This window comes from Luteipulveratus mongoliensis (assembly GCF_001190945.1).
Lineage (GTDB): Bacteria > Actinomycetota > Actinomycetes > Actinomycetales > Dermatophilaceae > Luteipulveratus > Luteipulveratus mongoliensis.
Map to the genome: position 1 here is coordinate 3398688 of NZ_CP011112.1, position 115343 is coordinate 3514030.

Genomic DNA, 115343 nt, shown 5'->3' on the forward strand with positions numbered 1-115343 from the left:
CGGGTGAGCACGCCGGGGTCGGTGCTCGGGAGCACGCCGTGACCGAGGTTGAAGATATGGCCGGGTGCTGAGCGCCCGGACTCCAGCACACCGTCGATAGCGCGCTCCAGCGGCTCCCACGGTGCGAACAGCAGGGCCGGGTCGAGGTTGCCCTGCAGGGCGTACGCGCCGCCCGTGCGACGAGCGGCCTCGGCCAACGGGATGCGGAAGTCGACGCCGACCACCTCGCACCCGGCCGCACCCATGGCGGCGAGCAGCTCGCCGGTGCCCACACCGAAGTGGATCCGCGGGACGTCGAGGTCGGCCACTGCGGCGAGCGCGGCTGCGGAGTGCGGCTGGACGTACGCCTCGTAGTCGGCGAGCGAGAGCGCGCCGGCCCAGGAGTCGAAGAGCTGGACGACGCTGGCACCGGCCTCTGCCTGCACCCGAAGGAATGCGCCGGAGATCTGCGCGAGCCGAGCGCACAGGTCGTGCCACAGCTGCGGGTCGCCGTACATCAGCGCCTTGGTGTGCTCGTGGTTGCGGGACGGCCCACCCTCGACGAGGTAGGACGCGAGCGTGAACGGCGCGCCCGCGAAGCCGATGAGTGGGGTGCCGTCCAGCTCGCGCACCAGCATCGAGACAGCCTCGGTGATGTACGGGACGTGCGATGCGTCGAGCTCGGGTATGCGCTCCAGGTCCTGCCGGGTGCGGACGGGCTCGGCGATGACCGGCCCCACGCCCGGCACAAGGTCGAGGTCGATCCCGACCGCCTTGAGCGGAACGACGATGTCGCTGTAGAAGACTGCGGCGTCCACGCCGTGCCGACGCACTGGCTGCAGCGTGATCTCGGTGACCAGCTCAGGCGTACGGCAGGCCTGCAGCATCGGGATACCGTCACGCACCTTGTGGTACTCCGGCAGCGACCGACCGGCCTGCCGCATGAACCAGACCGGGGTGTGCGACACCTCGAGCCCACGAGCTGCTCGGACCAGGACGCTGTCGCGGGGATCGGTGTCAGTCACGCGGTCGATCGTAGGTCGCTCCCCCGGCTACACATCACGAGGCTGTGAGGACCACGCCGACAACGGCGAGGCCGACGCCGAGCGCCTGCACACCACGCATCCGTTCGTGCAGCAGGTAGCGCGCCCACAGCACGGTCGCGACGGGATACAACGAGCCGAGCACGGAGGCGACACTGACGTAGCCGTGAGTGGTGGCGTACCCGAAGAGGGCGTTCGCGGAGAGGTCGCCGGTGCCGAGCAGCAGGAGGGCCGGCAGGTCGCGACGGCTTGCCCTGCCCTCGGGCAGTCTGCGCCGGCGCGCCAGGACGAGCATGACCCCGCCGAGCATGGTCACACTGCCGATGCGCATCGCCCACAGGGCGGGGACGACGTCGTACGCCGAGGCTCGGTCGAGCAGGTAGAGCGCCAGTCCGAAGCCGGTCGCCGCCACGACCGCGAGCGCGAGCGGTCGTCGCGCGGCACCGCCCGCGAGCTCGGGACCTGAGGCGAGCGCAGCTCCGACGATGGCCACGCCCATGCCGATGATCGTCCAGGGGCCGAGCTCGTCGCCGCTCAGGATCCCGAGAACGACCGGCAGGACCGCGCCGAGAGCCGCGATCGGGGAGACGACACCCATCGTCCCGCTGGACAGCGCGGCATAGAACGCCGTGAGCCCGATCGCGCCGATCACACCAGAGGCCAGGCCCGGGAGCAGCCAGCCCGTGCCCGACGGGACTCCGGACGTCAGCAGCACCACAGCCATCGCCGCCGAGATCACGATCAGGCCACCCAGCTGGGAGAGCGTGACGACGCGTACGGCCGCGATCCGACGGGACAGGACACCGCCGACGAAGTCCGATGTCCCCCAGACGGCGCTGGAAGCCAGGGCCAGCAGGGCGATCACGCGTGAACGGTATCCGTCGAAGCCCAGCGGCGTGGCATGCCGCCGTCGTCGGTGGCGCGACTTACGCTGTCTCAGGTGAGCACTCGCAGCATCTCCGGCGACCCCTCCGCCGAGTTCGACGCGGCCGCCCGCGCACTGTCGGCAGTGCGCCTGCGGCCGGAGGTGCGTCTGACGGAGGTTCCGGCGCCGAGCCGCATCGCCCCGTACTCCCTCGCGCTGACGGCCGAGGTCCTGCCGACTCACAACGCGGAGGACGAGGACGAGCTCGCGTCCGGACGCTTCGTGCTGCTGCACGACCCCGACGGCCCGGAGCCCTGGGAGGGCACCTGGCGCATCGTCACCTTCGTCCGAGCCGAGCTCGAGCCCGAGACGGCCACCGACCCGATGCTCGGTGCAGTCGGCTGGAGCTGGCTGACCGACTCACTCGCAGCCGTCGGCGCCACCTACGTCGCCGATGCGGGCACGGTCACCCGTGTCGTCTCGGAGAGCTTCGCCGGCCTAGAGGAGCGTGCGCCCTCGGTCGAGATGGAGGTTCGCGCCTCATGGACGCCGACCGACAACGACCTGTCCATCCACCTCGAGGCCTGGGGTGCACTGCTGTGCACGGTCGCCGGGCTGCCGCCCCTGCCTGATGGCGTCGTGGCCCTTCCGGGTCAGCGACGATGACTGAACCTCACACGACCGCACCCGAGGGTCCCGCCGCGGAGGCGCCCCCTGCCGAGGCAGCCGAGGTAGCCGAGGCCGAGAAGCCGACCTACCCGGTGCTGCTTGAGCCTGCCGAGGGCATCCCCGACATCGTCCAGGACGAGCGGCGGCTGATGGCCGCGGCCGAGGCCATCCGCGGCGGCGAAGGTCCAGTGGCGCTGGATGCCGAGCGTGCCTCGGGCTACCGCTACGGCGGTCGCGCCTACCTCGTCCAGCTGCGCCGGCAAGGCTCCGGCAGCTGGTTGATCGATCCGATCGCCTGCCCTGACCTGTCACCCCTCGAAGAGGCCATCGGCGATGAGGAGTGGGTGCTGCACGCCGCGACCCAGGACCTGCCGTGCCTGGCGGAGATCGGACTGCACCCGAGCGTGCTGTTCGACACCGAGCTCGGCTCCCGGATCGCCGGACTGCCGCGGGTGGGGCTGGCCGCGGTCATCGAGCACTACCTCGGCATCAGTCTCGCCAAGGAGCACTCGGCGGTCGACTGGTCGACCCGGCCGCTCCCGGAGCCGTGGCTGCGCTACGCCGCCCTGGACGTCGAGGTCCTCGTCGAGGTGCGCAACCGGCTGCGCGAGGACCTGGACTCACAGGGCAAGCTCGCCTGGGCCATGGAGGAGTTCTCCGCACTCACCTCGTTCACCGGCCCGCCCGTACGCACCGACCCGTGGCGACGTACATCAGGGATGCACAAGGTCCGCGACCGGCGGGCTGTCGCCCGCGTGCGCGAGCTCTGGGAGACCCGCGACGCCATTGCTCGCGAGCGCGACATCTCCCCCGGCCGTGTCCTGCCGGACGCCGTCCTGGTCGAGATCGCGGTCCGCGCGCCGGGGACGGCCGCGGCGCTGACCGCAGCGACCGCCTCGGACGCGAAGTCGGCCACCAGCCGGCGCGGCAAGGCCCGCCCGCCGCACCGGTCGGTGGCCCGCTACCAGCGGGAGTGGCTCGATGCCGTACGCCGCGCCAACGCGATCCCTGACCGCGAGCTCCCGCCCTCGACCGTTCGCACTGACGCGCCCCCACCGCAGCGCGCGTGGGCCGACCGCGACCCGGTGGCCGCCGAGCGGCTCCAGCAGGTGCGGGACGGTTTGGGTGCCTTCGGCGAGGAGCACCAGGTCCCCGTCGAGAACCTCCTGACGCCCGACTTCCTGCGCCGCGTGCTGTGGCATCCGCCGGACCCGGCCGACCAGCCGGCAGTGGCTGCCGCGCTGAGCACCCTGGGCGCGCGACCGTGGCAGGTCGAGCTGGCCGCTCCGCTCATCGCCGATGCCATCGCCGAACACCCAGATACTGACGAGTAACAACGTCCCGTAGAGTGCGAGCCATCAACTCGTCACACCTACGGGAGGCATCGTGCCCCGCACGCTTTCTGAGGTCGTCTTCGTCGACGGCGTTCGTACGCCGTTCGGCAAGGCCGGTGAGAAGGGCATGTACGCCCAGACCCGCGCCGACGACCTGGTCATCAAGTGCATCCGCGAGATCCTGCGCCGCCAGCCTGGGCTGCCGCCGGAGAAGGTCGAGGAGGTCGCGATCGCCGCGACCACCCAGATCGGCGACCAGGGCCTGACCCTGGGTCGCGTGGCGGGCCTGCTGGCCGGCCTGCCCAAGACCACTCCGGGTTACTCCATCGACCGCATGTGCGCCGGCGCCATGACGGCCGTCACCAACACAGCGTCCTCGATCGCGTTCGGCGCGTACGACATCGGCATCGCCGGCGGCGTCGAGCACATGGGCCGCCACCCGATGGGTGAGGGCGTCGACCCCAACCCGCGGATCATCGCCGAGAAGCTCGTCGACCCCTCCGCCCTGGTCATGGGCCAGACCGCCGAGAACCTGCACGACCGCTTCCCCGAGCTCACCAAGGAGCGCTGCGACGCGTTTGCGGTGGGCAGCCAGGACAAGCTGGCGAAGGCGTACGCCGACGGCAAGATCCAGCCGGACCTGGTGACGGTCGCGACCCGCCACGCCGAGAAGGGCTTCGGTCTGGCGACGCAGGACGAGCCGCCGCGTCCGGGTACCACCGTCGAGGACCTCGCCCAGCTCAAGACGTCCTTCCGCCCGCACGGCAACGTGACCGCGGGCAACGCGGCCGGCCTCAACGACGGCGCGACCGCGTGTCTCCTGGCTTCGGAGCAGGCGGCCGAGGAGCTCGGTCTGCCCGTCGGGATGCGTCTGGTCAACTACGCGTTCGTCGGTGTCGAGCCCGAGGTCATGGGCATCGGCCCGGTCCCCGCGACCGAGAAGGCGCTGACCAAGGCCGGCCTCACGATCGAGGACATCGGCCTGTTCGAGCTCAACGAGGCCTTCGCCGTGCAGGTGCTGGCGTTCCTGGACCACTTCGGCATCAAGGACGACGACGAGCGGGTCAACCCGTGGGGCGGCGCGATCGCGACGGGTCACCCGCTGGCCTCCTCGGGCGTACGCCTGATGACCCAGCTCTCCCGCCACTTCGCCGAGCATCCCGAGGTCCGCTACGGCCTGACCGCGATGTGCATCGGTATCGGCATGGGCGGCGCGGTGATCTGGGAGAACCCGCATCATGCCGACTACGCCGGCTACACGAACGAGAAGGGTGCCGCCTGATGACGACGCTTCCCACCACGGATGAAGTGGTCACGCACGCACTCGCTCAGGACATCCAGTTGCCGGGCGGTCAGGGCACCTTCGCGCTGATCACGCTCGACAACGGCTTCGACCACACCAAGCCCAACACCTTCGGTCCACAAGGTCTGGCTGAGCTGTCCTCGGTGCTCGACACCCTGGCGCAGCGTGCCGAGGCCAAGGAGATCGTCGGCGTCGGCATCACCGGCAAGCCGTTCATCTTCGCGGTGGGCGCCGACCTGACCGGTGTGCCGTCGATCAGCACCCGCGACCAGGCGCTCGAGATCGCCCGGCTGGGCCACGAGACCTTCCAGAAGATCTCCGACCTGTCCGTGCCGACCTTCGGCTTCATCAACGGTGCGTCCATGGGTGGCGGTGTCGAGATCGCGCTGTACGCCGACTACCGCACCATCGCCAGCGATGTGCCGGCGTACGCCACGCCTGAGTGCTTCCTCGGGCTCGTCCCGGGCTGGGGCGGTACCTACCTGCTCCCCCACCTCATCGGTGTCGACAGCGCTCTCACGCTGATCGTCGCCAACCCGTTGGCCAACAACAAGATGATCAACGGCAAGCAGGCGTACGAGCTCGGCGTCGCGGACCGGCTGCTCGAGCCGGTGACGTTCCTCGAGGACTCGATCGCGTTTGCTGCCAAGGTGATTGGGGGCGAGGAGAAGGTCGAGCGCAAGCCGGTCGACACCTCGGCCGAAGCCTGGGATACCACCGTCGAGGCCGCTCGCGGCCAGGTCGACGCCAAGGTCGGCGGTGCGGCGCCCGCGCCCTACCGCGCTCTCGACCTGGTCAAGGCAGCCCGTACGTCCGAGCGCGCCGCGGCCTTCGAGGCCGAGAACGACGCGCTCGCCGACCTGCTGATGACGGACGAGCTGCGGGCGGGCCTCTATGCCTTCGACCTGGTGCAGAAGCGGGCCAAGCGTCCCGCGGGTGCACCCGACAAGGCACTCGCGCGCAAGGTCACCAAGGTGGGCATCGTCGGTGCGGGTCTGATGGCCAGCCAGATGGCGCTGCTGTTCGCGCGTCGGCTCGAGGTGCCTGTTGTCCTCACGGACCTTGATCAGGAGCGCGTCGACAAGGGCGTGAAGTACGTCCACGACGAGGTCGACAAGCTGCTGCTCAAGGGCCGCGTCAGTCAGGACAAGTCCAACCGGCTCAAGAGCCTGGTGAGCGGCTCGGTGACCAAGGACGCGTTCGCGGACGCCGACTTCGTGATCGAGGCGGTCTTCGAGGAGATGGGCGTCAAGAAGAAGGTCTTCGCGGAGGTCGAGGAGCACGTCTCGCCCGAGTGCATCCTCGCGACCAACACGTCGTCGCTGTCGATCACTGAGATGGCCGAGGAGCTGAAGCACCCCGAGCGGGTGGTGGGCTTCCACTTCTTCAACCCCGTCGCGATCATGCCGCTGCTGGAGATCATCCGCGGCGACAAGACCGACGACGCCACTCTCGCAACGGCTTTCGCCACCGGCAAGGGTCTGAAGAAGACCAGCATCCTGGTCAAGAACAGCCCGTCCTTCGTGGTCAACCGTCTCCTCGGCCGCTTCATGGGCGAGGCCGGTCGGATCGCTGACGAGGGCACGCCGTTCGAGACGGTCGAGAAGGCGTTCGCCGGCGTCACCCCGATGCCGCCGTTCATGCTCATCTCGCTCGTCGGTCCGGCGATCGCGCTGCACAACAGCGAGACGTTGCACGGCGCATTCCCCGAGCGGTTCTATGTCTCTCCCAACCTGGCCAAGGTGGTCGAGGCGAAGATCCCGAGCTTCTACGGCGCGGACGGCAAGGTCGATCAGCAGGTCGTCGACCTGTTCGAGACGCCCGCGGAGCCGAAGGAGCTCACGGCCGAGCAGGTGCGTGAGCGTGCGCTGGAGGCGCTCGCTGACGAGACGCGTCGGATGCTCGACGAGGGCGTCGTCCAGGCTCCGATGGACATCGACCTGGCGATGATCACCGGCGCCGGCTTCCCGTTCTGGAACGGCGGCGTCACCCCGTTGCTGGACCGCACCGGCATCTCCGAGAAGGCCACCGGCAAGCGCTTCCTGCCAGCCGGAGCCGCCTCCGTCCCCACCCCCGCCTGACGACTGCGTGACGATCGGGGGGTCGTTTCGTGCCCTGTAGGGCACGTCACGACCCCCGATCGTCACGTCTCATCCGGCCCTGCGACACGCTTCTGTCAAGCGATTCGCAATATCTCATATGTGATCTACACTCGTTTTCATGACCGATGACTACCTGGTCCGAGTCGGCACGCTGATCCGTGACGCACGCCGCCACCGCAAGCTCACGCAGACCGAGCTGGCCGAGGCCCTGCAGACGAGTCAGAGTGCTGTGGCCCGCATCGAGCAGGGCAAGCAGAACCTCAGTCTGGAGACGCTGGCCCGTATCAGCGAGGCCCTGGACTCCGAGATCGTGGCCGTCGCATCCTCGACTCCCCTCAATCTGCGCATCGAGGGCGGCCGCAAGCTGTCCGGCGAGATCGACGTCCGCACGAGCAAGAACGCCGCCGTCGCCTGCCTGTGCGCGTCCCTGCTCAACAAGGGCAAGACCACGCTGCGCAACCTGGCCCGCATCGAAGAGGTCAACCGGATCACCGAGGTGCTCAACTCCATCGGGGTCAAGACGCGCTGGCTGCCCGACAGCAGTGACCTGGAGATCACTCCCCCGGAGCGGATCGACCTGGACGCGATGGACGAGACCGCCGCCCGTCGTACCCGCACGATCCTGATGTTCCTCGGCCCGCTGCTGCACGAGTTCGACGAGTTCAAGCTGCCCAACGCCGGTGGTTGCGACCTCGGCTCGCGCACGGTGGAACCGCACCTGCACGCTTTGCAGGCCTTCGGTCTCGGCGTGGTCGCCTCGCACGGCTACTACGAGGCGAACGTCGACTCCTCGGTCCGCCCGCGCAAGCCGATCATCCTCACCGAGCGTGGTGACACGGTCACCGAGAACGCGCTGTTCGCGGCCGCTCGCTACGAGGGCGAGACGATCATCCGCAACGCCAGCCCCAACTACATGGTCCAGGACCTCTGCTTCATGCTGCAGAAGTTCGGTGTCGAGATCGAGGGCATCGGCTCCACGACGCTGACCGTGCGCGGCGTCAAGGACATCAACATGGACGTGGAGTACTTCCCGTCCGAGGACCCGATCGAGGCCATGACACTCGTCGCTGCCGCGGTCGTGACCGAGTCCGAGATCACCATCAAGCGGATCCCGATCGAGTTCATGGAGATCGAGCTCACGCTGCTGGAGAGCATGGGCATGAAGTACGAGATGAGCGAGGAGTACGTCTCGGCCAACGGCCAGACACGTCTCGTCGACCTCCGTACGATCCCGGGTCCGCTGATCGCGCCCAAGGACAAGATCCACCCGATGCCCTTCCCGGGTCTCAACATCGACAACCTGCCGTTCTTCGCCGTCATCGCGGCGGTGGCCGAGGGCAGCACGACCCTGCACGACTGGGTCTATGAGAACCGTGCGATCTACCTGACCGAGCTCACCTCGCTCGGCGCGAAGGTCCAGCTGATGGACCCGCACCGGGTGCTCATCGAGGGCCCGACCCGTTGGCGTGCGGCCGAGGTCATGAGCCCGCCGGCTCTGCGTCCCGCCGTCGTCGTGCTGCTGACCATGCTCGCCGCTCCTGGCGTCTCGGTGCTGCGCAACATCTACGTGATCGACCGCGGCTACGAAGAGCTCGACTCGCGGCTCAACAAGCTGGGTGCCAACATCCAGACGTTCCGCGACATCTGAGCCAAACCGGTTCTGTCGCAACGGTTCTCGCATGGCGCGTACGGCGTACCTCGAGCACGACGGCGTCGTCGCGATGGCGCACCGTGGGTTCTCCCGAGATGGTCTGGAGAACTCCATGGTCGCCTTCGCGGCTGCCGTCGAGCTCGGGTACGCCTACGTCGAGACCGATGTGCACGCCACCGCCGACCGCGTGCTGCTGGCCTTCCACGACGACACCCTCGACCGGGTGACCGACGGCCATGGCGCCATCCACACGCTGCCCTATCACCGGGTCCAGCAGGCCAGGATCGACGGTCGCGAGCCGATCCCGACGCTCGATGAGCTGCTCGACGCCTGGCCCGACCTCAAGGTCAACATCGATATCAAGGCCGAGCCCGCGGTCATCCCGCTGGTCGAGGCCATCGAGCGGCATCGCGCGCACGACCGGGTCTGCATCACGTCGTTCTCCGACCGACGGCGTCGTACGGCGATCAAGCGGCTCTCCCGCCCCGTCGCCACCTCGGCCGGCCAGTCCCAGACGGCGGCGTTCGTGCTCGCCCAGGCGTCACGCCTGCCGGGCGCTTCATCGGCGGCGCTGCGCGGTGTCGACTGCCTCCAGGTGCCGGAGCGGCACGCGGGCATCCCCGTCGTCACCGCACGATCAGTCCGCGCAGCCCATGCTGCCGGCACGCAGGTCCACGTCTGGACCGTGGACGAGCCGTCTGACATGACCCGCCTGCTCGACCTCGGCGTCGACGGCCTCATCACCGACCGGTCTGATGTGTTGAAAGACGTTCTGCAGCAACGAGGTTCGTGGCATCAGTCCTGAGTGCGGGCGAGGTGCAGGATCCTTAGATACGCCGATCGCTCGAGCAGCGAGTCGCACTCGACGTCGTACCCGCGTCGGTCCAGCTCACGGACCGCCATGATCAGCTGACGCCGAGTACGAAGGCCGAGAGATGTACTCGCGCCCTCGACCCCTGCGAGCGAGACCAGCGGCATGATCCGCACCTCTCGATCTCGTCGGCGATCACGAACGACCAGCCAGCGCTCGGGCTCCCCGCCCTCGCCGCCTGGAGTGTCGTTGCCTGCGACGAACGCCGCACTGCCGACCTCGGTCCAGGGCAGGTGCGTCGTGCCTCGAACTGCTCTCCTGGTGACGCCTTGAGCGTCCAGGGTCGTCACGATGCGACGCGTGAGCAGGCCGGTCGTCAGCACGACAAGGATCAGGTAGACCGCGGCCGAGCTGAGCAGGCTGTGGCTGAGTGCCCCTGTGACCACGGCCGGCAGCAGCCCCACCAGCAGCGCCGCGAGAAAAGCACCCGAGACGTCGTACGGCGTCGCGCCTATCCGAACGTGTTCCACGACTAGCGAGTACGCCAGAACCACGGCTGAGTCGGCTGGATGGTCGCAGCGACGCGAGCGCGCACCCGGTCCCCATGCCTGATCGTGACGGGCTCACCGTCGTGCAGGATCTCGTGGCCGAGCGCGACGTGCAGCGCATGCAGCATGTGCAACGTGTTGGTGCTCCACGGTGGCGGCGGGCCAGGCTTGAGCGCCTCGAGCTCGGATTCCACCCGCTCCAGCCAGCCGACGGCGACGTGTGGAGCCAGCCGGGGATCGCTGAGCGCATGGGCCGCCGCATGCGCGACCCGGATCTCCTCCTGGTCCTGCCACACCAGCGGCGTGGCCGTGACGCAACGCTCGACCAGGACATCGAGGACCTCGTCACCCGGCACTCGGCCGGCCACCGCAGCCTCACCGAAGAAGTCTGAGCCATGGGCGACCGCGTGCAGCCAGCCCAGCTCGTCGTCGTACCCGCGCAGGTCGGTCTCCGCGACATACCAGTCACGGGTCTCGGCGAACCAAGCGTCGTCCCAGTCGCCGACGTCAACCAGCACCGCAAGGATCAGCGGGCCAAACGTCCGCGCCTGAATCTCCCTGTGCTGCAGGAGTTCTCGCGCGACGCGCGCAGCCTCAGATCGCTGCGCAGTGGTGAGCTCTCGCGCCATGATCGCCCGAGCGAGCTGGCTGTATGCCTTCTCGTCCCGGGTCACGGGGTCGGGAGAGGCCAGATCTCGTAGCAGCCCGTTCAGGGTGACGTCGTCCATGGCTCTACCTCACCAGACATCGGCGCCGCTCGCGGCAAGCTCCGTGACCTCGGAGAGCCAGTGCTCCGGGTGCGCGCGCCACTCCGCCCACTCCTCGTCGGTCGCTCCGCTCATCGAGCGCTCCCAACCCAGGACCCGGCCGACCCGGCCGAGCAGTACCGCCGGCGCCACAAGGCGCCGGAGCTCAGTCAGCGGCGCCAGCTCGGTCCACGGCTCCAGATAGGCGTCGATCAGCCGCTGCCGCTCTCGGTCGTTCATCGTGATGTCGAAGTGATACCGCGGGCCACGCAGCGCAATGAGCAGGCTCATGAACGGGTGACCGATGTAGGAGTCGCCCCAGTCGAAGAACGTCGCCGCCTCGGCCTCCTCGACGCTCGAACCCGCACAGAACACGTTGTTGGTGTGCACGTCGTCGTGTTGCAGCGAGAGCGGCACCGGGCCTTCCTGCAGCACCCGCGCCGCTTCCTGGAGGACCGGCTCGGCCCCCGACAGCGGGTCACCGGGCGTAGAGCGGCGGCGCCACTGTCGCACCAGGTCTTCAGGTGTGAGGCGAACGAGGCCGGCCGCGAGCAGGTCATGCTCGGAGTCGACGGCCCGCCGCTGGAGGCGGGCGTACCGATGCAGCACCACAGCCCATTGATCCAGCATCGTGCTGGAAGTGGCCACATCACGGAGGGTCGGCCCACCGTCCGGGAGCAGCAACCAACCGCGCGCCGCGTCGGTCGCCCACGGTGTCAGGACGAGCTCGGGCGTACGCGCACCCAGCACGTCATAGACCGCCGCCTCGTCCGCGCCCGTCGGTGAACATGCCTTCATCCAGGCGATGCCGTGGTCGATCTGCAGGCGCAGCTGGGTGGACCAGGCGCGGACCCGAGTCTGCTCGACCTCGCCCGTACGCCGGATGCCTCGGCTCGCCAGCGCCTGATCGATCCAGGCGGTCGCCTCGGCACGCCACGAAGGGCTCGACCAGATCGGGCTCAGTGGACGGTCGGGCGTCTCGTGCAGCACCTGCATCGGAGCACCTTAGAATGTGAGCAGCCAATGCTGCCAACGGTTTTGGTCGCCGTCAGGACCGATCAGCGGTGCGGGTGGAGGCGGCTGATCAGCGAGGAGGCCACCGAGTCGCTGGTCAGGCCGATCTGCTCCAGCACCTGTCCGCGCGACGCGTGGTCGAGGAACTCCTTGGGGATGCCGTAGCAGTGGACGGGCTGTGCGACGTCAGCAGCGCGAAGCGCGGCGGTCACCGAGGCCCCCACTCCTCCGGACACGAGGTTGTCCTCGATGACCGCGACCGTGCCCGCACGACGGGCCAGGCCGATCAGGTCATCGCTGACCGGCAGCACCCACCGAGGATCGACGACCATGACCGAATGTCCTTGCGCCTCAAGCTTTTCGGCGACACCGAGGGCTGTCGGACACATCGCGCCGACCCCGACCAGCAGGACATCGGGGTCCTGCTCGCAGTCATGGATCACGTCGACGCTGCCGACCCGACGAACGGCTGCGATCGGCTCGGCCACATCACCCTTGGGGAACCGGATCACGGTGGGCGCGTCGTCGACGTCGAGCGCCTCGCGCAGCTGGGCCTTGACCTGCTCCCCGTCACGCGGCGCGGCCAGGTGCAGTCCGGGCACGATCGAGCAGATCGTCATGTCCCACATGCCGTTGTGCGAGGCACCGTCGCTGCCGGTCACGCCGGCCCGGTCGAGGACGAACGTCACGCCCTGGTGGTGCAGCGCGCAGTCCATCAGCAGCTGGTCGAAAGCACGGTTGAGGAACGTGGCGTAGACCGCGACCACCGGGTGCAGACCACCGAACGCCAGCCCCGACGCCATCGTCACTGCGTGCTGCTCGGCGATGCCGACGTCGAAGATGCGGTCGGGGTAGGCCTTGGCGAACCCGTCGAGGCCGACCGGGATCATCATCGCCGCGGTGATGGCGACGACGTCCTCGCGCTCGGCGCCGATGCGCACCATCTCGTCGTTGAACTCATCGGTCCAGATGCGACCCGACACCTCGAAGGGCAGCCCGGTCTCGGGGTTGAACTTGCCGATGCCGTGCCACTGGTCGGCCTCATCCGAGCTTGCCGGCTCGTAGCCGCGGCCCTTCTGCGTGAGCACGTGGACGATGACGGGGCCACCGAACGCGCGCGCGCGAGTCAGTGCAGCCTCCATGGCCAGGACGTCATGACCATCGACCGGCCCGAGGTACTTGATGCCGAGGTCCTCGAACATCCCCTGCGGCGCGACGATGTCCTTCATGCCCTTCTTGACCCCGTGCAGCGTCTCGTACATCGCGTTGCCGACGACAGGAGTGCGGTGCAGGGCGGACTTGCCCCAGTCGAGCACCCGCTCATAGGTGCGCGTCGTCCGGAGCGTCGCCAGGTGGTCGGCCAGCCCGCCGACGGTCGGTGCGTAGGAACGCTCGTTGTCGTTGACGACGATGACCAGCGGCAGGTCCTTGTCGACCGCGATGTTGTTGATCGCCTCCCAGGCCATCCCGCCCGTCAGCGCACCGTCGCCGATGACGGCGACCGTGTGCCGGTCACGCTGGCCCGCGAGGCGCCGCGCCTTGGCGATGCCTTCGGCCCAGGACAGGGAGGTGGAGGCGTGGGAGTTCTCGACGACGTCGTGCTCGGACTCGGCTCGGCTCGGGTAGCCGGACAGCCCGCCCTGCTTCTTGAGCTTGCTGAAGTCGTGGCGTCCCGTGAGCAGCTTGTGGACGTAGGACTGGTGGCCGGTGTCGAAGACCAGGGTGTCCTGCGGCGACTCGAACACCCGGTGCAGCGCCAGCGTCAGCTCGACCACACCCAGGTTGGGACCGAGATGTCCACCGGTACGAGAGACCGAGTCGACCAGGAAGTCGCGGATCTCCTGAGCCAGGTCATCGACCTGCTCCGGGGGCAGTGCCTTCAGATCGGCCGGGCTCGAGATGTTCTTGAGCAGTCCCACAGTCGCCGTTGTCCTTCCGTCCAGGTCGGTCGAGTCTACGTGGTGGACGCATACTCCCCCTGCAAGGTTCGCCTGCGACTCCCTCCTCAGAGGGACCTCACAGCCTCGGCGTGAAGGTCTTGCCCTGCATCGCCTCGCTGACCAGCTGCGCGCTGCGAGCCGCCGCACGCAACCGGCGCCCCTCGGCGGCCAGGTGGTCCATCACCTGAGGCAGCGCCTGCTCGGGCAGATACTGGCCGAGATCCACCCGGGCACCGCGATAACAGTCCCGCATCGCACCCAGCTGGGCGTCGATGTGCCTGCTGGCAATCCAGGCGAGGGCCGTCGGGTGGCGCTTCCAGGCGTCGTACGCGCGGAAGTCGGCCGGGCAGTGATCGAGCAGCCACGCGGTCGCGGGCCGCTCCCACCCGGGCGTGCCCGGTGGCGGCACACCTGGCGGCCAGCCGGGCGGGCCCCCGCCCTGCGACTGCTGCCTTTCGCGACCTGACACGCGCCCTCCCGTTCTCGACCTGACTCGAGAGTAGAACACGTGTTCGAATACAGGCAAGCGTGGCGCGTCACCCTGGCTCGTTGCCGGCGCGGTGCTTGAGGCCGAACTCACCCGCAGCCCGCAGCGCATCGTGGGCGAGCGGAAGGAACGACCAGAAGATGTGGAAGACGTGGGCGTCGACGGGGTAGATCTCCAGCCGCGCGTTGACACCGTGCTCGACGGCACGCTCGGTGAGCGTCTGTGCGTCGGTGAGTCGTTCATCGCCGGCGGCGGCCTGGACGAGCAACGGCGGAAGGCCACTCAGGTCCGCGCGTAGCGGGTTGACGATGGGGTCGTCGGCGGGATGTCCGGCCAGATAGGCGTTGGCGAACCGACGTGCCTCGTGGAGGGAAACCAGATCGTCCTCCTCGCCATCACGATCCAGGCCGAAATCCAGCCACGGGCACAGCAGTACCGCGGCACTCGGCAGCGGCAGGCCGCGGGCGCGCAGCGTGAGCAGCAGCGAGAGCGCTAAGCCTGCGCCGGAGGAGTCGCCCGTGACCGTCACCTGCTTGGCAGGCGTTCCCCGATCGAGAATCCACAGGTACGCGGCAACCGCGTCGTCGAGGGCCGCAGGATAGGGATGTTCGGGCGCCAGCCGGTAGTCCGGAACCAGCGCCGTGGTGTTGCCGGCCGTGGCCAGCGCGGCGGCGTGCGACCGGTAGCCGAACGCGGAGCCGAGCAGATATCCCCCGCCGTGCAGGTAGAGCAGGGACGGAGGGTCCGCATGAGTCTCACCGACCACCAGGGCCGACACTCCGCCGGCGGTGACTGCGCGCACGTGAGTCTCCGGGGGCGGCGCGGAGCGGGCGTGGACGGCCTCCCAGGCGGAACGTACGGTCTCGATGTCCTCATCCAGCGCGACAGCGCGGACCAACGGCTGCCAGGTCTCGTCCATCCGTGCCGCGAGCTCGCCGCCGACCGATCGCGCGGCAGTCACAGCCGCGTCGACCTCGACCAGTACCGGCCGAGTCCTGTCCAGCAGTGCCTCGCCGGCCAGGGTGAGCTGCACCATCCGCGTTGACCGGATCAGGAGCTGGCATCCGATGAGCCGCTCAAGGGTCTGGATCTGACGGGTCAGGGCCGGCTGGGTGATGTAGAGCCGTTCGGCGGCACGCCGGAAGTTCAGCTCCTCCGCCACCGCCACGAAGCCGCGCAGATGCCGCAGCTCGAGCGTTTGCGAGGCGGGATCGACGCGCTCTGACACGAGGCTCATTGTCGCAGGGCATGACTGGCGCGCATCGCAGCCATGACCCATCGGCAATTCCGTCCTGTCGATCAGCCCGCCACGATGAACGAGACCGCACGACGCACGAAGGAGAACGGACATGGCTGTCGCCGCTGATCTTGACCACGCCACCGACTCGCAGTGGGACTGGGTTGCCGAGCAGACCCGGACGTACCTCGCCTCGGGCGGAACCGAGGGGCACGAGGCGAACGGCGTGCGCATGCTCGTTCTCGCCACCACCGGCCGAGTCTCCGGACAGCCGCGACGCACGTGCCTGATCTATGGCACGTCGGAGGACGACTTCGTACTCGTCGCCTCGAAAGGAGGCGCTGACGAGGACCCCGACTGGTTCAAGAACCTTCAGGCCGACCCCATCGTCGGGGTCCAGGCGGGAACCCGACGACTGACGTGCCGAGCCCGTCTGGCGTCGCCCGCCGAACGAGTGGACCTCTGGCCGAAGATGGCACGCATCTTCCCGCAGTACGAGGAGTACGCCCAGCAGACCGAACGTCAGATCCCGGTGGTACTCCTGGCGGCTCAGGACTGAGCCATCGACTCCAGCACCGTCGACCGACCACCATCCACGCCCGAACAGCACGAGACACAGGGAGCAGAACCCATGCCCATCACGCTTCAGAACGTCGCCATCGCCGTCCGTGACCTCGACGAGACGATCGCGTTCTTCACCGACCTCGGGCTGACCGTCCTCGGCCGTGACGAGGTCAGCGGCGAGTGGGCCGACACCTGCGTCGGCCTCGACGGCAACCACGCCAAGATCGCGATGCTCCAGACACCGGACTGCAATGGTCGTCTCGAGCTCTTCGAGTACATCCACCCCGACGCGATCGAGACGAGCCCCACCCAGCCCCACGAGATCGGGATGCACCGCGTCGCGTTCTCGGTGGACGACATCGACGAGGCCCTCAAGATCGCGGCGAAGCACGGCTGTTATCCGCTGCGCGGTGTCGCGACGTATGGGGACGTCTTCAAGCTCACCTATCTCCGCGGCCCCAGCGGCATCCTCTTGATGCTCGCCCAGGAGCTGAACAAGAGCTGAGCGCGGGCGCTCCCTCAGCCGAGACGTTCGGCGTACGCCTTCTGGGCCGCGCCGAAGTGCTCCCACCAGTTCTGTGGCTCGCGGCCGGCGAGGTGGTCCGTGAGGAGTCGCAGGTACGCGTCCCAGCCGGCCGCATAGCCTGCGGCCTGCGATCGCCCCAGTCGGGCATGGGTCAGGACCAGCACGCTCCCGTCACCGTCCGGCCGCACCTCGGCAGTGACTACGGTGGCGCCTGACGCATGCGGCCACTCGAACGAGAACCGTTGTGGCGCAACACATTCGATCACTCGACACTCGGGGACATCACCGTCGTCAAAGCAGATCGTGAACGCCTCCCCCACCCCGAACCGCCCCTCCACCGGCGCGAACCACCGCGCCAGCCGTTCGGGGTCGGTCACGGCATCCCAGAGATCGGCGGCCCCGCTGTCGTAGTGCTGCTCGAAGCGAACCTCCACGCTCTCGCCGTCGGTCGTGATGGTCGGGTCGAGCAGAGCGAACGGTGTGGTCATGCGCTGTCCTCCTGTGTCGATTGGGCAGTGGGCTCCGTCGTACGACGGTGGCGTCCCCGCGTGCTCCGGCCGCGGGCGAGCTCGGTCCCAAGGGCATCGAGGCGTTGCGACCAGAAGCCCACGACCTCGGCGCACCACTGCTCGACGCCGTGGATGCCGGCCGGGTCGAGGGAGTAGACGCGTCGCTGGGCGTCGGCACGCGCCGTCACCAGACCTGCTTCACGCAGCACCCTCAGATGTCGCGAGACACCGGGACGACTGATCTCGAAACGGCCGGCGATCTCGCCCGCTGTCAGCTCCTCTCGGGACAGCAGCTGGACGATCTCGCGTCGCGTCTGGTCGCCGAGGGCCTCCCATGCGGTCTGCATACGATGACTGTAACCTATGCGTTACGTAACTTCCGGGTTACTGAAGATGTTGCTGGAGGAAGCGCAGCTGGTTCTGCAGCAGGCTCTCGGTCACAGGTACGCCCATCGCCTGATGACCAACACCCGGCAGGAGCAAGAGCTCGTGCTCACGGCCCGCGGCGAGCAGCGCCTCGGAGAACCGGACCGAGTTCGCGACGTGCACGTTTTCATCGGCGAGGCCGTGGATCAGCAGGAGCGGCCGAGTCAGGCCAGGTGCCGCCTGTACCAACGAGGCCGCGTCGTACCGCTCCGGGAACTCATCGGGATGGCCGAGGAAGCGCTCCCGCCAGTGCGTGTTGTACAGCCGCTGGTCGCTGACCCCCGCGCCTGCCACCGCCGCGTGAAAGACGTCCGGCCGGCGCAGCACGGCCAGTGCCGCGAGAGCACCACCGAACGACCAGCCGCGGATACCGACTCGGCTGAGATCCAGCTCTGGATGCAGACGCGCCGCCTCGTGGAGAGCGGCCACCTGGTCCTCGAGCACCGGACCGAAGAGATCGCCGTCGACCTCACGCTCCCAGTCGGGTCCGCGCCCCGGCGTGCCCGCGCCATCAACCGCGAGGACGGCAAAACCCTGCTCGGCGAACCACTGGGAGACGAGTGCTCGCCAGTCCAGCTCCGCGGTGACCTGCTGCCGCCCGGCTCCCCCGTAAGGGTCGAGCAGGACCGGCAACGGACCGTCAGCGGACGAGTGCCCGGACGGCAGGTAGAGCCTCCCCCGCAGCTCGCGGGGACCGAGACGAACAGGCTCGCCACGCATCTCCAGGGCCGGCGCCTCGACAAAAGAGCGGACGAAAACCGTTGCCATCCCATGCCTTTCGACCGTGACCTGCGCACCCAGGCGATCACCGGCTCGTACGACGTGCACCAGCGTGTCCCCGCGTTGTACGGCGGAGTGCACGCCTGGCTCGGTGCTGACCCGCCGTACGCCCACGCCCGCGCGCCAGGTCCACAGATGGGTCTCGGTCGGCTCCTCCGATGCGGTGAACAGGATGTCGTCGCTGCCCGCATCCAGCACGGACCGCACCTGCAGTCCCGCCGGCGTGACGACCTCGCCGTCGACGGTCAGATGACGCGTGCCGTCCTGGTCGACGTGGGCGACGAGGGCACCGGCTGCAGAGCGCGCGGGCAAGCCCGCGATCAGCTGCACCCAGCTCGGGTCATGCTGCTCCGCCAGCAGCGTCGTCTCGCCGCTAACCGGGTTGATGCCGAGGACCTGAACGGTCCGTTGGTCACGTGACTGGACGACGGCGTACGGACCATGCGCATCCCATCCGGCGCCCACGAGATACTCGAAAGCCTCATGGTCCCAAGGGATCTCGGTCATGGCGCCATCGAGACCGAGGATCCACAACGTCACCGCAGGGTTCGTGGTCCCCGCTGCTGCGTAGCGGATCGTGCGCGGTGGCCGCGTCGGGTCGCTGGAGTCCGGGATGTGCCAGAGCTGAACGGCCGATGAGTCCACCCGCGCGACCATCAGCCGGTCACCATCGGGCGACCACCAGTAGCCGCGCGGCCCGTCGACCGAGGTCTCACCCGTGAGATCGGCCGTCCCGAAGGTCACGTCCGGACCATCAGGTACGACGACCGCGCGGTCTCCCTTCCCATCGCCCTCGACCACCCGCAGTGCGCCGCTCGCGACGTAGGCGATCCGTCGGCCCGTTGGGTCAGGACGAGGATCGACCACCGGTCCGTCGGTGCGAATGCGTTGCGGCGCACGGCCGTTCAGCCGGACCATCCACAACCGGCCGTCGAGCGCGAACGCCACCACCTCACCCGAGCCGTCGACGGCGTACTGGCTCAGCGTCGCCGAACGACCTGACAGCGCAACGGGATCGGCCAGCACGCGTTCCTCGCCGGAGTCGACATCCAGCGCCCAGAGGCATGCCGACGGATCGTCTCCAGCCTGACTGCGCAGGTAGAGGACGGTGCGACCGTCGCCGGTGATGGCGAGCCCGGTGGGCTCTCCCAGAGTGAAGCGGCGGGTGCGGACGAGCTGACTGGGCAGTGACTCCACCACGCCACCCTCTCAGGCGAGCGTGGTGGCTCACTGCCCAACCGGTCGGCTCGGGCTACTTCTGGAACGGTGTCTTGTAGGTCTGCGCGTCCGGCGAGACGTACGGCTCGGTCTGCACGAGCTTCAGACCGCCCGGCACCTTCGCCGGGACCATCAGGAACATCGAGCGGCTGGACGGCTGACCGGGCTTGGTGAAGTCCAGCGGGGGCGTCAGACCCTGGGTGTCGACCGTGGTCTTGCGGACCGCAGCGAGCACTCCGGCGCGCGTGAGATCCCCGTCGGAGCAGGCCTGCTTCAGGATGCTCCCCCAGACCAACCCGGAGGCATAGCCGAGGATCGGGCCGTACGTCTCCACCTGGCCCGGGTGCGCCTTCTTGAAGGCGGCGGAGATCTCCTTCACCTTGGGGTTGTCGCTCTGGACCGGCAGCTGTGGCGCGTCCGTGGTGTAGCGGCCGCTCATGAGTGCCGCCGCCACGGGGGTGTCGAGCAGCTGCGGCGTGAACGTGGGGCCACTGCCGTGGATCGGCACGTTGAGGCCCTGTGCGGTCGCGACACCGACGGCCGATGCCGTCTGCGCCGGAGTCGTGGTGAGCAGGAACGCCTTGACGCCGCCCGCCTTGAGCTTGGTCACGGCCGCGGTCAGGTCGCTCTCAGTGGACGTGACGGTGGCCTCGACGACCTTCATCTTGTGCTTGCTCGCGTAGTACTTGGTGCCCAGCGCGCCGTTCTTGCCGTACTCGGAGTCGACGTAGATGTGGCCGATCGTGTCGCCGTCCTTGATCTTGCCCTGACTCTGCAGGCGACTCAGCCCGTTGATCGACTCGATGTCGTAGGTCGGGCCGATCATCACCACGTTGGGCACGTCCAGGTTGGTGGAGGCCCACGATGCTGGGATGGCGGCGATCTTGTCGTCCGTGAGGGGCTTCTTCAACGCGGCGAGGGTCGGTGAGCCGATGAGCTGGATCATGCCGAGGTTGTCGGCCTTGAGCTTGCTGTAGAGCGGCACGGCCTTCTCGGCGCTGTACCCGGTGTCGTGGGTGGTGATCTTGATCTTGCGGCCGCAGATGCCGCCAGTCTTGTTGACGTCATCGGCCCACATCTGGTTGCCCTGGGTGATGCCGAGCCCCAGCACCTTGAAGACGCCCGAGGTGTCCGTCAGGGCGGCCAGGGTGATCTCGGACGCGGTCACTCCGATGTCTGTCTTGACTCCGGCCGAGCCGCTGCCGCCGGACCCGGATCCGCCGCCGGTGCTGTCGTCGGCCGCCTTGGTGCTGCAGGCCGACAGGCCAAGTGCTGCCACGGCGGCGAACGCGACGGCGCAGCTGGTGAGATTCCTGGACATGGTGCCTGCCTTTCGTGGTGCACGGAGGTGAACCTGGGTCGTGACAGAACGGGTCGGCTCAGCGGCGCAGCACCGCCCGAAGTCGTGCCCCGAGGCCGGCGAGGCCGCGCGGCTCGAACAGGATGATCAGCACGATCAGCGAGCCGAAGACGAAGTTGGTGATCACGCCCGGAGTGAAGCCGGTGCCGCTGTAGTCGTCGGAGGAGGTCACCAGCTGGATGATCTGCGGCAGCCCGAACACCACGACCGACCCGAGCACGGCACCCCCGAGCGACCCGAGGCCGCCGATCACGCAAATCGCGAGGTACGAGATCGCCGCCGTGGTGCTGTAGGTCCCGAAGTCGACCGACTCATCGGGCTTCATCAGCCCGTCGTACCACCAGACGACCATGACGCCGGCCAGTCCGGCGTACGCGGACGAGACCGCGAAGGCCAACGCCTTCTGTCGTACGACCGAGACACCCATCACCGTCGCGACCGCCTCGTTGTCGCGCAAGGCCCGCCAACCTCGTCCCACCCGTCCTGACAGGGCACCACGGCCCAGGACGTAGGCGAGCGCCGTGAGTGCCGCGTAGAGCCAGAAGCTGCGCTCGACCTTGCCCATGGGGACGTTGAGGACGTGCAGCTCGGGATGCAGCTCACCGAAGTCGAAGCCGAACAGGTTGAGGCTGGGTGCATAGCGGCCGCTGGATGTGCTGCCCGCCAGCGACGGCAGCTCGCGCGCCAACCAGAAGCCGACGAAGACCAGGCTGAGCGAGGCGACACCGAGGTAGATGCCGCGCAGCCGACCGGAGATCGGGGCGAACGCGGCACCCACCAGTCCCGCGCACAGCACGGCCAGGACTGCGGCGAGCAGGCTCGGGAGGCCGAGCCCCGTGTAGCTGGCCTCGTCTCGTGGACCGGCGAGGACGGCGTACGAGACGCCGCCGACGAGCGCGAAGAACGAGTGCGCCAGGGAGAGCTGGCCGGCCTGACCGACCAGCATCGTCAGGCCCATGCCACCGACCGCGCCGACCATCACCCAGTTGGCGACGGTGAGGTACTCGGCGTCGATGTAGGCCGGCGCGAGGAAGACGACGACGGCCGCGACGGCGGCCAGGACCACCTTGACCGCGGTCGTGCGACGGCTCCGGGCAGGGCGTACCTGGACGGCGCCGACGGGTTCGGAGGGCTCCGGTTCGAGCACAGCATCCGTGGCGGGCGCGGGCGGCGAGGTGTCAGACACGGAGCTGCTCCACTCTCCCGAAGAGACCGGACGGCCGCACGACGAGAACCGCCAGCATCACGAGGTAGACCGCGACCTTGGCGAACTCCAGGCTGACGTACTGCGAGGCCAACGCGTCCGTGAGGCCGACGATGAGGCCTCCCGCGACGGCGCCACCCGGTGACGTCAGACCACCGATGATGGCGGCCGGGAATGCGGCGAACGCGAGCGTATGGCTGGCCAGCAGACCTGATCCACCACCGATGTCGTTGGTGGCCAAGAAGATCACGGCGATGCCCGCGAGCCCACCGCCTACGGCCCAGGCACTGGCGGTCACCCGCCAGCTCCGGATGCCCATCAAGGCGGCCGCCTCGCTGTTCTCGGACTGGGCGCGCATCGCGAGACCCCAGCTGGTGTAGCGGAACGCAAGGAAGAACGCGCCCAGCAGCACGAGGGCCACGAGGAGAGCGACCACGTAGGTGCGCGCGACAGAGGCACCCAGGATGTGAATCGGCTTGGTGTCGTAGGGATCTCCGAGGAACGGCGCTGCCGCCGTGCCGAGTCGGCGGCTGATCTCCGTCACCACCACCACGTCGATGCCGATGGTGAGGATGGCCAGGCTGTCGGCATGCGCATGTCGAGCATTGGCCAGCAGCACGCGTTCGACAAGGAAGGCGAACAGCATCGCTGCAAGGACCCCGGCGACCACTCCGAGCAGCCAGCCGTGGTCGCTCTTGACCTCGTAGGCGACGTAGCCGGCGACCAGGACCAGCGACCCATGGGCGAAGTTGATCGTCTCCGTCGCCTTATAGATGATCACGAATCCCGTTGCCAGCAAAGCAAATACAGCGCCTTTGCCAACGCCGTTGACGAGCACCTGCACCAGTGTGTCCATGTCAGACTCCCTCCTCGTGCGCGCTCGTGGAGCTGACCTCATCGGGGTCACCGTCGTCGTCCTCAGCCGCACCGAGGTAGGCGCGGATGACCGCCGGGTCCTGCTGAACCACAGCGGGGACGTCGTCGGCGATCAGTCGACCGAAGTCGAGCACGGTGACCCGGTCCGCGATGCCCATGACCAGACCCATGTCGTGCTCGACCAGCAGGATGGAGATCCCCAGCTCGTCGCGAATCTGCAGGATCAGCGCGGACATGTCGGCGGTCTCGCTGGCATTCATCCCGGCCGCCGGTTCGTCCAGCAACAGCACGGTCGGCTCGGCCGCCAGCGCCCGAGCGATGTCCACCCGCTTCTGGTCGCCGTACGACAACGCGCCCGCCCGAGCGTGCAGGTGGTCACCCAGCCCGAGGAAGTCACAGATGTCAGCCGCGCGCTGCTGATGGCGACGCTCGGACCGCATCGTCCAGGGTGCACGCACCGCGTAGGCGGCGAATCCGCCTCTCATCAGGGAGTATCGGCCGAGCATGACGTTGTCGAGGACGCTGGAGGTGTCCACGAGCGCGAGGTTCTGGAAGGCCCGACCGATGCCGAGCGAGCTGATGCGGTGCGCGGGGGTCTTCGTCAGCACGGTGTCGCCAAGCCGGATCTGGCCGGCAGCCAGCGCGTAGATGCCGGTGATCGCGTTGAAGCAGGTCGACTTGCCTGCGCCGTTCGGTCCGATGAGGGCGTGGACGGATCCGGGTTCAACCGTGAACGACACCTCGTCGAGCGCCACGATCCCGCCGAAGCGCACCGTGACTCCGTCGACCTGCAACGGGCGTACGTCTCGTCCTGCGGTGTCCGGCTGGGTCACGGTCGACGCTTCGCTGCTCATCCGCGCCACACCCCCAACGCACGATGACGCGCGGCGCGCTCTCTGACCGGCTCTTCGTCGGCGTCGGCGTCGGCCTCCGACGTGGCGTGGCCGCCGAGATAGAGGCGCTGTACGTCCTCGGTCGCGGCCAGCTCGTCGGCCGGCCCTTCGAGGGCCAGCTCGCCCACCTCGAGGACGACCGCGCGATCGGCGACCGCGAGGGCCATGGTCGCGTTCTGCTCGACGAGGACGACCGCGGTGCCCTGAGCATGGATCTCGCGAACGATCGAGCCGATCCGGGTCACCAGCTGTGGGGCCAGTCCGAGCGATGGCTCGTCGAGCAGCAGCATCGTCGGGGACGTCATCATCGCTCGGCCGATCGCGAGCATCTGCTGCTCACCGCCAGAGAGCAGTCCCGCCGCCTGGCCCGACCGCTCGCCCAAGATCGGGAAGAGAGACAGCACGCGCTCGCGCGCCGCATCGCGATCCTTCGGGGCTACCGACAGGGCACCGGCGCGCAGATTTTCTTCCACGCTCATGCGGGCGAACACCTGCCGGCCCTCGGGCACCTGCACCAACCGCAGGCGCACGATCGCCGCTGGGTTCATCGTGTCGATGCGGGTGCCATCGAGCTCGACCCGCCCGCCTATGACGGCACCGCCGTGCAGCCCGAGCGTGCCCGAGATGGCCCGCAGCAGCGTCGACTTGCCGGCGCCGTTGCTGCCCAGGACCGCCGTGACCGAGCCATCCGGAACCTCGAAGCTCACGCCACGCAACGCCTTGACCGAGCGTCCATAGCGCACCGAGAGGTCGTCGATTCGCAGCACCGTTCACCTGCCTTTCCAGATGAGCGGGGCCGATGGCCTCACTCATTGTGACTCACATCACAACAACGTGTTGGCGCACACTATGGCCGTCGGCCCACCGGCATGACGCGCACGAAGGCCAGGCCGTGACCATCTCGTGACCTAAGCGGACGTGGCATCGAGACCGAGCTCGGCCGGCGTCAGCAGCTGTGGACCGTGCCGTCCCAGGTCCACTCGGAGTCGACCCGACCACGCCCGGACAGCTCGATCCGACCGGTGGCCCACAGGAGCGTCGCCTCCGGTCCATCGGCGTGCCGCTCGACAGCCGGAAACAGTCGTTCGAGGACGACCTCGACCGCATCGCTCGGCAGCGCTGGCACACCGCCCAGACCGCTGAGCACGTCGTGGCCATGCAGCAGTGCCTCGACGGCGCCCATCGCGGCGAAGCCGGCCGGATCGCTCACCCCGTAGTTGTGGAAGGCACGCGCGTCGGGAGGGGCGATCAGGACAGCAGCCGCCAGCAGCTCGCTCAGCGGCTGCAGCGCCTTGACCACACCAGCAACTCCCAGCTCCACCGGGAAGTGGATGAAGTCCACACCGCGGTCGATACCTTCCAACGCGAGATAGCGGTCCGGCGATCTGCTGGTGACCTGCAGGGCGTATCCCATGAAGCAGTCGCCGACATGGTCGAGCGTCTCGAAGCACGTCCAGGTCAGGGGCCCGGCCTGCCGGTGCAGGTCGGCCTCAGGACGCCCCTTCAGCTCGTCGGTCAACCATGCCGAAGACTCGCGCAGCGCACGGACCGCCTCGTCGCGCCCGATCATGTCGTTCGCTCAACGGTCATGTAGGGCATGCTCGTGACGAGAACCGTTCGGCGCAAACGAGTTTCGTCCGTCCACGCCGACGTGTCACCAGTTGGCCTCAGCGCCCGCCCGAGGCAGCCTCGCGCCCTCAGGGTGAATCACGTAGACCGTGCCGCCCGAGTGCGGCACCCAGGCATTCTCGAACTGACCGCGTTTGTAGGTCACCTGGACCTGCGCGTTGTCGGCGATGAGGTGGCTCGCCGGGTCGTTCATCACCGGGTTGCCCTGAGCGTCGAAGCCGCGCAGGACCATGAGGTGACCACTGGTCGAGTAGCCCGCGCCGTCCATGTCCGCCGCCTTGAACGACAGCGACGTGATGAGCGGGATGCCGGCGGCGATGAAGTCCTCGGCCTCACGCAGGCTCCGCAGCCGGGTGACGAAGCCGCGCAACCCGTTGCGGGCGGCGTACGCGGTGTTGAACGGCCAGTTGCCGCAGCCGTCGTAGGTGTAGTCGAAGGTGTTGCGCGCGGAGTAGGCGACCTGCGGGTCCTGCATCGGCTCGACCCAGGACAGCTCAGCCGCAGACGGCCCCTTCTTCCAGTGGTCGAGCACCATCGCCGTCGAGGTGGGCGAGCACCATGCCTCTCCCCCGTTGTCCCATTGCGGGTACTGACCGATGTGCAGCTCCTGGGAGTACGGCGGTACGTCCAGCACCCGACCCACCTTCGGGCCCGGGGTGCTGGTGGTCACTGTCGCGTCGCTGGGCAGGGACGAGCACATCGCCGTCAGCTGGTGCACGGTCGGCGTCTCGGCGCTGCCCTGCGGCCGCATCAGACTGATCCGCAGCTCGAGGTCGTTCAGGGTGTGGTCGTCCTGGGTCGAGAGCGTGTCGGTCCAGACCGTCGCGATGTCGGTGCCCTGGTCATCGACGCTGGTGCGGAAGATCGCACCGCCCTGATCGGGGTCGTTGCGGCACCAGCGGCCCAGGACGAACCAGCCGGTGCGGACACCGGTCTCCGCGACACCCCTCACCTCGACCTCGATCCAGGTCTTGCCCGGGGTGTCGGCGTTCCAGGACGAGATCAGCTCGGTGAGTCGGAACGCGTTGTGGATGACCGGCGAGGTCCAGGTGCCGACGTCGTACGACGCGCTCGCGCCGGCCGCGTGAGGGTCGGCGTAGGTCCGGGTCTGGGTCGGGTGGTGCAGCGTGAGGCCATGCGCGTTGGCGCGGACACCCTGTCGCTGGCCGTGCGCGAAAGCCGCGGCGCCCACGTAGCGGTGCAGACGGATATGACGCTCCTGGCTCGTAGCCGTCGTGGCGGCAGCTCGCTGGGTGCTTCCGATGACGAGGGCGCCGCCGAGGGCAGCGCCACCGCCGATCAGGGCCCGACGGCTGAGCTCCAGCCGGGCGGAGCCGGCAGTCTTGTGGCAGCGGTCGCTCATGGCAATTCCCTGTCTCCTCAACGGTGTTCACACTCTGTTCACACCAAGGCCGCTCCCCTAGGCCACGGGTTGACGGTAGCACCGGGGCCTCGACCCGAGGAGCTGTCTGGATATCAGGATCACGATTTCTCGTGGTCCTCGCGGTCGCTGAAAGAGAGCCTGTAACGACGACGAGGCCCGGCCACCATCGGTGACCGGGCCTCGTCGTACGTGCGGGTGCTGGCTACTTCTGGGCGACCAGCGAGCGCAGGACGTATTGCAGGATGCCGTCGTTGCGGAAGTAGTCCGCCTCGCCGGGCGTGTCGATGCGCACGACTGCGTCGAACTCCACCTCCGCGCCGTCGGTCTTGGTGGCCGTGACGTGCACGGTCTTCGGCGTGGTGCCCTCGTTCAGAGCGGTGATGCCGGAGATGTCGAACGTCTCAGTGCCGTCCAGACCGAGTGACTCGGCGTTCTGGCCCTGCGGGAACTGCAGCGGCAGGACGCCCATACCGATCAGGTTGGAGCGGTGGATGCGCTCGAACGACTCGGTGATGACGGCCTTGACGCCCAGCAGGCGGGTGCCCTTGGCGGCCCAGTCACGCGAGGACCCGGAGCCGTACTCCTTGCCACCGAGGACGACCAGCGGGATGCCGGCCTCCTGGTAGTTGGCCGACGCGTCGAAGATCGCCGCCTGGGGCGAGCCGTCCTGGGTGAAGTCGCGGGTGAAGCCGCCCTCGACGTCGTCCAGCAGCTGGTTGCGCAGCCGGATGTTGGCGAACGTGCCGCGCACCATGATCTCGTGGTTGCCGCGGCGCGAGCCGTAGGAGTTGAAGTCCTTGCGCTCGACGCCGTGCTCCGACAGGTACTTGCCTGCCGGGCTGTCGGACTTGATCGCACCGGCCGGGCTGATGTGGTCGGTCGTGACCGAGTCACCCAGCTTGGCGAGCACGCGCGCGCCGCTGATGTCCTCCACCGGTGACGGCTCGGCCTGCATACCCTCGAAGTACGGGGGCTTTCGGACGTAGGTCGACTCGGCCTCCCACGCGAAGGTGTCGCCCTCGGGAGTCGGCAGTGCCTTCCAGCGCTCGTCACCGGCGAACACGTCGGCGTAGTCCTTGGTGAACATGCCCTTGTTGATCGAGCTTGCGATGGTCGACTCGACGTCCGCCGGAGCCGGCCAGATGTCCTTCAAGTAGACGTCGGTCCCTGTGCTGTCCGTACCCAACGGATCGGTCTCGAAGTCGAAGTCCATGGTGCCGGCGAGGGCGTACGCGATGACCAGCGGCGGCGACGCCAGGTAGTTCATCTTGACGTCCGGGTTGATCCGGCCCTCGAAGTTGCGGTTGCCCGAGAGCACCGAGGTGACCGCGAGGTCGTTGTCCTGGATGGCCTGCGAGACCTCTTCGATCAGCGGACCGGAGTTGCCGATGCAGGTCGTGCAGCCGTAGCCGACGAGGTGGAAGCCGAGCTTCTCGAGGTAGGGCCACAGCGCGGCCTTCTCGTAGTAGTCGGTGACGACCTTGGAGCCCGGGGCCATGGAGGTCTTGACCCACGGCTTGGTGGTCAGGCCCTTCTCGACGGCGTTCTTGGCCAGCAGCGCCGCAGCGAGCATCACCGACGGGTTGGACGTGTTGGTGCAGCTGGTGATCGAGCTGATCGCGACGATGCCGTGGTCGATCTCGAACTCACGCCCGTCAGCCAGCTTGACCGGCACCTTCTTGCTGGGACGGCCGGCGGCGGGATCGGCGTCGGCCGGCTTGTCGCCGCCGTTCTGGCCGTCGGCGCTACCGCCCGGAGTCGGGTCGCTGGCCGGGAAGCTGCTCGCCGCGCCGGCGTCACCCTCGGAATGGGAGACGTAGGTCGGCAGCACCTTGCGGAAGGACTCCTTGGCCACCGAGACCTCGATGCGGTCCTGCGGACGCTTCGGGCCGGCGATCGAGGGCACGACCGTCGACAGGTCGAGCTCGAGGCGCTCACTGAACCGGGGCTCACGCGAGGCGTCGTGCCACAGGCCCTGCTCCTTGGCGTACGCCTCGACCAGGGCGACCTGGTCGTCCGGGCGACCGGTCAGGCGCAGGTAGTCCAGAGTGACGTCGTCGATCGGGAAGATCGCACAGGTCGAGCCGAACTCCGGGCTCATGTTGCCGATCGTGGCGCGGTTGGCCAACGGCACAGCGCTGACACCGTCGCCATAGAACTCAACGAACTTGCCGACCACACCGTGCTCACGCAGCATCTGCGTGATGGTGAGGACGACGTCGGTTGCCGTTGCGCCCGAAGGGATCTCGCCGGTCAGCCGGAAGCCGACCACGCGCGGGATGAGCATCGAGACGGGCTGGCCCAGCATGGCCGCCTCGGCCTCGATGCCGCCGACGCCCCAGCCCAGCACTCCGAGGCCGTTGACCATCGTGGTGTGGCTGTCGGTGCCGACGCAGGAGTCGGGGTAGGCGCGGCCGTCGCGGACCATGACCGTGCGGGCCAGGTGCTCGATGTTGACCTGGTGGACGATGCCGGTGCCCGGGGGCACGACCTTGAAGTCGTCGAACGCGGTCTGACCCCAGCGCAGGAACTGGTAGCGCTCCTTGTTGCGGCCGTACTCGATCTCGACGTTGCGCTCGAAGGCGTCCGCGCGCCCGAAGACGTCGATGATGACGGAGTGGTCGATGACCATCTCGGCTGGCGCGAGCGGGTTGATCTTCTTGGCGTCACCACCGAGCTCGACGACGGCCTCACGCATGGTGGCCAGGTCGACGACACACGGGACGCCGGTGAAGTCCTGCATGATCACGCGCGCCGGCGTGAACTGGATCTCGATGTCGGGCTCGGCGTTCTCGTCCCAGCCACCGAGGGCCCGGATGTGGTCGGCGGTGATGTTGGCGCCGTCCTCGGTCCGGAGCAGGTTCTCCAGCAGCACCTTCAGGCTGAACGGGAGGTTCTCGCTGCCCTCGACCGTGTTGAGACGGTAGATCTCGTACGACTGGTCACCCACGGAGAGGGTGCCTTGTGCACCGAAGCTGTTGGTGCTGGGACTCACGGCAACTCCTGTCTCGGAACTTCTACGTGGCGACACTCAGTCGCCCCATTTATCTTGACGTCAAGATAATCAAACCACATCTGGAGGGTTGCCCTCAGCGCAGGTCTGCCTAACCTGCAGCATCAGGCTCGAGGATGGCCACACACTCAACATGGTGCGTCATCGGGAAGGCGTCAAAGGCGCGCAGGCCGACCAGCCCGTAGCCCGACTCGGCGGCGTAGGCGACGTCGCGAGCCAGCGCCGCCGGATCGCATGCGACGTAGACCACGACTCTCGGATCCTGACCGAGTACCTGCTGCATGACCTCGCGGCCGGCACCGGTGCGTGGTGGGTCCAGCACGACCGCGTCGACCCGGCCCCCGAGCGTCCGCGCGATGGTGTCGTCGGACAAGCGGGCCAGCACGTCGCCCTCCTCGATCGCCGCGTTCGGTCGGTGCCGCAGGTTGTGTACGCCTTCGGCCGCCCCGGTGCGGTCGCCCTCGACTCCGAGGACCCGACCGGACTCACCGACCACCTCGGCCACGGCCTCCGCGAAGAGTCCGACACCGCAGTAGAGGTCGAGCACGTGCTCGCCCTCACGCAGGTCGAGAGCCTCCAGGACGGTGTCCGCGAACGTCTCGGCAGCGCCCGGATGCACCTGCCAGAATCCCCGCGCGCTGACTTCGAGACAGGCCTCGCGTCCGTCGATGGTGACCAGCTCGGTCAAGGTCGGTACGTCGCCAGAGACCGGCAGCGGCACGACGGCAAGCTCGCCGGTCGAGCTCCGCGCGACGTCGACGCCCGACGTGCCAGCCGGCCAGCTGCGTTGCAGCACACCGGAATCGGCGATCTCCTGGACCGCGATGAGGCAGTCGTCGACGGGCATGACGTCGTGCGAGCGGTGCTTGCGCATCCCTGCGCGCCCCGCACCACCGACAGCGAGCTCGACGCGGGTACGCCACCGCAGCCCGTCCTGGTCTCCGGGGACGGGCTCGACCTCGACCGGGACATCGAGGCGAGCGAGTCGCTGCAGCTGCTCGCGCACCACACGAGCCTTGAGCTCGCGGCTGAACTCCACCGAGGTGTGCTGCCAGTCGCACCCGCCGCACTGGCCAGGCCCGGCGTACGGGCACGGCGGCTCACGCCGCTCCGGTGAGGCGCGCAGCACCTCGACCGCGTCCGCGCGCAGGAAGGTCGAACCAGTCGTACCCGAGGTCACCTCGACGACGACCTGCTCGCCAGGCAGGGCGTGGCGGACGAACAGGACCTGACCCTCGTGACGCGCGACGCAGTGCCCGCCATGGGCGACGCCCTCGACATCCACGGTCATCCGCTCGCCGACCCGGGACTCCCCCTGCGGGACGCGTCCGCGAGGACGAGGACGCGGAGGCGTACGGGGCTTGCCGCGCCGGCGGCGGTCCTTGGTCATCCGCCACCTCGGCGTACCGAGCCCACGGAGGGGCCGTCGTACTTGTCCTCAGCGCCCTGCGAGGAACGCAGCTGCCACGGCACACTCGCAACCATCACACCTGGAGTGAACAGCAAGCGGCCCTTGAGGCGCAGCGCCGACTGGTTGTGCAGCACCTGTTCGTACCAGCGGCCCAGGACGTATTCGGGGATGTAGACCATCACCACGTCGCGCGGGCTGTCCCGACGGATCGACTTGATGTAGCTCACGACCGGGCGGGTGATCTCGCGGTAGGGGCTCGACAGCGTCTTGAGCGTCACCGGGATCTCACGGCGCTCCCACTCGGCCACCAGGGCCTGCGTCTCCTCGGTGTCCACGTCGACGGTGATCGCCTCGAGGACCGACGGCCGAGTGGCCCGCGCGTAGGACAGCGCACGCAGGGTCGGCTTGTGGATCTTGGAGACCAGGACGACCGCATGCACCCGCGACGGCAGGATGCTCTCATCGAGGTCGTCGTCGATCGCCAGCTCCTCGCGCACGCGCTTGTAGTGGCGGCTGATGGCCAGCATGATCACGAACAGCACGCACATGCCGGCGATCGCCAGACCCGCTCCCCTCATGAACTTGGTGAGCAGCACGACGACGAGCACCGTGCCGGACATCACCGCCCCGACGCCGTTGATGATGCGCGAGCGGCGCATCCGCCGACGCTCGGCCGGGTCGTCCTCGGTGAGCAGGTGCCGGTTCCAGTGGCGGATCATGCCGATCTGGCTCAGCGTGAAGGAGACGAACACCCCGACGATGTAGAGCTGGATCAGTCGGGTGGTCTCGGCGTCGTACGCGACGATCAGGAAGATGGCGGCACCGGCCAGGATCAGGATGCCGTTGGAGTACGCCAGCCGGTCACCGCGGGTGTGCAGCTGACGCGGCAGGAAGCCGTCCTTGGCCAGGATCGAGGCGAGCACCGGGAAGCCGTTGAACGCGGTGTTGGCGGCGAGCACCAGGATCAGCGCCGCCACGATCGAGATGTAGACGATGCCCGGCGAGAAGCCGTGGAAGACCGAGTGGGCCAGCTGGCCAAGGACGGTGTCCTCCTCGTAGCCGTCGCCCACCGGGACGCCGTTCTGCAGCAGCTGGTTGGGGTGCTCGGGGTCCACCATCTGGATGCCGGTCCAGCGGGCGAGCGTGATGATCGAGATCAGCATCACGACGGCGATCGCGCCCATGAGCAGCAGCGTGGTTGCCGCGTTGCGACTCTTGGGCTTCTGGAAGGCCGGGACGCCGTTGGAGATCGCCTCCACACCGGTCAGCGCCGCGCAGCCACTGGAGAACGCGCGCAGCAACAGGAACAGCAGCGCGATCGAGCTCAAGGAGTCCATGTTGTCCTGCGGGACGAGATCGAACTTCGAGCTCTCGGCCATCGGCAGGTTGCCGGTCATCTTGCGGATGAACCCGACCACTCCGAGCGCCAGGATGCCGAGCATGAACAGGTAGACCGGCAGCGAGAACAACGCTCCGGACTCCCGGACGCCGCGCAGGTTCATCGCGGTCAGCAGCGCCACGACGGCGACCGCGACGATCGCTTCGTGCCCACGGATGAAGTGCAGCGCTGCACCGGCGTTCTGCACGCCCGAGGACACCGACACCGCGACCGTCAGCGTGTAGTCGACCAGCAGTGCGCTCGCGACCGTCAGGCCGGCCTTCGGGCCGAGGTTGGTCGTCGCGACCTCGTAGTCACCGCCGCCGGACGGATAGGCGCGCACGTTCTGGCGGTAGGAGGCGACCACCACACCCATGACGCAGACGACCGCGAGGGCGATCTGCCACGAGTGAGTGAGCGCCAGGGCCCCGCCTGCCATGCCGAGCGTGATGAAGATCTCGTCCGGTGCGTACGCCACGGAGGAGAGTGCGTCGCTGGCGAAGATCGGCAGCGCGAGCTTCTTGGGGAGCAAGGTCTCCCCCAGCTTGTCGCTGGGCATGGCGCGACCGAGGAGCAACCGCTTGATGATCCGACCGGTCATGGGCACGAGTGGAGAGTGTAGGTCGCCTGGGCCCTGGCTTGGTAACGCCTGAGTTGGGGTAGCGTCGCGGGCGTGCACTTCGTGATCATGGGCTGCGGCCGCGTCGGGTCCACGCTGGCGCTCAGTCTGGAGAGTCACGGCCACTCCGTGGCCGTCATCGACCGGGACGAGTCGGCCTTCCGGCGGCTGGGCAGTGGGTTCGAGGGGCGCAGGGTTCTCGGCATCGGATTCGACCGCCAGACCCTGTCGCAGGCGGGCATCGACGAGGCGTACGCCTTCGCCGCCGTCAGCAGCGGCGACAACTCCAACATCCTGGCCGCTCGGGTGGCTCGCGAGACCTTCGACGTCGAGCACGTCGTCGCGCGCATCTACGACCCGGGACGGGCCGAGATCTACCAGCGCCTCGGCATCCCCACCGTCGCGACGGTCCGCTGGACCTCCGACCAGGTGCTGCGCCGGCTGCTTCCACAGGGCGCCGTCCCCGTGCACACCGATCCCAGCGGCAAGGTCGTCATCGCCGAGATTCCGGTTCACGTGAGCTGGATCGGGCAGCGGCTGCGCGAGGTCGCCGCGGAGTCCGGCACGACCATCGCCTACATCACCCGGTTGGGCGACGGCCTGATCCCCGAGTCCGACACCGTCTACCAGGAGGGCGATCTCGTCCACTTCGTGACCGCGGTGGAGCGGCTCGATGAGGTCCAGTCCGTCCTGTCCGCGCCGCCCGCGGCCGACTGATCCAAGGAGCAAGCATGCGCGTGGTCGTCGTCGGCGCCGGGAGCGTGGGTCGCTCCATCGCTCGAGAGCTCATCTACAACAAGCACCAGGTCCTGCTCATCGACAAGTACGCCGAGGAGGGTCGCACCCGTTCGGTGCCCGAGGCCTCATGGCTGCTCGCCGATGCGTGCGAGATCACCACCCTGCACGAGGCCGGCCTGTCCGAGGCGGACGTCGTGGTCTGTGCCACAGGTGACGACAAGGTCAACCTGGTCGTCTCACTGCTCGCCAAGACCGAGTTCGGCGTGGCCAGGACTGTGGCGCGTGTGAGCAACCCCAAGAACGAGTGGATGTTCGACGAGGCGTGGGGCGTCGATGTCGCGGTCTCGACACCACGACTCATGACAGCGCTCGTCGAGGAGGCCGTCAGCATCGGCGACCTCGTGCGACTGTTCGAGTTCCAGCAGGGCAAGGCCACGATGGTCGAGGTGACGCTCCCCTCGACCAGTCCCTACGTCGGCCGCCGGGTCGCCGACCTGAACCTGCCGCCGGAGTGTGTGCTCGTCGGGATCATCCGCGAGGAGAAGCCCATCGCGCCGAGCAACGATGACGCCATCGAAGCGCTGGACGAGCTGCTCTTCCTGGCAACGCCCGCTGCAGAGATGGAGCTGGCTACCGCGCTGACCGGTCGCGACCCGGACGAGATCCGAATCCGCCACGAAGAGTAGGCAATTCGCGTGCCAATTCCGGCGGACAACTTGACCTGACACCGGGCCAAACGACCCTGCTGCCGGGGACCAACGCCGGAGCGCTGGCGGTTACCGCGGCTTGAGCTCGTAGGCCGGGTTGAAGATCGTGGGGACGCCTTCCTTGAAGGTGACGCGGCCCTTGGCGAGGACGTAGCTGCCGGGCTCGATACCGGCGATCTTGCGACGGCCGAGCCAGACCAGTCGCAGCATCCGGCTGCCGTCGTCGATCTCCACGACCAGAGCCGGCACGTGGTCGGCCCGCGGCCGCAGGCTGACGCTGCGGACAGCGCCACAGACCTTGACCACATCCCGGTCGGCGACGTCGCACATCGGCGTCCCGCCCATCGTCGAGGTGGTCTCACGCAGCTCCTCGGCCTCCAGGTCGCCCTGGGACCGGGTCAGCCGATGGGTCATCCGCCCGAGCAGGCCGCCACGGCGGCGACCCGGCTCGGGGACAGAAGCGCTCGGTGTGCTCAACGTCGGCTCCTCAGCCTCAGCGGACCTCAGTGATCTCAGGACCACGCTCGAACGGCCGCAGGTCGTCCTGCGTCGCCACCTGATCGCCCTCGACCGGTGCCTCGGCCTGCGCGGCCAGCAGCTCCGGCGGGATCGTCAGCTCGAGCAGCTCGCGCGGTGCGCGGGCCTCGGAGCCACGGGTCACGATGCTGCTCCGGAGGATGGCGATCATCGCGTCGGCTGCTTCGTCCTCGACCGCAGCGCGACCCGACAGGACGGCGCGCAAGAACCAGCGCGGCCCATCGACGCCGAGGAAGCGCACCGGTGAGTACGTCGTACGGCCGTCGTTGCCTCGCGCGGGCATCCGCGCGTGCAGCTCGATGCCCAGGTCACTCGTCCGCTCCTCGGCCGTGCCCCCGGCAGCGATCAGGTTGTCGGCGATCTCGTCGCGGATGTCGTCCCAGACGCCGGACGTCTTGGGCGCGGCGAACACCTGGAGCTGGATCGCCGAATCCCCTTGAACCGCAGTCACGCCCGTGATGTTCTGCCCCTGCTCATCGACGTCGAGACGTAGCTCGGTGCCTGGAGTCGGGTGGAGCGCCAGCGCGCCCAGGTCGAGGTGCTCCTCGACATCGTCGATCTCGGCGCGGTCGAACGGTCCGTTCGAGCGGTCGATGGTGACCGACCGTGCGCGGCGAGGAGCGACGTCCTCGACCTCGACCGTCTCGCCGGAGTCCTCCGGCTCGACATCCTCGTCGACCTCGTCCACGTCGTAGGAGGTCTCGTCGACCTCCGCGTCCTGGTCGGGTGAGTTCTTGCGGCTGAAGATGCCCACGTCGTGTCAGTCCCTTGCGTTGCTGTGTGTGAGAGGGCCGCCGGACGACGGCTCAGGTGCTGCCTGCGCTACGACGGCACCGAAGCCCCCGCTGGCTCCATGTCCAGTGTCCCCCCGGACGCTGAGAGGCAGCACATCGACCTCGACCAGCTGCACGTGCTCGACTCGCTGGACAACGAGCTGAGCGATCCGGTCACCACGGGAGATCGTGAAGGACTCCCGTGGGTCGTGATTGATCAGGTTGACCTGGATCTCGCCCCGGTAGCCGGCGTCGACCGTGCCAGGTCCGTTGAGCGTCGTCACGCCGTGCCGGGCGGCCAGGCCCGACCGCGGGTGAACGAAGCCCGCACAGCCCTCCGGCAGCGCCACAGCGAGGCCGGTAGGGACCAGGGCGCGGTGCCCTGGGGCGAGCGTGACGCCTTCGCGCGCATGCAGGTCCAAGCCGGCGTCGCCCGGGCGGGCGTACGTCGGCAACGGCAGACCAGGGTCCAGCCGTCGGACCTGCAGGCGCAGCGACTCGCTCATCGCGATGCGGCGGTCAGGTGTCGACGCGTGAGCCTCACGCGGCGCACTCGGTGCAGACCGGCAGTCCGCCGACCTCTTTGGCCAGCTGGCTGCGGTGATGCACCAGGAAGCACCGCGAGCAGGTGAACTCATCCGCCTGCCGCGGCAGCACGCGTACTGACAGCTCTTCACCGGACAGGTCCGCCCCCGGGAGCTCGAAGCCCTCGGCCTGCTCGGTCTCGTCGACATCGACGCTGCTGGCGCTCTTGTCAACCCGACGTGACTTGAGCTCCTCGATGGAGTCCTCATTCATGTCATCGTCGGTCTTGCGCGGGGCGTCGTAGTCGGTCGCCATTGATCCACACTCCTCACGTCGTCATTCCAAACCGACCGCCGCACAGGCCGGTCCCGCGCGTTAACGTCAGGGAGTTCGGATTTGTGCCCGGTTCGGCGGGATTGTGCCCTATCGCCGAACGCGAAGCGAGTCCGGGGCATTCCTTGGTCAGATCCGACCCCCGCCAAACGGTGTGCGGGCGCATCCTTTGCCGTCCCTTGACCGAGATGGTCGACGCCGATCATGGCCTACCCCCTACAGTCATCGACGCCCGGCCGACAGCCGGGAGACGGAGCCGCCGCCCCCTGACCCACCGAGGTGCCGACCATGATCTCCCTGCGTGAACAGCTCATCGATCGTCTGAAGGATGCGACCGCGCGACTCGATGACGCACACGGGCGCGACGACGAGTACGACACGATGCTGGTCAGCGGTGAGATCGACTCACTGCTGCGGATCGCCGACGACCACGGGCTGCACCTGCCCCAGGCCGAGGACTACCGCAAGCGGCGCTGTCGGGCCTGAGGGCTAGTCGACCAGCGCGCGTATCGGAGCCACCAGCACGGCCGGTCCGGCCACCACCAGGTCGGCCGAGGCCGGCCCTCCCCCACGACCCACGACCTCTCCACCGGCCTCGCGCACGATGAGCTCACCGGCGGCCAGGTCCCACGGGTTGAGACCGGACTCGTAGTAGACATCCAGGCGAGCAGCGGCGACCGCGCAGAGGTCCAGCGCGGCGCTCCCGGCGCGGCGGATGTCGCGCACCTCGGGCAGCACGCGAGCGACCACCGCGCCCTGGCGAGCCCGCTTCTGGGCGTCGTAACCGAACCCGGTGCCCAGCAGCGCCTCGTCGAGGCGGCTGACGCTGCTGACCGACAGGGCGTGTACGCCTGTGGTCGTGCGCAGGAACGCTCCGGCACCTTCGCGAGCGTGGAACATCTCGTCCAGCACCGGGTGGTAGACCGCGCCGGCGACCGCGCGCCACGCGCCCGGCCGCGTCGTGTCGCCGACACAGGCGGCGACGGACACGGCGTACTGCGGGATGTCGTAGAGGTAGTTGACGGTCCCGTCGATCGGGTCCACCACCCAGGTGATCCCGGAGGTCCCAGCCGTGCTGTCGCCCTCCTCCCCCAGGACGCCGTCGTCGGGGCGGCGCTCGGCGAGGCGTTCGCGCAGCAGCTGCTCGCTGCGCGTGTCCATGATCGTCACGATGTCCGTACGGCTCGACTTGGTCGCCGAGACGCCGAGGCCTGCGGGACGCTCGTCGACGACGAGGCGACCGGCCTCGCGGGCCAGCTCGCAGGCGATCGTCTCCAGCGTGCCCAGGTCCGCAGGTCCGAGGGTGGGCTCAGGTGTCGTCATCGGGTCTCCGGTCATCAGTCGGTCCCGCAGGCGGCCGACTTGGCGACGCGCAGGTTGGGGCAGCAGCCAGGACGGCAGGTCGATGGCATCGCCTCGCCCGGCCAGGCAGGGTGGTCGACCGGCTCCTCACGAGCCTCGGCGGCGCGCTCCTCGGTGAGATCGACCAGCCCGCTCACGAACTCCGGGTCCACGCCGACGGTGGGCACGCGCGTCATCCGCAGACCGAGGCGTTCGGCGGTCTCGGCGGCCTCCACATCGAGGTCGTAGCGGACCTCCATGTGGTCGGAGATGAAGCCGATGGGTGCGACCACGACGTCGGTCACGCCGTCCTTGGCGATGCCCTCGAGGTAGTCGTTGACGTCCGGCTCGAGCCACGGCTGGCTGGGCGGGCCGGAGCGCGAGCAGAAGACGAGCGAGCCGGTCAGGTTGCGATCCAGTGTGATTCCCGCCTCATCGAGGATCACGTGGCTCAGCTCGTCGTGCTGGTGCCAGTAGAGGTTGCCCTCACCGTCACCGGGACCGGACGTGTCGTCCATGCCGACCGGGATCGAGTGTGTGACGAACGCCACCCGGAGCAGGGCGTCGTCGGGCTGCCCGGCTGCGCGTACAGCGTCTGTCACCAGTCGCGCGTTGGTCCGCGCGAAGCTGGGGTGCGTCGCGTACTGACGAATCTTGTCGGCGACGATCGTGCGCCCCTCGTCCGCGAGCGTGGCAACGGCCTCGGCGATGTCCTCGCGGTACTGCCGGCACGAGCTGTACGAGGCGTACGCACTCGTCGTGAGGACGAGGACCCGGCGCATGCCGTGCTCGTGCGCCTCGCGCAGGGTGTCGACGAGGAACGGCTCGGAGTTGCGGTTGCCCCAGAGCAGCGGCACGGCGATCCCGCGACGTCGCAGCTCGGCGTGCAGGGCGTCCAACAGCGCGCGGTTCTGGTCGTTGATGGGGCTCCGCCCGCCCATCAGGTGGTAGTGGTGCGCCACGGCCTCGAGACGGTCGTCCGGGATGCCACGGCCCGCCGTCACGCGCCGCAGGAACGGCATGACCTCCTCGGCCGACTCCGGCCCACCGAACGACAGCAGCACGAGCGCGTCATAGGGCAGCAGCAGGTCGATGTCCTCGTCGGGACCGGTGGCTCGCGGCTGGACGCGGGCGGTCACGTCGTCGGCGTCGGACCGGCCCTGCTCGGGATCGGGCGGCTCGGCGAAGGGCGAGGTCACGGCGGGTCTCCTGTCCGGAGGGGTTGAGGCGCATTGAGGTCGAGGACGACGGCAGTCATTCGGACGATGAACACCAGCACGACCGCGGACCAGACTACGAGGGAGGTCAGGTGCTCCAGCCGGGCGGCAAGGACAACGGTGAGGGCGCCCAGGAGGGCCGGGACGGCGTACAGCTCCCGTCGCAGCACCTCGGGCACCTGACCCACGAGAACGTCACGCAGGACACCTCCTCCGACCGCCGTCACGACACCGACCACGACAGCCGTCACCGGGCTGACGGCGAACAGCACCGCCTTGAGCGCGCCGGCGACCGCGAACACCGCGAGGCCGGCCGCGTCCAGCACCCGGACGAACCGGGAGATGCGTGCGACGCCGGGGTGCAACCAGAAGGTGATCAGCCCGGCGAGACACGCGGCGAGCATCAGCCGCCAGTCGCTGACCCCGACCGGTGGGACGTCACCGATCAGCAGATCGCGCATCACCCCGCCCCCGAGCCCTGCGACCCACGCGAGCACGAGGACACCGACCAGGTCCAGGCGCTTGCGTACGCCGACCAGGCCACCGGACAGGGCAAAGACGAACACCCCGACGAGGTCGAGGACCAGCTTGAGGTCGGTGTTTGCGGTGAGCATCTCGGGGTCAAACGGTACCGGCGCGGCGTGGCCCGCTACGGCACGGCCGCCGGGGTGGCACAGTTGAGGAGCGTGGACAGCCGTGACGACTCTCGGCCGACCGGGATGGTGTGATCTCCGGGTGGGCCACGAGCTCACGGCGGTGACCGCTCAGGACGGTCCGACCGGACCGGCAGAAGGGACAAGGCTGATGCAGGACCTGCGACTGGTGGGCATCCACGAGGACGGCGAGCACGTGCTGCTCGCCGACGCCGACGGGAACCGCTTCCGGGTACCACTGGATGACGCCTTGCGCAGCGCCGCTCGCCGTGAGCGGCAGCGCTCCGACCGCTCTGGGGCCGATGACGACGCGGTCGAGCAGATGCGCCCCCGCGACGTTCAGGGACTGATCCGGGCCGGCGTCAGTGTCGGCGAGGTCGCCGACCGCTCCGGCTGGTCGGAGGAGAAGGTCCGCAAGTACGAGCCGCCGATCCGAGCCGAGCGCGACTACGTCGCCGGACTGGCCCGCGGCGTCCAGCTGCGTGGCCGCGCCCGTGACGGCGCAGCACCGATCCTCGGCACGCGAGCGGCCCAGCGCCTCGACGAGCGTGGGGTCGAGGCCGAGCGCGTGGTCTGGGACTCCTGGAAGACCGAGAGCGGCAGCTGGACCGTGGTCTGCGTCTTCCCCGCAGGCGGACGCGAACGTCGCGCGACGTGGCGCTTCGACCCGCGCGACCGCACGCTCGCCCCGGCTGACGACGAGGCGCGCTGGCTCAGCGAGGACGAGGCAGTGCAGGGTCCCATCCCGGCTCCCCCGGTGACCTCTCCCGGACGCAACGTGCGGGTGTACGACGTCGAGGCCGAGGGCGGCTTGCAGGCCCATGAGCGCCACCCGGCAGGCAAGGGCCGTAGCAAGAACCGCGACAAGAACCGCGAGCTCCGCCCGGCCGCGAGTCAGCCGACGGCCGAGCCGGAGCCCGAGGAGGACCACGACACCCTCGACCTGATGTCCGCGATGCGCGAGCGGTCGGCAGCACGTCGCAAGCGACCCGCGCGGCGTACGCCCACACCGACGGACACACCGGTCAGCCCGGAGGAGATGCCGGACGACGCCAAGCCTGTTGAGCGGCTCCGTCTGGCTGATGGCCCGCCCCCGATGGGGTCTCACACCGCTCCCGGCGACCTGTCAGCGGACGGCGAGGACGAAGAGATCGCGCCCGAGGACCCGGTGACGGGCACAGCAGACCTGTTCGGTGACCTCGACGAGGATGTCGACGACGCGAGCGACGACGAGTCCGCGGACGACGATGACGACGCCGATGACGATGCGGGCGAGGTCACAGCAGAGGCCGTCGACGATCCCGACGAGGTCGAGGACTCAGCAGACGACGACGCGGCCGAGTCGCAAGGCGTGCTGCGCGTGCCGTCCAGACAGAGCGGCGCGCGCCGCAACCGGCCGAGCGTGCCGAGCTGGGACGACATCATGTTCGGGACGCGACCCAGCAGCGAGCACTGACCCTCAGGTCAGCTGGTCGATGCCATCGACCAGCTAGGTCATTCCCTGAAGCGTGAGCTCCACCGGTCTCGCCGGTCATCGTCCTGATCGGCCGGACCGCGCCGGGGCGGTGGCCGCCAACCGGGGTCGCCCCGGTCGATCGGCACGGTGCGGTCGACGTCGTCCTCCTCGGCCCCAGGGTCATGCGCAGGGTTGTCGTACGACTGGGGCGGGGGCGGCCGCCGGCGTACGGGCCGGGTGCGTGGGTGCGCGGGACCCGGCGCCGGGACGCCCTTCTGAGGGGCGCCCTTCTGACCAGCCGCGCGCTCACGTCGGCGAGCGATAACGGTCGCCGGGCGCGCACCGGCCGGCACGGGCAGCTTGCGTCCGGTGTGCCAGATGATGACGGCCGCGGTCCACAGGACGAGCAGTACCGCGGAGGTAACCATCCCGATTTTGGCGTTGGCCGGGAGGACGACCGCCAGGATGCCGCCGAGGACCCAGGACAGCTGAAGCACGGTCTCGGACCGCCCGAAGACGCTGGTCCGGACATCCTCAGGCACGGTGTCCTGGATCTGCGCGTCCAGCGCGAGCTTGCCCATCTGCTGCGAGATGCCCGCGACGAGACCGACCGCGACGGCGGTGACCACGCTGAAGTGCAGGGCAGCGACCACCACCATCACGGCGTCGGCGAGCAGTGCGGCCAGCACGATCACCCGCGGTGAGCTGACCTTGACGAGGGCACCGGTCATCGTGCCGATCGCGTTGCCGACGCCGGCCGCACCGATGACGAGGCCGAGGAGCAGCGAGGTGCGGTCCTCCCACCCGGGCAAGGGGTGCTCGCGGACCAGGAACGCCAGGAAGAGGGTGAGGAACCCGGACAGCCAACGGAGTCCGGAGTTGGCCCGCAATGCCGTGACGACGTTGCCGGAGATGCCCAGGCGCTGTCCGCCGGTCGAGCTCGCGGCGAGGTCGCGCATCGGCGCCTGCTCCTCGCCCACCGAGGAGTCCACCCGAGGCGGGAGCAAGATGGCCAGGACGGTGCCGAGGGCGAAGAGGACGAACCCGACTCGCAGTGCCCACGCAGACCCGAAGGTGGCTGCTGCACCGGCGAGGCCACCTCCGATGGCGGCACCGACCGTGCCGGCGAGAGAGAGCCGGCCGTTCGCCTTGACGAGCGTCAGCGCATCCGGCAGCAGCCGTGGTGCGGCAGCCGACCGCGTGACCAAGTAGGCCTTGGAGGCCACCAGGACCCCGAGTGCGACAGGGAACTGCCAGGTCGACTCATCGGTGATCGTCTGGGCCAGCACCCAGCACAAGAAGGCGCGCAGTGCGAGCGTCGCACCGATCGACCAGCGACGGCCGTGGCGGAAGCGGTCGAGCAGTGGTCCGATGAGCGGCGCGACGATGGCGAACGGCAGCATCGTCAGCAGCAGGAACAGCAGGACCTGGGTCTTGGCCTGTCCTGGCTCAAGGGAGAAGAACATCGTGCCGGCCAGTCCGACGGTGACGGCGGTGTCACCGGCTGAGCTGAACGCGTGCACCTGGATCAGGCGGGACAGACCGGTCTCGCCGGCGCCCTCGGCCTCACTGGCCTTGCGGGCGACACGGACCGTCGAGCGACCAGCGGACGCGGTCAGCCGGGCCATGGCCTTGCCGCCACGAGCCATACCTCGCCCGGCCGCCAGCGCGGTGTCCTTGCGTGAGGGTCCGGGTGGACCGGCCGGTGGAGGGGTGTCGCGCGGGTCTCCGTCCCCGGAGGGCAGCCGACCGGTCGGCGTCTGCCGATGCACGGGTCGCGTCGAGCGCGGGTCACCGTGCCGCCTCGGGTCGCGTGGTTCGCGCGGCGGCGGTGCCGGCGTCTGAGCCTCGACGCTCCCCCGATCCTCCATAGGCTCATTGTGCCCTTGCGAGGGCGGCTCGGGAGGCATCATGCGCCGCGCGGCGGGATCGGCAGTGGGCACAGGTCGAGGTCGAACGGCAGGACCTCCGGCGAGGCGGCCTGGGCCCGCGCCGCGTGCGAGGTCATCCGGCGCATGTAGTGACGACGGCAGAGGACCTCGTACTCGACCTCACCGGTCGGACCGCTTGTCGTGTCCCCCACGACGACCTGCGCACCTTCGACCACCATGTGCCCGTCGACGACTCGTGCGTTGTGGGTCGCGCGCCGCCCGCACCAGCACAACGCCTCGACCTGCGGCACCTGGAGCCGGTCGGCCAGCTCCACGAGCCGACGCGATCCGGGGAAGAGCTCGGTGCGGAAGTCGGCCATGATGCCGAACGCGTAGACGTCGATGTCCATCTCGTCGACGATGCGAGCCAGCTGCTCGACCTGACGAGCGGTGTAGAACTGCGCCTCGTCACAGATGAGGTACTGCACCGGACGACCGTGCGTGGCCTGCTCGACCACGAGGTCCCAGAGGTCCAGCTCGTCGCCGACCTCGAGCGCCTCGCGGGAGAGACCGAGCCGCGAGGAGAGCACGGCTTCACCGGCGCGGTCGTGCTTGGTGAGCACCAGGCCCTGTCGTCCGCGGGCGCGGTGGTTGTGATCCATCTGCAGCGCCAGGGTGGACTTGCCGCAGTCCATCGTCCCGGAGAAGAACACCAGCTCAGCCACGAGACATGAGCCTATGAGGTGCGCGCCGCATCGTGTCAGTCACTCCCGGCAGCGGGCAGGTGAAGCAGCGGGACGGACTGCTCGGCCGAGGTCATCGAGCCGTGCTGACCGATCAGTCCGAGGATGACCGGACGCATCACCCGGCTGTCGACCACGCCGATCGGGGCGTGGAAGGCCGCGATGACCTCACCGATCCGTGGGAGCACACGCTCGTGCACCGGGCCGAACCAGCCGCGCGTCAGCGCCTCCTCGCGGCTGACGATCCAGCCCTGCTCACCGAGCCGCGCCTGCCAGGTGGCCAGCACGGTCTCTGCCGCACCGGGCTCGCAGTAGAGCTGCAGCGCGCGCATCTCACCGCCGACGAGTCGTACGCCGTCACGCAGCTCGGCGTCGTGCGCCACGTCCGTGCGGGCTTCCAGGGGGATGTCGACCATGCCGTGGTCGGCGACCACGGACAGCGAGCAGTCGGCCGGGAGCTGCTCGCCGAGGCGACGCAGCTCACGATCGATGTGCTCCAGCTCGTCGCCCCACTGCCAGCTCTCGCAGCCGTGCACGTGTCCGGTGCGGTCGAGGTCACCCCAGTAGAGATAGACGAGCGCACGGGGTGCCGACCGCACCGCAGCGAGCGCGGCGGCGACTCGACCACCGAGGTCCTCTGAACCGCGAAACATGGCTCCGCGCAAGGCTGCTCGCGTCAGACCCGAGCCGTCGAAGTAGCCCGGCGCGACCATCGTGGTCGCGATGCCAGCAGACGCCGAACGCTGCAGCACCGTCTGCTCGGGCTGCCAACGCTCGGGGTTGGGGCCGTCCTCCCAGGACAGCTCGTTGAACAGCCGCCCCTCCCCCGGGATCTCGACCTGGTAGCCCGTCAGCCCGTGCGCGCCGGGCGGCAACCCGGTGCCGAAGGTGCCCATGCTCGTGGCAGTCGTGGAGGGAAAACCGGCCGTCAGGTCACGCGCCTCAGCGAGGAGGCTGCGCAGGTAGGGCGCGTGTCCCTTGCGCTGCCGCAACAGCTCCAGGCCGAGGCCGTCCACGAGCACCACCACGGCGCGACGTGCCGGCGGCAGCTCGACCGGGCCGGTGCCGACGCCCAGCGAGGCGAGCACGGAGGGCAGCACGCCCGCCAGGCCGTGGCCGTCGTACGACGGGACGACCGGTGCTGGGACCACGGGGTCGAGACCTGCGGTCACCGTCAGGCGCGACCGATGGCGACCGACATCGTCGCGGCGAACGCGTGTGCCTGGGCGAGGACGTCCTCGCCCTCGGCGTCAGCGCTGATGCGCAGCGCGATGTCGTCGCCGGTCACGGTGCCCTCGAAGCCGTGGTCGGCTTCGCACTGCGGGTCACCGCAGGTGGCCGGGATGAGGTCGATGCGCGAGACGGTGCCCCAGCCGAGTGTGAGGGTGAGCTCGCGGCCGAGCGAGCCGGGTCGGTACTTGTCCGGGGATGGCACGACGTGGGTCAGCATCACCCCGCGCACCGCGCTCAGCGGCACCGTCTCGGTGGAGGCCGTCGCGACCGATGAGGCCTGTACGCCGGAGCTCGGGTCGGGCGCGTGGTCGTCCGCGTGCGCAATCACCAGGCGCGCCGGGGTGAGCGCGAGGACCGTGATGTGGCGGCGTACGGACTCCTGGTCCAGCGTGGTCTCCTGATGCACCAGGTGCGCGGTGATCTCCTCACCCGCGACGGCGGAGGCCACGACATCGGCGACGAGCGCCGGGTAGTAGCCGGCCTGCCTGATGTCGTTGATGAGGGCCGCCGGCAGCGACACAGAGGTGGACGGACTCGAAGACGCCATGAACGGCATTCTCACACCCAGATCAGCTCAAGGCACGTCGGCCGGAGTCCTTGCGGGTATCCGGCGAGGTCAGCGCGATGCTCGCACCGAGGACCTCGAGGCCGTCGGCGTGGCAGTTGACCGGGTTGAGCTCCAAGCTTGCGACCTCCGGGATCTGGTCGGCGAGCACCGAGATACGAGCAATCAGGTCCTCCAGCGCGGCCCGGTCCACCGGTGCGGCGCCGTGGTGGCCGTGCAGCAGTGGCGCGGCCTTGACCGACATGATCAGGTCACTCACGTCGACGTCGGTCAGGGGCGGGATGCGATAGCCGATGTCGCCGAGCAGCTCGGTCGGAGCGCCGCCGACACCGAACGTCACCACAGGTCCGAACAACGGGTCCTCCGTGCTCCCGATGACACAGGGCGTGCCGGGCGTGGCCATCCGCTGGACCACGAACCGGTTGGCGTGCAACGGCGCGAGGCGCTCATCCAGCGCGGCGTACGCCTCACGCAGTGCGTGGTCGCTGGAGATGTCGACCCGCACCGCGGTGACGGGCTGGTGCCGGACGAGCGGCGAGACCGATTTCAGCACGACCGGGTAGCCGATCTTGCGGGCCGCACGCACGGCCTCGCGGCGGTCCTCGACCGGGACCACCGGCCAGACCTCGATGCCGTAGCAGGCAAGCAGCGCAGCGACCTCCTCAGTCTGCAACCGACGTCCCTGCGGCGAGCCGGCGAGCACCTCGTCGACGAGCCGCTCGGCCCCCGCTCGATCGATGCCCTCGGGGTGCACGACGTGACCGTGGTCGCGGGCTCTCCATTCGCCGTACCTGGTGGCCGCGGCGAGCGCTCGTACGCCGTCCTCAGGCATGGAGTACGACGGCACCACCCGTCGGCGACCGCCCTCGACCGGGGTGCTCGCCAGCTCTTCGAGCGCGCCGTGCATGCCGAGGAAGACGGTGATGCACGGCTTGTCCGAGGCTGCGCTGGATCGAGCCAGGACTCGCGCGACCTCGGTGCCGTCCGTGACCAGCGGGCGGATGAAGCAGGTGATCACGCTGTCGACGTCCGGGTCGGCGAATGCCTCGTCGAGCGCGGCCTCGAACGTCGCAGCGTCGGCCTCAGCTGGCAGGGCGACCGGACCGTGCACGATGTCGAGCCCTCGGTTGGCGGCGGTGTCGGCGGCCAGCACGCCCAGCGCGTCGGAGTTGCCGACGATCGCGACCCGATTGCCTTGCGGCATGGGCTGATTGAGGACGAGCTGGGCCACGTCGAACATCTGGTGGACGCCGTCGACACGGATCACGCCAGCCTGCCGCAGCATCGCCTGGAAGGCGTCCGGACTCGTCCGGGTCTCCCGGACGCGATGCCCAGGCGGAACGCCGTACGACGACACGCCGGTCTTCACCACGATGACCGGTTTGCGCGACGCGAGCCGTCGAGCGATGCGGGAGAACTTGCGCGGGTTGCCCATCGACTCGAGGTAGAGCCCCACGGCGTCGGTGTCGGGGTCGTCGAACCAGTACTGCATGAGGTCGTTGCCACTGACGTCGACGCGGTTGCCTGCCGACACGAAGTCACTCAGGCCGAGCCCACGGCGAGCGGCGGACCCGAGCACGGCGATCCCGAGCGCACCGCTCTGAGCGAACAGCCCGAGGTGGCCGGCCGGCGGCATCTGCTCGGCGAACGAGGCATTGAGTCGCTGGTTATCACGAGTGTTGATCAGGCCGAAGGAGTTGGGACCGACCACCCGCATCCCGTGGCGGCGAGCCGTCTGCAGGAGCTCTGCCTGGCGCAGCTCGCCCTCCGGGCCGGCCTCGGCGAAACCGGCCGACACGACGAGCAGCGCGCGGACCCCGGCCCGCGCGCAGTCCAGGACCACGTCCTGCACGGCCTCGGCGGGTACGGCGACCACGACGAGGTCGACCGGACCGGGTACGTCGCTCACCCGCTGGTAGGTGTCGTGACCCTTGATCGGCTCCTCGGACGTACTGACCACCCAGAGCTCGCCGGTGAAGCCGCCGTTGAGCAGGTTGAGGAACACCTGGCGACCGACGGAGACGTCGCGCGCGCTGACCCCCACCACGGCGACGGACCGCGGCCGCATCAGCGACCGGACACTGACCGACTCCGCGCGCTGCTCGCGGGCCGCCCGCACCTCCTGGCTCTGCTCGGTCGGCTCGATGTCGAAGGACAGCGCCACGACGCCGTCGTCGAACTCTCGACTGACCTCGTAACCCGCCTCGGAGAACACCGTGAGCATCTTGGAGTTCTGTGGGAGGACATCGGCGACGAAGCGCTCGACCCCGGCTTCCTGACCGATCGCCGCAAGATGCTCCAGCAGGACGGATCCGACGCCGCGCCCCTGGTAGGCGTCCGACACGTTGAACGCCACCTCGGCGGTCGGCCCGCTGTCACCGTCCACCCGGTCGTAACGCCCGACCGCCACCATCTCGGCACCAACCTCGACGATGAGGGCGACCCGACTGACGTAGTCGACGTGGGTGAAGCGGTGGACGTCCTTGTCGCTCAGTCGTTTGATCGGCGCGAAGAAGCGCAGGTAGATCGACTCCTCCGACTGCGCAGCGTGAAAACGCTGGAGCGTGTCGTCATCGTCGGGCCGGATCGGTCGTACGTGCGCCACGGTGCCGTCGCGCAGCACCACGTCTGCCTCCCAGGAGTACGGATAACCCGCGGGGAGCTCAGGGCCCGGCTGCGTCATGCCTGAAGCATGGCACCCGGCGCGGTGTCCGGCCTGCTGCCCGGGAGTCAGCGCGTCGAGCTGGTCGCCGGGCCGCCGCTCTTGCTCGAACTGGCTGTCGGGTCGACCACGGTCCAGGTGCGTCCGTCAGTGGAGGAGCGCCAGTAGCCCTTGGCCGTCCGCGGCACGGCGTAGACCTGGCCGCCTCCCGGGCTGGCCGTCCAGTCGAAGCCCTGCTCAGGCAGCGCACCCGGAGTCGTCGGCAGCTGCCACGTGCGTCCTCCGTCAGCAGTCACCTGCAGCCGCTGCTTGATCGCTCCCCCGGCGCTGCCGGGCCGCGGACCACCTGTCGTCACGACGACGTGGTCGGGCCGCGGGACCGCGAGGCTGAGGCGCCCAGAGCTCGGGACGTTGACCTGCGTGGGTGTGGACTGCCAGGTGGCGCCGTGGTCGTTGCTGCGCAGCACGCGGTAGGCCGTCGTGCCGCCCTGGACGCTCACGGAGCAGCCGGCGTAGAGGACGCCGGAGTTGTCGGCTGCCGAGGTGAGGGCCTGCAACGGCGACGCGCCACACTCCTTCGGCTGAGGGATCGCGGTGAGGCCGCCGCTCTGCAGTCGCAACGGGCGGGCGGTCTCCGCGGACGTCGCCGTGGGCTGCACGTAGACCTGGCCCTTGCGGAGCACGAGCTGGGCGTCCTGAACCGGCGTGTCGAGCTCGAGTTGAGTCGTGGTGGTCAGCGCCTCGTCGCCCTTGGCCGAGGCGCGCGAGAGATAGAGCGGTCCGACGCAGCCCGTCGCCGAGCAGCCGTCGGCGGACAGCACCACGACGTCCTTGCCAGCATCGACCTCGACATCGAGCACGGTCTGACCCGGGTGGGCGAGGCGGTCGAACGAGACTCCGCCGTCCTTGGTCATCCAGAGGTCACCGCCGAAGACGTAGCCGATCTGGGGGGTCGCGAAGCGCACCTCGGTGATGGCCCGCTCGGGCTGCACCGGCGACTGCGCCGTGCCCTGCGACCGCGTGGTGTCGGTCTGCGCGAACGAGTGCACCATCGTCCAGGACGCACCCTCGTCGGCGGATGACAGCACAGCTGGGCAGAAGCCATTCGCACACGGCCCCGAACCCAGCGCGAACAACGTCCCGGAGCCGGCGTTGCTCAGCGACCAGGTGTGGAAGGACGCCGGTACGGGGCGCGGCTGCTGGCTCTCGGAGACCGGCGCCTGGACGCCTCGGGTGCTCAGCCGACTCACGGTCGGTACGGGCTTACCGGACACGGCACTGCCCCGCGACACGTCGTCGTGGCCGAACGGCGTCTGCTGCAGCGACCACCCGGTCAACCCGATCGCGACGGCGGCGGCCACTCCGGCCGCCGCACCCCACCACGGGCGGCGTCGAGGCTGCGAGGCGCCCTCCGTGATCTGCGCCCAGCGCTCGGGGTCAGCCGGCACCGGGCGTACGGCCTCCCGCTCGTCGGCGAAGAAGCGCGCCACGGCGTCGTCGTGGTCGTCGTGCAGGTCGGTGTCTTCGGGTCCGTGGATATGGCTCATCGCACGCCTTCCAGCTCGGTCGCGAGGAGTCGACGGGCGTCGTAGAGGTCACGCTTCACGGCGCCTTCGGACTTGTTCAGGCTGCGGGCCACCTCGACCACCGGCAGGTCGGCGAAGTAGTGCAGGAGAACCACGGCACGGAGCCGGTCGGGCAGCGCGGTGACCGCATCGCGCACGGACATCCGCTCCGCGTGGTCAGGGGCGGGGGCCGCGACATCGACGCCGACCGGGTTGCCGGCGTGCCACTTGTCGTACGCCGCCGCCTCGCGGCCGCGGCGGCGCCAGTGGTCGCGTACCTGGTTGGTCACGGCGGTGTAGAGCCAGGCGCGAGGGTTCTGGACCGTGGGCCAGTGCCGCAGCAGTCGTACGAACGCCTCGGTGACGAAGTCGTGGGCCAGGTCGACGTCATCGACCAGACGCACCGTCCAGCCGACGAGCCTGCCGTAGTGAGCGTCGAAGACCTCGCGGACGGCCTCGTCAGAGCTCGCTGACCGCAACGCGACGCTCCTTCCCCACTCGATGTCGGCGCGCAGGTGCGCGCTGCTGGCAACGGCCGTCATGGTCTGTACGACGCTCGGACGCCCCGACCGGTTGGGTGTCCGTCTCGGAGCGGCAGCCGGCTCCCAGTATCTGTCACGAAAATGGGTGGTCCGGGCCAGCGAAGGTCACGGTCTGGACGCGTTCTGCCGCCCTGCCAGAACGCGTGACAAGGTGTCGAGGTGCCTACTGCGCTCCGTCCCCGCATCCTGCTCGTCCAGAACGACGCGGCCAGCGGACCGGGCCGGCTGATCGACTGGATCGCTGATGCCGGCGCGGACAGCTCGCTCGTCGCGGCCCACGCCGGAGAGCCCGTGCCCACCGACACCGCCGGCTACGACGCCGTGGTGCTTCTCGGCGGCGGACTGCTGCCGGACGAGGACGAGCGCGCACCCTGGCTGGCTGACGAGCGCGCCCTCACGACGAGGGCGGTCGAGGACGGCACCCCGTTGCTCGGTATCTGTCTGGGCGGACAGCTGCTCGCTCACACGATGGGTGGCACAGTGCGTGGCAACCATGGCGAGCCGGAGCGCGGCGTCACAGCGATCTCTGTTCGACCCGAGGCAGCGAATGACGTTCTCCTGCAAGGGCTTCCAGCGTCCGTGCCGGCCATTGAGAGCCATCGGGACGCCATCACCTCGCTCCCGCCCGACGCCGTGTGGCTCGCCTCGAGCGACCGCTGTCCCTACCAGGCCTTCCGATGCGGGTCACGTGCCTGGGGCGTGCAGTTCCATCCCGAGGTGAGCGCCGAGCGCATCCGCACCTGGGACCCGCAAGGACTGCGCGAGCAGGGATTCGACCCGCAGGACGTCGTGGCGCAGGCTGACCTGCACGACGGCGAGCTGGCACGACTCTGGGGCGGTTTCGTACGCCGGTTCCTTGACCTGACGCGCGCGCCTGCCACGATCTGAGCACGACGACCGAAGGAGCCCGACCATGGAGCTGCAGGATGCGGTGCGCAAGCGCCGTATGGTCCGCCGCTACGACCCCGACCGACCCGTGCCACCCGAGGTGCTCGACCGCGTCCTCGAGCTCGCGCTGCGGGCTCCGAGCGCCGGCTTCAGCCAGGGCTGGGACTTCGTGGTGCTGTCGGACGCGGCCGATCGTGCGGCCTTCTGGGCGGCCACGACCGAGGATGAGGACGATCCGGATCCGTGGCTCGAAGGGCTGAGCACCGCGCCGACCCTGGTGCTGTGCTGCTCGGACAAGCAGACCTATCTCGAGCGCTACGCCGAGGACGACAAGCCGTGGCAGGACCTCGACGAGTCGCACTGGCCGGTGCCCTACTGGGACATCGACACCGGTATGGCAGCGCTCCTGATGCTGCTGGTGGCCGTCGACGAAGGCCTCGGCGGACTGTTCTTCGGGGTGCCTGCGGAGGTGCACGACGAGGTACACGAAGCCTTCGCGATCCCCAAGGACCACAACATCATCGGCGTCGTGGCCATCGGCTACTCCGCTGATCCGAAGCGCAGCGGGAGCACGATCAAGCGCCGTCGGCGGCCGGTCTCGGAGGTCGTACACGCCGGTCGTTTTGGGACGCCGTTCACCACGCAGGCGTGACGTACGACGCGTCCAGCTCGTCCAGCGATCGCACGCCGGCCAGGCCCATGAGATGGGCGACCTCGTCGGTCAGGCCGGCGAGCACGTCCCGTACGCCGTCGGCTCCCCCTGTCGCGAGCCCGTAGATCGCCGGCCGGCCGACCATGACGGCGTCCGCGCCGAGAGCCAGTGCGGTCAGCACGTCGTAGCCACTGCGGATCCCGCCGTCGACCAGGACCGGGGCTGCGCCGGCGACCGCCGACACCACGTCGGGCAGCGCCAGCGCGGTGGGTACGGCCCGGTCGAGCTGGCGGGCGCCGTGGTTGCTGACCACGATGCCTGCGGCGCCGGCGTCGAGGCAGGCCAGCGCGTCGTCACCGCGCAGCACCCCCTTGACCAGGACGGGCACCCCGGACAGGTCGGCGAGCCACTCGATCACCTCGACCGTGATGCCGGCGTCGTCCTCGAGGTGGCTCAGGTCGCGGTCCCCCAGGTGTCGCGCAGAATTGACCATCGCGGTCTCGTCGCTCAGGGGAAGCGCGCGACCGGCACGTGCTCTGCGCGACAGGTAGGGCGTGTCTCCGGTCAGTACGAGCGCACTCGCGCCTGCCTGGACGGCCCGCTCCACCATGGCTGCTGCGATGTCACGCGCCGCTGTCACGTACACCTGCATCCACCAGGGTCCTGACGCCGCCGCGCCGACGTCCTCGAACGACGTCGTCGAACGGGTGGACAGGCAGAACAGCGAGCCCGCGTCGGTCGCACCCGCCACTGAGGCGCGCTCGCCATCGGGGTGGTACAGCTGGTGGAACGCCGTCGGAGCCGCAAGCACGGGAGTGGTGAGCTGGTGACCGAGGAGGTCGAGGGTCGTCGAGACGGACCGCACGTCCTGCAGCACCCGAGGGCGCAATCGCCAGTGTTGCCAGGCCTGTTCGGCCTCACCCAGACTGATCTCCTCGCCGGATCCGGTCTCGATGTAGTTCCACACGTCGCTGGACAGAACGCTCTCGGCGCGCGCACGCAGCTGCTCGCTGCTGGTCATGCGGGGCCCCTCCCCGTCGTGGACGATCCTGCTGGCGGACTGTCGCCTACCTAGCATGACCGCCATGACCACTCGCCCGGTGCGAATTGCCGTACAGCTCCAACCGCAGGACGCCGACTACGCACAGATCCGCGACGCCGTGGTCCGCGCGGAGGACATGGGTGTCGACGTCATCTTCAACTGGGACCACTTCTTCACTCTCCGCGGCGATCCAGACGGCAAGCACTTCGAGTGCTGGACGATGCTGGCCGCCTGGGCCGAGCAGACCAGTCGCATCGAGCTCGGCGCCTTGGTCACGTGCAACGGCTACCGCAACCCTGACCTGCTCGCCGACATGGTTCGGACGGTCGATCACATCAGCGGCGGGCGCGTCCTCCTCGGCATCGGCTCCGGCTGGTTCGAGCGCGACTACACCGAGTACGGCTACACATTCGGCACAGCAGGTAGCCGTCTGGATGACCTCGCGGCCTCACTCCCCCGTATTCGCAGCAGGTTCGAGCAGCTCAACCCGGCGCCGACTCGCCATGTCCCTGTGCTCATCGGCGGCGGCGGCGAGCGCAAGACCCTGCGCATCGTGGCCGAGCACGCGGACATCTGGCACTGGTTCGCGGGCGCCGACGAGCTGGTCCACAAGCTCACCGTGCTGCAGCGACACTGCGATGCGGTCGGACGCTCGATCGAGGAGATCGAGATCGGTGCCGGTGTCGGTGGCCTCGGTCGCGCCGGGCTGCCGCCTGGTCCGCCCGAGGTCGACGGTGAGCCGTTGCGCGCGCTCGGCGCCTCGCTCTTCACGATCAACGCGGTAGGACCGGCGTACGACCTGTCGCACGTCGAGCCGTGGCTGCGCTGGCGGGATCAGGTCAACGGCCCCTGACCGCCCGTTCGAGCGAGCGAGCGACTCAGATGCGTTCAGCACGCGACGTGCCCGCGTGGACGTGGACGTGCAGATGCTTCGAGTCCTGGTAGTCACCGAGGTTCGTCGTGACGCTCGCGGCGCCATGATCACGCAGCACGTCGGCCGCCACACGTTGAACGGCGCGCAGCATGCTGCCTGCGAGTGTGTCGTCGCCCTCGAGCGTCAGGAGCGAATCGACGTGCCGCTTCGGCACGACCACGATGTGCACCGGCCAGAACGGGCGGGTGTGCTCGAACGCCAGCACCGCATCGTCCTCGAACACCACTCGAAGAGGCTCCCGGCGCGGTATCGCCACATCGCAGTAGAAGTCGTCCCCCGAGTAGCCCGTCACCAGCTCAGGTTAGGCACTCGAGACGTACGGTCAGCGCGGTCGACCGGCAGCACTCCGGCTCCGGCACTCCGGCACGTCGAGACTCGGGCGCACGGACCTGGCCTGCTCACCGTCACCGGTCCGTTCGCTGATGACTCACGGTCCGTTCGCCGACGAACTGACCTTGCCCATCGCGTCCGTCGGAGCGCTCACGCCAGATGCAGCTCCTCGGTGCCAGTGGACGGTGAAGGGCGTGACAGTCGCGGTCAGGTTGTCGCGGTGGACGATGGCGTGGTGGCGGCGGCAGAGCAGGGCTGAGTTCAGCAGGCTGGTGCGGCCGCCGGCGTACCAGGGTTGGACGTGGTGGACCTCGCAGAAGCTGGGTGGCCGATCACAGCCAGGGAACGTGCAGCACCGGTCTCGGGCCACCACCGCTGCACGTAGTCCGTCCTTGACCAGGCGTTGCTCCCGGCCGACGTCCAACGGTTCAGAACGTGATCCCAGGACCATCGGGATGATGTCCGCATCGCAGGCCATCCGCCGGATCGTGCCGGCATCGACCGTGTCACCCAGACTCGTCACCCCCAACCCACCCGCGCGGCCACGGTCGGCTCTGGCGGCGCCCGCCCTGGCGGCGCCCGCGCTGGGGTGTCCTGCGCCGGCAGCCCTGGTCCGAGCGTGCTCAGCGCGCAGGTCATCCAATCCCATCGTGACCACGAGCTTGGTCGTCGAACCGTGCGAGGTCGAGGCGTCCGTGGAAGTCGCCAGATCAATCAGGTCCATGAACGCATCCGCGCGACGCTTCCCCGGACTACGCGGATCCGGAGAAGACGCGCCCGTGTCCGGATCAACCACCGGACGGGGACCAGCACCCGCCTGAACCGCAGCAACCAACCGCGCCGCGTTCCCCGGCGCCAAGTCCACGATGAACCGCCGCAAACCACCCGGCAGATCCGACCACGACAACTCCTCGACCCGCTCCAACGCCGCGTCCTGATCCTCGAGCTGGTCACCGGCATACGTCGCGACCAACCACCGCGACAGATGCCGCAGCTCCTTAGCACCACCACCAGCCGCGGCCACCTGCACGAAGTACGCCAAACACTCCTGGCGCGCGAAACCCGGCAGCACCGGCAGGATCTTGCCCAGCTCCCGCAGACTCACCTGCGCCGCCCGCGCGCTACACGCCCCCGACGCGACCGCCTCCCGCAACAGCACGTTGTCAGGCTGATTCACAGCAGCAGCAACAGTCGCGACCCGCGACGCCTCACCCGGCTCCAACCGCCCCGCATGCGCAGCAACCCACTGCGCCGGGCTGGCCGCCTGCGACTCCCGCACCACACCACGCTCCAACGCCTCTGCCGTGGCCATCACCACACACGCCTGCACCCGATCAACAAGCACACCGAGCAGCTCCACCAACGGCGCCAGATCCGCCGAGCCGACCTGATGCAACGCCGACGGCAACCCCTCCAACGCAACCACCGCGGCAGCAGCCGCAGACACCGCATCAGCCGCCGGCCCCGGCGGCACCCGAGACACCAAGGACTCCCCCGGCAGCGACTCGCCATCCGGGGACCCATCAGTGTCGTGCGCTGCCTCATCCATACTTCGACCGTACAGGCGTTCGCATCGACGTCGCAAGGCCGACGGGCGTGAATCTTGTTTATTACCAGCATGATTCGCGGCTCCGAGTTATCCACATCCCCTCCCCGACGGCTCAGTCATCCACAGCCAGGCCGCCAGTCCAACGACACCCCTGTGGACAATCGCCGCACACCGCGACCCGCCAGGACCTCGCCGCCCACGCCGACATCGCGCCGCCCACGACATGCGTAACCCATCAACAGATCGGCCGAACTGCTTGACGCTCCACCGGCGGCGCACCTAATGTCCGGGCCTAGTGGGTAATCGATTTCACACCGGTGACCGCAACGACGCGGAGCCAGCAGCACCATCCGGTCCGGCCGATGGTGCGGCCGATCGCGCGGCCAAGGATGCGGCCAACGATCCGGCCGATAGCGCACCTCACGATGAAGTCCCCGACGAGGTCTCCGGGTCCACTCCCCTCCTCCAGGTGCGCAGTCTCGGGAAATCGTTCCCTGGCGTACGCGCACTCAGCGACGTCTCCCTCGAGGTCGACCGCGGTCAGGTGCATGGCCTGCTCGGCGAGAACGGCGCGGGCAAGTCGACGCTGATCAACATCCTGTCCGGCGTGTTCCCCCACTACGACGGCCAGATCCTCATCGACGGAGCGCCCGCCTCGATCCACAGCCCGTCCGATGCGCAGCGACTCGGCATCAGCACCATCCACCAAGAGCTCGGCCTCGTCCCCGACATGTCCGTCGCGGACAACATCTGGCTCGGCCGCGAGCGCACCCGCCCGTTCGGAGGTCTGCTCGACCGCGGCCGGTCCATCGCGGCGGCGCAGGAGCTGCTCGATCGCGTCGGGCTGACTGTCGACCCGCGCCGGCCCGTACGCCAGTGTCGCGTGGCCGAGCAGCAGCTCATCGAGGTCGCCAAGGCGCTGTCCATCGACGCCAAGGTGCTCATCATGGACGAGCCGACGTCGGCTCTGGCGGACGCCGAGGTACGCACCCTGCTGGCCGTCATCAAGCGGCTCACCGCCGAGGGCGTCGCCATCATCTACATCTCGCACCGGCTCGATGAGCTGGACGAGGTGGCCGACACCGTCACGGTGCTGCGCGACGGCAGCAAGGTCGCCACCCAGCCGATGGCGGGCAGCTCACGTGAGGAGCTCGTACGACTCATGGTGGGCCGCGACATCGCGAACCTGACCAGGCGCACCCCCTCAGCAGCAACGGCCGAGCCGCGCCTCGTCGTACGCGACCTCCGGCTCCAGCCCGACGCGCGCTCGGGGCGCGTCGCCCTCAACGGCGTGAGCCTGACCGTGGCGCCCGGCGAGATCGTGGGCCTCGCCGGCCTGATGGGCGCCGGACGTACGGAGACGCTGGAGGCGATCTTCGGCGCCTACCCGCTGCACGCGCAGCAGGGCGAGATGCTCCTCGACGGCACGCGCCACCGACCGCACTCCCCCAAGGCGTCGATCCGCGCCGGAGTCGTCCTCGTCCCGGAGGACCGCAAGCAGCAGGGACTCGTGCTGCACCACAGCGTGCGGTTCAACACCAGCCTCCCTTCGCTCAAGGACTTCCAGACGCTCGGCTGGGTGCACTCGCGCGCCGAACGCGCCGCCGTGCAGGACAAGGTCGATGAGCTCGGGGTCAAGACGACCAGCGTGCAGACCGAGGTCGGCACGCTCTCCGGTGGCAACCAGCAGAAGGTCGTGCTCGCCAAGTCGCTGCTCGTGCAGCCGACGGTGGTGCTGCTCGACGAGCCGACCCGCGGCATCGATGTGGGAGCGAAGGCGGAGATCTACGAGCTCGTCGATGCGCTGGCCGAGCAGGGCGTGAGCCTGATCGTGGCGTCCTCGGAGCTGCCCGAGCTGCTGCGCATGTGTGACCGGATCGTGGTGCTCTGCGAGGGCCGGGTGACCGACGACATCCCCGCGCAGGACGCCGACCAGGAACGGATCATGCGGGCCGCGATGGCTCGCCAGAGCGTCGTGACAGGGAGTGCAGGATGACCGCGTCCTTCCGACGGGTGCTGCCCGTGCTCGGCTCGTTGCAGGGCTACATCGGGCTGATCCTCATCGTCGTGATCGGGATCTGGACCAAGGGCGAGCAGTTCGCCAACGCCGACAACATCACCAACGCGATCGGCTACTTCGCCCCGCGCGCGATCCTCGCGATCGGCATGACCCTCGTGATCATCGCCGCCGGCATCGACCTGTCGGTGGGCGCGCTGCTCGCCGTCGGCGGTACGACGTCGGCCCTCCTGCTCACCGACCACGGCCTGGCGCCGTGGGCCATCCTGCCGATCAGCATGGCGGTCTGCGCGGCGTTCGGCTTCGTCAACGGGGCCGGCACGGCACTCCTGCGCATCCAGTCGTTCGTCATGACACTGGCGATGATGACCATCGCGCGCGGCATCGTGCGCGAGGCGAGTGACAACACCTCGATCGGCACCACGCTCATCGACAAGAACGGCCAGGTCACCCCGGTGTCCAAGTCGTTCCAGAAGCTCGCGACACCCGGCAACAATCTGTTCGCCGGCACCGACATCCCCTTGATCGGGCGCGACGGGATCTACTTCCCGGTCATCGCCGTCATCGTCATCGCGATCATCTTCCAGCTCGTGCTCTCGAAGACGAAGTTCGGGCGACACGTGTACGCGGTGGGCGGGAACCCCACTGCCGCAAGGCTTTCCGGCGTCAACGTCACGTGGGTCATCATCGCCGTCTTCACGATCTCGGGACTGCTGGCCGGCGTCGCCGGACCCATCAACGCGGCGTACAACGCCTCGGCCGATCCCCAGGCAGGGCTCGGTTACGAGCTGGACGCGATCGCCGCAGTCGTCATCGGCGGCGCGAGCCTCGCGGGTGGTCGCGGCTCGGTGATCGGTACGTCGGTGGGCGCCTTGATCCTCACCTTCCTGGACAACGTCCTCGGCCTCAACAACGTCAGCGCCAACTGGCAGATGATCATCAAGGGCCTCATCGTCATCGCTGCTGTGGTCATCCAGCGGCCAGACCTGTTCACCGGCGCCGCTGAGCGCGCCCGCACCCGGATGCGCCGAGATCGCGCCCCCGACGAACCTGCACCAGACCAACCCACGTCACCCCCAGAACCGAGCTGACCGGGGCCTTCCCGGGCTCGACTGCCCCCTCATGACAAAGGAGTCGTGATGCACACCACGAAGCGGTCCATGGCAGGAGTCGTCGCACTGTCCGCGGCGCTCTCTCTCGCCGCCTGCAGCTCCTCAGCCCCCGGCGACGACAACTCGTCCGGCGCTGCAGCACCCTCCGCCCCAGCGGGCGGCAGCAGCAGCCCGGCCGGCGGCGGCGACGCCAGCCCGACGGACGGCAGCAAGACCGTCACCATGCCGAAGAAGAGCCAGTACGTCATCGGCTACTCGCAGTCGAACAACGCCGAGCCCTATCGCGCCCAGCTCAACAAGCAGCTGCAGTACTACGTGAAGCAGCACCCCAACCTGAAGCTCCTGCCGATCGCCGACGCCGCCCAGGACAGCTCACGGCAGGTCAGCCAGGTGCAGCAGTTCATCCAGCAGAAGGTCGACGTCCTGATCGTCTCGCCCAACGAGGCGAGCCCGCTGACGCCGCCGGTGCAGCAGGCCTGCAACGCCGGCATCAAGGTGATCGTGCTGGATCGCAGCGTCAACACCAACTGCATGACGTCGTTCATCGGTGGCGACAACGTCGCGATCGGCAAGGCGGCCGGTGACCTGGCGGTCAAGCTGCTGCCGAGCGGCGGCAACGTCGTGGAGCTGCAGGGCATCTTGTCCAACCAGCCGCAGATCGACCGCGACAAGGGATTCAAGGACGCCATCGCGGCGAACCCGAAGATCAAGATCGTCAAGCACCAGGAAGCCAAGTGGCTCAAGGAGGACGCCACCAAGGTGATGCAGCAGTGGCTGCAGTCGGGCACCAAGGTCGACGTCGTGTACGCCCACAACGACCCCATGGCCCTGGGTGCCTATCTCGCCGCTGCTGGGCAGGGCAAGCAGAAGCAGATCAAGTTCATCGGCATCGACGGACTGGCCATCCCCGACGGCGGGATCCGGGCCGTCCAGCAGAACCAGCTGGCCGGCACCTTCGTCTACCCGACCGGCGCCAAGGAGGCCGTCGACACCATCACCAAGATGATCGCCGGCCAGCCGATCTCGTCCAAGCAGGTCCTCCCCACGACTCCGGTGACACCGCAGAACGCCGCCTCCCTGTACGCGCAGTACGACTTCTCCAAGAAGTGAGCACCGATGCGTACGCACCCTCGCAGCCGACGCCGCGCGGCCACCATCGCCGTGGCAGCCGTACTCGTGACGGCGCTGGGCAGCGCCGGCCCGGCGCCCGCCGCCACCCAGCCGAGCAGCCCTGATCGCAAGGGTCCGGTCGGCTGGGACACCTACCGTCACCTCGACCAGATCGGCACGCAGACCGCCGGCGTCGAGACCAAGCAGTTCTCCAGCTTCGACCGAGCCGGCGGCAACGACGACGGGTTCGAGGGGACGTACAGCTGCCTGCGCACCGCGACCGACGGTTGCGTCATCGCCGAACGCGCCGGCGCCGGCGAGGTGGACTCGATCTGGTTCACCCGCGACGGCGGCGACGTCAGCCGGACCGGGTCGATCAAGGTCGAGCTCGACGGCAAGGTGGTGCTGAACGCGCCCGTGCAGGACGTCGTCGACGGCAAGATCGGCGGCGCCTTCGTGCAGCCCTTCGTCACCAACGCCGACCAGAGCTCCGGCGGCGTCAACATCCACGTGCCGATGACGTACCGCTCCTCGATGCGGGTCACCACGACCACCAATCCGCTCTTCTACCACGTCACCTACCGCACCTTCGCGGACTCCAAAGGCGTCAGCACCTTCGACCCGAAGGCTGTCCCGAACGACGTCCTGAAGACCTCTCGCACCTGGGGTCAGGCCGATCCCAAACCGGCCCGACAGGGCTCGACGACCGCCAAGCCGATCACCCTCAAGCCGGGCGCGTCCGCGGTCCTGGCCGACGCGTACGGCCCCGGTCAGGTCAGCGCGCTGCGTCTGCAGCTCCCGCAGATCGTCGGGCCCAAGACGATGCCCCTGATCGCTGATGACGGGCGCGCACACAAGGGCGACAGTCAGTTCACCGTCGCGATCAACCCGGACAACGACGGCGTGCAGCTGAAGCGGCGCTTCGACGCCAACTCGGCTCAGGAGGTCGCCGACATCTACGTCGACGACGTCAAGGTCGGCCGCTGGCCGGCCACCGACGACACCGCCGGGCACTGGTCGTACCAGACCTTCGATCTGCCGGCGAGCGCGACGAAGGGCAAGTCGAAGATCACCGTCCGCAACACCTTCGTGTCGGCGACGATCGACTGGAACGAGTTCCACTACTGGGTCGACTCGGTGGTCGGTGGCGCGCCGGTCCGCACGGACGAGCTGGACGTCGGCCCCTCGCCGGCGGGCCTGGCGAGCGAGAAGGCGCACGACTACACGATCACCAACCAGACGTGGACCGGCACGCCCAACCAGACCGACCCGCCGCCGGACCTGAACGACCCGGCGATCCTGAAGTCGGCCGAGCTGTTGCGCGACGTCTACGTCCGCGCGACGTTCGACGGCAAGAAGACCGTCGAGTCGCCGCTCGGTGAGTTCTTCGGCTCAGGTCTGGTCGAAGGCAAGGTCAGCTCGCTGTTCTTCGCCATGGATCCCGCCCCCGGCGGGTGGTACTCGAGCTGGTGGCCGATGCCGTACGTCGGTCACGCCCGCATCGAGCTCGTCAACAAGTCCAAGCTCCCCCTCACATCGGGCCAGTCGCAGGTCACCACGAGTCGCGACGCGTCCGTCGTGCGGCGCCTGGTCGGCCCGCAGCCGACCTTGGGCTACTTCAACGCGACTCACCAGCGCGCTGACACGACCGAGGGCCGCGACTGGATGTTCTTGGACACCAAGGGAACTGGGCGATTCGTCGGTGTCAGTCACACCGCTCGGGGACACATCACCAGCGGCAACATCCGCGAGTACCTCGAAGGTGACGAGAGGGTGTACGCCGATGGCTCGGCCTCCCCTGCGCTGCATGGCACCGGGTCCGAGGACTTCTACGGCAGTGGCTGGTACTTCAACCGGACGACGTTCAGCACCCCGTTCAACGGGCTGTCGGGGATGCCCACGCGTGGGCACGGGTGCGCCCAGCAGTGCGACTCCCCCTACCGCCTGATGATCGGCGACGCGGTGCCGTTCTCCTCGTCCCTCAAGTTCGGGATCGAGCACGGGCCGGTCGACAACGCGGCGGCCGAGTACTCCTCGACGGCCTACTGGTACGGCTTCACCAACCAGCAGACCTCGAAGGTGACGGACACGCTCAACCTCGGCGATGCAGCCAGCCGTCAGACGCATCAGTACGACGGTGCGGCGCCAGGTGCGCCCCTCACCGCGACCTTCGAAGGCGACGACGACGGCGTACAGGTCGCCAAAGCCGTTGCGAGCGCTACGGATCCGGTGTCGTTCACGATGAAGGTCGATCGGACGAACCAAGGGGTGACGCTGCGGCGGACGAGTGACCAGGCGAACGCGTACCAGTCAGCCGCGGTGAGCATCAACGGTCAGCCTGCCGGCACGTGGTTGCAGCCCCTCGGCAACACTCACCATCGGTGGCTGGACGACACCTTCCAGATCGATCCTGCGCTCACGCGTGGGCGTTCGTCGGTGCGCGTGACCATCACACCAACGGCCGGCGCAGCGGCCTGGACCGCCGCTGAGTACGCCGCCGATTCGGCTCGCTGACCCGGGCTGCCTAGGGTGCTGGACATGACGACTCGCCCGGTTCGCATTGGTGTCCAGCTCAAGCCCCAGCACGCCGACTACGCCCAGATCCGCGACGCGGTCCGTCGCGCCGAGGATCTGGGCGTGGACATCGCGTTCAACTGGGACCACTTCTTCCCGCTGTCCGGAGGTCGCGACGGCAAGCACTTCGAGTGCTGGACGATGCTCGGCGCATGGGCCGAGCAGACCAGCACCATCCAGATCGGCGCCCTCGTCACCTGCAACAGCTATCGCAACCCCGACCTGCTCGCCGACATGGCCCGCACGGTCGACCACATCAGTGACGGCCGACTGATCCTCGGCATCGGGTCGGGCTGGTTCGAGCACGACTACACCGAGTACGGCTACGAGTTCGGCACCGCGGGGAGCCGGCTGGACGCCCTGGGCGAAGCACTCCCCCGCATCGAGGCGCGGCTGGACAACCTCAACCCGGCACCGATGCGCAAGATCCCCGTGCTCATCGGCGGCGGTGGCGAGAAGAAGACGCTGCGCTTCGTGGCGAAGCACGCCGACATCTGGCACACGTTCGCCGACGGTGACGAGCTGACCCACAAGATCGGTGTTCTCAAGGGGCACTGCGAGGCGGTCGGCCGGGACTTCGACGAGATCGAGGTCTCGGTCAACCTCAGCGGTGACCCAGGGGCCACCGAGACGCCCGAGGGGCACGGCGAGGAGCAGCGCGCACTGGGCGCGACGCTCTTCACCCTGGGGGTCGGTGGACCTGACTTCAACTTCGATGCGCTGAGCCGCTGGGTCGCCTGGCGCGACCAGGTCAACGCAGGCTGAGCCCATCGCCGGTCGAGTAGCGCCGGAGCTTGCGGGGCGCGTATCGAGACCCGCTCCGGAGCTCTCGGCCCGTTCGGTCCGGTCCGGTCCGATCCGGCCCGACGTGCGTACCCCGTCTACCTATCCCGGTCCGTCTCCGGCGTCATGCGGCGGACCGTGGCACGGACGTCGGATATGCAGGTCCGGCCGGACGTCCCACTCAGCAGTTGGGATGGCGTCGTTGCGGCCGACCTGAGTCCGCCTGATTCTTCATTCGCTACGGTGACGGCGAAGGAACTCCCTGAACTCCCAGTCACACAACATTTCCGCCTCTAACGTCCACTCATGGGTGGGAACAATGGATGGACGTTAAAGATCTTTGGTTCGACATGTGCGATGAGCGTGGCACTACTGCTCAGCGGCTGCGAGGCGAGCGTCGATGCAACCCAAGGGGTAGCAGAGTCGCAATCCTCGTCCAGCACCTCACGGTCGCCCGCCACGCCACCAGCACACTCGACGACGGAACCATCAGTCCGATCCTCGCCACAAGGCCCAACTCACACCCCCAGTCGGCCAACGCTGGGGAAAGCGCCGGCGAAGACATCGTCCAGCGCAGGCCCCCAGCAGACTCCGGCCGTGCCGCGTCAGCCGAAGCCACGCTCCACATCCTCAGTCCCGCGCAAATCCCAGTCCGCTCCACGTCCGGCATCGAAATCGAGCTCTCACACAGGGTGCGACATCAAAGGCAATATTGCCGACGACGGAGAGAAGATCTATCACGTCCCTGGACAGCAGCATTACGACATCACCAAGATTTCCCTCAAGAAGGGTGAACGCTGGTTCTGCTCAGAAGCTGATGCGGTCGAGGCGGGCTGGCGCAAAGCCAAAGTCTGATGGTGTCCGCACGAGCATCTCCGGCCGAGGTCGGCCGCCGAGGGTGTCGTCTGGGTAGCGCCCACGCGGCGCGCCTGACCCGACCGCTGCGCCAGGCGGACGAGGATGGGAGGCTGACCGGGTGTCGTACGCGCGTGCGACACACCGCCCTCACATGCAGGAGAACGCACGCCTCATGGCTCGCCGTAGCAAGACCCCGCAAGACGATGAGATGAAGGATGTCGTCGAGAACATCGTCGACATCACGGTCCAGGACGAGATGGAGGCCGCGTACCTCGAGTACGCGTACTCCGTCATCTACTCCCGGGCGCTGCCCGATGCCCGCGACGGCCTCAAGCCGGTCCAGCGGCGCATCCTGTACGCGATGGACGAGCTGGGTCTGCGCCCTGACCGCGGCCATGTGAAGTCCTCGCGCGTCGTCGGTGAGGTGATGGGTAAGTACCACCCGCACGGCGACCAGGCGATCTACGACACCCTCGTCCGGATGGCGCAGCCATTCACCATGCGCCTCCCCCTCGTCGACGGGCACGGCAACTTCGGCTCGCTCGATGACGGCCCGGCCGCCGCGCGATACACCGAGGCCAGGTTGGCTCCCGCGGCGATGCTGATGACGACCAGCCTCGATGAGAACACCGTCGACTTCGTCCCCAACTACGACGACCAGTTCACCCAGCCCGGCGTGCTCCCGGCGGCCTTCCCCAACCTGCTCGTCAACGGCGCCAGCGGTATCGCGGTCGGCATGGCCACCAACATGGCGCCACACAACCTGGGCGAGGTGATCGCCGCGGCGCGCCACCTCATCAAGAACCCGGACTGCTCGCTGGATGACCTGATGAAGTTCGTCCCCGGCCCCGACCTGCCGCTCGGTGGTCAGATCGTCGGGCTGGACGGCATCCGCGATGCCTACCTCACCGGTCGCGGCTCGTTCAAGACCCGAGCGACCGTGCGCATCGAGAACGTCACTCCCCGCCGCAAGGGCATCGTCGTCACCGAGCTGCCTTACCTCGTCGGCCCCGAGAAGGTCATCGAGCGCATCAAGGACCTGCACAACGCCAAGAAGCTGCAGGGCATCTCGGACGTCAAGGACCTCTCCGACCGGTCGCACGGCCTCCAGCTCGTGATCGAGATCAAGAACGGCTTCAACCCGGAGGCCGTCCTGGAGAACCTCTACAAGCTGACGCCGATGGAGGAGTCCTTCGGCATCAACAACGTCACGCTGGTCGAGGGCCAGCCGCGCACGCTCGGGCTCAAGGAGCTGCTGCGTGTCTACGTCGACTTCCGCATCGATGTCGTACGCCGCCGCACCCAGTTCCGCCTCGATAAGCACGAGCGCGACCTGCACCTGGTCGAGGGCTTGCTGCTGGCCATCGTCGACATCGACGAGGTCATCCAGATCATCCGCACCTCCGACGACGCCGCCGCCGCACGCACCCGCCTCATGCAGGTCTTCGACCTGACCGAGCTGCAGGCGAACTACATCCTCGACCTGCAGCTGCGGCGCCTGACGAAGTTCAGCCAGATCGAGCTCGAGAAGCGCCGCGACGAGCTGATGAAGGCCATCACCGAGCTGCGCGCGATCCTCGATGACGAGAAGCTCCTGCACAAGATGGTGTCCGACGAGCTCGCCGCCGTCGCCAAGGAGCACGCCACTCCACGCCGCACCATCCTGCTGGAGTCGGCTGGCCAACCTGCTACTGCTGCAACACCTTTGGAAGTCGCCGACGACCCGTGCTGGGTCCTCCTGTCCTCCACCGGCCTCCTCGCGCGGACGACCACGGACGACCCCCTCCCGACCGAGGGAGGCAGACGCAAGCACGACGCGGTGATCGCCGCCGTACGCACCACGGTCCGCGGCGAGTACGCCGTCGTCACGTCCGCCGGACGGATGGTCCGGCTCACCGCGCTCGACCTGCCGACGTTGCCGCCCAGCGCCGACGCGCCGAACCTGTCCGGCGGTGCGCCGCTCGCGGCGTACGTCGACCTGCCGTCGGGTGAGCAGGCCCTCACCCTGATGACGACCAACGACGACTCTCCTGGCCTGGCGCTCGGCACCGCCCAGGGCGTCGTCAAACGCGTGACACCCGAATATCCCTCTGGCAAGGACTCATTCGAGGTCATCAGCCTCAAGGACGGCGACCGCGTAGTCGGCGCCACTGCCCTCACCACCGGCGAGGAGGACCTCGTCTTCGTCACGTCCGACGCTCAGCTGCTGCGCTTCTCGGCCGGCCTCGTCCGTCCGCAGGGACGCGCCGCCGGAGGCATGGCCGGGATCAAGCTCGGGGCCGGCGCCAAGGTGACCTGGTTCGGAGCAGTCGACTCCGGTCGAACGAATGCCGTTGTCACCGTTGCCGGTTCGTCGGGCGCCCTTCCCGGCACCGACTCCGGATCGATCAAGGTCACGCCGTACGACGAGTACCCCGCCAAGGGGCGCGCGACCGGCGGCGTCCGCTGTCATCGGTTCTTGAGAGGTGAGGACGAGCTGGTGCTGGCGTGGGTCGGTGCTCAGCCAGCTCGCGCCGCGAGTGCCAGTGGTGTGGCTGTCGATCTGCCACCCGCCGACGGTCGTCGCGACGGCTCCGGTCAGCCCGCTCCGGGACCGGTCGCCGCGATCGCGCCGGCCCTCCCCTGACGATCGTCCCGACAGGTCGCGCACCCTCGTCAACGTGATGTCAGGTTGGTCGTCAGGTGAGATCGACGATCAACCTGACAAACCGCCGACTGTCGTTGCCGTGTTGTCGGGACGATCGTCCTTAAGGTGCGTGGGGTGACGACCACGCACGCGACGAGCCGCCCCGATGCCTGCTCGATGCTCTGGGCGGACGCGGAGCTGCCCGCGTGGGGCACCGCGTCGTCCGCCCGCTTCTGGGTCGTCCTGGAGCAGGCCGGGCCGTGGGGGCGAGAAGCCGCGCTCAACTCCCACCTCGACGCTGACGTCGGCCATGAGCTGACCCGCGCCTGTGCGGACGCGGGCGGACGGCTCCTGCTCGTGCGTGACCCCGGTCGACATGCCGACTCCACGTCACGCTCGACCATCTCGCGCGCGTGGGTCGCCGGTGGTCTGGCCAGCCGGCCGTGGCTGCTGGAGGGCGAGGTAGAGGACCCGATCGAGCTGTTGCGCCTGCCGTGGGAGGTGCTGTCGGACGAGGACCCGGACGAGGTCGGCCTGTTCCTGCCTCAGCTGGAGGAGACCCGCGAGCCGCTGCTCCTCGTCTGCACCAACGGCCGCCGCGACGTGTGCTGCGCGATCCGCGGACGCCCTGCCGCTCTCGATGCCGCGCAGCGCATTCCAGGGCGAGTCCTGGAGTGCTCACACATCGGTGGTCATCGGTTCGCACCCACCGGGATCATGCTGCCCTCCGGGCAGACGTGGGCGAGGCTGGACGGCGACCGGGCCGAGCTCGCGTACGCCGCCGAGCGCCGAGGCGAGATCCCTGCGGAGCTCAACGACCCGGCGTACGACCGTGGCCGCAGCTGTCTGCCACCGGCGGCTCAGGCGGCGCAGTCCTGGGTGCGCCAGCAGACGGGCGAGCTGGGTCTCGTCGCGTTGCGCACCGCGGATGACGCCGGCGAGGGTCTCGTCGAGGTGCACACCCATGACGGCAGCACGTGGCGCGTACGCGTCACCCGGGTCGAGGGGCCGTCGGTGCGCGACACCTGCGGCGCGCTGTCGAAGCCGTCGATCACCTGGGCCGCCGACCCCGCCTGACCCCGCGTCAGTCCTCGAAGTGGTCGGGGTCGCGGATGTAGGTCTTCTTGGCGTACAGCGCGCGGTTGGAGAACCAGGTGATGACCCAGAGCACCAGGCCGAGCAGGAGCAGCCAGCCGGCGATCTTGTACTCGTCTGTCTCGCGGCCCGACAGCTTCGGGATGACCAGGAAGACGCACGCGAGGCTGCCGACGATGGGAAGCCACGACGGCGTTCGGAAGTGGTCGTGGTCAACGGAGTCTCGGCGCAGCACCAGGACAGCGATGTTGACCACGGCGAAGACGCCCAGCAGCAGCAGCGAGGTCGTGCCACCGAGGTTCTTGACCACGTCACTCTTGCTCTGACTGGTCACGTAAGCGATCAGGCCGAACGCGATGGCGGTCGTGAACAGGATGGCGACCCAGGGCGTACGCCGGGTCGGGTGCACCTTGGCCAACGGTCGGGGCAGGACGTCCTGCTTGGCCAGGCCGTAGAGCAGCCGGCTGGCCATCAGCATGTTGATCAGGGCTGAGTTGGCCACCGCGAACATCGAGATGAACGGCAGGATGCGGTCCGCCGGGATGCCCGGGGCTCCGGTCTGGACCACGTTGATCAAGGGGGTAGCGCTCTTCTCGAGCTCCCCGATCGGCACCAGTGCCACCGCGCAGATCGAGACGAGGATGTAGATGACACCGGTGACGGTGATGCCAGTGATCATGATCTTGGGGAAGATCCGAGACGGATCCTTGGTCTCCTCGGCCATGTTGACCGAGTCCTCGAAGCCCACCATCGCGAAGAACGCGAGGGACGTCGCCGCCGTCACCGCGAGGAAGGCGCCCTTGTCGCTCGGGGACTCGAACACCGTGACCCGAGAGAAGTCGGCCTTGCCCTGGGTCATCGCCCAGACCCCGATCAGGATCACCAGCAACAGCCCGGAGACCTCGACGAGGGTCAGCACGACGTTGGCCTTCACGCTCTCACCGACACCACGCAGGTTGACGAGCATGCACAGCACCATGAAGCCGAGGGCGATCGCCATGATCGCGCCGGTCGAGGCTTCCCACTCGATGCCCTTGGCGAAGTTGTTGGCGAAGGTCTGCGCCGCGGTCGACGCGGAGGTGATGCCCGAGCACATCACCGTGAAGCAGATGAAGAACGTCACGAAGTGGATGCCAAAAGCCTTGTGCACGAACACCGCTGCCCCACCGGCGGCCGGATACTTCGTGACCAGCTCGAGGTAGGACAGCGCGGTCACCATGGCGACCGCGAACGCGATACCGAGCGGCAGCCACGCGGCTCCGCCGACCTGACCGGCGACCTTGCCGATCAGCGCGTAGATGCCGGTGCCGAGGATGTCTCCGATGATGAACAGCAGCAGGAGCTTTGGCCCCATGACCCTGTTCAGCTCGGGCTGCTCGGACTCAGGTCCTGCGGACTCCGCTTCAGCGACGTGGCTCATAACTCACCAACCTGGCGTGCCCAGGGACGATCTGTCCAGCGAATCGCCAGTCGTCTCTCCGGAATTCGTCAGGTTGCGGGCGTAGGCCGTACGTCTGTCACGCGATCGCGCGATAGACGTACGGCCGGGCCGGCTTCGTCTTCGCAGACTCGGCCGCGATCGAGCAGCTCACTGCATGCTCCGCCCGTGCCCGCTCCGCATCGGCGAGCGAGGCGTACGGCACGAACAAGGAGCTGCACCGCCGACAGGCCACGCCGTGGAACTCCTCCACGCCCGATCCGCTGGACGGGTAGTCGATCCAGACATCGTCCACGACTTTGCGCGCCGTCGGGATCACGTGCCATCTGACTTCGAGTCGGTGTACTCGTTCCATCGCCACTCACCTCAGCCGGTAGGCAAACGTGCGTCTACTTAAGAGGACGGCGCAGCAGGCCAGACGTGTCGCAGTTCGAGCCGATCAATCTGCTCAGGGCAGCTGGGCCACGAGGAACGTCGCAGGACCGGCCGGCGCCGGTGCGTCGGGCGTGGCCGCCACGGTCCGCTCAAGACGGGCGAACCCCTCGGCGATCTCCTGCTCGGTCAGCTGCTCGAACGTGGAGAAGGTACGCAGTCGGAGACGGTCGAGGCTCTCCTGCATCGTGACCTGCTGCTGGACGGTGACTTCCGCGATCTCGGTCGTACGCCAGCCGGCCCCCTCGAGAACCGTCGTCATCTCCTCGGTGGAGTCGTACATCGACGCATCCGCCTCGCGGCCACGCGGGAAGTGCTCGAGCCACCAGAGGTGCGGCATCCGGTCGCTGAACTGGGTGCGGAGCAGCAACGTCCCGCCGGGGCGGGTGACCCGCGCGAGCTCCGCGGCGGCCCGGTCCTTGTCGCCGACGTGGTGCCAAGCCAGGAACATGACAGTGAAGTCGACGGAGTCGGACTCCAACGGGATGTCCTCGGCCGAGCCCGGGACATATCGCACGGCGGGATCCGCCGACTCCCGCTGGGCAATCTCGCGCATGCGGTCCGACGGCTCGACGCCGACCATCGGTCCGAAGGTCTGAGCCAGCGCAGGTGTCAGTCGTCCCGTTCCGGAACCCAGGTCAAGCCCGCTCAAGGGGCGCCGGCTCGGCAGCCGAGTGCCGAAGACCTCGATCCATTGCGCGAGCTGCGCGGCGTCCATGGCGCGGGCGCGCACATAGGTGTCGTGCATGCGTACGTCGTAGTCAACAGGTTTCATGAGTGGGACCTCCGGTCGATGGCAGGAATGAATCCCGACATCACTCGACCGGGCTTTTGTCCCGTCAGATGCCCACCACGCTTGGTGGGTCGTGGCGCTCGGACCAGCCCCCGCCAAAGGCGGAGCGGAACCCTAGCCACGTCCAGTCGTCCTCGCAGGCTAGCAACCACCGATCGCGCACGTGGGCCGTATCGGTACCCGTGCACCGGCCGCGGCTATGGGCCGGATAGCCAACATCGCGGTTCCACCTGCCCGCACCGCGCCAGCACGATGAGGGGCGGCCGACCCCAAGAAGGATGGCAGTGGACAACATGAGCATCACCGACAAACCGCCGCCCGGCTCCGAGCCGCCCCTCCCCCACAGCCCGGGGCCGGAGGATCTTCGCAACGGCGTGAGCACGAAGAAGGTCCTGTTCCTCGACCTCGACGGTGTCCGGTACGACACGCTGCTCGCCGCGCGTACGCCGAACATCGACGCCCTTGCAAAGACCGGCCAGTTCGGTCCGTCGTACCTGCACGACAACGCCATCACCGGCACCAACTCCGGGCCGGGCCACTCCAACATGCTGACCGGCGTCTGGCCCGACAAGCACAAGGTCATGGACAACTCGTTCGACGACAACAACCTGGCCGCCTATCCGGACGTGTTCACCCGGATGGAGAAGGCTCGCCCGGAACTGTCGACGTTCAGCACCCTCGACTGGACGCCCCTGAACCAGTTCTTGATCGGCAACCCCGACGTCAAGATGCAGCAGAACGGTGAGTCGACGTCGGAGACCGACCGCGCGAGCACCAACGCGGCGGTCGAGGCGCTGTCGGAGCACAACCCCGACGCGATGTACGTCTACCTGCACTCCGGCGATGACGCCGGCCATACGTACGGCGACGAGACTCCGCAGTACACGACCGCCATCGAGAACATAGACGGCATGATCGGCCAGATCATCTCGGCGATGACGTCGCGCACGACGTACCGGAGCGAGGACTGGCTGGTCCTCGTGGCGACGGACCACGGATTCGCCGGCACGAGCCACGGCGGCGACCAGCACTCCACCCGGACCGGCTGGGTGCTGGCGACCGGCGGCGGTATCGACCACTGCAACGGCACGGCTCGCGAGTGGCGCCAGGTGGACATCGCGCCGACGATCTTGCGTCAGCTCAGCATCGAGATCGATCTGGCCTGGGGCCTGGACGGCATCCCGATCGGTACGCCCAGCACGGAGTCGTTCGACACCGTCCGGACCACTCGTGGCGTCGTCGACGAGCCCGCCAAGCCGGCGGGCTCAGGCGGCTGGTCGCACACTCTTCCGAGCGGCTGGGCACGGACCAACAAGGTCACGGGAGGTACCACCGAGTTCTGCGGCTGGAACCTCATGACCGGCGAGTTCTGGGCCACCAGCCAGGAGGGTCAGGGGCGCGGCTCCTTCGTCCGCGGTCGCGACACGATTGCCGTCGCCGACACGCACGAGTGGAATCGCACCGGCAGCCCGGCCAGGGCGGGCCAGACGTACGACTCCACGCTCTGGTCTCCCTGGAAGGCCGTCGGCCACGACCGCTCACTCACGTTGAGCTACGAGAGCCACTACCGACAGCTGGCCAGTGGTCGCCAGAAGGCTCAGGTGGTCGCGCAGTTCGACAACGGCACCAGCCAGATCCTCTGGTCAGCGGACGCAGCCGACGGAGACCGGTTCGACATCAGTGCGCACAGCTCGTTGCCGATCTCGGTACCGGCCGGCGCGACGCAGGTCCGAGTCGGATGGCGGCTCTTCGACGCCGGCGACAACGGTTACTGGGCGATCGATGCACCTCGCATCACCAAGGGGTGACAAGACCGTAGGCTCTCACCGCGGGCAGGAGACTCCCTCCGGCCCGCGGCGAGAGGCGTCGACATGCTCAACCTGAACCAGCTCGAGGTCCTGGTCGCCGTGGTCGAGTCCGGCGGGTTCTCAGGCGCTGCCAAGAAGCTCTACATGAGTCAGCCGTCGGTCTCGAATCACATTCGTAACCTTGAGAACTCGCTCGGCGTGCAACTTGTCCAGCGCACCACTCAGGGCGCTCGAGCCACCCCGGTCGGTGAGGTCGTGGTCGCCCATGCCCGCCGCATCTTCGCGCAGCTCGCCGAGCTCGAGACCTCGGTCGCCGAGCACCAGGGGCTGAAGGCGGGTCGACTGCTGGTAGCGGGCACCACCACTCTGGGCACCTACCTGATGCCGCGTCTGGTGGCCGACTTCTCACGCCGCGCGCCACGGGTGGAGTGCCAGATCCGGGTGGGCAACGAGGACACCGTCGAGAGCTGGCTGATCCGCGGCGAGGTCGCCCTCGGACTGTGCATCGACACACCCAGTGCCGAGCAGCTCGTGGCCGAGCCACTCTTCGTCGAGCGGATGGTGCTGGTCGCGCCAGCCGAGTCCCCCTTGCTCGGTCGCGAGCTCTCCCCCGCGGATCTTGCCGATCAACGGTTCCTCATGCGCGAGATGGGATCTGCCACGAGGCGGCAGCAAGAGGCTGCACTGCATCTCTGGGGTCTCGACGCGGTCGACAAGTGGGACCTGTGGGGGCCGGACATCCTCAAGGAGGCGGTGTACGCCGGACTCGGCCTGGCACTGCTGTCCGAGCATGCGACCGCTCGCGAACGCGAGTCGGGTGTGCTGGGTGAGCTGGTCGTCGAGCCCTCCACACCCACCAGGACCGTGTCCTTGGTGCAGCGGGCGGATCGTATCCTCACGCCCCCGGAAGAAGCGTTCGTCGCGCAGCTGCGCGCAGTCGCGGCCTGGCCTACCTGAGACGCCGCGCCTCAGGTCGACCAGGCCGCAGTCGTGCGGGCCCTCAGTACTTGATGCAGGCCGACCGAAGGTCGGTGTAGAACTGCCACACATCGTGCGAGCACTCCGGCGCACCGAGCTGGGATGCCTTCGCACCCATGTGCGGCAGATGCGAATACGCACCGACACCAGGGCGATTCACGTGCAGCATGCCCGCCTGGAAGTCCTGCAACGCCTGGAACATCAGCGCTGGGCTCTGGGTGAAGATCGTGCCGGACATGCCGTACTTCACGGAGTTCGAGATGCGCATCGCGTCGTCGTAGCCATCACACGTGATGACGGACAGGACCGGTCCGAAGACCTCCTCCTGCGCCAGCGTGCTGTCCCATGCCACGTCGTCCAGCACGGTCGGCTCCACGAAATAGCCCGGAGTGTCGAGCTCGGCCGCGTGGCCACCAACGACGACGGTCGCGCCTTCGGCCACCGCGTTCTCGATCGCATCGACGCACGCCCGTTGGCGCTCGTCGTTGACCACCGGACCGATGTCGGCCCAGCTCTGGTCACCGCGCCCGACCTTCATCGCCTGCACCTTCGGCACGAGTCGCGCGAGCAGCTCGTCGTGGACCGAGCGGTCGACGATGACCCGGCTCGTGGCGCTACAACGCTGACCGCTCTGCCCGAAGGCACCGTGGACGATCGCCTTGACCGCCTCATCGAGGTCGGCGTCGGCCAGCACGATGAGCGCGTTCTTGCCGCCCAGCTCCAGCTGCGTGCGCATCAACCGTCCGGCGCCGGCTCGGTTGATCGCCTGGCCCACGGGCAGCGAGCCGGTGAAGGAGATACCGGCCACGCGGGGGTCGTCCACCAGCGCCTCGCCCGCCTCGCGGTCGCCCTGGATGAGGTTCAGAACTCCGGACGGGACGCCGGCGTCGTGGAACGCCTGCACGATCAGCGCCGAGCTGAGCGGCGTGAGCGGTGACGGCTTGAGGACGGCCGTGCATCCCGCGATGAGAGCCGGCGCGACCTTCCACATCGGGATCGCCACCGGGAAGTTCCACGGCGTGATCAGGCCGACCACACCGATGGGTCGACGGAAGGTCATGACGACGGTGCGCGGCTCTTCTGCCGGGGTCGTCTCGCCGTTGATGCGGCGTGCCTCACCGATCGTGAACTCCAGGATCGCGAGGGCGCGCTTCACCTCGCCGGCCGCTTCCGACAGCCGCTTGCCCTGCTCCCGGGTGATCGCGGCGGCGATCTCATCGAGGCGATCTTCGATGATCCGGCCCGCCCGGGTCAGCACGCTGGCCCGCTCGATCGGACCGATGGCATCCCACGCCTGCTGAGCTGCATGCGCCGCGTCCACCGCCGCCACCGTGTCCGACGTGTTGGACTCGGCGAAATCACCGATCAGATCGTCGGTGTCAGCAGGATTGACGTTGCGCCGAGTCTGCCCGCTGCTGCTCGGGATCCACGCTCCGCCAACGAAGTTCAGGACGTGGTCGGGGTCGACGGCGAAGGTCGCCGTGGCATCGGGTTTGGCGTCCAGCTGGGTCACGTGGGTGCTCCTCGAGCGATGTGTTCGGACGTGTTCAGTGTGTGTGGATGGCGACGCGGGGTGTCGCGCCGGTGTTGGCAAGCGCGACGGCCTCGACGATGTCGGCCAGCGGCTGCGGCTCGGACACGAGGCCGGCGAGCTGGCCCTGGTAGGACGTACGACCCAGGAAGTCGATGGCCTCCGCCAGGTCGTCGACGCGGTAGTTGTGGGAGCCGACGACGGTGGTGAGGTTCTTGACGAAGCCACTGGGCTCGAAGCCCACCTCGGGGGCCGGCGAGACCGACCCGACGAGAGCAACCCGTCCACCCAGGTCAACGACCTCGAGAGCGGACTGCACCGCACGGGAGCTGCCGGACAGCTCGAAGATCACGTCCGCGCCATGCTCCGCCGTCGTCTTGGCCAGGTCCTCCGGTGCGCAGGCAACGGTCGCGCCGAACTCGAGGGCCAGTGCACGACGAGCCGGATCGACGTCAGAGGCGATGACCTGCTCGACACCCCGGTCACGGGCGTACGCGACGGCGGTGAGGCCGAGCATCCCGCAGCCGAGTACGACGACCACGTCGTCGGCGGTGAGCTCGACCCGGCGAGCAGCGCACGTGACGGTCGCGGTCGCGCAGTTCGCCGGGGCGGCGGCCGGGGCCGTCACGACCTCGGGCACCCGGACGAGTCCGGTCCCCGCGATCAGGTGCACGTGGCTTCCGAAGCCGCCGTTGAGCTGCCAGTGGTCATCCATCGCCTCGTGGCCGTACTTGCGGACGGTCAGGCACTTCTGCGGTACGCCGCGCAGGCACCTGCGGCAGCTGCCACACGCCGTACCGATGGTCCAGGTGATCCGGTCACCGACGGCGAGCGAGTCGCCGTCCGCGTCCTGGACCGCGCCACCGGTAGCGACGATGTGGCCCACGGCCTCATGGCCGAGAACGGTTGGCAGGGGCGTAGATCGGTCGCCGTTGATGGTGTGCAGGTCGCTGCCACAGATCGTGGCGAGCTCGGTGCGTACGAGGACCTCGCCCGCGGAGAGGTCGGGCAGGGCGACCTGGTCGACGGAGAAGCCCTCCGTCACACCGGACCACACGGCTGCCGTCGCGATCGCCCCTGCTGTCGGCGTTGAGGTCACGTCGCTCACTGTGCTCGTCATGTCAGGTTCCTGTCGACTGTCGGTTCAGCGGCGGATGGTCGAGGCCACCACTGCGCTGGCGGCACAGGAGCAGGCGACGATCGGGAAGATGAGGCCGGCGTTGCCGTCGTGGCTCTGCATGACGTGACCGATGATCGGCTCGGCGGCGCCGGCGAACAGGTAGGCGAAGAAGTTCACGACACCCGTCGCGGTGCCCGCCATCACCTTGCCTGCGAGGTCAGGGCACAGCGCCCAGAAGGACGACTGGGGTCCGTAGACGAAGAAGCCGCACAGGAACAGCAGGACGATGCCGAGACCCACGCCGGGCTGCAGGACCCACATGAGCAGCGAGCTCACCGCACCCAGCAGCATGAAGAGCATGATCGGGCGGTCACGGCGCGAGCCGAAGATCCGGTCTGACAGCTGACCGTTGACCAGAGCGCCCACCGCCATGCCGACGGGCAGGGCGACGCTGATCCACAGGGCGTTGTCGGTGTCCTTCCAGTCGTCGCCGAGGAAGTAGACCGGCACCCAGATGAGGAGGCCGTAGCGCGCGGCGTTCTGGAAGCCGATCGCGATGCCGGCAACCCAGATCTTCGGGATCCCGAGGACGGTCTTGTACCGCTCCGCCGAGCTCAGGTCGGTCGACTGCGTCGTGTCGTGCTCGACGTCATCGGCATCGTGGGTGAACGACCGCGGCGCAATGATGCCGGCGTCCCGAGGAGTGTCTCGGGCCACGAGGTAGAACACGATCCCGCCGAGGAGCATGAGCAGCACCGGCAGCCGGAACAGCCACTGCCAGTGCTCCTTGCCGAAGGTGTTGATGGTCAACGTCGAGGTGACGTAGACCAGCACTGATGAGGAGCCCGCCGCCAGGGTGTAGAAGCCGAAGCTCTTGCCCCGCTCCTGGTGGCTCCACCAGTTGGAGATGACGCGGCCACCCGCCGACCAGCCCATGGCCTGGACGAAACCGTTGGCTCCGAGCGCCAGTGCCATGCCGAGGAAGTTGTGCATGAAGCTGGCGGCGATGCAGAAGGTCGTCGACAAGATCGCGCCGAGCGACATCATGCGACGGCCGCCGAACTTGTCGGCCAGGTTGCCGTTGACCATCTGTCCGAAGGCGTACGACCACAGGGCGATCGCGCTCAGCGCGCCCGTCGTCGTCTTGGTCCAGCCGAACTCGTCCTGGAGACCGGTGATGGCGAAGCCGTACGCCTGCCTGCCGGTGTAGAAGAAGAGGTAGCAGAACATCGCGCCGAGCAGCATGCGCCAGGCCAACGTGCGGAAGGTCTTCTCGGACACCGGCTGACCGTGGGGCTCGGTGGCAGTTCTTTCGACAGTGCTGGACATCGTTGTCACAACCAATCGTGGGGTGGGCAGGGAGGGTTATGCGGTCGCGGCCGAGCTGAGCTCGTGCTCGCTGACGAGGGTGGTGCCCACCCAGAACGCGTCGTAGTTGTGCACATGTGCGGGCTCGCCGTACGGCTCGTCCAGCTGGTCCGGCCTGGGCAGGACGCGGTTGATGATGAAGGGGATCTGCAGCTCGCCGAGTGCGCCGTGGGAGCGCAGCGGGGCGTCCAGTCCGCTGAGGTCGTGCCAGGCGGCGTACCGTCCGACCGCCGTCCCGGCCTCGCCGAGGACGACGATGTCGCCGATCCGGTCGGGCGGGAGACAGAAACGCTTGGCTGCTTCTTCGCGTCCGTAGGCTTCTTGTACGCCCTCTAGGGCGCGCAAGGCCTCGATCGTGGCGTCCCGGTCGACCCCGTCGGGCAGGTACACGCTGGCGAAGGAGCCCAGTGCCCCGTGGTGCACGGTGTAGGGGTCGGTGATCGGGAGGATGACGCGCAGCCCGTCGGTGCCCGGCTGCACATCGCTGGTGCCCAGGATGGTGCGGACCTCATCCTCCACGAACAGCACGTTCGCCTTGCCCGACGCGTCGGACTTGGCACTCATGCCGTGATCAGCGGTCAGGATCACGATCGCGCCCAGTGCTTCGAGCGCGGCGGCGTAGTGGTCGATCATTGCGTAGAACGCGTTCGCGACCGGGGTGCCGGGGGCGTTCTTGTGCTGGATGTAGTCGGTCAGCGACAGGTACATCAGGTCCGCGCCACGATCCTTCAGGATCTGCACCCCGGCGGCCAGAGCGAACTCCGACAGGTCGGCGGAGTAGACCTGCGGCAAAGGTTTGCCCACCAGCTCCAGGACACCCTCGATGCCGTTGTCGGCGACGGTGGCCTGGTCGGCCTTCTCGGCCGAGAAGCAGATCCCGTGCCGGGTCGGCGCGACGAACTCACCGGTGCCGGCCAGGCTGGGTCCGTCCTCGACCAGACCCGCACCCAGCAACCGGCGCAGCTTGTCCTTCGCGGTCACGACCACGACATCCAGACCCGCCTCGTTCGCGGCCGCGAACACCGTCGGTGCGCGCAGGAACTTCTTGTCGTTCATCAGCACCTCCTCGCCCGTGGTCGAGTCGAAGATGTAGTTGCCGCTGATGCCGTGCAGTGCCGGCGGGTGACCGGTGGCGATGGACACGTTGTTCGGGTTGGTCAGCGCGGGCATCGCGCAGTGCGCCTCCCACGAGCTGCCCTGACCGGCAAGGACATTCGCCAGCCACGGCATGCTTCCGGCCTTGATCGCCTCGAGGTGGTAGTCCGGCTCACTGCCATCGATACAGATCACCACCACCGGAACCCCAGGGGTGGTGTAGTCCCGGCCATTGACGGTGAACTTCGTACGCTCCACGTGCGACTCCTGTACATCCTGGTAACGACCTGATGTCGCAACCATCTCGGCCGGCCGCCTCACCAGGAACCCAGCGGCCGCCTATGGCGGCGATAGCCCCACCGAAGGGAGCGCACGCGAAAGTCCCGCCGAAGGGGACGCATCCGGAAAGGCCCCGTGGACGACCTTCGCGCTCTAGACTGCGCGCTATGCCCCAAAACTGATCACAAATGATCAGTTAGTCGGCACAGCCTCGACAGACGGAGTCGCCCATGAGCACCTGTAGATGGTCTTCCTACGCACTCACGTTCGGCCTGGTCCTCGGCCTCGGCACTCCGGTCGCGTCGGCCGCGATCGCTGACGACCCGGGCGCCGAGGCGCAGACCGCTGACTCGCCCCTTGCGCTGGTCCCCAAGCCGTCCAGCGTTGAGGTCAAACAGAATTCGCGCGGCTACACCCTCTCCCCCGGCAGCCGCATCGTCACGTCGAACGCCTACCGGCCGGTCGCCGAACTGCTCGCGCAGACCCTGCGCCGGTCCACCGGCTACCGCGTTCCCGTCGTGACGTCGGGCCGCGCCCGGGCCTCCGACATCGCGATCTCTCGGGGCGACGCCCCGTCGGAGGGCTACAGCCTGACCGCGTCGTCCTCCGGGGCGAAGATCACGGCAGCCACGCCCGAGGGCGCGTTCAATGCGACTCAGACCCTGCGCCAGCTCTTGCCGGCGGCGGTCGAGTCACCCACCTCCGTGCGCACGCAGTGGAGTACGCCTGCCGTCACCATCTCCGATGCACCCCGGTTCGCCTACCGCGGAGTCATGATCGACGTGGCCCGCTCGTTCCAGACACCGGCCGAGCTGAAGAACACGATCAACACGCTGGCGGCGTACAAGATCAATCGGGTCCACCTGCACGTGGCCGACGACCAGGGGTGGCGGATCCAGATCACCAACTCCGGCAAGGCCGCCGGCGACACCATCGACTACTCGCGACTGACCTCGGTCTCGGGCAAGACGGCCATGACCGAGGGCGGCTACCAGAACGAGGCCGGCCACACCGGCTTCTACACCCAGGACGACTACCGCTCGATCGTCCGCTACGCCCAGTCGCGGTTCATCCAGATCATCCCGGAGATCGACCTGCCCGGTCACACCAACGCCGCGCTGCACGCCATCCCGGAGCTCAACACGGCTGGTTCGTCGCACACCAGCACTGCGCAGGAGCCGACCGCACCGGCGAATGGCACTGGCAACGTGGGCTATTCATACCTCGACCCAGACAGCGCGGCGTCGATGACGTTCATCCGCCACGTGCTGACGCAGCTGGCGGCCATCACGCCGGGCAACCTGCTGCACGTGGGCGGCGATGAGTCCCACGACTTCGTCGCCCGCTATGGCAAGGACCGGTTCAACACGTTCGTCGGGAGCGTCCTCGGCGTCGTGCACAGCCTCGGCAAGTCGGCCGACGGCTGGAATGAGATCTCCCGTACGCCTGAGATCACGTCCGGAGACCAGGTGCAGTACTGGGCCGGCGACACCAGCACGCTGCCCGACGCCACCGCCGCCGGAGCCAAGGTCATCATGTCGCGCGGTTCCAGCTCCTACCTGGACATGAAGTACAACTCCAAGACGCCGATCGGCCTGACGTGGGCCTGCAGTGGCATCTGCGACTTCCCCCAGTACTACAACTGGGACCCGGCCAAGGTCGTCAACGGCATCGGCGACGCTGAGATCAGCGGCGTGGAAGCGCCGATGTGGAGCGAGACGGTGCGCGGACAGAGCCAGGCACAGTTCATGATCTTCCCGCGAGCCATCGCCTTCGCCGAGATGGGATGGACGGCCCAAAGTCAGCGTGACGTCGGCGACTTCACGTCGCGGCTGAGCGCTGTCGGCCCACGGCTGACTGCCGCGGGAGCCAACTTCTACGACAGCCCGTACGCCACCTGGCAGGCTCCCATCGCGTCCACCGACGCGAGCGGCGTCGCACGGCGACAGACGACGTACGACCTGGGTCGGCTCTTCGCGCCCGGGACCGTCATCGCCGACAACGGTCAGCAGGTTGGCCCGGACACCAACGCGGGCGATGCCGACGGCGCCAGCGCCAGCGTCCTGACCTCGCTACGCACGACGATCAGCTGGGGTGACGGAACACCTTCAACCGCAGGCACGTTCACGGCCGCTCAGGCTCGAGACGCGCTGCACTCGACCGGGACGATCTCGGTGACCGGCCAGCACACTTATCAGAAGCCTGGCCGGTACACCGGAACGATCAGTGGATCGGACGGTCGTCAGGTGCCCTTCACGGTGACGGTCCGGCCCCGGTAACCGCCTCTGCAGGTCGGGTCTTCGATGCGCACCAGGTTGCGGCCGCGCATCGTGTAGAGCCGTCCGAGGTCATCGGCGGCGATGTGCGATCCGCTGTACCAGCCGCCGTTGATCTCGGGCACCACGACCGACACCGCGAATGTCTTCGGGTCGAACCGGAACACGGTTGTGTCCGAAACGCCATAGACCACACCCCGATTGGTGACCAGCGCCCCGAAGTCAGTGCAGATGCCGCGGACGTCCACCACCTTGACGATCCTGCGCGTCGTGACGTCGAGGACGAAGACGCCGGCGGCGCCCCGTGACATGCCATAGAGGTATCGCCCCTGGACAGCGAGCGCCGCGATGCCCGAGGGCTGCTGCGGATCAACCCGCCACAGCTCCTTCCCGGCGACCGGGTCGAAGGCGACCACCGTGCTCCTCGGGCCATTGGCGTAGATGTTGTCCCCGCCGAGGAAGGCCACGCCCTCGCGCGTCGCGACCGCCCTGACCATCTGACGGTCGTCGATCGGGTTGACCCACGTCCGGACGGCGCCGGCCGTGATGTCGTAGGCCGCGAAGCAGCCACCACCGTTGGTGTCGGACTGCGCTCCGACGAGGACAAGCCGGTTGACCGCATCCCAGCAGACATCGAGGGGGCGGTTCTGTCCTGAGGGGAACGTCGCCACCTGGTGCGGGCCGGCGCCGGCCGGGTCGTACGACCACACGCCTTGGTTGTTGTACTGCCCGGTGTAGAGCACGCCGTCGACCACGACGGCGTCCTTCGCCTCACCCGGCATCCCGAGGTTGACGACGGCTCCGGTCTCCCAGGATCGACGCGACATCACACCGTTGCCACCGACGTAGGCGTAGCCGGCACCGGCGACCACGCCCATGGCGAGCTGCGGGCCGGGCTCGGCGCCGGCTGCCTCAAGGTTCGTCTTCGTCACGGTGCGCGAGGCGATGTCGATCACGGCGACGAACACCGCGTCGGACACGCTCACGACCGACCCTCCGTAGACAGCGAGTCCCCAGGTCCCCCCGAGGGCCGTGCCGTCCTGCGCGGTCTGAACCTTCTTGGTCAGTAGCGAGTAGGCGTACACGTTGCCGTTGCTCGCGAAGTAGACGTTGTCCCCGGACTCGCAGAACAGGATCCCGGTGCGCGGGATGACCTCGTACTTCGTGGGGTCAGCAAGGTCGATCAGCAGCGACTTGCCCGGCCCCTTCAGCCCGACGGCCAGCTCGGACCCGAGGATCTGGAGGTCGGTGACCGAGATCGCGCCTGCCACTTCCGCGGGAAGGATCGAGCGGGACGCGCCCGTGGCGCGATCGAAGGCGTACAGGACGGCCTTGCCCGCTCCCCCGCCGGACAGGACGCTGCCAGCTCCGAAGTAGACCGTCGAGTCCGTCGCGGCCACCGCCTGGGCGAGCGTGACAGTCGGGTCAGGGACGCCGAGGCTGCGCACTGTGCCGGTTGAGGGATCGCACTCCCACAGGGCGGGTGCCTGATTCCCGCCGCTGCCGCCGACCGCGTAGACCATCCCGTCCGGTGCCACCGCGACATCACGCACGTCGCGCTCGCCGGTCGTCCCGATGGCCACCGCCTTCGGCGACGTCGACGTCAGGTCGATCTGGTAGAGGTTGGCAGGGCCGGCTGCGTCCTGCAGGACGCCTACCGTGAGCCTGTCACCGGGCGCGTTGCTGGCCATCGCCTGGATGGCGTAGCCGCCGGGCAGGTCCACGCGAGACACGACCTTCTTGGTACGCAGGTCGAAGCCGATGACTCTGGTCGGATCGAGGTTGCGAGAGCCGATGTAGACGATGTCGCCCACCAGCAGCCCACTGAACAACGCGAACTGCTCGACTCCCGGACCCAGGTCGGTGATCGTGACACCAGGCCCATGACCGTGGTCGGGCGGTGCAGCCGATGCAGGTCTGGGGATCGAGGCGACAGCGGCTGCCAAGCCGGCCGCGCCTCCGAGCTGCAGGACGGTACGCCGACTCGGTGCTGGGTGGTTCTCCATCGTTCTCCTCAGGATCTGGCGGATCTGACTCCGCAGTGGCCCCGGAACATCTGGTGAGACCGGCTCGAGAGATTCAGTGAGTTCGAGTGACCTTGGTCAGTCCCCGAGGGCGGTCCGGATCCAACCCCCGCGCGAGCGCGAGCTCCAGTGCGAGTCGTTGCAGCGGCACGATCTGCACCAGAGGTGTCAGCTCCTCGGCGATGCACGGCGTCGCGATACCGGCACCCAGGTCCGGATCACCCACGACACAGACCTCGGCGCCGCGGTCAGCGACCACCTCGAGCACCGGGCGGAGCAGCCGGCCGCCGACACCCCCAGGAGAGATCACGACCACGGACACGGTGGGATCGACGTGTGCCACCGGTCCGTGCAGGAGGTCGGCGCCAGAGAATGCCGACGCGGCGACGTGGCAGGTCTCCATGAGCTTCAAGGCCGCTTCGCACGCCGTCGGGTACGAGTAGCCCCGGCCGACCGTGAGGATGCGCCCCGCGTAGCGGTAGCGATCGGCGACCTCGCTGATGTCGACGTCGCCAGCACGCGCCACCACGTCGGGTATGCCTGCAGCGACAGGGTTTTGGCGTCCGGCCCACGAGTTGACCAGGAGCCACAGTGCCAAGATCTCCGCGGTGTACGTCTTGGTCGCGGCGACCGATTGCTCCTCGCCCGCCCCGAGGTCGAGGTGGAGCTCAGCCGAGCGAGCCAGGTCGGAGGTCGGGGCGTTGGTGACTGCAAGCGTCACCGCTCCGGCCGCCTGTGCCGCAGACGTCGCTTCGATCAGGTCGGGCGAACCACCGGACTGGCTGATCGCGATCCAGAGGACCCCGGTCATCGACGAGCTGGCCTGGTAGCCAGTCAGACTCGACATGGAGGCCAAGCCGCAGGGCAGGCCGAGGACGGTCTCGACCAGGTACTTGGCGTAGAGCGCCGCGTGGTCGCTGCTGCCCCGCGCGGCGAGGAGGACAAACCGCACGTCCCGGCGCTGGATCTCGCGGCTGATCCCGTCGATGATCGTGCGGCGGTGGAGCAGCGACTGCAGCACCGCCGGCTGCTGGTCGATCTCGGCACGCATGAGCGCACCGCCCGTCGTGGTCGTGCTCGCTGTCGCAGTCATGGTTCTCCCAACCGAATCGCCTTGGAAATCTTGGTCATTCAGTGGTCGTCGATCGCGACGAGGTTGGTGCCCTTCATCGTGTAGAGCACCCCTCGCTCGTCGCGGTTGACGTGACAGCCGCTGTACCAGCCGCCGTTGAGCTGCGGCACGACGACGGACATGGCGAAGGTCTTGGGGTCGAAGCGCATCAGCGTGGTGTCGGACGCCGCATAGACGCGTCCGCGGTTGAAGACCATCGACGACCACTGCGGGCACACGGCCTTCAGATCTGCCGTGTGAACGATCTTGCGCCGGCGCAGGTCGATGACGAAGAAGCTGCCCTTGAGAGCCATCGCGTAGAGATAGCTGCCGTGGATGGCCAGCGAGCCGATGCCGTACGGCGCGCCCGTCTCGATCCGCCAGAGCTCACGTCCCTTGACAGGGTCGAAGGCGACGATGGTCCCGCGGGGTCCGGTCTTCTGCGCGTTGTCCCCTCCGAGGTAGGCCACTCCGTCGCGGGTGGCGACCGCACGGACCATCTGTACGTCGTCGATCGGGTTGAGGAAGTGCGCCGACTTCTTGCTGGAGGGGTCGTACGTCCACAGCGCGCCGCCGCCCTCAGTGTCACGTTGGACGGCGACCAGGAGACGTCTGAGGCACGGGTCCCAGGACACGTCCAGCGGTCGGTTCTCATCGCTCGGGAAGGCCGCCACCTGATGAATGGGCTGTCCCCGGCGCGGGTCGTATCCCCAGATGCCCTGCGAGTTGTACTGCCCGGTGTAGAGCACGCCGTTCACGATCTCGGCGTCCTTCGCCTCTCCAGGCGCCCGGAGATACTCAGGTTTCCCACCTGAGACGCGGTGCTTGGCGATCGTGCCGTTGCCACCGACGTAGACCAGTCCATTGGCCGCTGCGATACCCATGACCGCCTGCGGACCCGCAGGCGCACCTGCTTCTTCCAGGTCGGTCACCGCGCAGCTGCCCGACGCGGGATCGATCTCGGCCACGAAGCCGTACCCGGAGGTCGCCAGCACCTTGCCGTCCCGGACGTCCACGCCCCAGACCTCGCCGAGCGAAGGTCCGGTGAAGGACACGGGAGCGACCTTGGCGGTGGACAGCGAGATCTGCTCGAGCGACGACTCGGTGGCGTAATACACGGCGTCGCCGTCCGCCGCGTACATCTTCGTCACCTTGCCGCTGAGCTTCGTGAGCGCGTACTTCGAGGTGTCAGCGAGATCGATGATCGCGATCTTCGCGGGCTCAGTCCCACCGGCCGATCCCGCCACGAGGCGGTCGCCGATCACGTTGAGCTGGCGCATGCTCGGGTCGACGAGCATCTCCTTCGGCGTGATGTTGGTGAACCCGCCAGCGGCTCGGTCATAGGAGAACAAGGACGCGCGGCTCGCGCTCCCGCCACCACCGAGGGTGCTTCCGGCGCCGAAGAACACGGCGGAGTTGGTCGCAGCCACCGCGCGGGCCAACGTCGATGCAGCGTCCGGCACGCCGAGGCTGGTGACCGCGGAGGTGGCCGGGTCGAACTGCCACAGAGCCGGAGCGGTCGGACTGCCGCCGCCGACAGCGAAGACGACACCGTCCGGGGCCGCGGTGATGGAGCGGACGTCGCGATCCCCGATCCGTCCGATGGGTACGGCCGGCTGGTCCGGCGTGGACAGGTCCCACCTGTGCAGGTTCGCCTGTGGGCCGCCGGCATCCTGCAGGACGCCGAGGTACAGGTAGCGACCGGTCGGATCGACGGTCATCGCTTGAATGGCGTAACCGGTGGTCAGGTCGGTGCGTCCGATGATCTTGCGAGTCGGCACATGGAATGCCACCACCCGCGCAGGGAGGATGTTGCGCGAGCCGACGTAGACGACATCGCCGACGAGGACCGAGCTCATCAAGGAGAACTGCACGACGGCAGGTCCCAGATCCGTGATCTTCGTGGTCGGCGCGCTCTCGGCGTGGGCCGAGCTCCCCGAGAAGGACTGCAGGACTGCCGCGAGGCCCACGGCCCCACCGGCCTGGAGCAAGGTGCGCCTGCTGAGGTCTACGTACGTCATGACTTCTCCTCTGTAATGGCCCTGGTCAGGGTGGCGGTCAGCGTCTTCGGGAGGCTCAGTCCAAGGCACCGGCAGTCATGCCGGAACGCCAGAACCTCTGCAACGAGATGAACAGGATGATGAGCGGGACGATCGAGACGAGTGATCCGGTGATCGCCAGGAGGTAGTCCTCGGGGTGACCTTGGTTGAGTGCGGTCGTGTTCCAGACGTAGAGCCCGAGGTTGACCGGGTAGAGCTTCGGGTCGGACAGCATCACCAGCGGGAGGAAGAAGCTGTTCCAGATCGCGGTGAACTGGAAGAGCACGATGGTGACGAAGCCGGGGCGCAGCATCGGGAAGGACACCGACCAGAACGTCCGCAGCTCACCGGCGCCGTCGACCCGGCTCGCGTCGAGGACGGCATCAGGCACGGACGAAGCGCTGAAGATCCGTGCGAGGTACACCCCGAACGGGAAGACCAGGCCCGGCAGGAAGACGCCGATGAACGAGTTCGTCAGCCCCACCTTGGACGCCAGCAGGAAGGTGGGCAGCGCCAGCGCGGTGCTCGGGATCATGACGCCCACGAGGACCAGGCCGAAGACCTTCTCCTTGCCGCGGAAGTCGTACTTGTCGAACGCGTAGCCGGCCATCACGCTGACCACAGCCGCGATGAGCGCGCCACCACCGGCGTACACGATCGTGTTGAACATCCAGCGCAGGTAGATGCCGTTCTCGGCCTGGAACAGATGGCTCAGGTTGGAGCCGAGACTGAAGCTCTTGCCCGGCGCGAATCCGTTGGTACCAAACAGATCCGAGAGATTCTTGGTCGAGGCCATTACGAGCCACAGGGCCGGCAGGAGCGTGTAGGCGACGGCGGCCAGCAGGACTCCGTTGGCCACGACGCCCGACATCCAGGCAGGACGAGAGCGACGGGGCGTCGGTCGGTCGGGCGTACGTCGGACCGGGCCTGACCGGTCGCCATCGCCCGGCTCGAAGCGCTCGGCCAGAGCCGCTGCCGAGGTGGGTGCGCTCTGAGTCATGACTGGCCCCTGTTGCCGATTCGCATGACGACGAAGGACAGGCCGCCGGCCGCCAGCGCGACCAGGATGGACGCGGACGCGGCGAGTCCGTAGTCGTTGCGGTCGAACGCCGCACTCTGCAAGAACATGTTCGGGGTCCATGTGCTGGTGATCGCGGACGATGTCGTGTCCAGGATCTTGGGCTCGGTGAACAGCTGGATGCCGCCGATCGAGGTGAACAGCGCCGCCATGACGACAGCCGGCCGGATGAGCGGCAGCTTGATCCGCAGGGCGACCTGCCACGGCTTGGCCCCGTCGACCAGAGCCGCGTCCAGTACCTCGCGCGGCACCGCCTGCAGAGCCGCGCAGAAGATGACGATGTTGTAGCCGAGCCACTGCCAGATCGCGATGTTCACGACCGAAGAGAGCGGGTGCGCGCTCGCCGGACCGCCGCTGCCACTGCCACCGAGCCAGCCGATGACCGGACTGAGGCCGGGCGTGTAGAGGTAGAGCCAGATCAGCGCGGCGATCAGACCGGGCACGGCGTGCGGAAGGAAGAGCGCGAGCTGAGTGAGGCGCCTCCCCCACGCCAGACCGGAGTCCAGGATCAGGGCGAGGACCAGCGCCGCCCCGATGAGCAGCGGCACATAGACCAGGACGTACGCGCCGATCGTGGCGAAGCCGCCGCGGAAGGTCGGGTCGGACAGCGCCGATGCGTAGTTGCCCAGACCGACGAATACCCGCTCGACTCCACCGAACCCGAGGCCCGACGTCTTCTCACTGAACAGGCTGAGCCAGATCGAGTAGCCCAGCGGCGCGATGGTGACGAGGCCGAACAGGATCAGGAACGGAGCCAGGAAGATGCCAGCAGCGCGTCGCTGCCGCTGGGCGAGAGAGACGGTCATCGCACGCTACTTCGAGACCGTCAGGCCGCGACTCGTCATCGCGCTGGTCGTGAGGCCCTGCACGTCGGTCAGCACCTTGGCGAGGCTTCCGGAACCCGAGCTGACCTGACCCAGGCGGTCGATGATCGCCTTGTCCGTCGTCGACATCGTCGGGCCCCAGGTCCAGTCGGCGCTCACTGCGTCGTACGACCGGGTGCCGACCGCGAAGATGTCCTGACCTCCGAAGAAGCCCGTGTTGAACGACTTCTTGGCCACGGGCAGGAGGCTCGGCGAGGCGGGGTACATGCTGCTGGCCCCAGATGCGTACCAGGCGGCAATTCCCTTGGGGTCAGTGGTGATCCACTTGATGAACTCCGTTGCTGCGGCTGCGTTCTTGGCACCCTTGGGCACGATGAACGATGACCCGCCCCACATGGCGGATGCGGGCTTGCCGTCCCAGCTGGGGAGCTCGGCCACGGCCCACTTGCCGCTCTGGCTCGGAACCGTCGCCTTGAGACCGCCGGCACACCAGCTCGCGCAGAAATAGCCCACGGTCTGGTTCTTCTGTACGCCCTGCCAGAACTCGTCGGCGTACGTCGGGTAGGTCTTGACCAGGCCGTCGGTCACGAGGCCCTGCCAGTAGTTGGCCACCTTGGTGGAGGGTGCGCTGTTGATGCCCACGGTCCAGGCGTCGCCCTTGGTCCCGAACCACCGCGCGCCCGCCTGCCACGACAGATCGGTCAGCATGTTGGAGTCACCGGTGAGGAACGCACCAGCGCGGGTGCTCGGGTCCAGCGCCTTCACCTTGGCCGTGAGGGCCCGGTACTCAGCCCACGTCTTGGCCGGCGTCAGGTGGTGCTGGTCGAAGAAGTCCTTGCGGTAGTAGTAGAGCATCGGCGCGGCATCGCGCGGGATGCCCCACGTCTTGCCGCCGAGGGTCACTAGCTGCTGGATCGACGCGGGGAACGTCTTCTTCACCAGCTCGCCCGCGTTCGGCGTGAGGTCCTGTGCCGCGCCGAGGCTGACCAACTCGGGCAGCCGGGTGTACTCGGCCACCGCGACGTCGGGGACGGCGCCGGACTTCACGGCGTTGGAGAGCTTGGTGTAGTAGTCGGGCGGAGCCGCCTGCGTCTCGAACGACACGGTGATGTCGGGGTGGGATTCGTTGAAGGCCTTGGTCACGGCGTCCGAGCCCTTGACGAAGGACCAGAACGTGACGTGACCCTGTGCCTTGGTCGGAGCGCCGGCCGGGCCGCTGTCATCGGTGCTCGAACCACATGCCGTGATCGCCACGCTGACCGAGATCGCGGCCGCTGCTGCGGCACCTCTGCGCAAGTTGATCATGTCCTTCTCCTTCGTTCCAGGTAGGCGACATCATTCGATGTCATTCGATAGAACGTCAAGCGAATCGGAGAAATACGCGCGAAATTGCTGGGGTGAAGTGATATCGTTTTGCTCATGAGCACGGAAAATGGCGACAAGTCGCCCCTGTCCGCCGATGAACGACACCGGGCGATCCTCGATCGGGTGCAGGCCCAAGGCACGGTGACCGTGCGCGAGCTTGCGCAGACCTTGGGGGTCGCCGCAGTCACGGTCCGGGTCGACGTGCGCGAGCTGGCACGACGCGGTCTCCTCAATCGCGTGCACGGCGGCGCCACCCGGATCGCCTCCCCCGGGACGGGTCTGTCACACCTCGCGGCTCCCGCGGGGGCGACCGGCAGCGGGCCGGCTGCGGCCGGGGAGCCAGGGCGCGCGTACACCTTTGGCGTCGTCGTGCCGCACGCGTCGTACTACTACCCGAAGGTCGTCAGCGGCGCCCGGGAGGCTGCCGATGCACGCGGCGCCCGGCTCATCCTGGGGGTGTCCCAGAACGATGTCGCCGAGGAGCGCGCCCTGGTCGCCCGCCTGCTCGACTCGGGTGTCGACGGGCTGGTGATCGCGAGCCGGTACGACCCTCAGCACTCCCCCGACACGCAAGCCTGGCTTCGCGGGCTCCCGGTGCCGGTCGTCCTGGCCGAGCGGCGCGCCGGCTGGGAGTCGGGCTCCGTCGAGCACGTCGCCACCGATCACGAGCGCGGCGCGTTCGACGCGGTGCAGCACCTCGCCGGCCTCGGTCACCAGAAGATCGGCCTGCTGCACTTTGCGACCATCACCGCTCCTCGGTTGCGCACCGGCTACGAAGCCGCGCTCGAGGCCCTGAGCCTGTCGGTCCCGCCGCCCGAGGTCCCGCAGGACCTGCTCACCGAGAGCCCGCAGGAGCTCGAGGCGAAGGCGGATGCGATCGCGGAGGCCGTACGACAGGGGTCGCTCGACGCGCTGATCGTGCACCATGACGTCGCAGCCCTGCCCCTCGTCAGCCGGCTGCGCCAGGCCGGCATCAGCGTCCCGGGAGACCTGGCCGTGATGGCGTACGACGACGAGCTGGCGGCGCTGTCCGACCCGCCGCTCACGGCCGTGGCGCCACCGCGAGAGGCGGTCGGCGCGACGGCAGTCACACTGCTGACTCAGCGGCTCAACGACCCGACGCGCCCGCTCCATCACCTGTTGCTGCGACCCGAGCTGCGGGTCCGCGCCAGCTGCGGAACCGTCACCGAGACGAGCGCTCCGCAGACCGATGAGCAGGTCTCGGCGTGAGCGCTGCAGCGGCCGACTGGTCGCGTCACCTTGGGATGTGCTCCGTGACGATGCGCGCCCACACCACTGCGCAGGTCATCGAGGTCGCGAGAGGGGCAGGGCTGCCCCGCATCGAGTGGGGTGCCGACGTCCACGCACCACCAGGGGATCAGGGACACCTCGCCGAGCTCAGGGCTCGTACGACGGAGGCCGGGCTGGCCGTCGCGTCGTACGGCTCGTACTGGCGAGCGGGCATCTCTTCTCCCAGCGAGATGACCACACTCGTCGAGGCGGCCAATGCTCTGGGCGCGCCGCGAATTCGGTTGTGGGCAGGGCAGATTGGCACCGCTCAGGCGGACGACGACGTTTGGGACTCGGCTGTTCGGAGCCTCCGTGAGGCGTGCGCGGTCGCGCGCGAGCACAGCATCACGCTCGCACTGGAGTTCCACCCCAACACGTTGACCGACTCCGTCGACTCGACGCTCAAGCTGCTCGAGCGCGTGGACGACCCGACCTTGCGGACGTACTGGCAGCCTCGGCTCGACGAGCCGGTCGAACCCGCCGTCGACGGACTGCGACGGCTGTTGCCGGTGCTCGCCGGGGTGCACGTCTTCTCGTGGTGGCCGGCAGCGACGCGTCTGCCGCTGGCGCAACGTTCAGACCTCTGGGCGTCCGTCACCGCTCTACTGATGGGAGAGATAGAGCCGTGCGACCTCATGCTCGAGTTCGTGCCCGATGATGACGCTGCGCTGATCCCTGGGGAGGCGCAGACCCTGCGCGCCCTCATGACCGCTGGCCGAACTACGTTGGGCGAGTGACTGATCCGCAGCCGCCGTGGGTGGCACCTTTCGTCCTGGACACACCCGACGTTCCGCGCGAGCGGCACGGCACATGGGACTTCTATGACCCGCGGGCCGACGGGCCCCGCCCGCTCGTCATGTTCGTCCACGGTGGACCGGTCAACCCGACCTGGCCGGCTACTCCACGCGACTGGCACGTCTTCCGAGGCTACGGCGCCCAGGTCGCTTCACGCGGGTTCGTCGCCGCGACCGTGGACCACCGGCTGTACGGCGGGGAGGCCTACCCACAGGCGTACGACGACGTCCTCGACGCCATCGAGGCCGCCCGCGACGACGACCGCGTTGACGCGAGTCGTGTTGCAGTCTGGGTGTTCTCGGGCGGCGGCCCGATGCTCGCGCCGCTCCTGCGCGACCGTCCGAAGTGGCTGCGCGTCCTCGCCGCGAGCTATCCAGCAGTCGACTCCTTCCTCGACATCGAGCTGCCCGAGGGCTTCCGCCCGCTCGACGCAGTGCCGACCTCAGACCCGATCCCCATGGTCTTCACCAGAGCCGGTCTCGAGCGCGACTTCCTCGCCCCGGCGCAGGCGACCTATCTCGAGCGACTGGCCGACAGCCCGGTCGAGCTGGAGGTCATCGACGTCCCGCACGGCAACCACAGCTTCGAGCACATTGACTACACCGACGAGTCGCGGGACGCCGTCGAGCTCGCGATCACGAAGGTGCTCGGCCACCTTTGAGCACGGCGCGTCCCTACCGTTGAAGGCATGACCCTTGACGCTGACCGACCGCCTGCGGAGCAGCCCGATCCCGATCAGGCTGGCGGGGGTGCGGCCCGCCTGCCAAGGCAGCGGCGAGGTGCGTGGGTCTGGCTACGCCGTGGCGCGCTGATCTCCGCCGGGACCGTGGTCGCCCTGCTGCTGTCGTACTTCGCGGGCGCCAAGATCTGGCAGAGCCGCGACGACGACAAGGCGAAGCCGACGGCGACAGGGAGGTACCAGGCCACGAAAGCGTCGCTCAACTCGCATCCGCTGCCGCCGTGGTTCCAGAACGCGAAGTTCGGGATCATGATCCATTGGGGCCTGTACTCGGTGCCGGGGTTCGCCCCGAAGGGCAAGACGTTCAACGAGCTGCTGAGCACCGACTACGACCATGCGATGGTCCGCAACCCGTACGCCGAGGACTATGCGAACGCGATGCGTGACCCCTCGTCGCCGACCGCGGCGTACCACCGCGCGCACTACGGCCACGCGCCCTACTCCGACTTCACGAAGGCGTTCGACGCCGGCCTGGCGGACTGGGACCCGGACGCTTGGGCCTCGACCTTCAAGCAGACTGGTGCGTCGTACGTCGTGGTCACCGCCAAGTACGCGGACGGCTACTCGCTCTGGCCGACCCAGGTGCGCAACCCGCATGCGCCGGACTTCCACTCCAAGCGAGACCTCATGGGAGAGCTGGCTGCCGCCGTACGCCGCCAGGGCATGAAGTTCGGTGTCTACTACTCGGGCGGCGTCGACTGGACGTTCCAGCGTCGGGTCGTCAAGACGCTGGGCGACTACGCCTATCCCGGCTCCGGAGAGGACTACCGGTCGTACGCCGAGTCGCAGGTTCGCGAGCTCATCCGCCGCTACAAGCCGGACATCCTGTGGAACGACATCTCCTGGCCGACCGGGGAGAAGCGACTCTTCACCCTGCTCGCCGACTACTACAACACCGTTCCAGAAGGTGTGGTCGACGACCGTTGGCAGACAACGGGATTCGGCACTCAGGCGATGTCAGTGACGGCGCTCCGACGCGGGTTCGATGCGGCGATGAAGCGAGTCATGAAGGATCCCAAGGCGGCTGAGCAGGCGATGAATGGCGGCCAGAAGGTCGCGCACTCCGACTTCACCACGCCCGAGTACGCCCAGCACACCACCGTCCAGCAGAAGTTCTGGCAGCAGGACCGCGGCATCGGCGGCTCGTTCGGCTACAACCGCACGGAGTCCGGCAAGGACTACGCCAGCGTCGAGACTCTCCTCGGCGAGCTCGCGACCGCATCCGCCAACAACGGCGCCCTGCTGCTCAACGTGGGACCCAGCGGCGGCGCGGGCACCATCGTCCCCGAGCAGCTGAGCCGGCTGCACGGCATCGGAGCCTGGTTGCGCGTCAACCGGGAAGCGCTGGACGGCAGCAGACCGTGGACGACGTCCGGCGCCAAGACGTCCGAGGGTCACCAGGTGGTGTTCACCCGCAAGGGGTCGACGGTGTACGTCGTCGTCCTGGGTCGGCCGAAAGGACCCGTCACGGTGACGGGCGTCGACCTCAAGGGCCGGGCGACCAAGCTGGGTTCATCGGAAGCGATCAGTCTGACGTCAGCCGGGGGCGGAACGACGATCAACGATCCGACCGCATCCGATCGCTACGCACCGGTCTACCGCATCCAGCCGTAGCCTCATCAGCGCATCGCGTCCTGCTATGCCAGCCATAGACCATCACGTGTGGCAGCGCCCCTTGGGAGCACTTAGCGTTGAGGACACCGGGTTCCGCATCGCTCTCGAGGTACCGCAGGAAAGTGAGCACTCGTGGGTGACACCACCAGCACGACCAAGCAGCCCAACATCGTCCTGATCCTGTCGGACGACCATGGGTACGCCGACCGCAGCATTCTCGGAATCCACCATGACGTCAGGACGCCATCCTTGGATCGCCTTGCGCGAGAAGGGGTTTCGTGCGCCGAAGGCTATGTGACAGCACCGATCTGCTCGCCATCGCGGGCGGGGCTGATCGTCGGTCAGCACCAGTCGCGTTGGGGTTCTCGCTGGTTCGGCGACAGCAGGTTCCCGGAGCACACACCCTCGCTCGCAGAACAGCTGACCAAGGTCGGATACCGCACGGCATACCTCGGGAAAGTGCACTACGGACCCGAGGACATCGGTGACCCCGGCGCTCCCCCACATCATGGGTTCCAGGAGACGTTCTACGGTCTTGCCGGGAAGCAGACCGGTCGCCTCAACTACCTCCGCCACTCCCAGGCGGCTGTCGACGAGTACGGCCAGCTCGCTTCGACGGCGAGTGCGGTCCAGCCGATGCTCGAGGGCGACACCGAGGTCGACTGTGAGGGATTCCTGACGGATGAGCTCGGCAGCCGCGCCCGAGACTTCGTCAGCCGCAGGAGCGGTCAGGACGAACCGTTCTTCCTGATGCTTGCCTTCAACGCCGTGCACAACTTCTGCTGGCAGCTCCCACCGGAGGAGCTGGAGCGGCGCAGCCTGCCCACCCACGCCGACTTCAAGGGCGACGACCGCGAGAGCTATCTCGACTGGTACGACGGCCAGGTCGCTCCGAACCTCGACCACGGGAGGGCCTACTACCTGGCCCAGCTGGAGCTGATGGACCGGCAGATCGGCGCCCTGCTGGACACCATCGATGACGAGGGCGTCGCTGAGGACACGATCGTCGTGTATCTCACGGACAACGGCGGCTCGAACTGCAACTACGCCGACAACAGCCCCCTGTCCGGCACCAAGTACACCCTGCAAGAAGGCGGCATCCGAGTGCCGTACCTCTGGCGCTGGCCCGGCGGCGGTGTCCCTGCAGGGGTGACCCGCGATGGCGTGGTCTCCTCCATGGACCTGTTTCCGACGTTGCTCACCGCAGCCGGAGCCGAGCCGACGGCGTACGACAGCAGCGACGGCCGTGACCTGATGCCCTTGCTGCGTGACGGTGACCGCGCCTCAGCCCACGAGCGCCTGCACTGGGACAACGGGTTCCAGTGGGCGGTGCGCGAAGGGTCCTGGAAGCTGTGCTGGACCGACCCCGACAGCTCCGAGGTGGCAGGGCTGCGTGCCGTCGAGCGTGCCGAGCCGGTCCTCGGCCTGCGTCTGTACGACGTGGCGCAAGACCCGGGTGAGACGACCGACCTGACGAGCCAGCACCCAGAGATGGTCGAACGCCTCCGAGCAACGCATGAGCAATGGCGTCAGGAGACGCTCGGTTCGCCGTCCCAGCCCACCGTCCGCAGCACCTAGGAGCACGCTGGGTTCAGAGGAGATCATCGAGAACGGAGGCCGCCAGACCGAACGCGGTGGTCATGCCGATGCCGGACGTGACCGACACGGCGCGGGCGTCCTCATGCGGGGTGTCGACGAGGAACGGCTCGGGCGCCGAGGCGTAGACACCGCGCCACCGTTGCAGCACCTGCAGGTTGGGTACGCCGAGCAGGCGGGCGGTCTGCGCCAGAACCAGCTCGTCCAGCTCTTCGTCATCGAACGGGTCGAAGGTGTGGTCGTAGTGGTGGGTGTCGCCGATGGTCAGCGACCCGTCAGGGCGTTGCGTGAACATCAGGTTGAGCCCGGCGGCGACGGCCTCGGGTTCCTCACGCTGCAGACGAGCACGTACGGCCGGCAAGGTGGGGCAGTCCTCGAACGCGCCGTAGCGCAGCATCGAATGACCAGTCAGCAGAGCGGGATCGAGCGTGCGGGCGTGCGGGTCGGTGACGCGCAGCATGCGCAGCCGACACCGTCGTACGCCATGCCGCTCAGCCAGGTCGGGATACACGTAGTCGATGTCATGACCGACAGCGACGACTGTTCGGCGAGCGCGGATGGAGCCGCGCGAGGTGCGTACGAGGCCTGGCTCAGTGCTGGCGAGCGCCGTGCCCCAGTGGAAGGTCACACCCTGCTCGGTCAGCCAGCGGGCAATCGCGGCCGGCGCCTCACGTGGGTCGACGCGCAGGTCCAGCGGCAGCAACGCGCCACCGATGACGTCATCAGCAAGACCGACCCTTTTAAGCACCGCGCTGCGGTCGAGCAGCACGGCGGCAGCGCCGAGCCGGTCGTGCAGCTCGTTCAAGACGGTCATCTCGTCATCCGCGCGAGCAGCCACCACGGTGCCCGCTTCTCGAATCCAGAAGCCGGCCTCCTTGGCCAGCCGCAGCCACTGCCGCCGCGCAGCCATGCCGTACTCCAATGAGAGTCCGGCCTGCGCGCTGGCGCAGCCGTGGCCGAAGTTGCGCACCGAGGCACCGGTGGCGCGCTCATCGCGCTCGAGGACGGCCACCGACAGGCCACGACTCACGGCCTCCACAGCGTGGGCCAGACCGACGATGCCGGCACCGATGACTGCGAGGTCGACAGGTTCACTACTTGTCATGACAAGTACGGTACCGGCTCAGCCGCAGCGGCGCCTACGGTCATTCGACCGTTTCCTTGTCACGATTGGCTATGAGTCTGATGCGTTCGCTTGCCGGGAACGCGCCCACCGGGCGCCGACAGGACCGGCCGCTACTTGTCGTCACAAGTAGCGGCCCGTCCGGGACGCGTGTCAGGTGTTGGCGTCGAGCCGGCGGTAGTGCACGTCCTGCTGGTCGAGGCGAGTCAGGTGAGCGACCAGGCGCGCGCGGAAGTCGTCGTACTCCCCCGTCGTGCCCCAGGCGACCTCCGCGAGAGCGCACAGCCGAGGGAAGGCCATGTACTCGACGTGCTCGGAGGTCGGCATGTACTCCGTCCACAGCTGACCCTGGGTGCCGAGTACGTGCGCGGCCGCCTCAGGACCGAGCTCGGCCGGGACCGGCTCGTACTCATAGACCGTGCGGAGGGGCGTCAAGCGACCGATGGCCACTGGCTCGCTCTCCGGATCCGCCTGGTAGTAGTCGAAGTACGTCCACAGGTGCGGGCACATCACGACGTCGTGCCCGGCCGAGGCGGCTTCGATGCCGCCCTCCTCGCTTCGCCAGGACATGACGGTCGCGCCGGAGGCCAGACCGCCCTCGAGGATCTCGTCCCAGCCGATGAGCCGACGGCCCTTCTCGGTGAGGAAGGAGGACAGCTGACCGATGAACCAGCTCTGCAGGCCATCGGCGTCGACGCCGAGCTCGGCCATCTTCGCCTGAGCGGCCGGTGAGCTGTTCCACTCATCTTTCGGGCACTCGTCGCCGCCGATATGGATGAGAGGGCTCGGGAAGACCTCCATCAGCTCGGTCAAGACGTCCTTGCAGAATTCGATGGTGGAGTCCTCGACATTGAGCACCTCCGGATGCACTCCCCAGGTGGTCGCGACGGGAAGGGTCTTCTCCGGGTGGTTGCCGAGCTCTGGGTACGCCGCGATGGCCGCGCGCATGTGGCCCGGCAGGTCGATCTCGGGCACGATGTCGATCCCACGCGCGGCGGCGTACTCGACGAGGCCCCGGAGTTCGGCCTTCGTGTAGAAGCCGCCGTGCGGCTGGCCGTCGAAGCGTTGCTCCTTGTAATGCCCCGCCATCGACTCGGTACGCCAGGCGCCCACCTCGGTGAGCCGCGGGTACTTCTCGATCTCGATCCGCCAGCCCTGGTCGTCGGTCAGGTGCAGGTGCAGCTTGTTGAGCCGATGCATCGCCAGCAGGTCCACGAACCGGTGGAGGAACTCGGTCGGGAAGAAGTGCCGGCCGACGTCGAGCATGGCTCCGCGCCAGGCGAACCGTGGCTTGTCCTGGATCTCGACGCAGGGCACTTCCCACTTCACGCCGTCGACCTGGTCGCTGGAGAACACCTCGGCGGGCAGCAGCTGTTGCAGCGTCTGCACCGCGTGGCGGTGTCCCCGGATGTCAGCGGCAGCGATCTGTACGCCGTCGGGCCGCACCTGGAGGTGGTACTCCTCGTCCGCGAGCGTGGGCTCGGCCCGGAAGGTGATCGCGCCGGCACTGCCGCCTGTCACCGTGGGGAGAGCCAGTCCTGTAGCCGGTCCCACCAGCTCGCGGAGCAGCTGCGCGGCCGGCTCAGCGGCAGCATCGGCGACGATGCCGGTCGCGTCGCTGAGCGTCCAGCTGCCCGGCTGGGTGCTGATGGTGACGGGTTGAGGTACGAGGTCGGTCATGTCGGAGTGCACTCCTTGTGTTGTCGAACGGGCACGTCTTGATGCACCGAGACAGTCCGGACCGGAGCCAGACTGAGCTCGGCGACGTAGGGAAAGTGATCTGACTCGACGACGTACTCCGTGAGCACGGCCGCCTGATGCACTGATGTTCCGGGCCGGACCAGGATGTAGTCGATCCGGTTGTACGGCGCCGAGCTTGGCTCGGTGTAGCCGAGGCCTGGTCCGGTCCAGGTGTCGACCAGCTCCTCGAGGATGCTCGTGACCTCTTCGGAGTCCGGGGACGCGTTGAGATCACCCAGCAGGACGATCGGACCGGCGCACTCCCGGATGATGTCCACGAGAACCGCGGCCTGAGCCACCCGTTCGTCTGCCTCGGGCCACTGCAGATGCGTGTTGAGGACCGTCAACGGTTGTCCCTCCGTGTCGAGCTCGACACGGAGGACGGCACGCGGCTCGGAGAGCGGGCCGGTGGGCAGCATGACCGTGTCGGACCGGGTGATCGGCAGTCGCGACAGAATTGCGACCCCGTACTGCCGTCGCTGCATGCTGCCTTTGTGCGGCGCTAGGTCGATGGCGGGCCCGTACGCCAGCTCCATGCCAAGGCGGATGGCCAGCTCGCCGCCCTGGTCTGCCCAGTCGCTGCGTGGGCCGTACGACCGGTCGACCTCCTGGAGAGCCACGATGTCGGCGCCACTGGAGTCGATCACCTGAGCGATGCGGTTCAGGTCGAGCACGCCGTCGTCGCCCTCACCGTGGTGGATGTTGTATGTCAGCGCCCGAAGGGCGGTTCCTTCGGGCATGTTCTGAGCCAAGGCCATGCCTACCTTCCTCGGTCCTGCTCGTGAGCGGTCCACAGCTCGGCAATCACCGGCGCATGGTCAGAACAGAACTGCTGTGCTGCATCCCCAGGTCTGCGCTCGGCGAGCATCCATGCCGCCTCGGCACTCACGGCCCCTCGGGCAAAGATGTAGTCGATCCGGTACGGGGCCGCGAACGTTTGCTCGGTGGCCCATGAGCCACCCGGGTCGAGGCGCACGTCGGGTCTAACGGCGCGGTAGACGTCGACGAATCCCGCCTCTTCGATTGCTCGAGTGACCGGACACTCGAGCGCGATGCCGTGATGGCCCGGCGCCCCGGCGAGCTCCGCGGGCCAGTCGAGATGGGAAATCGTGTTGAAGTCGCCGGCCACGATCGCAGGACGGTCCGGGTCGCTGTGCACGCCGACGTAGTCATCGAGCAGCAGTCGGACCTGTTCGACTCGCTTCGCGTCCAGCGCGGTGAGAGTGTCCAGGTCCTCGCGCGTCGGCGGCGCGGTGGTCGCTTTGCCCACTATCGCCTCCATCGGCTGGATCAGATCCTCGAGGTAGGTCAGCCACACGGCGAAGACGTCGATGTCCCCGTCGGGGCCCTGCAGTCGGACGCCTCCAGCGTTGAAGCTGGTCAAGATCGGGCCGGATGGTTCGGGGTAGACCTCAAGAATCGGCAGCCTCGTGAAGATCCACAGGTTGTCGCCCTCGCCTGGTGGCTTCCGGGTAATCGGAACGCCGTGGTAGCCACCGCCCAGAGCGGCCTGGATCGCAGCGCCGAGTCCGTACGTCTCGACCGTCACCACGACATCTGCTCGTGCTGCCGCGATCAACGAGGTGATGGCGGCCCGATGGTCCGCGCCTCCTTGAGGGAGTCCGCCCTCCAGGATGTTCCAGCTCATGACGCGCAAGCGCGATCCCGTCCGATGGTGCGTAGCGGGAGATGGTCGTGGCATCGCGTTTCCTTGCGTTCGGGGTCTCACCCACGAACGTACGGGCCGTAACGGCGGCCGAACAACGGCTCCGGCGCTATGACCCCGATAGCCGTAACCGGACCGTGTCGACGCCCGAATGTGTGTCTGTCTATGGCCGACCCGCCTCAGGGGCACCGATAGGAATCACTGATGCGCGGCATAGCGGGAGTGCTCTCGTGGGACCGGCGGTTCGTCCCTACTCTCGAAGAAATCCGGACATCCTCGTCCCCCCGAACCCTGAGCGGTGTCCCCCGGTCTGGAAGGCCCCGTCTCATGCAACGACACAAGACAATTCCCGCAGCAGCGGTGGCGCTGGCACTCGGCCTGTGCACCTCGGCATGCAGCGGCTCGACCAACAGCACGAGCGGCAGCAATGCCGCCAACGCCCTGACCGTCGGCGCCTACGGCGGTCCGACGATCCAGCGCAACTTCAACCCGTACTCACCCAACTTCCTGAGCGGTACCGCAGGACTGGTCTACGAGAATCTCTTCGGTGCGAACCCGCTCAAGGGCGGGGCGTTCGTCCCGTGGCTGGTGACCAAGTACGCATTCTCGCCGGACGGTAAGACCATGACGCTCACCATGGACCCGCGTGCCAAGTGGTCGGACGGCACCCCACTCACCAGCAGCGACGTGGTGTTCACCGCGGACTATCTGAAGAAGCACGACCTGGCACCGTTCGAGTATTCCTCGATCACCGCACCCGACAAGGGCACGGTCACGATCGCCTTTACCCAGCCCGCGTTCGGCCTGGTCAAGGACGTCGGAGGCCTGATCGTGCTTCCCCAGAAGCAGTGGGCCTCGAAGACCGATCCGTTGACCGACCTGAACCAGAACCCGGTCGGCAGCGGGCCGTACACCGTCAAGCAGTTCACCTCCCAGCAGGTCACGTTCGGCGCCCGCGAGGGCTACTGGAAGCAGACCGTGCCGGTGAAGACCTTGAACTTCACCATCTGCGGCGACACCGCCGTACAGAAGCTGCAGACCGACCAGATGCAGTGGACCTCCTGCGGCATCACGAGCATCAAGTCGAACTACCTGACCAAGAACCCGACACACCACGTGTTCAACGCGCAGTACGCCAGCCGCTTTCTTGCTCTCAACCTCACGCGCAAACCGTTCGACAATATCGACGTCCGGCGCGGGATCTCCCTCGCCCTCAACCGTGGGCAGCTCGCCGACCTGATCAACGGCGAGAATCCCGGGGCGATGCAACCGGTGTCGCCGACCGGCTACGACGCGAAGGCCTGGTCCGCCTGGCTGCCTCCCGAGCACCTGACGCCAGTGAAGCAGGACGTCAACGCGGCGCTGCAGTCGTTCGCCAAGGCGGGCTACCGGCAGTCCGGAGGCAAGCTGGTCGGTCCGAACGGCAAGCAGCTGTCCATCGAGCTCTTGGAGGTCGCCGACTACGCGGACTCGATCCAGTACGCGCGAGTCCTGGTGGAGCAGCTCAAGAAGGTCGGCATCGACGCCAAGGTCAAGGCGGTCGCCGAGAACCTGTACACCAGCGACCAGGCGGCCGGGAAGTTCGACGCGGTGGTCAGCAAGGTGGGCTATGGCGGCAACCCGATCAGCGGCTTCCGGACCCTGCTGGCCAGCGAGAACGTCGGCAAGAATCGCAACTGGGAACGCTGGAACGACAAGGCCACCGACAACCTGCTCACCCAAGCCAAGTCCGCGCCCGAGGCCGAGCAGAAGTCGATCAGCAAGAAGCTGGGCACGATCATGGCCGAGCGGCTGCCACTGATCGCGACCAACACCAACCCGGCCAGCACGTTGTACAGCACCAAGCACTGGACCGGATGGCCGGACGCATCGAACCCCTACTCGTCCGCGACGCCCTTCGACGGTCTCGACACAGCACTGACCGTGCTGTCGCTGAAGCCGGCGCAGTGATGAGGACGCTCCCGGCGGCGGCAGCTGTGCTGGCGCTTGCTCTGGGCACCTCGGCGTGCAGCGGTGCCGCCAACAACCCGGGTGGCAGCGGCGGTAGTGCGAATGCCCTGACGGTCGGCGCGTACGACGGTCCGACGATCCAGCGCAACTTCAACCCGTACTCGCCGAACGTGCTGGCGGGCACCAAGGGTCTGGTCTACGAGCAGCTGTTCGGCGTCAACCAGCTCAAGGGCGGGGCGTTCGTCCCATGGCTGGTGACGACGTACGCGTTCACCCCGGACGGCAAGACCATGACCCTCACCATGGACCCGCGGGCCAAGTGGTCGGACGGCACGCCGCTGACCAGTCAGGACGTGGTCTTCACCGCGCAGTACCTGACCAAGCACGAGCTGGCACCGTTCGAGTACGCCTCGATCACCGCACCGGACAAGGGCACCGTCAAGATCACCTTCGCCCAGCCCGCGTTCGGCAAGGTCACCGATGTCGGGGGCTTGGCAGTGCTTCCCAAGAAGCAGTGGGCCGCCAAGACCAACCCGTTGACCGACCTGAACCAGGACCCGGTCGGCAGCGGTCCGTACACCGTCAAGCAGTTCACCTCCCAGCAGGTGACCTTCGGCGCCCGGGACGGCTACTGGAAGCAGAACGTGCCGGTGAAGTCCGTCATCTACACCATCTGCGGTGACACGGCCACCCAGAAGCTACAGACCGACCAGATCCAGTGGACCTCCTGCGGCATCACCAGCATCAAGTCGAACTACCTGGCCAAGAACCCCACACACCACGTGTTCAACGCGCAGTACGCCGGCCGCTTCATCGCCCTCAACCTCACACGCAAACCCTTCGACAACCTCGACGTCCGGCGCGGGATCTCGCTCGCACTCGACCGGGAGAAGCTCGCGGCACTGGTCAACGGCGAGAACCCCGGTTCGATGCAGCCCGTCTCGCCGACCGGCTACGACAGCAAGGCATGGGCCGCGTGGCTGCCTGCGCAGTACCTCACGCCGGTCAAGCAGGACGACAAGGCCGCCCTGCAGTCGTTCGCCAAGGCCGGCTACCGGCAGAAGGGCGGCAAGCTGGTCGGTCCGGACGGTAAGCAGCTGGCCATCGAGTTCCTCGAGGTCGCCGACTACGCGGACTCGATCCAGTACCTGCGAGTCGTCGTCGAGCAGCTCAAGAAGATCGGCATCGACGCCAGGATCAAGGCCGTCGCCGAGAACCTGTTCACCAGTAACCAGACGGCCGGCAAGTTCGATGCGGTCACGAGCAAGGTCGGCTATGGCATCAACCCGATCCCCGGTTATCGAAAGCTGCTCGCCAGCGAGAACATCGGCAAAACCAACGTGCAACGCTGGAACGACAAGGCGACCAACGACCTGCTCGCTCAGGGCGACTCTGCGCCCGAGAGCCAGCAGAAGACCATCAGCAAGAAGCTGGCCACCATCATGGTCGAGCGGCTACCACTGATCGCCACCAACACCAACCCGTCGGGTTCGCTGTACAGCACGAAGCATTGGACCGGATGGCCGGATCAGACCAATCCCTACTCGTCCGCCACGCCGTACGGCGGCACCGACACAGCCCTCACAGTGCTGTCGTTGAAGCAAGTGCGATGACCAGCCTGGAAGCGGTCGAGGCCGCAACGGTCGATCCCCCCGTCGTCGCGGCCAAAGGACGCCGGAGCTTCGGCTGGGCCAGGCAGCTGCTTCGCCGAGTCGGCTTCTACGCCTTTGCGTTCTGGGCAGCGGTCAGCCTGAACTTCGCCTTGCCGCGCTTGATGCCGGGCAACCCGGCCGACGTGATCCTGCTCCAGATGGAGCGACGTCAACCGGTCACCGACGCTCAGCGCGAGCTGATCCTGCGGCTCTTCGGGGGCTCCGACGAGCCGTGGTGGTCGGCGTACATCTCGTACTGGAACAACGTCATTCACCTCGACTTCGGCACCTCGATCGCCTACTTCCCGGTGCCGGTCCGTGATGTCATCTCCGACGGCATCTGGTGGACGGTCGGGCTCCTCGGGTTCTGCACCGTGGTGTCCTTCGCGATCGGGACCAGCCTCGGGATCCTGCTGGGCTGGCGGCCCGGCAGCCTGATCGACCGGCTGGTGACGCCGTCATCCATCGTGCTGGCATCGGTGCCCTACTTCTGGTTCGCCCTGATGCTCGCGCTGGGCCTGTCGGTCCACCTCGGCTGGTTCCCGCTATCAGGCGGCTGGGACCCGAACGTGCCCATGGGGTTCACCTTCGAGTTCATTGCCAGCGCAGCCAAGTACGCCGTCCTTCCCGCACTGTCGATCGTCCTCACGTCGTTCAGCGGCTGGCTGATCGGGATGAGGAACATGATGCTGACCTCGGTCCACGAGGACTACGTGCTGCTCGCCCGCGCGAAGGGTCTGCCGTGGCACCGGGTGATGTTCGGCTATGCCGCGCGCAACGCGATCCTGCCCAGCGTGAGCAGCTTCGCGATGTCGATCGGGTTCATCGTCGGCGGCTCCCTGCTGACCGAGACGGTGTTCGCCTACCCGGGCATCGGCACGCTGTTCGTGCAGGCGATCAAGACCCTGGACTACCCGTTGATGCAGGCGCTGTTCCTGATGATCACGCTGGCGGTTCTGGTGGCCAACTTCGTGGCTGACTCGATCTATGTCCTGATCGATCCGAGAACACGAGAGGGGTCCTGATGTCGAAGCGACTGAGGGTACGCATCCCGACGAACACGGGCGTCCGGATAGGTCTTCTGATCTTCGCCTTCTTCGTCCTGGTCGCCGTTGTCGGCCCGACGGTCGTGACGGGTCTGATGGGCCGGTCGCCCACCGCGATCGATCTCGGCGCCCTCTCGCAGCCGCCCAGCGGCCACTACTGGTTGGGCACGACCGCACAGGGTGAGGACGTGTTCGCCCAGCTTGTTGTCGGAACGCGAACCTCGTTGCTGATCGGCGTGGTCGGCGGAACGATCGCCTCCGTACTCTCCGTTGTCATCGGTGTAGCCAGCGCCTATCTGGGCGGCGTCGTGGATGCGGCGGTCACCGCCGGCGTCAACGTGATGATCGTGCTGCCCGGTCTGCCGTTGCTGATCGTGATCGCCAGCTACACGCAGGGTCGCGGCGGCTGGGTGATGATCGCCGTCGTCATCGGTCTGACCGGTTGGGCGGGCGGTGCCCGCGTGAAGCGAGCGCAGACCTTGTCGCTGCGCAACCGCGACTTCGTCACGGCGGCCGAGCTGTCCGGCGACCGACCGGGCCGGATCGTGGTCCACGAGCTGATGCCGCACCTGGCGCCGGTCATCGCGACGACCTTTGTCTTCTCCGTCGTCGGCGCCATCTTCGCCGAGGCCGGACTCGCCTTCATCGGTGCAACGGACATCAACACGGTGTCCTGGGGGTCGATGCTGGCCAACTCGCAGAAGTACGGCGCACTCCTGACCGGCTCGTGGTGGTGGTTCGCACCGCCCGGCATCTGCATCGCGCTGCTCGGCACGGCCGCCGGCATCATCAACTTCGGCGTCGACGAGATCACCAACCCCCGCCAGCGAGCCGTCGTCAGGGCTCGGCGCTGGGCACGCCGCGCGGCCAAGGAGGCCGCCGCTCAGGAGTCGGCCCGGACGCCCGGAACCGCAGAGATCGGAGGCGCCCGATGACGCGCGATGGAGCCGAAGCAACCGTACGTCCCGTCCTGGACGTCCGCGGGTTGAGTGTCGTGTACGACGGTGAGACCCCGGTACGTGCCGTCACGGACGTCTCGTTCACAGTGCGACCCGGCGAGATCCTCGGTCTGGCAGGTGAGAGCGGCTGCGGGAAGTCCACCATTCTCAGCGCCATCGCCCAGCTGAACCGTCCGCCGGCCCGGACCACCGCAGGTTCGGTGCTGTTCGGCGCAGGCGAAGGCCCACCGGTCGACCTCCTCTCGCTCTCTCAGCGCGAGCTGTCGGCCATCCGCTGGGAAGAGCTGGCGGTGGTCTTCCAGAGTGCGATGGACGCGCTCAACCCCGTGACGCGTCTGTCGACCCAGTTCGTGGACGTGCTCCGGCTGCATCGCGGACTGAGTCGTTCGGCTGCCAAGGAACGTGCGGCCGAGCTTCTGGGTGTCGTCGGAATCCCGGCCAGCCGCCTTCGCAGCTATCCCCACGAGCTGTCCGGCGGTATGCGACAGCGAGCGACGATCGCGCTGGCCCTCGCGTGCGACCCGTCGATCGTGCTGATGGACGAGCCGACGACGGCGGTCGACGTGGTGATGCAACGGCAGATCCTCGAGCAAGTCACTCGGCTGCGGCGCGAGCTCGGATTCGCGGTCGTGTTCGTCACGCACGACATGTCGTTGCTGCTCGAGATCGCTGATCGGATCGCCATCATGTACGCCGGGCGGATCGTCGAGATGGGCGCGGCCAGCGAGATCTACCGAGACCCGAAGCACCCGTACACGAAGGGCCTGCGGGACTCCTTCCCTCCGCTGAGTGGACCGCGACGAGAGATCATCGGCATCACCGGCTCACCCCCCGACCCGCGTCGGCTGCCGTCGGGATGCTCGTTCCACCCGCGCTGCCCCGAGAAGGTCGAGGCCTGCGAGAAGACCCGGCCGCCACTGCTCGGTGACGAGCGCAATGTCGCCTGTTTGCTGCACAGCCCCACATCCGAAGAGGTGGTCTCCGTTGAGCGCTGAAGAGAAGCCGCCCGTCCTCGTGGCCCGAAACCTCACGAGACACTTTCCGGTGCACGGTGTCCGTAACGCCGGCCAGAAGGTGTACGCACTCGAGGGCGTCAACGTTGAGCTGGTGCCGGGACAGGCCCTGGCCGTGGTGGGTGAGAGTGGTTCGGGCAAGACCACGATCGCGCGCCTGCTAGCGCTGCAGGACACCCCCACCGCCGGTGAGATCACTCTCCGTGGAGATGTGGTGGAGGCGAAGCGTGGAAAGGCGCGCCGGGCGTACTACCAGCAGGTGCAGATGATCCTGCAGAACCCGTACGAGTCCCTGAACCCGATCCACCGGGTCCGCTACATCCTGTCGCGACCGCTGATCTCTCTGCGCGGCATGAAGCCTGGCCCCGAGGTCGACGCCGAGATCGAGCAGCTGCTCACCAAGGTCAGTCTGCTCCCGGCCGACGAGGTCGCTGACAAGTTTCCGTACCAGCTGTCCGGCGGTCAGCGGCAGCGGCTGTCGATCGCGCGCGCCCTGGCCGCCCAGCCCAAGGTGCTACTCGGCGACGAACCCATCTCGATGCTCGATGTCTCCATCCGGCTGGACATCCTCAACCTGCTCGCTCGCCTGCGGGACGAGGAGGGTCTGGCGATGCTCTACATCACCCACGACATCGCCAGCGCGCGCTACTTCGCCGACAAGATCGTGGTGATGTACGCCGGCCAGATGATCGAGGGCGGGACCAGCGAGGACGTCACGCAGCACCCCCAGCATCCCTACACCGAGCTGCTGCTGGCCGCGTCGCCAGACCCGGACCGGATGGACGTCGGCCCTGCGACTCTCCCGGTCGTCGGCACGAGCGAACCACCCGACCTGATCCGCCCTCCGTCCGGCTGCCGCTTTCATCCACGGTGTCCGCACGCGATGGCGATCTGCAAGGAGAAGGTCCCGGAGAAGACCACCAGCGCGGACGGCCACTGGTCCCGGTGCTGGTTGCACGAATCCGACAACGTCTCGAAGGACACCGATGATTAACCCGACTACCCCCACGCTGGGCCGCAACCGCCTCCTGCTCATCGGACTCGACGGTGTCCGACTGGACACCTTGCGCGAGGCCCGCACCCCGAACATCGACACCATCTCCGCGGCCGGATTCTTTGCACCGGTGGAGGTCAGCAGGCAGGCGCCGTCAGCGTCGGGGGCCTCCTGGTCGACGATCGCCACGGGAGTGTGGCCCGCGAAGCATGGGGTCATCGAGAACGACTTCGTCGACCACCGGCTCGCCGACTTCCCCGATTTCCTGTCTCGGCTGCGACACGAAGTACCTGGGCTGAAGACGTATGTCGGCGTGGCGTGGCCACCGCTGGTCGACGATGTTCCGGGCCCGGTCTATCAGGGCGGCGGAGTGCTGGCTGACACCGGCAACGGTGGAGTGGCCGACGACGACCGGACAGCCGTGAGCGCGGCAAAGGCGTTGAGTGACGGATCGGTGCACGTCTCGTTCTTGCACTTCGATCTGTGTGATCACATCGGACACGAGCAGGGACCCGGCCCGGCGTACACCGCGGCTGTCGAGGACAGCGATCACCGGATTGGATTGGTGCTTAAAGGGATTCAGGCAAGGCCTAGTTACGCGGAGGAAGACTGGACCTACGTGGTGACCACCGACCACGGCCATCGAGACGGCGGCGGACACGGTGGCGACTCCGACGCCGAACGGACCGCGTGGATCGCGGCGTCCGGTCCCGGCGTACCGAGCACACCTCCCCGATCGCTCGAGCAGGTCGATATCCACGCGCACGCCTTGAGCGTGTTCGGCGTGGACCCCGCGCCGGACTGGCAGCTCGACGGTCGGCCCTTTGGCCGCGACGACTGAGGCGTCCCCATGACCGTGACCCTGATGAGCTGGAACATCTGGGACTTCAACCAGACCCCGATCGAGGCCGAACGTCAGGCCGGCGTCCTCGCTCACATCCGCAGAGTCGCGCCCGACGTCCTGTGCATCCAGGAGTTCTGTGATGACGGCGACACTCCACGACTCGCCGAGCTGTGCGCCGATCTCCAGATGGACGGGCTGCTCGCCCTGTCGACCTCGAGCCGCTATCACACCGCCGTGCTGTGGCGGGACCCCGTCACGGAGGTCGGCCCGAGGGTTTTCTACGACGAGGGCTTCTGGCACGCGATGGGCGCCACGACGTTGTCGCTGGGATCGGGTGCGCCCGTTCGGATCGGTTCGGTGCACCTCACTCCCTTCGACCGGGAGACCCGGGTCGAAGACGCGAAAAGCATTGCCTGGCTTGGGGATTCGGGGGTTCCGACCGTGATCGCAGGAGACTGGAACTGCATCGGCGAGCACCCGTCGTACGACCCGGAGCCCGCGAACGACCCGCCGGCCGACCGGGAGACGTCCGCGTTGCTGACAGCGGCTGGCCTCACCGACGCTGCTCAGCACCTCGGTGCGAAGTGGCAGCCGACCTGCGACAACGATCGGCGCATCGACGCCTTCAGACTCACCGCGGCCGCCCTTGCGCGGGTCGAGAGCTACGAGGTCGACCAGACCGCCGGCACGCTGTCCGACCACCTGCCCATACTTCTCCGGATCACCTGAACGCCGCGCCATCAGTCGAATGTTCACGAAACGTTGTGGCCGACGTTACTCATAGCGAGAGCCGATGACGGGTATCGGTCGGTGGCCGTTGCTCGACCACTTCAGGGACGTCAGGATTTGGAGCGAGAAGGACCACAATCGCCGCACCAGGAGAACTCATGACCGCGATCGACTCACGACTCGCCCTCAACTACATCGGCGAAACGTGGCAGTCATCGGAGAGCGGCCTGACACGGACCAACATCAACCCGGGTGACGTGTCCGACACCATCGGTGAGTTCGCCGAGTCAGGAGCACCCGACATCGACGCGGCGGTTCTCGCCGCCAAGGAGGCACTCCCCTCCTGGCGGGAGCTCGGGCCGATCAAGCGCGCTGAGTTCCTCCGTAGAGCTGAGCGCATCCTGGAGGCCCGTGCGGAGGAAGTCGCCTCGGCCATCAGCCGGGAGCAGGGCAAGCTGCTCAAGGAGTCTCGCGGCGAGGTCAAGCGAGCCTTGGCCATCCTGGACTTCACAGCCGGCGAGGCGCGGCGGCTCAACGGTGTGACGACCCCGGCCGAGGAGGCGCGCACCTGGGCGATGACCTTCCGGGTGCCCTTGGGCGTCGTCGGTCTCGTCACCCCATGGAACTTCCCGTTGGCGATCCCGATGTGGAAGGTTGCACCGGCACTGCTGGCCGGTTGTACGTCGGTCTTCAAGCCCTCACCCTTCACCCCGTTGACGGCGGCGCTGCTCCAGGACATCTTCAACGAGGCCGGCGTACCTGCCGGCGTGCTCAACCTGGTGCAGGGCGACCGAGCGGCCGGCGAGGCGCTGGTTGCCCACCCCGATGTTGCCGGCATCTCGTTCACGGGGTCACTCGCCATCGGGTCGGCGATCAACAGCGCCGCCGCCCCGCGACTCGCTCGCATGCAGCTCGAGCTGGGCGGCAAGAATGCGGTGCTCGTGCTCGACGATGCCGACCTCGACAAGGCCACCGATGCGATCGTCTTCGGTGCGTTCGGCCAGGCCGGTCAGCGGTGCAGCGCGACCAGCCGGGTGATCGTGGATCGCTCGGTCAAGGAGGAGCTCCTCGAGCGTCTCGTCGCCCGCGTCGCCGGCCTCAAGGTAGGCCCCGCCAGCGATGAGACCGCGGACATCTGCCCGGTGGTCAACGAGGACCGACTGACCGCCTGCCTCGATGGCATCGAGTCAGCCCAGATCTCCGGTGCCAAGGTCGCCGTCGGTGGAGAACGCGCCGTCGATGGCCTGCCCGAGGGCTACTACGTCCGTCCGACCGTGCTGCGCGACGTGCCCTGGGACTCTGAGATCGCGCAGGAGGAAGTCTTCGGGCCGGTCTTGTCAGTGATCGACTGTGACGGCTTCGAGGACGCGATGCGCATCTCGAACTCGGTCAAGTACGGCATGTCCGGAACGATCTTCACGCAGAGCTCCTCCCGGGCGTTCGAGGCGTTGAATCAGTTCGAGGCCGGCATGCTGCACGTCAACCGACCCGGCGTCGGCGCGTACGCGCACCTGCCCCACATGGGCGCCAAGGCCTCCCAGCTCGGTGCGCCGGAGTGCTCTCCTCAGGTGTGGGACTTCTACACCGACTGGCGATCGGCCTGCATCAGCTACTGATCAGTGCCAGCGCTTCATGGCACCGTCCGCCAGCGCGTCGGCGGCCACGCTGAGCCTGACGCCGGCGATGTCCAAACGCCGTACGAGCTCACGTCGTTTGAAGGTCTCTGCCGAGATGTCGTCGGCGAACAGCTCGGCGATCTCGTACTGGTAGGCGCGGCAGATCGCGCCGGCCTGCTTCTTGGCGTCCAGCGCGCTGCGTACGACACGCCCTGGGTCATCGACGATGTCGCGTACGGCGTCGCCCAGGTTGTCCAAGCCCTCGATCAACCAGTCCAGCAGCGGCAGCAGCCGTGTCATCCGGGTGATGTCGTAGATGTGCGCCTCGCGAACGAAGTCGCGCAAGGTGTCCAGCACGTCGTCGACCGACCGGGAGAGCCGGAACATGTCCTCGCGGTCGATGGGCGTCGTGATGCTGTAGGACAGGCGCTCGACCAGCTCTCCCCTGCGTACGTCACCCTCGTGCTCGATGGCGCCCATCCGCTCGTGCGCTTTCGCGCGACCGATCTCGCGCGCCGTCATCGACTTGGCCAGGACAGCGCCTTCCCGAGCGGTCGAGACCTGGTGGAGCACGGCCTGAACGAGCTGGTCGTCGGCGCGTCCTGACAGGGCAGACGTCAACCGCTTGATCCTGTTCATGAGGCGAATCTCCTGATGCTCATTGATGTGACGGCGGAGAGCAGACAGCTCGCCGGCAAGGTGACGATCCAGGCCGCGCCGATCCGGCCGACCTCGTTCCAGCGGATACGACGCGACCCGTGGCCCAGGCCGGTGCCGATCAGCCCGCCGGCGATGGACTGGGTCATGCTGACGGGCACGCCGATGGCGGCCGAGCCGAGCACGGCGATGGCAGAGGCGAACTCGGCGGCCACGGCGTGTACCGGACGGACCAGGAGTACGCCGTTGCTGAGTCCTCGTGCCACGCGCGGCAGGCCGAGGACGACCCCAACGCCGAAGAACAGGCCGATGGCCATGAGCAGAACCGGGCTCGGACCGGCAGCGCCGACGGTGGCCAGTCCGAGCACGGCGAAGACGGCGAGGACCTTCTGTCCGTCGTTGGAGGCGTAGGCCACGCACTGCATGGCGAAGGCGAGCCGGTGGGAGCGGTACACGGCTCCGTTGAGAGCCGGCCGCGCTGGCAGGAGGCGAAGCCAGCGTGAGATGAGGAAGGCCAGCACGCACCCGACGACGGGCGCGCAGGCACCCACGACCAGCACCCTGACGGCAAATGGCCACGACACCTCGAGGCCGAAACCCATTCCAGCGCCAGTGAGTCCGCCGACCAGCGCAAGAGTGAGACTCGTCGGCTGACCGAGCGAGGTCAGTCCCAGCACGAGAACGATCGCCGAGATGACCGCGACCACCACGGCCGTACGCGCGTTGGGCCCCTCGAAGGCCACCAGCCGATGAGCAAGGCTCGCCGCGACCTTTGAGGAGAGCCACGGAACCAGGGCCGTACAGGCCGTCAGGATGAGCACGGCGTACAACGGCCGCACACTCGGGACCTTGAGACCGGTCGACAGCAGCGAGCCGCCGTCGTTCAGACCGGTGGCCACCGCGAACGCGGCTGCAAGGACAATCACACCGGCGTCAGTCATCTTCCGGCCATCTTCTATTCATGCAAAGTTCCGGACAATGCGCTTGTGGCTATGACCCCAATTACGGTGGCCAAACGCCTCCCGGCCACGAGTCATGCCGGTCTACTCTGACCCGGTGGAACTGAGCCTTCATCGCCTCTGGATCTTCACTCAGGTCATCGAGAGTGGTGGCTTCTCGGCAGCAACCGAGAAGCTCTTCATGAGCCAGCCCTCGATCTCCAATCAGATCCGCCAGCTCGAGACCTCGGTCAAAGCCACCCTGATCGACCGGTCGGGCGCGCGCATCAAGCCGACCGCAGAGGGCGAGGTGCTGCTGGAGTACGCCAAGCGGCTCTTCGTCCTCGCGGACGAGGCGGTGACGGCGATCGCTCAGGTCAGCGGACTCGAGGTCGGCCGGATCGGCGTCGGCGGCACGACGACCGCCGGCACCTATCTGCTGCCTGCTGTGATGTCACGCTTCAAGGAGCTCCACCCAGGCATCGAGTTCGACCTCGTCGTCGGCAACGCCTCCGAGGTCTCACGGGCGTTGCTGGCCGGCGAGATCGGACTCGCCGTCATGCTCGGCAAACCCACGGCTGGTCAGCTCGTCAGCGAGAAGCTGCTCTCGGAGAACCTCGTACTGGTGGCCCCTCAAGGGCACCCGCTGGCGGGCGCGCCACTACAACCGGATCAGCTGACCGAGCAGCGGTTCCTGCTCCGCGAGCGAGGGTCGGCGACCCGCATCCGGCAGGACGCTGCCCTGGAGACCTGGGGCCTTCCCGACGTCGCACGTGCCGACATCTGGGGCCAGGAGACGATCAAGCAGGCCGTCATCGCCGGTCTCGGCATCTCCCTGATCTCCGAGCACGCAATCATCAATGAGGTCGCTGCGGGCCAACTGGCCGTCCTCGAGGTAGCCAGTCCACTCGACGCCAGGCCGGTCGTCGTCGCCACCCGTCGCGACCGACTTCTGTCACCAGCAGAGCAGGCTTTCCTCCGAGTGCTCCGCGGCATGAACAGCTGGCCCACGTTCCGGCCGTACGACGCCGCCGACGACTCCTGACGTCACCCCTCCGGCATATGTCACCGGCATACGCCCTATTGAATGAACGAACCCGTTCCGAATTCCTATTGGCGCTATAGGCGCATTCTGGGTTCCTGACTCCGGTCCTTGACGAGAGGGTTACTCCATCAGCTCGTTACCAGGATGTACAGGAGTCGCACGTGGAGCGTACGAAGTTCACCGTCAATGGCCGGGACTACACCACCCCTGGGGTTCCGGTGGTGGTGATCTGTATCGATGGCAGTGAGCCGGACTACCACCTCGAGGCGATCAAGGCCGGACAGATGCCATGGCTGGCGAATGTCCTTGCCGGCCAAGGCAGCTCGTGGGAGGCGCACTGCGCGATGCCCGCGCTGACCAACCCGAACAACGTGTCCATCGCCACCGGTCACCCACCAGCCGTGCACGGCATCAGCGGCAACTACATCTTCGACACCGCCACCGGGCAGGAGGTGCTGATGAACGACAAGAAGTTCCTGCGCGCACCGACGGTGTTCGCGGCCGCGAACGAGGCGGGTCTGGATGTCGTGGTCGTGACCGCGAAGGACAAGCTGCGCCGGTTGCTGGGTGCGGGTCTGGTCGAGGACGGACCCAGCCTGGCCGGCACCGGTGAGTTCGTCGCGCCGACCCGGCACGGGATCTGCTTCTCGGCCGAGAAGGCCGACCAGGCCACCGTCGCCGACAACGGCATCGAGGGTGTCCTGGAGCTGGTGGGCAAACCTTTGCCGCAGGTCTACTCCGCCGACCTGTCGGAGTTCGCTCTGGCCGCCGGGGTGCAGATCCTGAAGGATCGTGGCGCGGACCTGATGTACCTGTCGCTGACCGACTACATCCAGCACAAGAACGCGCCCGGCACCGAGACGGCCAACGCGTTCTACGAGATGATCGACCGTTACGCCGCCGCGCTCGAGGAGCTCGGCGCGATCGTGATCCTCACGGCCGACCACGGCATGAGCGCCAAGTCCGACGCCACCGGCAAGGCCAACGTGCTGTTCGTGGAGGATGAGGTCCGCACCATCCTGGGCACCAGCGACATCGAACCCGGCACCGACGGGCTGCGCGTGATCCTCCCGATCACCGATCCCTACACCGTGCACCACGGGGCGCTGGGCTCCTTCGCCAGCATCTACCTGCCCGACGGGGTCGACCGGGACGCCACGATCGAAGCCTTGCGCGCCCTGGAGGGCGTACAAGAGGCCTACGGGCGCGAAGAAGCGGCGGAGCGTTT

100 protein-coding genes and 1 riboswitch (3 of these 101 running past the window's edge) are annotated in these 115343 nt (G+C 68.0%); of the genes, 43 read left to right on the top strand and 57 right to left on the bottom strand.

The genetic code is table 11. The features are described from left to right. Positions 1 to 71, top strand: partial view of a membrane protein YczE gene (gene yczE / locus VV02_RS16165; RefSeq protein ID WP_245633105.1) — the 3' end only. Its footprint begins 709 nt before the window's first position; the window shows 71 of its 780 coding nt (coding positions 710–780); its start codon lies off the left edge, out of view; it ends in the stop codon at positions 69 to 71. Here yczE and hemE read toward each other — a convergent pair. Both hemE and VV02_RS16175 read right to left on the bottom strand, forming a co-directional pair. After that, on the bottom strand, positions 1 to 1004 hold the 5' portion of the coding sequence (gene hemE / locus VV02_RS16170; RefSeq protein WP_245633106.1) for a uroporphyrinogen decarboxylase. 37 nt of this gene lie to the left of the window's left edge; 1004 of the gene's 1041 nt are visible here — the first part of the coding sequence; the start codon lies at positions 1002 to 1004; its stop codon lies off the left edge, out of view. The two genes, yczE and hemE, sit on opposite strands and share 108 nt — an antisense overlap. Positions 1005 to 1038: 34 nt before the next feature. After that, positions 1039 to 1887: a DMT family transporter gene (locus VV02_RS16175; protein ID WP_052593108.1), complete on the bottom strand. Its 849-nt coding sequence runs from the start codon at positions 1885 to 1887 to the stop codon at positions 1039 to 1041. A 75-nt stretch (positions 1888 to 1962) separates the two neighbouring features. Between VV02_RS16175 and VV02_RS16180 the strand changes: the two genes are divergently transcribed. From VV02_RS16180 to VV02_RS16205, 6 genes are all read left to right on the top strand, one after another. Continuing rightward, the gene (locus VV02_RS16180; protein WP_052597111.1) at positions 1963 to 2553 is read left to right on the top strand and encodes a DUF3000 domain-containing protein; all 591 of its coding nucleotides are present in this window, start codon (positions 1963 to 1965) and stop codon (positions 2551 to 2553) included. After that, positions 2550 to 3890, top strand: a complete 1341-nt coding sequence (locus VV02_RS16185) for an HRDC domain-containing protein (protein WP_052593110.1) — start codon at positions 2550 to 2552, stop codon at positions 3888 to 3890. The genes VV02_RS16180 and VV02_RS16185 overlap by 4 nt, the downstream gene beginning before the upstream one ends. 52 nt (positions 3891 to 3942) lie before the next feature. Beyond that, positions 3943 to 5172 carry a thiolase family protein gene (locus VV02_RS16190; protein ID WP_052593112.1) on the top strand — a complete coding sequence of 410 codons (1230 nt, stop codon included), beginning with the start codon at positions 3943 to 3945 and terminating at the stop codon, positions 5170 to 5172. Next, positions 5172 to 7274: a 3-hydroxyacyl-CoA dehydrogenase NAD-binding domain-containing protein gene (locus VV02_RS16195; RefSeq protein WP_052593114.1), complete on the top strand. Its 2103-nt coding sequence runs from the start codon at positions 5172 to 5174 to the stop codon at positions 7272 to 7274. Before VV02_RS16190 ends, VV02_RS16195 begins: the two co-directional genes overlap by 1 nt. Positions 7275 to 7413: 139 nt before the next feature. Next, positions 7414 to 8943: a helix-turn-helix domain-containing protein gene (locus tag VV02_RS16200; RefSeq protein WP_052593116.1), complete on the top strand. Its 1530-nt coding sequence runs from the start codon at positions 7414 to 7416 to the stop codon at positions 8941 to 8943. Between the two features lie 31 nt (positions 8944 to 8974). Continuing rightward, positions 8975 to 9751, top strand: a complete 777-nt coding sequence (locus VV02_RS16205) for a glycerophosphodiester phosphodiesterase family protein (protein WP_052593118.1) — start codon at positions 8975 to 8977, stop codon at positions 9749 to 9751. Here the strand turns inward: VV02_RS16205 and VV02_RS16210 are convergent. From VV02_RS16210 to VV02_RS16235, 6 genes are all read right to left on the bottom strand, one after another. Continuing rightward, positions 9742 to 10287, bottom strand: coding sequence for a hypothetical protein (locus VV02_RS16210; protein ID WP_052593120.1), 546 nt, complete (start codon positions 10285 to 10287; stop codon positions 9742 to 9744). The genes VV02_RS16205 and VV02_RS16210 overlap by 10 nt on opposite strands. Before the next feature lie 2 nt (positions 10288 to 10289). After that, the gene (locus VV02_RS16215) at positions 10290 to 11033 is read right to left on the bottom strand and encodes a DUF2785 domain-containing protein (protein WP_052593122.1); all 744 of its coding nucleotides are present in this window, start codon (positions 11031 to 11033) and stop codon (positions 10290 to 10292) included. Positions 11034 to 11042: 9 nt separating this feature from the next. Then, on the bottom strand, positions 11043 to 12047 hold the full coding sequence (locus tag VV02_RS16220; protein ID WP_052593124.1) for a phosphotransferase family protein: 1005 nt from the start codon (positions 12045 to 12047) through the stop codon (positions 11043 to 11045). 62 nt (positions 12048 to 12109) lie between these two features. Further along, entirely contained in the window at positions 12110 to 13984 is a 1875-nt protein-coding gene (dxs, locus tag VV02_RS16225) for a 1-deoxy-D-xylulose-5-phosphate synthase (RefSeq protein ID WP_052593126.1), read from the bottom strand. A 97-nt stretch (positions 13985 to 14081) separates the two neighbouring features. Continuing rightward, complete coding sequence (locus tag VV02_RS16230) at positions 14082 to 14474, bottom strand: hypothetical protein (protein WP_245633107.1); 393 nt, start codon at positions 14472 to 14474, stop codon at positions 14082 to 14084. Between the two features lie 67 nt (positions 14475 to 14541). Then, positions 14542 to 15729: an alpha/beta hydrolase fold domain-containing protein gene (locus VV02_RS16235; RefSeq protein ID WP_052593128.1), complete on the bottom strand. Its 1188-nt coding sequence runs from the start codon at positions 15727 to 15729 to the stop codon at positions 14542 to 14544. A 112-nt stretch (positions 15730 to 15841) separates the two neighbouring features. Between VV02_RS16235 and VV02_RS16240 the strand changes: the two genes are divergently transcribed. Together VV02_RS16240 and VV02_RS16245 are read left to right on the top strand one after the other, a co-directional pair. Continuing rightward, positions 15842 to 16288: a nitroreductase family deazaflavin-dependent oxidoreductase gene (locus VV02_RS16240; RefSeq protein ID WP_052593130.1), complete on the top strand. Its 447-nt coding sequence runs from the start codon at positions 15842 to 15844 to the stop codon at positions 16286 to 16288. 72 nt (positions 16289 to 16360) lie between these two features. After that, positions 16361 to 16798 (top strand): VOC family protein, encoded by a 438-nt coding sequence (locus VV02_RS16245; RefSeq protein ID WP_052593132.1) that lies wholly within the window; start codon positions 16361 to 16363, stop codon positions 16796 to 16798. A 14-nt stretch (positions 16799 to 16812) separates the two neighbouring features. On the opposite strand, the gene VV02_RS16250 is transcribed toward VV02_RS16245, so the two are convergent. The 13 genes from VV02_RS16250 to VV02_RS16310 all read right to left on the bottom strand — a co-directional run bounded on the left by VV02_RS16250 (position 16813) and on the right by VV02_RS16310 (position 33501). Continuing rightward, complete coding sequence (locus VV02_RS16250; RefSeq protein ID WP_052593134.1) at positions 16813 to 17307, bottom strand: SRPBCC family protein; 495 nt, start codon at positions 17305 to 17307, stop codon at positions 16813 to 16815. Beyond that, positions 17304 to 17675 (bottom strand): ArsR/SmtB family transcription factor, encoded by a 372-nt coding sequence (locus VV02_RS16255; protein WP_052593136.1) that lies wholly within the window; start codon positions 17673 to 17675, stop codon positions 17304 to 17306. The genes VV02_RS16250 and VV02_RS16255 overlap by 4 nt, the downstream gene beginning before the upstream one ends. Positions 17676 to 17712: 37 nt before the next feature. Further along, positions 17713 to 19731 (bottom strand): S9 family peptidase, encoded by a 2019-nt coding sequence (locus VV02_RS16260; RefSeq protein WP_218917427.1) that lies wholly within the window; start codon positions 19729 to 19731, stop codon positions 17713 to 17715. A gap of 55 nt (positions 19732 to 19786) precedes the next feature. After that, entirely contained in the window at positions 19787 to 21073 is a 1287-nt protein-coding gene (locus VV02_RS16265) for an ABC transporter substrate-binding protein (RefSeq protein WP_052593140.1), read from the bottom strand. Positions 21074 to 21131: 58 nt separating this feature from the next. Next, positions 21132 to 22298, bottom strand: coding sequence for a branched-chain amino acid ABC transporter permease (locus VV02_RS16270; protein ID WP_218917428.1), 1167 nt, complete (start codon positions 22296 to 22298; stop codon positions 21132 to 21134). Further along, positions 22291 to 23172 (bottom strand): branched-chain amino acid ABC transporter permease, encoded by an 882-nt coding sequence (locus VV02_RS16275; RefSeq protein WP_052593142.1) that lies wholly within the window; start codon positions 23170 to 23172, stop codon positions 22291 to 22293. The genes VV02_RS16270 and VV02_RS16275 overlap by 8 nt, the downstream gene beginning before the upstream one ends. A gap of 1 nt (position 23173) precedes the next feature. Further along, the gene (locus VV02_RS16280; RefSeq protein ID WP_052597117.1) at positions 23174 to 24046 is read right to left on the bottom strand and encodes an ABC transporter ATP-binding protein; all 873 of its coding nucleotides are present in this window, start codon (positions 24044 to 24046) and stop codon (positions 23174 to 23176) included. After that, a complete protein-coding gene (locus VV02_RS16285) occupies positions 24043 to 24852 on the bottom strand; it encodes an ABC transporter ATP-binding protein (protein ID WP_052593143.1) in 810 nt (269 codons plus the stop codon). The genes VV02_RS16280 and VV02_RS16285 overlap by 4 nt, the downstream gene beginning before the upstream one ends. A gap of 179 nt (positions 24853 to 25031) precedes the next feature. After that, positions 25032 to 25655 carry a DinB family protein gene (locus VV02_RS16290; protein ID WP_052593146.1) on the bottom strand — a complete coding sequence of 208 codons (624 nt, stop codon included), beginning with the start codon at positions 25653 to 25655 and terminating at the stop codon, positions 25032 to 25034. Positions 25656 to 25739: 84 nt separating this feature from the next. Beyond that, the gene (locus tag VV02_RS16295; protein ID WP_052593149.1) at positions 25740 to 27077 is read right to left on the bottom strand and encodes a C39 family peptidase; all 1338 of its coding nucleotides are present in this window, start codon (positions 27075 to 27077) and stop codon (positions 25740 to 25742) included. Positions 27078 to 27300: 223 nt separating this feature from the next. Then, complete coding sequence (acnA, locus tag VV02_RS16300; protein ID WP_052593151.1) at positions 27301 to 30093, bottom strand: aconitate hydratase AcnA; 2793 nt, start codon at positions 30091 to 30093, stop codon at positions 27301 to 27303. Positions 30094 to 30202: 109 nt separating this feature from the next. After that, entirely contained in the window at positions 30203 to 31501 is a 1299-nt protein-coding gene (locus VV02_RS16305) for a class I SAM-dependent RNA methyltransferase (protein ID WP_083450223.1), read from the bottom strand. Continuing rightward, entirely contained in the window at positions 31498 to 33501 is a 2004-nt protein-coding gene (locus tag VV02_RS16310) for an APC family permease (RefSeq protein WP_052593153.1), read from the bottom strand. The genes VV02_RS16305 and VV02_RS16310 overlap by 4 nt, the downstream gene beginning before the upstream one ends. Before the next feature lie 72 nt (positions 33502 to 33573). On the opposite strand from VV02_RS16310, the gene VV02_RS16315 reads away from it, so the two are divergent. After that, positions 33574 to 34236: a potassium channel family protein gene (locus VV02_RS16315; RefSeq protein WP_052593155.1), complete on the top strand. Its 663-nt coding sequence runs from the start codon at positions 33574 to 33576 to the stop codon at positions 34234 to 34236. 14 nt (positions 34237 to 34250) lie between these two features. After that, on the top strand, positions 34251 to 34943 hold the full coding sequence (locus tag VV02_RS16320; RefSeq protein WP_052593157.1) for a potassium channel family protein: 693 nt from the start codon (positions 34251 to 34253) through the stop codon (positions 34941 to 34943). 90 nt (positions 34944 to 35033) lie between these two features. Here VV02_RS16320 and VV02_RS16325 read toward each other — a convergent pair whose 3' ends face one another. Genes VV02_RS16325 through VV02_RS16340 form a run of 4 tightly spaced genes read right to left on the bottom strand, consistent with a single transcriptional unit; the run spans position 35034 to position 37114 of the window. After that, the gene (locus VV02_RS16325) at positions 35034 to 35441 is read right to left on the bottom strand and encodes an OB-fold nucleic acid binding domain-containing protein (RefSeq protein ID WP_245633108.1); all 408 of its coding nucleotides are present in this window, start codon (positions 35439 to 35441) and stop codon (positions 35034 to 35036) included. Positions 35442 to 35457: 16 nt separating this feature from the next. Then, complete coding sequence (locus VV02_RS16330) at positions 35458 to 36255, bottom strand: DUF3710 domain-containing protein (protein WP_052593161.1); 798 nt, start codon at positions 36253 to 36255, stop codon at positions 35458 to 35460. Positions 36256 to 36261: 6 nt separating this feature from the next. Then, positions 36262 to 36780, bottom strand: coding sequence for a dUTP diphosphatase (gene dut / locus VV02_RS16335; RefSeq protein WP_052593162.1), 519 nt, complete (start codon positions 36778 to 36780; stop codon positions 36262 to 36264). A gap of 34 nt (positions 36781 to 36814) precedes the next feature. Next, the gene (locus VV02_RS16340; RefSeq protein ID WP_052593164.1) at positions 36815 to 37114 is read right to left on the bottom strand and encodes a DUF4193 domain-containing protein; all 300 of its coding nucleotides are present in this window, start codon (positions 37112 to 37114) and stop codon (positions 36815 to 36817) included. A 306-nt stretch (positions 37115 to 37420) separates the two neighbouring features. Between VV02_RS16340 and VV02_RS16345 the strand changes: the two genes are divergently transcribed. Then, positions 37421 to 37618: a hypothetical protein gene (locus VV02_RS16345; RefSeq protein ID WP_052593166.1), complete on the top strand. Its 198-nt coding sequence runs from the start codon at positions 37421 to 37423 to the stop codon at positions 37616 to 37618. 3 nt (positions 37619 to 37621) lie between these two features. Here VV02_RS16345 and VV02_RS16350 read toward each other — a convergent pair whose 3' ends face one another. Genes VV02_RS16350 through VV02_RS16360 form a run of 3 tightly spaced genes read right to left on the bottom strand, consistent with a single transcriptional unit; the run spans position 37622 to position 40304 of the window. Beyond that, positions 37622 to 38455 (bottom strand): inositol monophosphatase family protein, encoded by an 834-nt coding sequence (locus VV02_RS16350; protein ID WP_052597121.1) that lies wholly within the window; start codon positions 38453 to 38455, stop codon positions 37622 to 37624. A gap of 14 nt (positions 38456 to 38469) precedes the next feature. Beyond that, a complete protein-coding gene (locus VV02_RS16355; RefSeq protein WP_425412296.1) occupies positions 38470 to 39612 on the bottom strand; it encodes a ferrochelatase in 1143 nt (380 codons plus the stop codon). Positions 39613 to 39668: 56 nt separating this feature from the next. Then, entirely contained in the window at positions 39669 to 40304 is a 636-nt protein-coding gene (locus VV02_RS16360) for a trimeric intracellular cation channel family protein (protein ID WP_052593168.1), read from the bottom strand. 190 nt (positions 40305 to 40494) lie between these two features. On the opposite strand from VV02_RS16360, the gene sepH reads away from it, so the two are divergent. Further along, complete coding sequence (gene sepH, locus VV02_RS16365; RefSeq protein ID WP_157063429.1) at positions 40495 to 41799, top strand: septation protein SepH; 1305 nt, start codon at positions 40495 to 40497, stop codon at positions 41797 to 41799. Positions 41800 to 41837: 38 nt separating this feature from the next. Here sepH and VV02_RS16370 read toward each other — a convergent pair whose 3' ends face one another. From VV02_RS16370 to VV02_RS16400, 7 genes are read right to left on the bottom strand one after another with little or no spacing between them, the layout of a single operon-like run. Next, complete coding sequence (locus VV02_RS16370) at positions 41838 to 43670, bottom strand: MFS transporter (RefSeq protein ID WP_245633109.1); 1833 nt, start codon at positions 43668 to 43670, stop codon at positions 41838 to 41840. A 38-nt stretch (positions 43671 to 43708) separates the two neighbouring features. After that, on the bottom strand, positions 43709 to 44395 hold the full coding sequence (locus tag VV02_RS16375) for a thymidine kinase (RefSeq protein WP_052593172.1): 687 nt from the start codon (positions 44393 to 44395) through the stop codon (positions 43709 to 43711). Positions 44396 to 44430: 35 nt separating this feature from the next. Continuing rightward, positions 44431 to 45564: an alkaline phosphatase family protein gene (locus tag VV02_RS16380; protein WP_052597126.1), complete on the bottom strand. Its 1134-nt coding sequence runs from the start codon at positions 45562 to 45564 to the stop codon at positions 44431 to 44433. A 23-nt stretch (positions 45565 to 45587) separates the two neighbouring features. Further along, positions 45588 to 46193, bottom strand: a complete 606-nt coding sequence (locus tag VV02_RS16385) for a DUF5998 family protein (RefSeq protein WP_052597128.1) — start codon at positions 46191 to 46193, stop codon at positions 45588 to 45590. A gap of 22 nt (positions 46194 to 46215) precedes the next feature. Then, positions 46216 to 48894, bottom strand: a complete 2679-nt coding sequence (locus VV02_RS16390; protein WP_052593174.1) for a bifunctional acetate--CoA ligase family protein/GNAT family N-acetyltransferase — start codon at positions 48892 to 48894, stop codon at positions 46216 to 46218. Between the two features lie 47 nt (positions 48895 to 48941). Then, positions 48942 to 50420, bottom strand: a complete 1479-nt coding sequence (locus VV02_RS16395) for a sialidase family protein (protein ID WP_052593176.1) — start codon at positions 50418 to 50420, stop codon at positions 48942 to 48944. Further along, positions 50417 to 50980, bottom strand: coding sequence for an RNA polymerase sigma factor (locus tag VV02_RS16400; protein WP_052593178.1), 564 nt, complete (start codon positions 50978 to 50980; stop codon positions 50417 to 50419). The genes VV02_RS16395 and VV02_RS16400 overlap by 4 nt, the downstream gene beginning before the upstream one ends. Before the next feature lie 159 nt (positions 50981 to 51139). On the opposite strand from VV02_RS16400, the gene VV02_RS16405 reads away from it, so the two are divergent. Then, complete coding sequence (locus VV02_RS16405; protein WP_169787705.1) at positions 51140 to 51868, top strand: type 1 glutamine amidotransferase; 729 nt, start codon at positions 51140 to 51142, stop codon at positions 51866 to 51868. A 25-nt stretch (positions 51869 to 51893) separates the two neighbouring features. Beyond that, positions 51894 to 52520: a nitroreductase family protein gene (locus tag VV02_RS16410; RefSeq protein WP_052593180.1), complete on the top strand. Its 627-nt coding sequence runs from the start codon at positions 51894 to 51896 to the stop codon at positions 52518 to 52520. Here the strand turns inward: VV02_RS16410 and VV02_RS16415 are convergent. Further along, positions 52504 to 53541, bottom strand: coding sequence for an alpha-hydroxy acid oxidase (locus tag VV02_RS16415; protein ID WP_052593182.1), 1038 nt, complete (start codon positions 53539 to 53541; stop codon positions 52504 to 52506). The two genes, VV02_RS16410 and VV02_RS16415, sit on opposite strands and share 17 nt — an antisense overlap. 64 nt (positions 53542 to 53605) lie before the next feature. Between VV02_RS16415 and VV02_RS16420 the strand changes: the two genes are divergently transcribed. Next, positions 53606 to 54415, top strand: coding sequence for an LLM class F420-dependent oxidoreductase (locus tag VV02_RS16420; RefSeq protein ID WP_218917429.1), 810 nt, complete (start codon positions 53606 to 53608; stop codon positions 54413 to 54415). A 25-nt stretch (positions 54416 to 54440) separates the two neighbouring features. On the opposite strand, the gene VV02_RS16425 is transcribed toward VV02_RS16420, so the two are convergent. Together VV02_RS16425 and VV02_RS16430 are read right to left on the bottom strand one after the other, a co-directional pair. Continuing rightward, positions 54441 to 54788 (bottom strand): HIT domain-containing protein, encoded by a 348-nt coding sequence (locus VV02_RS16425; RefSeq protein WP_052593186.1) that lies wholly within the window; start codon positions 54786 to 54788, stop codon positions 54441 to 54443. A 135-nt stretch (positions 54789 to 54923) separates the two neighbouring features. Then, positions 54924 to 56375: an HNH endonuclease signature motif containing protein gene (locus VV02_RS16430; protein ID WP_052593188.1), complete on the bottom strand. Its 1452-nt coding sequence runs from the start codon at positions 56373 to 56375 to the stop codon at positions 54924 to 54926. Positions 56376 to 56670: 295 nt separating this feature from the next. Here VV02_RS16430 and VV02_RS16435 point away from each other — a divergent pair, with 295 nt between their 5' ends. The 8 genes from VV02_RS16435 (at position 56671) to VV02_RS16465 (ending at position 68532) form a co-directional block, all read left to right on the top strand. After that, positions 56671 to 58371, top strand: coding sequence for a sugar ABC transporter ATP-binding protein (locus VV02_RS16435; RefSeq protein WP_245633110.1), 1701 nt, complete (start codon positions 56671 to 56673; stop codon positions 58369 to 58371). After that, positions 58368 to 59483: an ABC transporter permease gene (locus VV02_RS16440; RefSeq protein WP_052593190.1), complete on the top strand. Its 1116-nt coding sequence runs from the start codon at positions 58368 to 58370 to the stop codon at positions 59481 to 59483. The genes VV02_RS16435 and VV02_RS16440 overlap by 4 nt, the downstream gene beginning before the upstream one ends. Before the next feature lie 48 nt (positions 59484 to 59531). Further along, complete coding sequence (locus tag VV02_RS16445) at positions 59532 to 60614, top strand: substrate-binding domain-containing protein (protein WP_052593192.1); 1083 nt, start codon at positions 59532 to 59534, stop codon at positions 60612 to 60614. A gap of 6 nt (positions 60615 to 60620) precedes the next feature. Then, positions 60621 to 63128: a glycoside hydrolase family 172 protein gene (locus VV02_RS16450; protein WP_052593195.1), complete on the top strand. Its 2508-nt coding sequence runs from the start codon at positions 60621 to 60623 to the stop codon at positions 63126 to 63128. A 24-nt stretch (positions 63129 to 63152) separates the two neighbouring features. Beyond that, entirely contained in the window at positions 63153 to 63953 is an 801-nt protein-coding gene (locus VV02_RS16455; protein ID WP_052593197.1) for an LLM class F420-dependent oxidoreductase, read from the top strand. Between the two features lie 615 nt (positions 63954 to 64568). Beyond that, complete coding sequence (locus tag VV02_RS26845) at positions 64569 to 64826, top strand: sunset domain-containing protein (RefSeq protein ID WP_083450224.1); 258 nt, start codon at positions 64569 to 64571, stop codon at positions 64824 to 64826. A gap of 175 nt (positions 64827 to 65001) precedes the next feature. After that, positions 65002 to 67455: a DNA gyrase/topoisomerase IV subunit A gene (locus VV02_RS16460; RefSeq protein ID WP_052593199.1), complete on the top strand. Its 2454-nt coding sequence runs from the start codon at positions 65002 to 65004 to the stop codon at positions 67453 to 67455. Between the two features lie 135 nt (positions 67456 to 67590). Next, positions 67591 to 68532, top strand: coding sequence for a ferredoxin family protein (locus VV02_RS16465; protein ID WP_052593201.1), 942 nt, complete (start codon positions 67591 to 67593; stop codon positions 68530 to 68532). A 7-nt stretch (positions 68533 to 68539) separates the two neighbouring features. Here the strand turns inward: VV02_RS16465 and VV02_RS16470 are convergent, their stop codons facing one another. The 3 genes from VV02_RS16470 to VV02_RS16480 form a co-directional block, all read right to left on the bottom strand. Further along, a complete protein-coding gene (locus VV02_RS16470) occupies positions 68540 to 69970 on the bottom strand; it encodes an APC family permease (RefSeq protein WP_052593203.1) in 1431 nt (476 codons plus the stop codon). A gap of 97 nt (positions 69971 to 70067) precedes the next feature. Next, the gene (locus VV02_RS16475; protein WP_157063430.1) at positions 70068 to 70343 is read right to left on the bottom strand and encodes a hypothetical protein; all 276 of its coding nucleotides are present in this window, start codon (positions 70341 to 70343) and stop codon (positions 70068 to 70070) included. A gap of 93 nt (positions 70344 to 70436) precedes the next feature. Further along, positions 70437 to 71195: a class I SAM-dependent methyltransferase gene (locus tag VV02_RS16480; protein ID WP_052593208.1), complete on the bottom strand. Its 759-nt coding sequence runs from the start codon at positions 71193 to 71195 to the stop codon at positions 70437 to 70439. 43 nt (positions 71196 to 71238) lie between these two features. Then, a riboswitch (guanidine-I (ykkC/yxkD leader) is annotated at positions 71239 to 71342 on the bottom strand. A gap of 164 nt (positions 71343 to 71506) precedes the next feature. Here VV02_RS16480 and VV02_RS16485 point away from each other — a divergent pair. Together VV02_RS16485 and VV02_RS16490 are read left to right on the top strand one after the other, a co-directional pair. Beyond that, the gene (locus tag VV02_RS16485) at positions 71507 to 73021 is read left to right on the top strand and encodes an alkaline phosphatase family protein (RefSeq protein WP_169787706.1); all 1515 of its coding nucleotides are present in this window, start codon (positions 71507 to 71509) and stop codon (positions 73019 to 73021) included. A 63-nt stretch (positions 73022 to 73084) separates the two neighbouring features. After that, a complete protein-coding gene (locus VV02_RS16490; RefSeq protein ID WP_052593211.1) occupies positions 73085 to 73978 on the top strand; it encodes a LysR family transcriptional regulator in 894 nt (297 codons plus the stop codon). 43 nt (positions 73979 to 74021) lie between these two features. On the opposite strand, the gene VV02_RS16495 is transcribed toward VV02_RS16490, so the two are convergent. The 4 genes from VV02_RS16495 to phnA (VV02_RS16510) all read right to left on the bottom strand — a co-directional run bounded on the left by VV02_RS16495 (position 74022) and on the right by phnA (VV02_RS16510) (position 79371). Then, positions 74022 to 75512 carry an aldehyde dehydrogenase family protein gene (locus VV02_RS16495; protein WP_218917430.1) on the bottom strand — a complete coding sequence of 497 codons (1491 nt, stop codon included), beginning with the start codon at positions 75510 to 75512 and terminating at the stop codon, positions 74022 to 74024. 34 nt (positions 75513 to 75546) lie between these two features. Then, entirely contained in the window at positions 75547 to 76650 is a 1104-nt protein-coding gene (locus VV02_RS26950; protein ID WP_052593213.1) for a zinc-binding dehydrogenase, read from the bottom strand. A 24-nt stretch (positions 76651 to 76674) separates the two neighbouring features. Continuing rightward, positions 76675 to 77931, bottom strand: coding sequence for an MFS transporter (locus tag VV02_RS26955; protein ID WP_218917431.1), 1257 nt, complete (start codon positions 77929 to 77931; stop codon positions 76675 to 76677). Positions 77932 to 78015: 84 nt separating this feature from the next. After that, positions 78016 to 79371, bottom strand: coding sequence for a phosphonoacetate hydrolase (gene phnA / locus VV02_RS16510; protein WP_218917432.1), 1356 nt, complete (start codon positions 79369 to 79371; stop codon positions 78016 to 78018). Positions 79372 to 79622: 251 nt separating this feature from the next. On the opposite strand from phnA (VV02_RS16510), the gene VV02_RS16515 reads away from it, so the two are divergent. Further along, positions 79623 to 81671: a beta-N-acetylhexosaminidase gene (locus tag VV02_RS16515; protein WP_052593219.1), complete on the top strand. Its 2049-nt coding sequence runs from the start codon at positions 79623 to 79625 to the stop codon at positions 81669 to 81671. Here the strand turns inward: VV02_RS16515 and VV02_RS16520 are convergent. The 6 genes from VV02_RS16520 to VV02_RS16545 form a co-directional block, all read right to left on the bottom strand. Then, a complete protein-coding gene (locus tag VV02_RS16520) occupies positions 81635 to 83674 on the bottom strand; it encodes an NHL repeat-containing protein (RefSeq protein WP_052593221.1) in 2040 nt (679 codons plus the stop codon). The two genes, VV02_RS16515 and VV02_RS16520, sit on opposite strands and share 37 nt — an antisense overlap. Before the next feature lie 73 nt (positions 83675 to 83747). Then, positions 83748 to 84785 carry an SIS domain-containing protein gene (locus VV02_RS16525; RefSeq protein WP_218917433.1) on the bottom strand — a complete coding sequence of 346 codons (1038 nt, stop codon included), beginning with the start codon at positions 84783 to 84785 and terminating at the stop codon, positions 83748 to 83750. Between the two features lie 38 nt (positions 84786 to 84823). After that, positions 84824 to 86824 carry an outer membrane protein assembly factor BamB family protein gene (locus VV02_RS16530; protein WP_052593223.1) on the bottom strand — a complete coding sequence of 667 codons (2001 nt, stop codon included), beginning with the start codon at positions 86822 to 86824 and terminating at the stop codon, positions 84824 to 84826. A 55-nt stretch (positions 86825 to 86879) separates the two neighbouring features. Further along, positions 86880 to 87842, bottom strand: a complete 963-nt coding sequence (locus VV02_RS16535) for a carbohydrate ABC transporter permease (RefSeq protein ID WP_083450226.1) — start codon at positions 87840 to 87842, stop codon at positions 86880 to 86882. Beyond that, complete coding sequence (locus tag VV02_RS16540; protein ID WP_052593225.1) at positions 87839 to 88726, bottom strand: carbohydrate ABC transporter permease; 888 nt, start codon at positions 88724 to 88726, stop codon at positions 87839 to 87841. Before VV02_RS16540 ends, VV02_RS16535 begins: the two co-directional genes overlap by 4 nt. A gap of 6 nt (positions 88727 to 88732) precedes the next feature. After that, the gene (locus VV02_RS16545) at positions 88733 to 90049 is read right to left on the bottom strand and encodes an ABC transporter substrate-binding protein (protein ID WP_052593227.1); all 1317 of its coding nucleotides are present in this window, start codon (positions 90047 to 90049) and stop codon (positions 88733 to 88735) included. Between the two features lie 114 nt (positions 90050 to 90163). Between VV02_RS16545 and VV02_RS16550 the strand changes: the two genes are divergently transcribed. The 5 genes from VV02_RS16550 to VV02_RS16570 all read left to right on the top strand — a co-directional run bounded on the left by VV02_RS16550 (position 90164) and on the right by VV02_RS16570 (position 96125). Then, complete coding sequence (locus tag VV02_RS16550; RefSeq protein WP_052593230.1) at positions 90164 to 91339, top strand: substrate-binding domain-containing protein; 1176 nt, start codon at positions 90164 to 90166, stop codon at positions 91337 to 91339. After that, complete coding sequence (locus VV02_RS16555; protein ID WP_245633111.1) at positions 91336 to 92136, top strand: sugar phosphate isomerase/epimerase family protein; 801 nt, start codon at positions 91336 to 91338, stop codon at positions 92134 to 92136. The genes VV02_RS16550 and VV02_RS16555 overlap by 4 nt, the downstream gene beginning before the upstream one ends. Beyond that, positions 92133 to 92855 carry an alpha/beta hydrolase family protein gene (locus VV02_RS16560; RefSeq protein ID WP_052593232.1) on the top strand — a complete coding sequence of 241 codons (723 nt, stop codon included), beginning with the start codon at positions 92133 to 92135 and terminating at the stop codon, positions 92853 to 92855. The genes VV02_RS16555 and VV02_RS16560 overlap by 4 nt, the downstream gene beginning before the upstream one ends. 27 nt (positions 92856 to 92882) lie before the next feature. After that, positions 92883 to 94547 carry an alpha-L-fucosidase gene (locus VV02_RS16565; RefSeq protein ID WP_052593234.1) on the top strand — a complete coding sequence of 555 codons (1665 nt, stop codon included), beginning with the start codon at positions 92883 to 92885 and terminating at the stop codon, positions 94545 to 94547. 132 nt (positions 94548 to 94679) lie between these two features. Further along, positions 94680 to 96125, top strand: a complete 1446-nt coding sequence (locus VV02_RS16570) for a sulfatase family protein (RefSeq protein ID WP_052593236.1) — start codon at positions 94680 to 94682, stop codon at positions 96123 to 96125. A 13-nt stretch (positions 96126 to 96138) separates the two neighbouring features. Here the strand turns inward: VV02_RS16570 and VV02_RS16575 are convergent, their stop codons facing one another. From VV02_RS16575 to VV02_RS16590, 4 genes are all read right to left on the bottom strand, one after another. Then, the gene (locus VV02_RS16575) at positions 96139 to 97248 is read right to left on the bottom strand and encodes a TIGR03364 family FAD-dependent oxidoreductase (RefSeq protein ID WP_052593238.1); all 1110 of its coding nucleotides are present in this window, start codon (positions 97246 to 97248) and stop codon (positions 96139 to 96141) included. A 171-nt stretch (positions 97249 to 97419) separates the two neighbouring features. Further along, positions 97420 to 98946, bottom strand: coding sequence for a beta-N-acetylhexosaminidase (locus VV02_RS16580; protein ID WP_052593240.1), 1527 nt, complete (start codon positions 98944 to 98946; stop codon positions 97420 to 97422). Continuing rightward, a complete protein-coding gene (locus tag VV02_RS16585) occupies positions 98943 to 99746 on the bottom strand; it encodes an endonuclease/exonuclease/phosphatase family protein (RefSeq protein ID WP_169787707.1) in 804 nt (267 codons plus the stop codon). The genes VV02_RS16580 and VV02_RS16585 overlap by 4 nt, the downstream gene beginning before the upstream one ends. A gap of 20 nt (positions 99747 to 99766) precedes the next feature. After that, positions 99767 to 100654, bottom strand: coding sequence for an endonuclease/exonuclease/phosphatase family protein (locus tag VV02_RS16590; RefSeq protein WP_052593243.1), 888 nt, complete (start codon positions 100652 to 100654; stop codon positions 99767 to 99769). A 345-nt stretch (positions 100655 to 100999) separates the two neighbouring features. On the opposite strand from VV02_RS16590, the gene VV02_RS16595 reads away from it, so the two are divergent. The 9 genes from VV02_RS16595 (at position 101000) to VV02_RS16635 (ending at position 111475) form a co-directional block, all read left to right on the top strand. Next, positions 101000 to 102622 carry an ABC transporter substrate-binding protein gene (locus VV02_RS16595; protein ID WP_169787708.1) on the top strand — a complete coding sequence of 541 codons (1623 nt, stop codon included), beginning with the start codon at positions 101000 to 101002 and terminating at the stop codon, positions 102620 to 102622. Further along, a complete protein-coding gene (locus VV02_RS16600; protein ID WP_169787709.1) occupies positions 102622 to 104235 on the top strand; it encodes an ABC transporter substrate-binding protein in 1614 nt (537 codons plus the stop codon). The genes VV02_RS16595 and VV02_RS16600 overlap by 1 nt, the downstream gene beginning before the upstream one ends. After that, entirely contained in the window at positions 104232 to 105299 is a 1068-nt protein-coding gene (locus tag VV02_RS16605) for an ABC transporter permease (RefSeq protein WP_083450230.1), read from the top strand. Before VV02_RS16600 ends, VV02_RS16605 begins: the two co-directional genes overlap by 4 nt. Further along, positions 105299 to 106255, top strand: a complete 957-nt coding sequence (locus tag VV02_RS16610; RefSeq protein WP_083450231.1) for an ABC transporter permease — start codon at positions 105299 to 105301, stop codon at positions 106253 to 106255. The genes VV02_RS16605 and VV02_RS16610 overlap by 1 nt, the downstream gene beginning before the upstream one ends. Beyond that, the gene (locus VV02_RS16615; protein WP_052593249.1) at positions 106252 to 107274 is read left to right on the top strand and encodes an ABC transporter ATP-binding protein; all 1023 of its coding nucleotides are present in this window, start codon (positions 106252 to 106254) and stop codon (positions 107272 to 107274) included. Before VV02_RS16610 ends, VV02_RS16615 begins: the two co-directional genes overlap by 4 nt. Next, positions 107264 to 108286: an ABC transporter ATP-binding protein gene (locus VV02_RS16620; protein ID WP_052593251.1), complete on the top strand. Its 1023-nt coding sequence runs from the start codon at positions 107264 to 107266 to the stop codon at positions 108284 to 108286. Before VV02_RS16615 ends, VV02_RS16620 begins: the two co-directional genes overlap by 11 nt. Next, on the top strand, positions 108279 to 109127 hold the full coding sequence (locus VV02_RS16625) for an alkaline phosphatase family protein (protein ID WP_052593253.1): 849 nt from the start codon (positions 108279 to 108281) through the stop codon (positions 109125 to 109127). The genes VV02_RS16620 and VV02_RS16625 overlap by 8 nt, the downstream gene beginning before the upstream one ends. A gap of 9 nt (positions 109128 to 109136) precedes the next feature. Further along, positions 109137 to 109859 (top strand): endonuclease/exonuclease/phosphatase family protein, encoded by a 723-nt coding sequence (locus VV02_RS16630; RefSeq protein WP_052593255.1) that lies wholly within the window; start codon positions 109137 to 109139, stop codon positions 109857 to 109859. A gap of 158 nt (positions 109860 to 110017) precedes the next feature. After that, the gene (locus VV02_RS16635) at positions 110018 to 111475 is read left to right on the top strand and encodes an aldehyde dehydrogenase family protein (protein WP_052593257.1); all 1458 of its coding nucleotides are present in this window, start codon (positions 110018 to 110020) and stop codon (positions 111473 to 111475) included. On the opposite strand, the gene VV02_RS16640 is transcribed toward VV02_RS16635, so the two are convergent. Further along, on the bottom strand, positions 111476 to 112114 hold the full coding sequence (locus tag VV02_RS16640; protein ID WP_052593259.1) for a DUF47 domain-containing protein: 639 nt from the start codon (positions 112112 to 112114) through the stop codon (positions 111476 to 111478). Then, positions 112111 to 113073 carry an inorganic phosphate transporter gene (locus VV02_RS16645; protein ID WP_052593261.1) on the bottom strand — a complete coding sequence of 321 codons (963 nt, stop codon included), beginning with the start codon at positions 113071 to 113073 and terminating at the stop codon, positions 112111 to 112113. Before VV02_RS16645 ends, VV02_RS16640 begins: the two co-directional genes overlap by 4 nt. Positions 113074 to 113188: 115 nt before the next feature. Between VV02_RS16645 and VV02_RS16650 the strand changes: the two genes are divergently transcribed. After that, positions 113189 to 114115, top strand: coding sequence for a LysR family transcriptional regulator (locus tag VV02_RS16650; RefSeq protein WP_052597144.1), 927 nt, complete (start codon positions 113189 to 113191; stop codon positions 114113 to 114115). 161 nt (positions 114116 to 114276) lie between these two features. Next, positions 114277 to 115343: the 5' portion of a phosphonoacetate hydrolase gene (phnA, locus tag VV02_RS16655; protein ID WP_052593263.1), read on the top strand. 298 nt of this gene lie beyond the right edge of the window; only the first 1067 of its 1365 coding nucleotides appear in the window; the start codon lies at positions 114277 to 114279; its stop codon lies off the right edge, out of view.

Bases quoted from the DNA above. Each gene is read 5' to 3' on its own strand.
- VV02_RS16415 (WP_052593182.1), bottom strand. From the start codon at position 53,541: ATGACCAGCAGCGAGCAGCTGCGTGCGCGCGCCGAGAGCGTTCTGTCC.
- VV02_RS16645 (WP_052593261.1), bottom strand. From the start codon at position 113,073: ATGACTGACGCCGGTGTGATTGTCCTTGCAGCCGCGTTCGCGGTGGCC.
- VV02_RS16550 (WP_052593230.1), top strand. From the start codon at position 90,164: ATGAGCACGGAAAATGGCGACAAGTCGCCCCTGTCCGCCGATGAACGA.
- VV02_RS16280 (WP_052597117.1), bottom strand. From the start codon at position 24,046: ATGAGCAGCGAAGCGTCGACCGTGACCCAGCCGGACACCGCAGGACGA.
- VV02_RS16525 (WP_218917433.1), bottom strand. From the start codon at position 84,785: ATGACTGCGACAGCGAGCACGACCACGACGGGCGGTGCGCTCATGCGT.
- sepH (WP_157063429.1), top strand. From the start codon at position 40,495: ATGCAGGACCTGCGACTGGTGGGCATCCACGAGGACGGCGAGCACGTG.
- VV02_RS16535 (WP_083450226.1), bottom strand. From the start codon at position 87,842: ATGACTCAGAGCGCACCCACCTCGGCAGCGGCTCTGGCCGAGCGCTTC.
- VV02_RS16490 (WP_052593211.1), top strand. From the start codon at position 73,085: ATGCTCAACCTGAACCAGCTCGAGGTCCTGGTCGCCGTGGTCGAGTCC.
- VV02_RS16340 (WP_052593164.1), bottom strand. From the start codon at position 37,114: ATGGCGACCGACTACGACGCCCCGCGCAAGACCGACGATGACATGAAT.
- VV02_RS16390 (WP_052593174.1), bottom strand. From the start codon at position 48,894: ATGACGCAGCCGGGCCCTGAGCTCCCCGCGGGTTATCCGTACTCCTGG.
- VV02_RS16430 (WP_052593188.1), bottom strand. From the start codon at position 56,375: ATGGATGAGGCAGCGCACGACACTGATGGGTCCCCGGATGGCGAGTCG.
- VV02_RS16520 (WP_052593221.1), bottom strand. From the start codon at position 83,674: ATGGAGAACCACCCAGCACCGAGTCGGCGTACCGTCCTGCAGCTCGGA.
- VV02_RS16400 (WP_052593178.1), bottom strand. From the start codon at position 50,980: ATGACGGCCGTTGCCAGCAGCGCGCACCTGCGCGCCGACATCGAGTGG.
- VV02_RS16450 (WP_052593195.1), top strand. From the start codon at position 60,621: ATGCGTACGCACCCTCGCAGCCGACGCCGCGCGGCCACCATCGCCGTG.
- VV02_RS16585 (WP_169787707.1), bottom strand. From the start codon at position 99,746: ATGCCCGAAGGAACCGCCCTTCGGGCGCTGACATACAACATCCACCAC.
- VV02_RS16295 (WP_052593149.1), bottom strand. From the start codon at position 27,077: ATGAGCGACCGCTGCCACAAGACTGCCGGCTCCGCCCGGCTGGAGCTC.
- VV02_RS16485 (WP_169787706.1), top strand. From the start codon at position 71,507: ATGAGCATCACCGACAAACCGCCGCCCGGCTCCGAGCCGCCCCTCCCC.
- VV02_RS16310 (WP_052593153.1), bottom strand. From the start codon at position 33,501: ATGACCGGTCGGATCATCAAGCGGTTGCTCCTCGGTCGCGCCATGCCC.
- VV02_RS16475 (WP_157063430.1), bottom strand. From the start codon at position 70,343: ATGGAACGAGTACACCGACTCGAAGTCAGATGGCACGTGATCCCGACG.
- VV02_RS16470 (WP_052593203.1), bottom strand. From the start codon at position 69,970: ATGAGCCACGTCGCTGAAGCGGAGTCCGCAGGACCTGAGTCCGAGCAG.
- VV02_RS16265 (WP_052593140.1), bottom strand. From the start codon at position 21,073: ATGTCCAGGAATCTCACCAGCTGCGCCGTCGCGTTCGCCGCCGTGGCA.
- VV02_RS16580 (WP_052593240.1), bottom strand. From the start codon at position 98,946: ATGACCGACCTCGTACCTCAACCCGTCACCATCAGCACCCAGCCGGGC.
- VV02_RS16220 (WP_052593124.1), bottom strand. From the start codon at position 12,047: ATGCAGGTGCTGCACGAGACGCCCGACCGTCCACTGAGCCCGATCTGG.
- VV02_RS16590 (WP_052593243.1), bottom strand. From the start codon at position 100,654: ATGAGCTGGAACATCCTGGAGGGCGGACTCCCTCAAGGAGGCGCGGAC.
- VV02_RS16250 (WP_052593134.1), bottom strand. From the start codon at position 17,307: ATGACCACACCGTTCGCTCTGCTCGACCCGACCATCACGACCGACGGC.
- VV02_RS16185 (WP_052593110.1), top strand. From the start codon at position 2,550: ATGACTGAACCTCACACGACCGCACCCGAGGGTCCCGCCGCGGAGGCG.
- VV02_RS16360 (WP_052593168.1), bottom strand. From the start codon at position 40,304: ATGCTCACCGCAAACACCGACCTCAAGCTGGTCCTCGACCTCGTCGGG.
- VV02_RS16625 (WP_052593253.1), top strand. From the start codon at position 108,279: ATGATTAACCCGACTACCCCCACGCTGGGCCGCAACCGCCTCCTGCTC.
- VV02_RS16565 (WP_052593234.1), top strand. From the start codon at position 92,883: ATGACCCTTGACGCTGACCGACCGCCTGCGGAGCAGCCCGATCCCGAT.
- VV02_RS16275 (WP_052593142.1), bottom strand. From the start codon at position 23,172: ATGGACACACTGGTGCAGGTGCTCGTCAACGGCGTTGGCAAAGGCGCT.
- VV02_RS16610 (WP_083450231.1), top strand. From the start codon at position 105,299: ATGTCGAAGCGACTGAGGGTACGCATCCCGACGAACACGGGCGTCCGG.
- VV02_RS16515 (WP_052593219.1), top strand. From the start codon at position 79,623: ATGAGCACCTGTAGATGGTCTTCCTACGCACTCACGTTCGGCCTGGTC.
- VV02_RS16215 (WP_052593122.1), bottom strand. From the start codon at position 11,033: ATGGACGACGTCACCCTGAACGGGCTGCTACGAGATCTGGCCTCTCCC.
- VV02_RS16440 (WP_052593190.1), top strand. From the start codon at position 58,368: ATGACCGCGTCCTTCCGACGGGTGCTGCCCGTGCTCGGCTCGTTGCAG.
- VV02_RS16205 (WP_052593118.1), top strand. From the start codon at position 8,975: ATGGCGCGTACGGCGTACCTCGAGCACGACGGCGTCGTCGCGATGGCG.
- VV02_RS16240 (WP_052593130.1), top strand. From the start codon at position 15,842: ATGGCTGTCGCCGCTGATCTTGACCACGCCACCGACTCGCAGTGGGAC.
- VV02_RS16445 (WP_052593192.1), top strand. From the start codon at position 59,532: ATGCACACCACGAAGCGGTCCATGGCAGGAGTCGTCGCACTGTCCGCG.
- VV02_RS16385 (WP_052597128.1), bottom strand. From the start codon at position 46,193: ATGGCGTCTTCGAGTCCGTCCACCTCTGTGTCGCTGCCGGCGGCCCTC.
- VV02_RS16595 (WP_169787708.1), top strand. From the start codon at position 101,000: ATGCAACGACACAAGACAATTCCCGCAGCAGCGGTGGCGCTGGCACTC.
- VV02_RS16540 (WP_052593225.1), bottom strand. From the start codon at position 88,726: ATGACCGTCTCTCTCGCCCAGCGGCAGCGACGCGCTGCTGGCATCTTC.
- VV02_RS16235 (WP_052593128.1), bottom strand. From the start codon at position 15,729: ATGAGCCTCGTGTCAGAGCGCGTCGATCCCGCCTCGCAAACGCTCGAG.
- VV02_RS16255 (WP_052593136.1), bottom strand. From the start codon at position 17,675: ATGCAGACCGCATGGGAGGCCCTCGGCGACCAGACGCGACGCGAGATC.
- VV02_RS16345 (WP_052593166.1), top strand. From the start codon at position 37,421: ATGATCTCCCTGCGTGAACAGCTCATCGATCGTCTGAAGGATGCGACC.
- VV02_RS16530 (WP_052593223.1), bottom strand. From the start codon at position 86,824: ATGACGTACGTAGACCTCAGCAGGCGCACCTTGCTCCAGGCCGGTGGG.
- dut (WP_052593162.1), bottom strand. From the start codon at position 36,780: ATGAGCGAGTCGCTGCGCCTGCAGGTCCGACGGCTGGACCCTGGTCTG.
- VV02_RS16290 (WP_052593146.1), bottom strand. From the start codon at position 25,655: ATGATCGGGCGCGACGAGGCGGTCCGTGCGCTGCGCGAGTCTTCGGCA.
- VV02_RS26950 (WP_052593213.1), bottom strand. From the start codon at position 76,650: ATGACGAGCACAGTGAGCGACGTGACCTCAACGCCGACAGCAGGGGCG.
- VV02_RS16410 (WP_052593180.1), top strand. From the start codon at position 51,894: ATGGAGCTGCAGGATGCGGTGCGCAAGCGCCGTATGGTCCGCCGCTAC.
- VV02_RS16600 (WP_169787709.1), top strand. From the start codon at position 102,622: ATGAGGACGCTCCCGGCGGCGGCAGCTGTGCTGGCGCTTGCTCTGGGC.
- VV02_RS16545 (WP_052593227.1), bottom strand. From the start codon at position 90,049: ATGATCAACTTGCGCAGAGGTGCCGCAGCAGCGGCCGCGATCTCGGTC.
- VV02_RS16480 (WP_052593208.1), bottom strand. From the start codon at position 71,195: ATGAAACCTGTTGACTACGACGTACGCATGCACGACACCTATGTGCGC.
- VV02_RS16460 (WP_052593199.1), top strand. From the start codon at position 65,002: ATGGCTCGCCGTAGCAAGACCCCGCAAGACGATGAGATGAAGGATGTC.
- VV02_RS16320 (WP_052593157.1), top strand. From the start codon at position 34,251: ATGCGCGTGGTCGTCGTCGGCGCCGGGAGCGTGGGTCGCTCCATCGCT.
- VV02_RS16635 (WP_052593257.1), top strand. From the start codon at position 110,018: ATGACCGCGATCGACTCACGACTCGCCCTCAACTACATCGGCGAAACG.
- VV02_RS16420 (WP_218917429.1), top strand. From the start codon at position 53,606: ATGACCACTCGCCCGGTGCGAATTGCCGTACAGCTCCAACCGCAGGAC.
- VV02_RS16305 (WP_083450223.1), bottom strand. From the start codon at position 31,501: ATGACCAAGGACCGCCGCCGGCGCGGCAAGCCCCGTACGCCTCCGCGT.
- VV02_RS16640 (WP_052593259.1), bottom strand. From the start codon at position 112,114: ATGAACAGGATCAAGCGGTTGACGTCTGCCCTGTCAGGACGCGCCGAC.
- VV02_RS16245 (WP_052593132.1), top strand. From the start codon at position 16,361: ATGCCCATCACGCTTCAGAACGTCGCCATCGCCGTCCGTGACCTCGAC.
- VV02_RS16630 (WP_052593255.1), top strand. From the start codon at position 109,137: ATGACCGTGACCCTGATGAGCTGGAACATCTGGGACTTCAACCAGACC.
- VV02_RS16615 (WP_052593249.1), top strand. From the start codon at position 106,252: ATGACGCGCGATGGAGCCGAAGCAACCGTACGTCCCGTCCTGGACGTC.
- VV02_RS16575 (WP_052593238.1), bottom strand. From the start codon at position 97,248: ATGACAAGTAGTGAACCTGTCGACCTCGCAGTCATCGGTGCCGGCATC.
- VV02_RS16370 (WP_245633109.1), bottom strand. From the start codon at position 43,670: ATGGAGGATCGGGGGAGCGTCGAGGCTCAGACGCCGGCACCGCCGCCG.
- VV02_RS16605 (WP_083450230.1), top strand. From the start codon at position 104,232: ATGACCAGCCTGGAAGCGGTCGAGGCCGCAACGGTCGATCCCCCCGTC.
- VV02_RS16455 (WP_052593197.1), top strand. From the start codon at position 63,153: ATGACGACTCGCCCGGTTCGCATTGGTGTCCAGCTCAAGCCCCAGCAC.
- VV02_RS16195 (WP_052593114.1), top strand. From the start codon at position 5,172: ATGACGACGCTTCCCACCACGGATGAAGTGGTCACGCACGCACTCGCT.
- VV02_RS16350 (WP_052597121.1), bottom strand. From the start codon at position 38,455: ATGACGACACCTGAGCCCACCCTCGGACCTGCGGACCTGGGCACGCTG.
- VV02_RS16395 (WP_052593176.1), bottom strand. From the start codon at position 50,420: ATGAGCCATATCCACGGACCCGAAGACACCGACCTGCACGACGACCAC.
- VV02_RS16200 (WP_052593116.1), top strand. From the start codon at position 7,414: ATGACCGATGACTACCTGGTCCGAGTCGGCACGCTGATCCGTGACGCA.